The 115343-nt window shown below is 42.8% G+C and carries 121 protein-coding genes and 6 pseudogenes (2 of these 127 running past the window's edge); 80 read left to right on the forward strand and 47 right to left on the reverse strand.

Annotation, left to right across the window (positions count from 1 at the left end; translation table 11 throughout):
• From glcT to MHH91_RS07240, 8 genes are all read left to right on the forward strand, one after another.
• Positions 1-581, forward strand: the 3' portion of a protein-coding gene (gene glcT, locus MHH91_RS07205; RefSeq protein WP_088030502.1) for a glucose PTS transporter transcription antiterminator GlcT. It extends 286 nt beyond the left edge of the window; 581 of the gene's 867 nt are visible here — the last part of the coding sequence; the start codon falls outside the window, past its left edge; the stop codon is at positions 579-581.
• Between the two features lie 232 nt (positions 582-813).
• Positions 814-2910 (forward strand): glucose-specific PTS transporter subunit IIBC, encoded by a 2097-nt coding sequence (gene ptsG / locus MHH91_RS07210; protein WP_013352055.1) that lies wholly within the window; start codon positions 814-816, stop codon positions 2908-2910.
• Between the two features lie 96 nt (positions 2911-3006).
• On the forward strand, positions 3007-3273 hold the full coding sequence (locus tag MHH91_RS07215) for a phosphocarrier protein HPr (RefSeq protein WP_003154654.1): 267 nt from the start codon (positions 3007-3009) through the stop codon (positions 3271-3273).
• Entirely contained in the window at positions 3273-4988 is a 1716-nt protein-coding gene (gene ptsP / locus MHH91_RS07220; RefSeq protein ID WP_013352056.1) for a phosphoenolpyruvate--protein phosphotransferase, read from the forward strand. Before MHH91_RS07215 ends, ptsP begins: the two co-directional genes overlap by 1 nt.
• An 87-nt stretch (positions 4989-5075) precedes the next feature.
• Positions 5076-5315 carry a transcriptional regulator SplA domain-containing protein gene (locus MHH91_RS07225; RefSeq protein WP_013352057.1) on the forward strand — a complete coding sequence of 80 codons (240 nt, stop codon included), beginning with the start codon at positions 5076-5078 and terminating at the stop codon, positions 5313-5315.
• Positions 5316-5399: 84 nt separating this feature from the next.
• Positions 5400-6428 (forward strand): spore photoproduct lyase, encoded by a 1029-nt coding sequence (splB, locus tag MHH91_RS07230; protein WP_013352058.1) that lies wholly within the window; start codon positions 5400-5402, stop codon positions 6426-6428.
• 126 nt (positions 6429-6554) lie between these two features.
• Positions 6555-8522, forward strand: coding sequence for a methyl-accepting chemotaxis protein (locus tag MHH91_RS07235; protein ID WP_014470462.1), 1968 nt, complete (start codon positions 6555-6557; stop codon positions 8520-8522).
• An 87-nt stretch (positions 8523-8609) separates the two neighbouring features.
• Positions 8610-9476, forward strand: coding sequence for an NAD(P)-dependent oxidoreductase (locus tag MHH91_RS07240; RefSeq protein WP_013352060.1), 867 nt, complete (start codon positions 8610-8612; stop codon positions 9474-9476).
• A 569-nt stretch (positions 9477-10045) separates the two neighbouring features.
• Here the strand turns inward: MHH91_RS07240 and MHH91_RS07245 are convergent.
• Together MHH91_RS07245 and MHH91_RS07250 are read right to left on the reverse strand one after the other, a co-directional pair.
• Positions 10046-10435 carry a hypothetical protein gene (locus MHH91_RS07245; protein ID WP_014470461.1) on the reverse strand — a complete coding sequence of 130 codons (390 nt, stop codon included), beginning with the start codon at positions 10433-10435 and terminating at the stop codon, positions 10046-10048.
• A 268-nt stretch (positions 10436-10703) separates the two neighbouring features.
• Positions 10704-11480, reverse strand: coding sequence for a CAP domain-containing protein (locus MHH91_RS07250; RefSeq protein WP_013352061.1), 777 nt, complete (start codon positions 11478-11480; stop codon positions 10704-10706).
• 337 nt (positions 11481-11817) lie between these two features.
• On the opposite strand from MHH91_RS07250, the gene MHH91_RS07255 reads away from it, so the two are divergent.
• Positions 11818-13950 carry a peptidoglycan D,D-transpeptidase FtsI family protein gene (locus MHH91_RS07255; RefSeq protein WP_013352062.1) on the forward strand — a complete coding sequence of 711 codons (2133 nt, stop codon included), beginning with the start codon at positions 11818-11820 and terminating at the stop codon, positions 13948-13950.
• Positions 13951-14127: 177 nt separating this feature from the next.
• Positions 14128-15948, forward strand: a complete 1821-nt coding sequence (locus MHH91_RS07260) for a PAS domain-containing protein (RefSeq protein ID WP_014470460.1) — start codon at positions 14128-14130, stop codon at positions 15946-15948.
• On the opposite strand, the pseudogene MHH91_RS07265 reads toward MHH91_RS07260, so the two are convergent.
• Positions 15929-17142 (reverse strand): annotated as a pseudogene (locus MHH91_RS07265) (aminotransferase A). The gene MHH91_RS07260 and the pseudogene MHH91_RS07265 sit on opposite strands and share 20 nt — an antisense overlap.
• 201 nt (positions 17143-17343) lie before the next feature.
• A complete protein-coding gene (locus MHH91_RS07270) occupies positions 17344-17505 on the reverse strand; it encodes a hypothetical protein (protein ID WP_013352065.1) in 162 nt (53 codons plus the stop codon).
• 188 nt (positions 17506-17693) lie between these two features.
• Here MHH91_RS07270 and cheV point away from each other — a divergent pair, with 188 nt between their 5' ends.
• Positions 17694-18605 (forward strand): chemotaxis protein CheV, encoded by a 912-nt coding sequence (cheV, locus tag MHH91_RS07275; protein ID WP_013352066.1) that lies wholly within the window; start codon positions 17694-17696, stop codon positions 18603-18605.
• Positions 18606-18641: 36 nt separating this feature from the next.
• Here the strand turns inward: cheV and MHH91_RS07280 are convergent, their stop codons facing one another.
• The 4 genes from MHH91_RS07280 to MHH91_RS07295 form a co-directional block, all read right to left on the reverse strand.
• Entirely contained in the window at positions 18642-19106 is a 465-nt protein-coding gene (locus MHH91_RS07280; protein WP_013352067.1) for a YkyB family protein, read from the reverse strand.
• 122 nt (positions 19107-19228) lie between these two features.
• Positions 19229-20521: an MFS transporter gene (locus MHH91_RS07285; protein WP_013352068.1), complete on the reverse strand. Its 1293-nt coding sequence runs from the start codon at positions 20519-20521 to the stop codon at positions 19229-19231.
• A gap of 75 nt (positions 20522-20596) precedes the next feature.
• Positions 20597-21091, reverse strand: a complete 495-nt coding sequence (locus MHH91_RS07290) for a L,D-transpeptidase family protein (RefSeq protein WP_088030678.1) — start codon at positions 21089-21091, stop codon at positions 20597-20599.
• Positions 21092-21165: 74 nt separating this feature from the next.
• Complete coding sequence (locus MHH91_RS07295) at positions 21166-22029, reverse strand: metallophosphoesterase (RefSeq protein ID WP_013352070.1); 864 nt, start codon at positions 22027-22029, stop codon at positions 21166-21168.
• 143 nt (positions 22030-22172) lie between these two features.
• On the opposite strand from MHH91_RS07295, the gene fadH reads away from it, so the two are divergent.
• From fadH to MHH91_RS07365, 14 genes are all read left to right on the forward strand, one after another.
• Positions 22173-22937 carry a 2,4-dienoyl-CoA reductase gene (fadH, locus tag MHH91_RS07300; protein ID WP_013352071.1) on the forward strand — a complete coding sequence of 255 codons (765 nt, stop codon included), beginning with the start codon at positions 22173-22175 and terminating at the stop codon, positions 22935-22937.
• A 113-nt stretch (positions 22938-23050) separates the two neighbouring features.
• Positions 23051-23599, forward strand: a complete 549-nt coding sequence (locus MHH91_RS07305; RefSeq protein ID WP_013352072.1) for a hypothetical protein — start codon at positions 23051-23053, stop codon at positions 23597-23599.
• 138 nt (positions 23600-23737) lie between these two features.
• Positions 23738-24958, forward strand: coding sequence for an EAL domain-containing protein (locus tag MHH91_RS07310; protein ID WP_014470459.1), 1221 nt, complete (start codon positions 23738-23740; stop codon positions 24956-24958).
• Positions 24959-25403: 445 nt separating this feature from the next.
• The gene (locus tag MHH91_RS07315) at positions 25404-25643 is read left to right on the forward strand and encodes a YkuJ family protein (RefSeq protein WP_013352074.1); all 240 of its coding nucleotides are present in this window, start codon (positions 25404-25406) and stop codon (positions 25641-25643) included.
• A 124-nt stretch (positions 25644-25767) separates the two neighbouring features.
• Positions 25768-26286: a ribonuclease H-like YkuK family protein gene (locus tag MHH91_RS07320; RefSeq protein WP_013352075.1), complete on the forward strand. Its 519-nt coding sequence runs from the start codon at positions 25768-25770 to the stop codon at positions 26284-26286.
• Positions 26287-26426: 140 nt separating this feature from the next.
• Complete coding sequence (gene abbA, locus MHH91_RS07325; protein ID WP_013352076.1) at positions 26427-26618, forward strand: antirepressor AbbA; 192 nt, start codon at positions 26427-26429, stop codon at positions 26616-26618.
• Positions 26619-26761: 143 nt separating this feature from the next.
• Complete coding sequence (cbpB, locus tag MHH91_RS07330; RefSeq protein ID WP_003154608.1) at positions 26762-27205, forward strand: cyclic-di-AMP-binding protein CbpB; 444 nt, start codon at positions 26762-26764, stop codon at positions 27203-27205.
• A 139-nt stretch (positions 27206-27344) separates the two neighbouring features.
• Entirely contained in the window at positions 27345-28226 is an 882-nt protein-coding gene (ccpC, locus tag MHH91_RS07335) for a transcriptional regulator CcpC (protein WP_013352078.1), read from the forward strand.
• A gap of 114 nt (positions 28227-28340) precedes the next feature.
• Positions 28341-28814 carry a flavodoxin gene (locus tag MHH91_RS07340; protein ID WP_013352079.1) on the forward strand — a complete coding sequence of 158 codons (474 nt, stop codon included), beginning with the start codon at positions 28341-28343 and terminating at the stop codon, positions 28812-28814.
• Positions 28804-29697 carry a WD40/YVTN/BNR-like repeat-containing protein gene (locus MHH91_RS07345; RefSeq protein ID WP_013352080.1) on the forward strand — a complete coding sequence of 298 codons (894 nt, stop codon included), beginning with the start codon at positions 28804-28806 and terminating at the stop codon, positions 29695-29697. The genes MHH91_RS07340 and MHH91_RS07345 overlap by 11 nt, the downstream gene beginning before the upstream one ends.
• Positions 29698-29723: 26 nt before the next feature.
• Positions 29724-30179 (forward strand): flavodoxin, encoded by a 456-nt coding sequence (locus MHH91_RS07350; protein WP_013352081.1) that lies wholly within the window; start codon positions 29724-29726, stop codon positions 30177-30179.
• An 81-nt stretch (positions 30180-30260) separates the two neighbouring features.
• Complete coding sequence (gene dapD, locus MHH91_RS07355) at positions 30261-30971, forward strand: 2,3,4,5-tetrahydropyridine-2,6-dicarboxylate N-acetyltransferase (protein ID WP_013352082.1); 711 nt, start codon at positions 30261-30263, stop codon at positions 30969-30971.
• Positions 30972-31041: 70 nt separating this feature from the next.
• Entirely contained in the window at positions 31042-32166 is a 1125-nt protein-coding gene (locus tag MHH91_RS07360; protein ID WP_013352083.1) for an N-acetyldiaminopimelate deacetylase, read from the forward strand.
• A gap of 60 nt (positions 32167-32226) precedes the next feature.
• On the forward strand, positions 32227-32472 hold the full coding sequence (locus MHH91_RS07365; RefSeq protein WP_013352084.1) for a YkuS family protein: 246 nt from the start codon (positions 32227-32229) through the stop codon (positions 32470-32472).
• A 33-nt stretch (positions 32473-32505) separates the two neighbouring features.
• Here MHH91_RS07365 and MHH91_RS07370 read toward each other — a convergent pair whose 3' ends face one another.
• The gene (locus MHH91_RS07370) at positions 32506-33312 is read right to left on the reverse strand and encodes a mechanosensitive ion channel family protein (RefSeq protein WP_013352085.1); all 807 of its coding nucleotides are present in this window, start codon (positions 33310-33312) and stop codon (positions 32506-32508) included.
• 233 nt (positions 33313-33545) lie between these two features.
• On the opposite strand from MHH91_RS07370, the pseudogene MHH91_RS07375 reads away from it, so the two are divergent.
• The 3 genes and pseudogenes from MHH91_RS07375 to rok form a co-directional block, all read left to right on the forward strand.
• Positions 33546-33749: pseudogene (locus MHH91_RS07375) on the forward strand (peroxiredoxin); the annotation flags it as partial.
• A gap of 14 nt (positions 33750-33763) precedes the next feature.
• A complete protein-coding gene (locus MHH91_RS07380) occupies positions 33764-34222 on the forward strand; it encodes a TlpA family protein disulfide reductase (RefSeq protein ID WP_014470457.1) in 459 nt (152 codons plus the stop codon).
• A 464-nt stretch (positions 34223-34686) separates the two neighbouring features.
• Positions 34687-35283 carry a transcriptional regulator Rok gene (gene rok / locus MHH91_RS07385; protein ID WP_013352088.1) on the forward strand — a complete coding sequence of 199 codons (597 nt, stop codon included), beginning with the start codon at positions 34687-34689 and terminating at the stop codon, positions 35281-35283.
• A 20-nt stretch (positions 35284-35303) separates the two neighbouring features.
• Here the strand turns inward: rok and MHH91_RS07390 are convergent, their stop codons facing one another.
• Positions 35304-36296, reverse strand: coding sequence for a hypothetical protein (locus tag MHH91_RS07390; RefSeq protein WP_013352089.1), 993 nt, complete (start codon positions 36294-36296; stop codon positions 35304-35306).
• Between the two features lie 146 nt (positions 36297-36442).
• On the opposite strand from MHH91_RS07390, the gene MHH91_RS07395 reads away from it, so the two are divergent.
• The 14 genes from MHH91_RS07395 (at position 36443) to sipT (ending at position 49252) form a co-directional block, all read left to right on the forward strand.
• A complete protein-coding gene (locus MHH91_RS07395) occupies positions 36443-37045 on the forward strand; it encodes a molybdenum cofactor guanylyltransferase (protein ID WP_013352090.1) in 603 nt (200 codons plus the stop codon).
• A gap of 52 nt (positions 37046-37097) precedes the next feature.
• Positions 37098-38117 carry a molybdopterin-synthase adenylyltransferase MoeB gene (locus MHH91_RS07400; RefSeq protein ID WP_013352091.1) on the forward strand — a complete coding sequence of 340 codons (1020 nt, stop codon included), beginning with the start codon at positions 37098-37100 and terminating at the stop codon, positions 38115-38117.
• A 17-nt stretch (positions 38118-38134) separates the two neighbouring features.
• The gene (locus MHH91_RS07405; protein ID WP_013352092.1) at positions 38135-39427 is read left to right on the forward strand and encodes a molybdopterin molybdotransferase MoeA; all 1293 of its coding nucleotides are present in this window, start codon (positions 38135-38137) and stop codon (positions 39425-39427) included.
• Positions 39388-39909: a molybdopterin-guanine dinucleotide biosynthesis protein B gene (gene mobB, locus MHH91_RS07410; protein ID WP_014471749.1), complete on the forward strand. Its 522-nt coding sequence runs from the start codon at positions 39388-39390 to the stop codon at positions 39907-39909. Before MHH91_RS07405 ends, mobB begins: the two co-directional genes overlap by 40 nt.
• Positions 39910-40380, forward strand: coding sequence for a molybdenum cofactor biosynthesis protein MoaE (locus tag MHH91_RS07415; protein WP_013352094.1), 471 nt, complete (start codon positions 39910-39912; stop codon positions 40378-40380).
• A complete protein-coding gene (moaD, locus tag MHH91_RS07420) occupies positions 40377-40610 on the forward strand; it encodes a molybdopterin converting factor subunit 1 (RefSeq protein WP_013352095.1) in 234 nt (77 codons plus the stop codon). Before MHH91_RS07415 ends, moaD begins: the two co-directional genes overlap by 4 nt.
• A gap of 345 nt (positions 40611-40955) precedes the next feature.
• The gene (locus tag MHH91_RS07425; RefSeq protein ID WP_014471751.1) at positions 40956-41654 is read left to right on the forward strand and encodes a YIP1 family protein; all 699 of its coding nucleotides are present in this window, start codon (positions 40956-40958) and stop codon (positions 41652-41654) included.
• A 1-nt stretch (position 41655) separates the two neighbouring features.
• Positions 41656-42792 carry an efflux RND transporter periplasmic adaptor subunit gene (locus MHH91_RS07430; protein WP_013352097.1) on the forward strand — a complete coding sequence of 379 codons (1137 nt, stop codon included), beginning with the start codon at positions 41656-41658 and terminating at the stop codon, positions 42790-42792.
• Positions 42793-43485, forward strand: coding sequence for an ABC transporter ATP-binding protein (locus tag MHH91_RS07435; RefSeq protein ID WP_013352098.1), 693 nt, complete (start codon positions 42793-42795; stop codon positions 43483-43485).
• Positions 43482-44675 carry an ABC transporter permease gene (locus MHH91_RS07440; protein WP_013352099.1) on the forward strand — a complete coding sequence of 398 codons (1194 nt, stop codon included), beginning with the start codon at positions 43482-43484 and terminating at the stop codon, positions 44673-44675. Before MHH91_RS07435 ends, MHH91_RS07440 begins: the two co-directional genes overlap by 4 nt.
• A gap of 282 nt (positions 44676-44957) precedes the next feature.
• Positions 44958-45713: a DeoR/GlpR family DNA-binding transcription regulator gene (locus tag MHH91_RS07445; RefSeq protein ID WP_013352100.1), complete on the forward strand. Its 756-nt coding sequence runs from the start codon at positions 44958-44960 to the stop codon at positions 45711-45713.
• Entirely contained in the window at positions 45710-46621 is a 912-nt protein-coding gene (gene pfkB, locus MHH91_RS07450) for a 1-phosphofructokinase (protein WP_013352101.1), read from the forward strand. The genes MHH91_RS07445 and pfkB overlap by 4 nt, the downstream gene beginning before the upstream one ends.
• A 14-nt stretch (positions 46622-46635) precedes the next feature.
• The gene (locus MHH91_RS07455) at positions 46636-48540 is read left to right on the forward strand and encodes a PTS fructose transporter subunit IIABC (RefSeq protein ID WP_013352102.1); all 1905 of its coding nucleotides are present in this window, start codon (positions 46636-46638) and stop codon (positions 48538-48540) included.
• 130 nt (positions 48541-48670) lie between these two features.
• On the forward strand, positions 48671-49252 hold the full coding sequence (sipT, locus tag MHH91_RS07460) for a signal peptidase I sipT (RefSeq protein ID WP_003154568.1): 582 nt from the start codon (positions 48671-48673) through the stop codon (positions 49250-49252).
• A gap of 37 nt (positions 49253-49289) precedes the next feature.
• On the opposite strand, the gene MHH91_RS07465 is transcribed toward sipT, so the two are convergent.
• Positions 49290-49559 (reverse strand): hypothetical protein, encoded by a 270-nt coding sequence (locus tag MHH91_RS07465; RefSeq protein WP_013352103.1) that lies wholly within the window; start codon positions 49557-49559, stop codon positions 49290-49292.
• 165 nt (positions 49560-49724) lie between these two features.
• On the opposite strand from MHH91_RS07465, the gene MHH91_RS07470 reads away from it, so the two are divergent.
• Positions 49725-51344: an ABC-F family ATP-binding cassette domain-containing protein gene (locus MHH91_RS07470; RefSeq protein ID WP_013352104.1), complete on the forward strand. Its 1620-nt coding sequence runs from the start codon at positions 49725-49727 to the stop codon at positions 51342-51344.
• A gap of 112 nt (positions 51345-51456) precedes the next feature.
• Positions 51457-52365 carry a ketopantoate reductase family protein gene (locus MHH91_RS07475; RefSeq protein WP_013352105.1) on the forward strand — a complete coding sequence of 303 codons (909 nt, stop codon included), beginning with the start codon at positions 51457-51459 and terminating at the stop codon, positions 52363-52365.
• A 30-nt stretch (positions 52366-52395) separates the two neighbouring features.
• Here the strand turns inward: MHH91_RS07475 and MHH91_RS07480 are convergent, their stop codons facing one another.
• From MHH91_RS07480 to mreBH, 3 genes are all read right to left on the reverse strand, one after another.
• Positions 52396-53628: an aminopeptidase gene (locus tag MHH91_RS07480; protein ID WP_013352106.1), complete on the reverse strand. Its 1233-nt coding sequence runs from the start codon at positions 53626-53628 to the stop codon at positions 52396-52398.
• 100 nt (positions 53629-53728) lie between these two features.
• Complete coding sequence (locus MHH91_RS07485) at positions 53729-53863, reverse strand: protein YkpC (protein ID WP_013352107.1); 135 nt, start codon at positions 53861-53863, stop codon at positions 53729-53731.
• 70 nt (positions 53864-53933) lie between these two features.
• Positions 53934-54941, reverse strand: coding sequence for a cell shape-determining protein MreBH (mreBH, locus tag MHH91_RS07490; RefSeq protein ID WP_013352108.1), 1008 nt, complete (start codon positions 54939-54941; stop codon positions 53934-53936).
• A 268-nt stretch (positions 54942-55209) separates the two neighbouring features.
• Between mreBH and MHH91_RS07495 the strand changes: the two genes are divergently transcribed.
• The 5 genes from MHH91_RS07495 (at position 55210) to ade (ending at position 60389) form a co-directional block, all read left to right on the forward strand.
• Complete coding sequence (locus MHH91_RS07495) at positions 55210-55494, forward strand: AbrB/MazE/SpoVT family DNA-binding domain-containing protein (protein WP_013352109.1); 285 nt, start codon at positions 55210-55212, stop codon at positions 55492-55494.
• 172 nt (positions 55495-55666) lie between these two features.
• On the forward strand, positions 55667-56971 hold the full coding sequence (locus MHH91_RS07500) for an ATP-binding protein (RefSeq protein ID WP_013352110.1): 1305 nt from the start codon (positions 55667-55669) through the stop codon (positions 56969-56971).
• A 1-nt stretch (position 56972) separates the two neighbouring features.
• Entirely contained in the window at positions 56973-57800 is an 828-nt protein-coding gene (locus tag MHH91_RS07505; RefSeq protein WP_013352111.1) for a gamma-glutamylcyclotransferase, read from the forward strand.
• 40 nt (positions 57801-57840) lie between these two features.
• Complete coding sequence (ktrC, locus tag MHH91_RS07510) at positions 57841-58506, forward strand: Ktr system potassium transporter KtrC (protein WP_003154554.1); 666 nt, start codon at positions 57841-57843, stop codon at positions 58504-58506.
• A 149-nt stretch (positions 58507-58655) separates the two neighbouring features.
• Positions 58656-60389 carry an adenine deaminase gene (gene ade / locus MHH91_RS07515; protein ID WP_013352112.1) on the forward strand — a complete coding sequence of 578 codons (1734 nt, stop codon included), beginning with the start codon at positions 58656-58658 and terminating at the stop codon, positions 60387-60389.
• Positions 60390-60425: 36 nt separating this feature from the next.
• On the opposite strand, the gene rnjA is transcribed toward ade, so the two are convergent.
• Both rnjA and rnpZA read right to left on the reverse strand, forming a co-directional pair.
• Positions 60426-62093: a ribonuclease J1 gene (gene rnjA / locus MHH91_RS07520; RefSeq protein ID WP_013352113.1), complete on the reverse strand. Its 1668-nt coding sequence runs from the start codon at positions 62091-62093 to the stop codon at positions 60426-60428.
• A gap of 5 nt (positions 62094-62098) precedes the next feature.
• Positions 62099-62308, reverse strand: coding sequence for an RNA polymerase subunit omega 1 (gene rnpZA, locus MHH91_RS07525; RefSeq protein ID WP_013352114.1), 210 nt, complete (start codon positions 62306-62308; stop codon positions 62099-62101).
• Between the two features lie 352 nt (positions 62309-62660).
• Between rnpZA and MHH91_RS07530 the strand changes: the two genes are divergently transcribed.
• Positions 62661-63434, forward strand: a complete 774-nt coding sequence (locus MHH91_RS07530; protein WP_013352115.1) for a Cof-type HAD-IIB family hydrolase — start codon at positions 62661-62663, stop codon at positions 63432-63434.
• A 33-nt stretch (positions 63435-63467) separates the two neighbouring features.
• On the opposite strand, the gene def is transcribed toward MHH91_RS07530, so the two are convergent.
• Both def and MHH91_RS20810 read right to left on the reverse strand, forming a co-directional pair.
• The gene (gene def / locus MHH91_RS07535; RefSeq protein ID WP_013352116.1) at positions 63468-64022 is read right to left on the reverse strand and encodes a peptide deformylase; all 555 of its coding nucleotides are present in this window, start codon (positions 64020-64022) and stop codon (positions 63468-63470) included.
• A gap of 112 nt (positions 64023-64134) precedes the next feature.
• The gene (locus MHH91_RS20810; RefSeq protein ID WP_013352117.1) at positions 64135-64320 is read right to left on the reverse strand and encodes a YjcZ family sporulation protein; all 186 of its coding nucleotides are present in this window, start codon (positions 64318-64320) and stop codon (positions 64135-64137) included.
• 249 nt (positions 64321-64569) lie between these two features.
• On the opposite strand from MHH91_RS20810, the gene MHH91_RS07545 reads away from it, so the two are divergent.
• The 5 genes from MHH91_RS07545 (at position 64570) to lpdA (ending at position 70625) form a co-directional block, all read left to right on the forward strand.
• Positions 64570-65238 (forward strand): YkyA family protein, encoded by a 669-nt coding sequence (locus MHH91_RS07545; protein ID WP_014470451.1) that lies wholly within the window; start codon positions 64570-64572, stop codon positions 65236-65238.
• Between the two features lie 422 nt (positions 65239-65660).
• Positions 65661-66776 (forward strand): pyruvate dehydrogenase (acetyl-transferring) E1 component subunit alpha, encoded by a 1116-nt coding sequence (gene pdhA, locus MHH91_RS07550; protein WP_013352119.1) that lies wholly within the window; start codon positions 65661-65663, stop codon positions 66774-66776.
• 3 nt (positions 66777-66779) lie between these two features.
• Positions 66780-67757, forward strand: a complete 978-nt coding sequence (gene pdhB / locus MHH91_RS07555) for a pyruvate dehydrogenase complex E1 component subunit beta (protein WP_013352120.1) — start codon at positions 66780-66782, stop codon at positions 67755-67757.
• Between the two features lie 122 nt (positions 67758-67879).
• A complete protein-coding gene (gene pdhC / locus MHH91_RS07560) occupies positions 67880-69208 on the forward strand; it encodes a pyruvate dehydrogenase complex dihydrolipoyllysine-residue acetyltransferase (RefSeq protein WP_013352121.1) in 1329 nt (442 codons plus the stop codon).
• A gap of 4 nt (positions 69209-69212) precedes the next feature.
• Positions 69213-70625 carry a dihydrolipoyl dehydrogenase gene (gene lpdA / locus MHH91_RS07565; protein ID WP_014470450.1) on the forward strand — a complete coding sequence of 471 codons (1413 nt, stop codon included), beginning with the start codon at positions 69213-69215 and terminating at the stop codon, positions 70623-70625.
• A 49-nt stretch (positions 70626-70674) separates the two neighbouring features.
• Here lpdA and MHH91_RS07570 read toward each other — a convergent pair whose 3' ends face one another.
• A complete protein-coding gene (locus MHH91_RS07570) occupies positions 70675-71049 on the reverse strand; it encodes a hypothetical protein (RefSeq protein ID WP_014470449.1) in 375 nt (124 codons plus the stop codon).
• Positions 71050-71296: 247 nt separating this feature from the next.
• Here MHH91_RS07570 and MHH91_RS07575 point away from each other — a divergent pair, with 247 nt between their 5' ends.
• Entirely contained in the window at positions 71297-72100 is an 804-nt protein-coding gene (locus MHH91_RS07575) for a polysaccharide deacetylase family protein (protein WP_013352124.1), read from the forward strand.
• A 113-nt stretch (positions 72101-72213) separates the two neighbouring features.
• Positions 72214-72333, forward strand: a complete 120-nt coding sequence (locus MHH91_RS07580) for a GapA-binding peptide SR1P (protein WP_003154518.1) — start codon at positions 72214-72216, stop codon at positions 72331-72333.
• A gap of 48 nt (positions 72334-72381) precedes the next feature.
• On the opposite strand, the gene MHH91_RS07585 is transcribed toward MHH91_RS07580, so the two are convergent.
• Complete coding sequence (locus tag MHH91_RS07585; RefSeq protein ID WP_014470448.1) at positions 72382-73854, reverse strand: aminotransferase class I/II-fold pyridoxal phosphate-dependent enzyme; 1473 nt, start codon at positions 73852-73854, stop codon at positions 72382-72384.
• A gap of 178 nt (positions 73855-74032) precedes the next feature.
• On the opposite strand from MHH91_RS07585, the gene MHH91_RS07590 reads away from it, so the two are divergent.
• Positions 74033-74299, forward strand: coding sequence for a UPF0223 family protein (locus tag MHH91_RS07590; RefSeq protein ID WP_013352126.1), 267 nt, complete (start codon positions 74033-74035; stop codon positions 74297-74299).
• A 34-nt stretch (positions 74300-74333) separates the two neighbouring features.
• Here the strand turns inward: MHH91_RS07590 and MHH91_RS07595 are convergent, their stop codons facing one another.
• Positions 74334-74966, reverse strand: a complete 633-nt coding sequence (locus MHH91_RS07595; protein WP_014470447.1) for a DUF1054 domain-containing protein — start codon at positions 74964-74966, stop codon at positions 74334-74336.
• 243 nt (positions 74967-75209) lie between these two features.
• Between MHH91_RS07595 and MHH91_RS07600 the strand changes: the two genes are divergently transcribed.
• From MHH91_RS07600 to MHH91_RS07610, 3 genes are all read left to right on the forward strand, one after another.
• On the forward strand, positions 75210-75398 hold the full coding sequence (locus tag MHH91_RS07600; RefSeq protein WP_003154513.1) for a hypothetical protein: 189 nt from the start codon (positions 75210-75212) through the stop codon (positions 75396-75398).
• 133 nt (positions 75399-75531) lie between these two features.
• Positions 75532-76329, forward strand: coding sequence for an inositol-1-monophosphatase (suhB, locus tag MHH91_RS07605; RefSeq protein WP_013352128.1), 798 nt, complete (start codon positions 75532-75534; stop codon positions 76327-76329).
• Positions 76316-76768: a GNAT family N-acetyltransferase gene (locus MHH91_RS07610; protein WP_013352129.1), complete on the forward strand. Its 453-nt coding sequence runs from the start codon at positions 76316-76318 to the stop codon at positions 76766-76768. Before suhB ends, MHH91_RS07610 begins: the two co-directional genes overlap by 14 nt.
• Before the next feature lie 50 nt (positions 76769-76818).
• Here MHH91_RS07610 and MHH91_RS07615 read toward each other — a convergent pair whose 3' ends face one another.
• Positions 76819-78384: a M4 family metallopeptidase gene (locus tag MHH91_RS07615; RefSeq protein WP_041915539.1), complete on the reverse strand. Its 1566-nt coding sequence runs from the start codon at positions 78382-78384 to the stop codon at positions 76819-76821.
• A 322-nt stretch (positions 78385-78706) separates the two neighbouring features.
• Here MHH91_RS07615 and MHH91_RS07620 point away from each other — a divergent pair.
• Both MHH91_RS07620 and MHH91_RS07625 read left to right on the forward strand, forming a co-directional pair.
• A pseudogene (locus tag MHH91_RS07620) lies at positions 78707-78895 on the forward strand (hypothetical protein); the annotation flags it as partial.
• The gene (locus MHH91_RS07625) at positions 78895-79188 is read left to right on the forward strand and encodes an anti-sigma factor family protein (RefSeq protein ID WP_014470444.1); all 294 of its coding nucleotides are present in this window, start codon (positions 78895-78897) and stop codon (positions 79186-79188) included. The pseudogene MHH91_RS07620 and the gene MHH91_RS07625, both read left to right, overlap by 1 nt.
• Positions 79189-79224: 36 nt before the next feature.
• Here MHH91_RS07625 and MHH91_RS07630 read toward each other — a convergent pair whose 3' ends face one another.
• Together MHH91_RS07630 and MHH91_RS07635 are read right to left on the reverse strand one after the other, a co-directional pair.
• The gene (locus MHH91_RS07630; RefSeq protein WP_014470443.1) at positions 79225-79842 is read right to left on the reverse strand and encodes a hypothetical protein; all 618 of its coding nucleotides are present in this window, start codon (positions 79840-79842) and stop codon (positions 79225-79227) included.
• Positions 79843-80151: 309 nt separating this feature from the next.
• Positions 80152-80340 (reverse strand): YlaF family protein, encoded by a 189-nt coding sequence (locus MHH91_RS07635; RefSeq protein ID WP_003154504.1) that lies wholly within the window; start codon positions 80338-80340, stop codon positions 80152-80154.
• A 111-nt stretch (positions 80341-80451) separates the two neighbouring features.
• Between MHH91_RS07635 and typA the strand changes: the two genes are divergently transcribed.
• Complete coding sequence (gene typA / locus MHH91_RS07640) at positions 80452-82290, forward strand: translational GTPase TypA (protein ID WP_003154502.1); 1839 nt, start codon at positions 80452-80454, stop codon at positions 82288-82290.
• A 56-nt stretch (positions 82291-82346) separates the two neighbouring features.
• Positions 82347-82667: a YlaH-like family protein gene (locus MHH91_RS07645; protein WP_013352134.1), complete on the forward strand. Its 321-nt coding sequence runs from the start codon at positions 82347-82349 to the stop codon at positions 82665-82667.
• A 26-nt stretch (positions 82668-82693) separates the two neighbouring features.
• Here the strand turns inward: MHH91_RS07645 and MHH91_RS07650 are convergent, their stop codons facing one another.
• Positions 82694-82903, reverse strand: coding sequence for a YlaI family protein (locus MHH91_RS07650; RefSeq protein ID WP_013352135.1), 210 nt, complete (start codon positions 82901-82903; stop codon positions 82694-82696).
• Positions 82904-83005: 102 nt separating this feature from the next.
• Positions 83006-83629, reverse strand: a complete 624-nt coding sequence (locus tag MHH91_RS07655; RefSeq protein WP_014470442.1) for a YhcN/YlaJ family sporulation lipoprotein — start codon at positions 83627-83629, stop codon at positions 83006-83008.
• Positions 83630-83774: 145 nt separating this feature from the next.
• Here MHH91_RS07655 and MHH91_RS07660 point away from each other — a divergent pair, with 145 nt between their 5' ends.
• Positions 83775-85103 carry a PhoH family protein gene (locus MHH91_RS07660; protein WP_013352137.1) on the forward strand — a complete coding sequence of 443 codons (1329 nt, stop codon included), beginning with the start codon at positions 83775-83777 and terminating at the stop codon, positions 85101-85103.
• On the opposite strand, the gene MHH91_RS07665 is transcribed toward MHH91_RS07660, so the two are convergent.
• Positions 85098-85574, reverse strand: a complete 477-nt coding sequence (locus MHH91_RS07665; protein WP_014470441.1) for a hypothetical protein — start codon at positions 85572-85574, stop codon at positions 85098-85100. The genes MHH91_RS07660 and MHH91_RS07665 overlap by 6 nt on opposite strands.
• 102 nt (positions 85575-85676) lie before the next feature.
• On the opposite strand from MHH91_RS07665, the pseudogene MHH91_RS07670 reads away from it, so the two are divergent.
• Positions 85677-85964: pseudogene (locus tag MHH91_RS07670) on the forward strand (glutaminase); the annotation flags it as partial.
• A 755-nt stretch (positions 85965-86719) separates the two neighbouring features.
• The gene (locus tag MHH91_RS07675; protein ID WP_101293888.1) at positions 86720-87022 is read left to right on the forward strand and encodes a hypothetical protein; all 303 of its coding nucleotides are present in this window, start codon (positions 86720-86722) and stop codon (positions 87020-87022) included.
• A gap of 148 nt (positions 87023-87170) precedes the next feature.
• Here MHH91_RS07675 and MHH91_RS07680 read toward each other — a convergent pair whose 3' ends face one another.
• Positions 87171-87413, reverse strand: coding sequence for a hypothetical protein (locus tag MHH91_RS07680; protein WP_340977415.1), 243 nt, complete (start codon positions 87411-87413; stop codon positions 87171-87173).
• Positions 87414-87522: 109 nt separating this feature from the next.
• Between MHH91_RS07680 and MHH91_RS07685 the strand changes: the two genes are divergently transcribed.
• On the forward strand, positions 87523-88185 hold the full coding sequence (locus MHH91_RS07685; protein WP_340977416.1) for a hypothetical protein: 663 nt from the start codon (positions 87523-87525) through the stop codon (positions 88183-88185).
• A 1230-nt stretch (positions 88186-89415) separates the two neighbouring features.
• Here MHH91_RS07685 and MHH91_RS07690 read toward each other — a convergent pair.
• From MHH91_RS07690 to MHH91_RS07710, 5 genes are all read right to left on the reverse strand, one after another.
• Entirely contained in the window at positions 89416-89637 is a 222-nt protein-coding gene (locus tag MHH91_RS07690) for a hypothetical protein (protein WP_215532439.1), read from the reverse strand.
• Positions 89638-89835: 198 nt separating this feature from the next.
• A complete protein-coding gene (locus MHH91_RS07695) occupies positions 89836-90180 on the reverse strand; it encodes a hypothetical protein (RefSeq protein ID WP_215532438.1) in 345 nt (114 codons plus the stop codon).
• 30 nt (positions 90181-90210) lie between these two features.
• Positions 90211-90366: a hypothetical protein gene (locus tag MHH91_RS07700; RefSeq protein WP_215532437.1), complete on the reverse strand. Its 156-nt coding sequence runs from the start codon at positions 90364-90366 to the stop codon at positions 90211-90213.
• Positions 90356-90721 (reverse strand): hypothetical protein, encoded by a 366-nt coding sequence (locus MHH91_RS07705; RefSeq protein WP_215532436.1) that lies wholly within the window; start codon positions 90719-90721, stop codon positions 90356-90358. Before MHH91_RS07705 ends, MHH91_RS07700 begins: the two co-directional genes overlap by 11 nt.
• A 147-nt stretch (positions 90722-90868) precedes the next feature.
• A complete protein-coding gene (locus tag MHH91_RS07710) occupies positions 90869-91270 on the reverse strand; it encodes a hypothetical protein (RefSeq protein WP_215532435.1) in 402 nt (133 codons plus the stop codon).
• Positions 91271-91406: 136 nt separating this feature from the next.
• Between MHH91_RS07710 and MHH91_RS07715 the strand changes: the two genes are divergently transcribed.
• The 3 genes from MHH91_RS07715 (at position 91407) to MHH91_RS07725 (ending at position 92341) form a co-directional block, all read left to right on the forward strand.
• Positions 91407-91643 (forward strand): helix-turn-helix domain-containing protein, encoded by a 237-nt coding sequence (locus MHH91_RS07715; RefSeq protein WP_232489733.1) that lies wholly within the window; start codon positions 91407-91409, stop codon positions 91641-91643.
• A gap of 125 nt (positions 91644-91768) precedes the next feature.
• Positions 91769-92050: a hypothetical protein gene (locus tag MHH91_RS07720; protein WP_045509610.1), complete on the forward strand. Its 282-nt coding sequence runs from the start codon at positions 91769-91771 to the stop codon at positions 92048-92050.
• 48 nt (positions 92051-92098) lie between these two features.
• Positions 92099-92341 (forward strand): hypothetical protein, encoded by a 243-nt coding sequence (locus MHH91_RS07725; protein ID WP_045509607.1) that lies wholly within the window; start codon positions 92099-92101, stop codon positions 92339-92341.
• A 38-nt stretch (positions 92342-92379) separates the two neighbouring features.
• On the opposite strand, the gene MHH91_RS07730 is transcribed toward MHH91_RS07725, so the two are convergent.
• Both MHH91_RS07730 and MHH91_RS07735 read right to left on the reverse strand, forming a co-directional pair.
• The gene (locus tag MHH91_RS07730) at positions 92380-92898 is read right to left on the reverse strand and encodes a hypothetical protein (protein ID WP_340977423.1); all 519 of its coding nucleotides are present in this window, start codon (positions 92896-92898) and stop codon (positions 92380-92382) included.
• 121 nt (positions 92899-93019) lie between these two features.
• Entirely contained in the window at positions 93020-93265 is a 246-nt protein-coding gene (locus MHH91_RS07735) for a helix-turn-helix domain-containing protein (protein ID WP_041481754.1), read from the reverse strand.
• A 502-nt stretch (positions 93266-93767) separates the two neighbouring features.
• Between MHH91_RS07735 and MHH91_RS07740 the strand changes: the two genes are divergently transcribed.
• A complete protein-coding gene (locus MHH91_RS07740; protein ID WP_340977426.1) occupies positions 93768-94484 on the forward strand; it encodes a hypothetical protein in 717 nt (238 codons plus the stop codon).
• Positions 94485-94520: 36 nt separating this feature from the next.
• Here the strand turns inward: MHH91_RS07740 and MHH91_RS07745 are convergent, their stop codons facing one another.
• Positions 94521-94829 (reverse strand): hypothetical protein, encoded by a 309-nt coding sequence (locus tag MHH91_RS07745; RefSeq protein WP_340977428.1) that lies wholly within the window; start codon positions 94827-94829, stop codon positions 94521-94523.
• Between the two features lie 12 nt (positions 94830-94841).
• Positions 94842-96266, reverse strand: a complete 1425-nt coding sequence (locus MHH91_RS07750; protein WP_340977431.1) for a lipase — start codon at positions 96264-96266, stop codon at positions 94842-94844.
• A 49-nt stretch (positions 96267-96315) separates the two neighbouring features.
• On the opposite strand from MHH91_RS07750, the gene MHH91_RS07755 reads away from it, so the two are divergent.
• Positions 96316-96681: a DUF1433 domain-containing protein gene (locus MHH91_RS07755; RefSeq protein WP_215532430.1), complete on the forward strand. Its 366-nt coding sequence runs from the start codon at positions 96316-96318 to the stop codon at positions 96679-96681.
• A 42-nt stretch (positions 96682-96723) separates the two neighbouring features.
• Here the strand turns inward: MHH91_RS07755 and MHH91_RS07760 are convergent, their stop codons facing one another.
• From MHH91_RS07760 to MHH91_RS07790, 8 genes and pseudogenes are all read right to left on the reverse strand, one after another.
• Entirely contained in the window at positions 96724-96897 is a 174-nt protein-coding gene (locus MHH91_RS07760) for a hypothetical protein (protein ID WP_169061491.1), read from the reverse strand.
• Positions 96887-98023, reverse strand: a complete 1137-nt coding sequence (locus MHH91_RS07765; protein WP_340977434.1) for a response regulator aspartate phosphatase — start codon at positions 98021-98023, stop codon at positions 96887-96889. Before MHH91_RS07765 ends, MHH91_RS07760 begins: the two co-directional genes overlap by 11 nt.
• Before the next feature lie 192 nt (positions 98024-98215).
• Positions 98216-99046 carry an SHOCT domain-containing protein gene (locus MHH91_RS07770; RefSeq protein WP_014417674.1) on the reverse strand — a complete coding sequence of 277 codons (831 nt, stop codon included), beginning with the start codon at positions 99044-99046 and terminating at the stop codon, positions 98216-98218.
• A 165-nt stretch (positions 99047-99211) separates the two neighbouring features.
• The gene (locus MHH91_RS07775) at positions 99212-101851 is read right to left on the reverse strand and encodes a DUF7359 domain-containing protein (RefSeq protein WP_340977438.1); all 2640 of its coding nucleotides are present in this window, start codon (positions 101849-101851) and stop codon (positions 99212-99214) included.
• Positions 101852-101865: 14 nt separating this feature from the next.
• Positions 101866-102621: a phage tail domain-containing protein gene (locus MHH91_RS07780; RefSeq protein ID WP_215532427.1), complete on the reverse strand. Its 756-nt coding sequence runs from the start codon at positions 102619-102621 to the stop codon at positions 101866-101868.
• 50 nt (positions 102622-102671) lie between these two features.
• Positions 102672-107945: pseudogene (locus tag MHH91_RS07785) on the reverse strand (phage tail tape measure protein); the annotation flags it as partial.
• Between the two features lie 225 nt (positions 107946-108170).
• Positions 108171-109736, reverse strand: a pseudogene (locus tag MHH91_RS20815) (phage tail tape measure protein); the annotation flags it as partial.
• Positions 109737-110481: 745 nt separating this feature from the next.
• Positions 110482-111615, reverse strand: coding sequence for a GIY-YIG nuclease family protein (locus tag MHH91_RS07790; RefSeq protein ID WP_340977441.1), 1134 nt, complete (start codon positions 111613-111615; stop codon positions 110482-110484).
• Between the two features lie 174 nt (positions 111616-111789).
• Between MHH91_RS07790 and MHH91_RS07795 the strand changes: the two genes are divergently transcribed.
• The 5 genes from MHH91_RS07795 (at position 111790) to MHH91_RS07815 (ending at position 114175) form a co-directional block, all read left to right on the forward strand.
• Complete coding sequence (locus MHH91_RS07795) at positions 111790-112668, forward strand: tyrosine-type recombinase/integrase (RefSeq protein ID WP_340977444.1); 879 nt, start codon at positions 111790-111792, stop codon at positions 112666-112668.
• Positions 112669-112793: 125 nt separating this feature from the next.
• Complete coding sequence (locus MHH91_RS07800) at positions 112794-113003, forward strand: hypothetical protein (RefSeq protein WP_072589059.1); 210 nt, start codon at positions 112794-112796, stop codon at positions 113001-113003.
• Between the two features lie 59 nt (positions 113004-113062).
• The gene (locus MHH91_RS07805) at positions 113063-113488 is read left to right on the forward strand and encodes a hypothetical protein (protein ID WP_340977447.1); all 426 of its coding nucleotides are present in this window, start codon (positions 113063-113065) and stop codon (positions 113486-113488) included.
• Between the two features lie 102 nt (positions 113489-113590).
• A complete protein-coding gene (locus tag MHH91_RS07810) occupies positions 113591-113866 on the forward strand; it encodes a hypothetical protein (RefSeq protein ID WP_340977448.1) in 276 nt (91 codons plus the stop codon).
• A 99-nt stretch (positions 113867-113965) separates the two neighbouring features.
• On the forward strand, positions 113966-114175 hold the full coding sequence (locus MHH91_RS07815) for a hypothetical protein (protein WP_174747587.1): 210 nt from the start codon (positions 113966-113968) through the stop codon (positions 114173-114175).
• Here the strand turns inward: MHH91_RS07815 and MHH91_RS07820 are convergent.
• Positions 114172-114468 carry a hypothetical protein gene (locus tag MHH91_RS07820; protein ID WP_072589062.1) on the reverse strand — a complete coding sequence of 99 codons (297 nt, stop codon included), beginning with the start codon at positions 114466-114468 and terminating at the stop codon, positions 114172-114174. The two genes, MHH91_RS07815 and MHH91_RS07820, sit on opposite strands and share 4 nt — an antisense overlap.
• Positions 114469-114517: 49 nt before the next feature.
• Entirely contained in the window at positions 114518-114685 is a 168-nt protein-coding gene (locus MHH91_RS07825) for a hypothetical protein (protein ID WP_169061554.1), read from the reverse strand.
• Positions 114686-114958: 273 nt separating this feature from the next.
• Here MHH91_RS07825 and MHH91_RS07830 point away from each other — a divergent pair, with 273 nt between their 5' ends.
• Positions 114959-115343: the 5' portion of a hypothetical protein gene (locus MHH91_RS07830; protein ID WP_340977453.1), read on the forward strand. Its footprint extends 266 nt past the window's final position; only the first 385 of its 651 coding nucleotides appear in the window; the start codon lies at positions 114959-114961; its stop codon lies off the right edge, out of view.

Genomic DNA, 115343 nt, shown 5'->3' on the forward strand with positions numbered 1-115343 from the left:
CAAGCCAGCCGTTGAATGAACATATCCATATTGCGCTGACGGATCATATCGCCTTCGCGGTAAAGCGGCTGCAGCAGGGCTTTGACATTAAAAACCCGTTTCTTATGGAAACCGAAACACTTTATCCGGAAGAATTTCAAATTGCCCGTGAAGTCGTCGGCATGATTAATGAAAAGACGGGAATCTGCTTTCCGGAAGGAGAGATCGGCTTTATTGCTCTTCATATCCATTCCGCTCTTACGAATCGGCCCCTTTCAGAGGTCAACCAGCATTCACAGCTGATGTCCCGGCTCGTTCAGGTGATAGAGGAATCTTTCCAAATGGAAGTGAATAAAGAAAGCGTCCACTATTTGCGGCTGATCCGGCATATCAGATTTACCATAGACAGGATTAAGCGGGAAGAGCAGACAAAAGAACCAGAAAAGTTAATGTTATTATTGAAAAATGAATACCCGCTATGCTACAATACTGCTTGGAAACTGATAAAAATCTTGCAGCAAATGCTGAAAAAACCAGTTCATGAGGCGGAAGCGGTTTATCTCACGCTTCATCTGTACCGATTAACCAATAAAATTTCATAATTTCAGTTGAAACCTTTAAAAACGTGTCACTGATTCGATCAGGCATGAGTGATTGAGGGTAAAAAACGGGAAGAACGGTCCCGTTATTTTGCACACCCTTTTTTACTCATGCCTTTTTTGTTGTGTAAAAGGGCAAATGTAAACGGTTAAACTGAAGACTTGCGCCTATGAATTCGTTGTCATGAATTTTCGCTGTAAGGTCACACTAGCTAACAGAGGAGGTACATCTTTTATGTTTAAAGCATTATTCGGCGTTCTCCAGAAAATCGGCCGTGCTCTTATGCTTCCGGTTGCGATTTTACCGGCAGCGGGGATCTTGCTTGCGTTAGGAAATGCCATGCAGAACAAAGATATGATTCAAGTGATGCATTTCTTGAGCAATGATAACGTGCAGCTTGTGGCGAACGTCATGGAAAGCGCCGGCCAAATCGTATTTGACAACCTGCCGCTTCTATTTGCAGTAGGGGTAGCGATCGGTCTTGCGAATGGAGACGGCGTTGCCGGAATCGCGGCTATTATCGGATACTTGGTCATGAACGTATCCATGAGCGCCGTGCTGATGGCAAACGGCAGTATTCCGTCTGACAAAATTGAACGGGCAAAGTTTTTTGCGGAAAATCATCCGGCCTATATTAACATGCTGGGGATACCGACTTTGGCGACGGGCGTGTTCGGCGGTATTATCGTCGGGGTTCTGGCCGCGTTATTGTTCAACAAGTTTTATAAAATTGAACTTCCGCAGTATCTCGGGTTTTTTGCGGGTAAGCGGTTTGTCCCGATTATCACATCAATTTCCGCATTAATTCTCGGTCTTATTATGTTAGTGATCTGGCCTCCAATCCAGCACGGTCTGAATTCCTTCTCAACGGGACTTGTGGAAGCGAATCCAACCTTGGCAGCCTTTATTTTCGGAATGATTGAACGGTCATTAATTCCGTTCGGCCTTCATCACATTTTCTACTCGCCGTTCTGGTATGAATTTTTCAGCTATAAAGATGCGGCTGGAGACATCATCCGCGGAGATCAGCGGATTTTCATGGCTCAGATCAAAGACGGCGTACAGCTGACGGCAGGTACATTTATGACGGGGAAATATCCGTTTATGATGTTCGGCCTTCCGGCGGCAGCGCTTGCAATCTATCATGAAGCGAAGCCTGAAAAGAAAAAACTTGTAGCCGGAATCATGGGTTCTGCCGCTCTGACAAGTTTCTTAACGGGGATTACCGAGCCGCTTGAATTCTCATTCTTGTTTGTGGCTCCTATCCTGTTTGCGATTCACTGCGTATTTGCTGGACTTTCCTTTATGGTTATGCAGCTATTGCATGTAAAAATCGGTATGACTTTCTCAGGCGGTTTGATTGACTACTTCCTGTTCGGAATTCTGCCTAACCGTACGGCTTGGTGGCTGGTCATTCCAGTCGGCTTAGGATTTGCCCTCATTTACTACTTCGGTTTCAGGTTTGCGATCAGAAAGTTCAATCTGAAAACGCCGGGCCGTGAAGAAGAGGCTGAGGATGAAGGGGCAGGCGTATCAGGCGAAGCCGGCGACCTTCCTTATGAAATCCTGCAGGCAATGGGTGATCAGGAAAATATTAAGCACCTTGACGCTTGTATCACGAGACTTCGCGTCACGGTCAACGACCAGAAGAAAGTGGATAAGGCCCGACTGAAACAGCTTGGCGCATCAGGCGTTCTTGAAGTCGGAAACAATATTCAAGCCATTTTCGGCCCGCGCTCTGACGGTTTAAAAACTCAGATGCAGGATATTATCGCGGGACGCACGCCGCGCCCGGAACCGAAAGTATCCGCACAAGAAGAAGTCAGCCAGCAGGTTGAAGAGGTTATCGCGGAGCCGCTCCGAAATGAGCAGGGTGAAGAAGTGTTCGCTTCTCCGATCACCGGCGAAATCCATCCGATTACGGATGTGCCTGACCAAGTGTTCTCAGGAAAAATGATGGGTGACGGTTTTGCGATTCTTCCTGAAGAAGGAATTGTCGTATCGCCAGTCCGCGGAAAAGTGTTGAATGTTTTCCCGACAAAACATGCGATCGGCCTTCAGTCTGACGGCGGAAGAGAGATCCTGATTCATTTCGGTATCGACACAGTCAGCCTGAAAGGTGAAGGATTCACTTCATTTGTTTCTGAAGGTGACCGGGTTGAACCGGGTCAAAAGCTGCTTGAAGTTGATCTTGAAGCGGTTAAACCTCATGTTCCTTCATTAATGACACCGATTGTCTTTACAAACCTTGCCGAGGGCGAAACGATTTCCCTTTCAGCCGAAGGTACTGTAAAACGGGAACAAAAAGATATTGTGAAAATCGGAAAATAAGCATATAAATACGCCGTGCTTGTCAGATGACAAGTACGGCTGTATGATATAATATTGTGTAGTAATATAGCTTTAATTTAAAGGAGAATGATAATCATGGCACAAAAAACATTTAAAGTAACAGCAGATTCCGGAATCCACGCTCGTCCTGCGACAGTTCTTGTACAGACTGCAAGCAAATATGATGCTGACGTAAACTTAGAATATAACGGTAAAACAGTAAACCTTAAGTCTATCATGGGCGTTATGTCTCTAGGTATCGCTAAAGGCGCTGAAATCACAATTTCCGCTTCAGGCGCTGACGAAAACGATGCTCTTAACGCTTTAGAAGAAACAATGAAAAGCGAAGGACTCGGCGAGTAATGCAAGAATTAAAAGGAATAGGCGCTTCAGCCGGAATTGCGATTGCAAAAGCATATCGGCTTGAAGAGCCGGACTTAACGGTTGAAAAGAAAAACATTGCTGATGCTGCGGCTGAAGTAAGCCGTTTTGATGAAGCGATTGTACGTTCTAAAGAAGAGCTTGAGAAAATTAAAGAGCATGCTTTAAAAGAACTGGGACAAGACAAAGCTGACATTTTCTCCGCGCACCTTTTAGTTCTGAGTGATCCTGAGCTGCTAAATCCGGTAAAGGAGAAAATCAGCACAGATTCAGTCAATGCTGAATTCGCTTTGAAGGAAACAGCTTCCATGTTCGTTACCATGTTTGAATCAATGGATAACGAATACATGAAAGAGCGTGCGGCGGATATCCGTGACGTAACAAAACGTGTGACGGGGCACCTGCTGGGCGTGGAAATCCCGAACCCGAGCATGATCTCAGAAGAGGTTGTCATCGTGGCTGAAGATTTGACACCGTCTGATACGGCGCAATTAAACCGTCAATTTGTAAAAGGTTTCACAACCGATATCGGCGGACGTACTTCACACTCCGCAATCATGGCCCGTTCGCTTGAAATTCCGGCTGTTGTCGGCACAAAAGCGGCTACAGGCACAATTGAAAACGGTGTTACGGTAATCGTAGACGGCATCGATGGTGATGTTATCATCGATCCTTCCAGTGAAACGTTAAAGAAATATGAAGAAAAACACAGTGCTTATCTGGCGCAAAAAGCTGAGTGGGCAAAGCTTGTCAATGAACCGACTGTTTCAAAAGACGGCCATCATGTAGAGCTTGCCGCAAACATCGGCACCCCTGATGATGTAAAAGGCGTTCTTGAAAACGGTGGAGAAGCTGTAGGGCTTTACCGTACGGAATTCCTATACATGGGACGCGACCAGCTTCCGACAGAAGACGAGCAATTTGACGCTTATAAAACGGTTCTTGAGCGTATGGAAGGAAAATCAGTTGTCGTCCGGACATTGGATATCGGCGGCGACAAAGAGCTTCCTTACCTTCAGCTTCCTAAAGAAATGAACCCGTTCTTGGGCTACAGAGCCATCCGCCTTTGCCTTGAAGAGCAAGAAATCTTCAGAACTCAGCTGCGTGCGCTGCTTCGTGCAAGTACATACGGAAACTTAAAAATCATGTTCCCGATGATTGCGACAGTAAACGAGTTTAAACAGGCGAAAGCGATTCTTCTTGAAGAAAAAGAAAAACTCGTCAAAGCCGGCGTAACGGTTTCTGACGATATTGAAGTCGGTATGATGGTAGAGATTCCGTCTACAGCCGTTATCGCAGATCAGTTTGCCACAGAAGTTGACTTCTTCAGTATCGGAACAAATGACTTGATCCAATACACGATGGCTGCTGACCGTATGAACGAGCGTGTGGCTTATCTGTATCAGCCATACAACCCGGCGATTCTCCGTCTTATCACCCTTGTCATTGAAGCCGCTCACAAAGAGGGCAAATGGGTCGGCATGTGCGGAGAAATGGCAGGAGACGAAATTGCGATTCCGATTCTTCTCGGCTTAGGCTTAGATGAGTTCTCAATGAGCGCTACATCCATCCTTCCGGCAAGAACGCAGATCAGCAAGCTTTCTAAAAAAGAAGCTGAATCATTCAAAGAAACAATCTTGTCTATGAGCACGACAGAAGAGGTTGTCGCATTCGTTAAAGAAACATTCAATAAGTAATACAACAGCCAGACGGTGTAAGCCGTCTGGTTTTTTTCATATTCGGAAAAAAGCGGGGAACAATAACTTTCAACAGGAGGGATTATCATGACAAAACCGTTTGGGGCGGGGGATACGGTCTATGTGATTTACCGCAATCCGCATGCCGCCAATGTTGCCCATATTAAAGAAGCAGAGATCGTTCATCATCCGTATCATGAGGGAGAACTGTCTCTGTTTTTATACGAAACCTATCATCCGCTGGCCGAAGATGATGCGGTCTTTTCGACATATGAGGAAGCAGAAGCGCTTTACAGCGAACTTTTTGACGAAGACCGGTATCACTGATCAAAGGAAATGTTTACAACGCATATTCACTCTCTTTTGGACGGAAAGTAACAACATGAGAATATGTAAAGGGAGTGTCAGTCCATGCTGAAACCGTTTGTCCCCCAGCTTGTTTATATAGAACCGCGAGCGCTCGAATACCCGTTAGGGCAAGAGCTGAAAAGTAAGTTTGAAAACATGGGACTTGAAATCAGAGAAACGACATCGCATAATCAAGTCCGGAATATTCCGGGAAAAAACCATTTGCAGCAATATCGGAACGCAAAATCAACATTGGTGATCGGCGTCCGGAAAACATTGAAATTCGATTCTTCAAAGCCGTCCGCTGAATACGCCATTCCATTTGCGACGGGCTGTATGGGGCATTGCCACTATTGCTACCTGCAGACAACGATGGGATCAAAGCCTTACATCCGTACGTATGTCAATGTGGAAGAGATTCTGGATCAGGCTGATGAGTATATGAAAGAACGGGCTCCGGAATTTACAAGATTTGAAGCCTCTTGTACGTCTGACATCGTAGGAATCGATCATCTGACACACACATTAAAAAGGGCCATTGAACACTTCGGACAAAGTGAATTGGGAAAGCTTAGATTTGTGACCAAATTTCACCATGTCGATCATTTGCTTGATGCGAAGCATAACGGAAAGACAAGGTTCAGATTCAGCATCAATGCGGATTATGTCATTAAAAATTTTGAACCGGGAACATCTCCGCTCGACAAACGGATTGAAGCCGCCGTCAAAGTCGCTAAAGCGGGCTATCCGCTCGGTTTCATCGTGGCGCCGATTTATATTCATGATGGCTGGGAAGAGGGCTATAAGGAACTGTTTGAGAAGCTTGACGCGGCACTTGCTGAAGATGTTCGGCATGACATTACATTCGAACTGATTCAGCACCGATTCACAAAACCGGCCAAACGGGTGATCGAGAAGAACTATCCGAAAACAAAGCTTGAGCTGGATGAAGAAAAGCGAAGGTACAAATGGGGACGCTACGGAATCGGCAAGTATATATATCAAAAGGACGAAGAACATGCCTTAAGGGAAACGCTCGAGACTTATATCGAAACTTATTTTCCGAAAGCGAAAATCGAATATTTTACGTAAGGCGGAGCTGTCGGCATGACGGCTCTTTTTTTGCTGCGCCAAATGGCGGAAATTTTTGATATTTATTTCAAGGTTTATTCATTTTCTTGGCCGAAAGACCGATATAACATTCAGGAGGGGATGGTTATGTTTAAAAAAATGCATATCAAAATTGCTGTATTTGTCTCAGCAATGCTTTTCGTAACGGTTGTTTTTTTAACGGTTTCTTCATATTTGACATTAAAGCCCATGATGACGGAGGAAGCAAAACGTACGACAGAGAATGTCACCAATTCACTCGGTCAGAACATTGAGCTTCAGCTGAAAAATGATGAGACTGTATTATTGAGATTAGCAGGCGGTGAATTGTCCCGGACGTTTTTAACAGATGGGAAGAAAGAAACCGCACAGCTCTTTAATGATGAGTTAAAGCAGATCGGACAGAATGACAAATATGTCGCGCTTGCATACGTCGGAACCGCGAACAAACAAATGTTTACATATCCAAAGGCTGATTTTGCCAAAGACTACGATCCGACAAATAGAACGTGGTATAAGATGGCGGTCGAAAAACCGGATAAGGTGGTCTGGACTGAGCCTTATAAAGATGTTGTGACGGGAGACATGATCGTGACAGCGGCAAAAGCCATACAAAACAATGGAACCGTCATCGGAGTGGCGAGCTTAGACCTGAAGCTGTCCTCCATTCAGAGCATGGTCAATGATCAAAAGGTTCCATATAAGGGGTTTGCATTTTTAACGGATGAAAACGGTTCTCTTCTGGCGCATCCGTCAAAACAGGGGAAAAACATTTCGGAAGATCAAACGTTAAAAGAAATCAGCTCAGACAAAGAAGGCGTCAAAGAGCGCGAGGGCAACATGGTTGTCTATCAAACGATAAAAGAAACAGGGTGGAAAGTCGGAACGCAGTTTGAAAAAGATCAGCTGATGGGAGTAGCTGACAAAATGAATACTGTGAGCATTTTCATGTCACTGATCGCCCTTGTGATTACGATCGGACTCAGCTATTTCCTCGCGAAATCGATAACCGGTCCGATTCAGCAGCTGATCGCCAAAACAAATTCGGTCTCAGCGGGAGATTTAACCGTCCGCGCCCAGACAAAATCAAAAGATGAAGTAGGCGTGTTAACAAAAGACTTTAACCAAATGGTTGAAAATATGAAAGAGATGGTCGAACAGGTCAAGACCTCTTCAGAAAAAGTGTCCGACACGTCTGACCAATTAACCGTCATCTCACAGGAAACAAATGAAACGAGCGGACAAATCGCAAAAGCGATAGAGGAAGTTGCCGCCGGAGCGACAGAACAAGCGTCAGAGGTTGAGACAATCAATGAAAGATCAGAAAATCTCTCAGTTAAAATAAAAGGAATCGCGGATCGCGCGGGCAGCATAAAACAACTCTCAAAATCTTCAGAGGATGCCAGCTACAAAGGACTGGATGCGCTCGGCCAGCTGCTTATGAAGTCAAATGAAGCCAATTCAGAAACGAAAAAAGTAGAGGCAATGCTGACTGATCTGGAAAAACAAACGAAAAACATAGAAGAAGTCGTGACGGCAATATCAGCGATTTCAGACCAGACGAATCTCTTGGCGCTGAATGCGAGTATTGAGGCCGCAAGAGCGGGAGAAAGCGGCCGGGGCTTTGCCGTCGTCGCTGAAGAAGTCCGCAAGCTTGCTGAACAATCAGCTCTTTCTTCCGGCCATATCAGTGAGACGGTCCGACTGATTCAATCAGAGACAAAAGATGCGTCACACGCAATGATCGAGGCAAGCAGAATGAATGATGAACAAAACAGCGCCATTCATGAAACGGGTGAAGTGCTCAATCTGATTACGACAGAAATGCAGTCTCTCGTTCAAGGCATAGATCATATTTACAATGACATTCAAAAAATGAGTGAAGAACAAGCGGCGATACAAGAAGCGATTCAAAGCATTTCCGCTATTTCTCAAGAATCTGCGGCAGCGGCGGAAGAAGTGAATGCTTCAACTGATGAACAGCTCGTTACGCTTGAAAAAGTGAAGCAATCAACTGACATGTTAAAGAGCGCGAGTGAAGATCTGATCAGCGCCATTTCTAAATTCACCTTGTAGCGCGGACTCTTTTTCACTCTAGTCTGTAATATGGTAATCTAGACATGAAAGAGTGATATATGAATCGCATCAGGGGAGGAAAGCGCAGTGAACAAAACGGTCGGATTTATCGGTTTAGGCGTCATGGGAAACAGTATGGCAGCGCACATTTTAGAAGCGGGTTATCCTGTTTTAGTCTACACGCGGACGAAACAAAAAGCGGAGGAGATCCTGAATAAGGGAGCGGTCTGGCAGGAGACAGTCAAAGACCTTTCAGAGAAAGCAGACATCATTATTACTATGGTCGGCTATCCGAGCGATGTCGAGGAAATCTATCTCGGCGAAAACGGTATTCTCCGGCATGCGAAAGAAGGGGCGTTTGTCATTGACATGACGACATCAAAACCGTCTTTGGCGAAAAAGATAGCGGAGAAGGCCAAAGAGAAGTCAATTCACGCCTTGGACGCACCCGTTTCCGGCGGTGACATCGGCGCCCGGAACGGAACGCTTGCCATTATGGCCGGCGGAGAAAAAGAAGCATTTGAAGCATGTCTGCCGCTTTTCTCCGTTATGGGGGAGAACATTCAGTATCAAGGGCCGGCAGGGAGCGGCCAGCATACGAAAATGTGCAATCAGATCGCGATTGCAGCAGGAATGGTCGGAGTGGCTGAAGCGATGGCTTACGCTGAAAAATCCGGTCTGAACCCGGAACAAGTGCTGAAAAGCATTACAACCGGAGCGGCCGGAAGCTGGTCTTTGTCCAATCTCGCTCCCCGCATGCTGAAAGGCGATTTTGCACCCGGATTTTACGTGAAACACTTTATAAAAGACATGGGAATCGCTCTTGAAGAAGCGGAGCTCATGGGAGAAGAGATGCCCGGATTGGCGCTTGCCAAATCATTATACGACAAGCTTTCCGCGCAAGGTGAAGAAAATAGCGGGACTCAAAGCATTTATAAGCTTTGGGTGAAATAAAAAAAGATTGCCCGAATGCGATATTTTATGGATGCCGAGGAAGCGAAGGCTTACGATGGTGTTTTGTAAACAACGATCTGCAAACCTTGTATTCTTAGAGCCTTTAATGAAGACAGGAACTTGGCAGGGGAATGTATTAACGTGTATCCATTTATAATGTTCTACTGTGAATAGTTTGGAAAATCCCCCTCGTTTGTTTGATGCAGACTGTCTATTATAAATCAAAAGGGGGATTTCCGAATAATTATAAGGATTAATACAACTTTCCAACAGTAGGATGTATCATGTTTGATTCAAACTATGAATTCGAGTAACCCAAATGTACATAGCGATAAATCGAGTTTGTGTTCCCACAATTAAAACCTAATAATTTGCATCCGAAATTGAAACTCTACAGATTAGCCTTCTAGCAAAACTGAAAAATAAAAAAGGATGTATCGTAATAAATCCAAGAGATAAATCCAAGAGATTTACGAAAACATCCTCGATTCAGAGATTTCATCATTACACTGTTTTTTGAGAATTCCAGATGAAATCAACGTTAAACCCATTTGTTAATAATATGAATTTTAATGTTGTACAGTAATATAGTGTTTCAGTACTCCTCTATGGGTTTGATTTCCCCAAGTCGTTGCCACCATTACATCATACTTGCCTGCTGGAATATTTTTTGTTGAAAAGCTTACTTTAAAACTGCGAATATTACGGCCATTAACAATTGTATATTTGACTGAATCTCCTTTTTTATTTAAAAGATCAACTACAACACCCTCGTTTAGCTCATGATTAGACATAGTACCTGTTACGACAATAGAAGTAGCGTGTTTTGAGTAAGTATTAGCATCTGTTTGGAATTTAATTGCTCCTTTTGAAGTCATGGCAAACGCTTCTGAACTGTTTGAGAAAATCCCGAATGTCAAAAGAGCAGCTGCGAATAGTGTCATTACAATTTTTTTCAATTGAAACTTCCTTTCTCCATTTATTTAGAAACCCATTTACCTATACTAATAAATTTTGGAAAAGTATTCAACGGAAAAATAGGTAAATTCTACTTTTTATTATAAAAAAGTATTACTAAAGAAGTGAAAGGCTGAGCAAAATCAATATAATCATCACGTTTGAGATTTTACAAAAAAGCTCCCGACACCTCTCTGCCGGGAGCTTCAAAAGTTTATAAATTTATAAAGTGCAGGAAAAAGATTGCCCGTCGGGGCAATCTTTTTTTATTTATTTTCCGATGAATTGCTGTGTCCAGATGTTACCTGATTCTACATAACCGACACCGATTTGAGTGAACTCGGGGTTCAGGATGTTCTTTCTGTGGCCTTCACTGTTCATCCAAGCTTTGACGACGGCTTCCGGAGTCGGCTGCCCTTTGGCGATATTTTCACCGGCAGTTTTATAAGTGATGCCGAAAGATTTCATCATATCAAAAGGTGAGCCGTAAGTAGGGCTTTGGTGATCGAAATAGTTTTTGTCTTTCATATCCTGTGATTTTGCGTGAGCTGATTTGCTTAGTTTTTCATCAATCTGTAAAGGTTTTAAGCCTTGCTTTTGTCTCTCTGCATTTGTCAATTCAACGACTTTCTTTTCGTACGCACTGACAGATGAAGGAGTTTTCTCGCTGCTGTTGTTTGTGTTATCTGTCTGCTTTGCATTGTCAGCAGTCTGGTTTTGACCGGCTTTCGGTTTTTCAGCAGCTGCCGGAGCCGTTTTTACCGGTGTTTCTTTTTGAACGTCTTTAACTGTCATATCAGAATGCTTTGCGTGTTTTTGCAGAAGCTGTGTCAGTTCTTTCTCATTTTTAACGTTCAGCTTTTTTACGCTTGTTTTCATATGTAGTTTTTCAACAGCCTCTTGAAGAGTCAGATGCTGTACCGTGTTTCCTTTTTTCACAGTAACGACGTGCTGGCATGACAGCTCTTTGGCAGATGCCTGCTGGATGCCTCCGAATGTAATCAAACTGACTGCCGCTGCGGCAGATAAGATAAATGCTTTCTTCATAAGTTCATAGCCTCCCAGAGAAGTTTTTTTCTACATGAAAAATCTTATCACAGCTTTTTTGTCATAATGCAGCCAGCCATTTCCTTTGACAACAAACTTTTGTCATAATTGTAATTGAGCACAGAAAAATGGCTTTATATCAGGATAAACGATCTGTATTTATTTTTTAAAATCCGTTACATCACTTCAAGTTATTTGAAGTGTTAGATATATTTTAAGATAATTTGATCTTGACAGTTTTTTTTACCCGTTTTCGCTGTAACAACTTTTACAAAAATGTTACAATTAAAATCTGTTTATGTAAATATATTGTATGATGTGAGAGGTGTAATAGAAAGTGGCTGAAGTCGCGCGCGACCCAAAGAAAAAAACGAAACGTTACAGAGCGCTGAGAATGAATCTCTATTTTTTGATTGTTTTCCTTCTCTTTACGGCACTGATTTTTAAACTCGGCGTCGTCCAGATTGTCGAAGGTGATAAACACCGTCAGGATGCGGAGAAGGCAAACGCAAAAACCGCCTATTATCCGACACCGAGGGGAAAGATGTATGACAGGCAGAACAGGGTGGCGGTAGATAACCAGGCCGTGCCTGAAATTGTATACGTATCCACCTCAAAAACCTCGGCAAAGGACAAATTGAAAACGGCAAAAAATCTCGCCGCACTGATCCATATTGATACTGAATTTATGAAGGATCGAAATATCATTGATTACTGGCTTGCGGCACATCCGAAGAAGGCAGAAAAGCTTATGAAGGATTCAGAAAACAGCCTGAAATCGCAAGAAGTATACAAACGCCAGATTGAACGAGTCCCTAAGCAGGAGATTGATGCGATCAAAAAAGATAAAAAAGAGCTGCAAATCGCGGCGATTTATACGCGTTTTTCAAGCGGCAACGCCTATCAGCCGCAAGTCGTTAAATCAATGAACCCGAATAAGCTGAACGGCAACGGAAACAGCGGTTCACTGCTTGACGAGCATGAAAATAATAAGCAAAAACCGAAAAGCGACCTGACATATGAAGAAGTTTCCGTCGTATCCGAGCACCTGAAAGAGCTCCCCGGCATTGACGTAATCAATGACTGGACGCGGAAATATCCGTACGACAAAACGCTGTACTCTCTGTTCGGCGGCGTGACGACACCGGAACAGGGATTGTTGGGCGAACGGAAAGATTACTATGTCACAAGAGGCTACTCACTGAATGACCGAGTGGGTAAAAGCTACATTGAATATCAATATGAAGACTATTTAAACGCACATAAAGAAAAAGTAGAGTATGTGGAAAACAGCAAAGGTGAAGTTGTCAGCCAAAAGCCCGTCGATGAAGGCAGCAGAGGCTACGACCTGCAGCTCTCGCTCGATATGGAACTGCAGTCGAAAGTCGAAAAGGTCATTGAAAAAGAGCTGAGAAGAAGCCGCGCCGCAGGCAACTATATGGTTGACAGAGGATTTGCCGTCATGATGGACCCGAACAATGGGGATATTCTCTCAATGGCGGGGAAACGCATCGATCTCGAAACAAATAAAATTCAGGATTTTGCGATCGGAGCATTTACGACCCAATATGAGATGGGCTCTTCTGTTAAAGGAGCGACTGTTCTCGCGGGTTACCAAAGCGGCCTCCCGCATTATAAAACGTTTGTCGATGCACCGCTTAGTTTTAAAGACAAAACGACAAAACAATCGTGGACACAAATGGGACCCATTACTGAGCTGACCGCGCTGCAAAGAAGTTCAAACGTATATATGTTTCATGTAGCCATGCATATCGCGGGTATTACCTACACCCCGGGCGGCACGCTGCCGGCCGGATTAGACGATATTAAAAAAATGCGCAACTACTACGCCCAATTCGGCTTGGGTGTGAAAACCGGGATTGACCTTCCTCAGGAATCAGCGGGAATGCAGTCAAATCCGCAATTGGTCGGGGGATTGCTGCTGGATTTTGCGATCGGACAATTTGATACATATACGCCGCTTCAAATGGCCCAATATATTTCAGCCATCGCAAATGGCGGGTATCGCGTCCAGCCGCGAATTGTCACAAGCATTCATGAACCGGACAGCAAAAATAAGATCGGAAAAGCGATTGAACAGCGCGATATTAAAGTTTTGAACAAAGTAAATAACAGCCCGAGCGATTTTGACCAAGTTCATAAAGGGATGAAATTGGTTACAAGCTCACCTCAAGGAACGGCTTATTCAACGTTCCAAGGTTCCGGCGCTGATGTTTCCGGTAAAACGGGAACGGCACAGACGTTCTATTACGGAACGAACAGAAACTGGTGGGGAAAAGATACGTATAACCTGACCTTTGTCGGCTATTATCCGTCAGAACATCCAAGAGTGGCATTCAGCGTCGTCGTTCCGTCTGTTCGAGATGATAAAGACCATGTCAGCAAGAACATTGCCAAGGGAGCAATTGACGCTTACAAAGAACTTGAAAAGAAATACAATAAAAAATAACAAATGAAAGGGCCGCCGAATATATCGTGCGCCCTTTCTTTCATTCAGGAAAATTGACGTTCACAATAAGAATAGAAGGAGAATGCTCATTTTTTAGCGAATCAATCTAGTGGAAATTCTTTTTATATCAGTCCGTGACCAGCCTGCAGTGCGAGTATATTGCAAAGGAGGGATTCTGTGGAACAGGATACTCAGCATGTAAAACAGCTTCAATCGAAAAACGATCTTCATGCCGTATTGACGTCTAACGGGCGTATTATGTATATTTCTGCAAACTGCAAATCATATTTCAGCTATTCCCAGGAAGAGATGATCGGATCGTTTCTCAAAACGTTCCTGCATGAAGAAGATCAATTTTTGGTTGAAAGTTACTTCTACAATGAGCATCATTTAATGCCTTGCACCTTTCGTCTTATTAAAAAAGATCATACCATCGTATGGCTTGAAGCGGGTGTGGAAATTGTCACACCGCAAATGGAGGGGACAGATCGGGAAATCATCCTTAAAATCAAGGTGCTTAAGGAGAAGACACCCCCGAGGCCTTATATGCATGAAGAAAAGAAGCGAAAGGCAGAACAACAGTCCGCAGAGGCGGCTGGAAACGGCGAATTTGAGCGTCTTGTCGAAATGCTGCCGAATCCTTTATATGTCAGCATCAACGGTACAATCGCGTACGCCAATAACGCGATGCTTGCCATGCTGGGAGCCGATAGCAAAGACGCGGTAATCGGCAGGCAATCTTATGAGTTTATCGAAGAAGAGTATCACGACATTGTGAAAAACCGAATTGTGCGGATGCAAAAAGGGATGGAAGTCGGAATGATTGAACAGACGTGGAGAAGGCTTGACGGCACGCCCGTTCATTTAGAAGTGAAGGCGGCACCGACGACATATAAAAACCAGCGGGCGGAATTGCTGCTGCTGATTGATATTTCTTCACGGAAAAAATTCCAAACGATTTTGCAAAAAAGCAGAGAGCGGTATCAGCTCCTCATTCAGAACTCAATTGATACGATCGCCGTGATTCACAATGACAAATGGGTATTCATGAATGAGTCGGGTATTTCTCTGTTTGAGGCCGAAACCTATGAAGATTTAATCGGGAAAAACGTCTATGATCAGCTTCATCCCTGCGATCATGATGGCGTGAAACAGCGGATCCGAAATATTATCGACCGAAAGACCGAGTCAGAAATCATTAAGCAATCATGGTTTACCTTTAAAAACCGGCTGATCTACACGGAAATGGTCTGCATTCCGACGACGTTTTTCGGAGAAATGGCCGTGCAGGTCATTCTGCGTGACATTTCTGAGCGGAAGCAGACGGAGGAATTAATGCTGAAGTCGGAAAAGCTGTCTATCGCAGGTCAGCTGGCGGCGGGAATCGCTCACGAAATCCGTAATCCGCTGACGGCGATCAAAGGATTTTTACAGCTCATGAAGCCGACGATGGAGGAAAACGAACATTATTTTGAAATTGTGTTTTCTGAACTGAGCAGAATCGAATTAATTTTAAGTGAGCTTTTAATGCTTGCCAAACCTCAGCACAATGCCGTGAAAGAGCGTGTCAACTTAAAGAAAATTATAAGTGAAGTAACCGCTCTGTTAGAGACGCAGGCAAATCTTAAAGGAATATTTATCAAAACAGATTACGAACGGGACAGCATGTTTATTAACGGTGATCAAAATCAGCTGAAGCAGGTGTTTATCAATCTGATTAAAAATGCCGTTGAGTCGATGCCGGATGGGGGAACAGTCCATATTCTCATGACAGAAGATGAGTATTCCGTTAATGTGACGGTGAAAGACGAGGGTGACGGGATACCGGAAAACGTGCTGAAACGGATAGGCGAACCGTTTCTGACAACGAAAGAAAAAGGAACCGGCCTGGGGCTGATGGTCACATTCAATCTCATTAAAAACCATCAGGGAGCCATTCAAGTAGACAGCAAACCGGATAAAGGCACGGCTTTTCACATTACATTCCCGAAACAATAAAAAACAACGGCGTTATGCCGTTGTTTAAATAGTCTGCATGGATTCTCTCGTTTTTAAAATAAATGCTTCCAGCCGGTCCAAGCCTTCTCTCAATGTATCCAGTGAATATGCGAATGACAGCCTCACATACCCTTCACCCAATTTTGAAAACGAGCTGCCGGGCACAAGAGCCACACCTGCATCCTCTAAAAGAGCCATACTAAAATCAAACGATGACATTCCGAATGACTTAATGGAAGGGAAGATATAAAATGCGCCTGACGGCTTTACAACGTCAAGCCCCATTGAAACAAGACGGTCATATACATAGTCAAGCCGCTTTTTATACTGTTCTCTCATAATAAGCGCATCATCAACGCCGTTTGTCACAGCTTCAAGCGCCGCTTTCTGGGAGATAGAGGACGCGCATGTCACACTGTATTGGTGAACTTTTAAGATGTGCTTGGCAATTTCTTTCGGTGCGAAAATGAAACCGATTCTCCAGCCCGTCATGCTGTGTGATTTTGACAGGCCGTTGATTACGATTGTCTGGTCCCTCAAAAAAGACGCGATCGAATAATGCGGTCTGTCATAGGTTAATTCGCTGTAAATCTCATCAGACAGCACAAAAACATTTCTGCCCTTCAGTACGGCTGCAATGTTTTTCAGCTCTTCCTCTGACAAGGTCACTCCGGTCGGATTTGACGGATAAGGAAGAATGACGCATTTTGTTTTCGGCGTCAGTGCTTCTTCTATGAGCCGCGCCGTCAGCTTAAATCCGTGTGTCGTCGTATCAACATGGACGGGAACGGCGCCCGACATGCGGATGATCGGTTCATAGCCGGGATAAATCGGTCCGGGGAGAATGACTTCATCGCCTGGAGATAAAATCGTCCGCAAAGACGCGTCAATCGCCTGGCTTGCTCCGGTCGTAACGATGATTTCAGTTTCGGCTTCATAATTTAAATCAGCTTTTTTCTTCATATAAAGCTGTACGGCCTGTCTCAGCTCAAGGCCGCCCGCATTCGGAGTATATGCCGTTGCGTTCTCGTCGATTGCTTTTTTTGCGGCCGCTTTGACATGGTGCGGCGTGAAAAAGTCCGGCTGACCGATCGTAAGCGAAATGACATTGTCGTGCTGGGCTACAAGATTTGAGAATTTGCGAATTCCTGAAATTTCAATTTCTTTTACATTCGGATTAAGCAAATGTTCCATAATTCATCACCTTATACTATATATTGAGTTTATCCTATTTTACCACTAGCTGAGCATTTGTCATCTATTTAATTGAACTATCCCGAGTATATGTCCGATATGTGAAAACATACCTTCTTTCAGAAAAAAATAAGACAACCAGCTGAAATGATTGTCTTCATTGTATCATGATCTATCTATTGTGATATGTGGCGAAGGTCATTAATACCCGTATTCAAAGCTGATGTCTTCCCGCCATACGATGTATGGAGCCGGCTTATCGGGACGCTCTTTCGCCTCTTTTTTCATTTGCAGGTAAGCCGTTTTGCTGATATCTTCTAACACCGTCATTTGATCTTGGTCGAATATGACTACTGTACCCATTTATTACACCCTTCTTCCTGAAAAATCCTTGACTATTTTACCACTCGATGTCAAAAAGTCAATGGGCTATCAGAAAAAAGAATCTTTTTATAAAGAGTTAATGTTCAGTTGTCCGGAATACATTCACTTTTTCCGTTTACAGCCGATATATACAATACAATACTGAATGCGGATAGCGAGGGATTGAATTGTCTTTACAACAATACGATATTTTATTGGATTCAGGCACAAATGAATTAGAAATCGTCAAATTTGAAGTAGGTGTCAATACATTTGGCATAAACGTGATGAAAGTCCGGGAAATTATTCAGCCGGTAGATGTCACATCTGTGCCTCAGTCTCACAAAGACGTAGAAGGGATGATTAAGCTGAGAGGCGAAATTCTTCCCGTCATCAGCCTGTATACCTTTTTCGGCGTTGAAGCCGAAGGAGCAAAAGACGATAAATATATCGTGACGGAATTCAACAAACGGAAAATCGTCTTTCATGTCGGTTCCGTTTCACAAATCCACAGGGTGTCCTGGGAAGCGATTGAGAAGCCGACTTCGCTGAATCAGGGCATGGAGCGGCACTTAACGGGTATCATTAAACTGGAAGACACGATGATCTTTTTACCTGATTACGAAAAGATCATTTACGATATTGAATCGGCATCCGGAGTTGAGACTTATCATGTCCATCAGGAAGGGTTTGATGAAAGACGGTCGGGCAAAAAACTGATCATCGTTGAAGATTCGCCGCTTCTGATGCGCCTCTTGACTGATGAGCTGACTGAAGCGGGGTACAGTGAAATCGTTACGTTTGAAAATGGTAAAGAAGCGTATGATTACATCATAAAACTGACGGATAACGGAGAAAACCTGTCTGACCATATCGACATGATCATCAGTGACATTGAGATGCCGAAAATGGACGGGCATCGTTTGACGAAACTGCTTAAGGATAACCCGCAAAGCTCTGACGTGCCGATTATGATCTTCTCGTCTCTGATTACGGACGACCTGCGCCACCGGGGCGAAGTCGTCGGAGCAGATGAACAGATCAGCAAGCCTGAAATCAGCGAGTTAATTAAAAAAGTGGATACGTACGTTATTGAATAGAAAAAAGCCGGTGCGTCATGCATCGGCTTTTTTGAATTAAAAATAACTCTCACCAAGTTTTTTAAACACGGGTTTATGATAAGCGGGCTGCTGTCTGTTGGCGGCAAGGGGTTTTTCCTTTAAGCCCACATATTTTTGCAATAAGTTTTTCGCTTTTGTCAAAGACATTTGTGCTTTAGGATTGCGGTACGATTGATTTAACGTACCTAAATGCGGAAGATGCTGGAAGTCTTCTTTTGTTGGAGGCATGTGAAAATAGTAGTCTCCGATAGAGATAAGTACGTCTGACTGCTGTTGGCTAAACCTGGGATTATTTGAAAAGTGAAGCCCTATTTTTTTCCCTTTGCCTTCTTTCACAAGCTTTTGTAATGCCCGTTTTTTCAGCAGATAAAGGTATTTAGGGTTGGGGGCGGTTTTTGCATGGCGGTTCACAGTATAAACAGCTTTTGAAAGATTCTCGATGGTTGGCTGCAGCTCTTTCGAATAAGCGTGGTCGTCCATTATTTCTCTCCTTTGCATTGATCAAGTTCATATATAGATTATACTTTTTTAGCATTGAAATGCAAATATTGATTATAAAAATACGCCTTTTTCTGATGAAAAGGGCGCATTTTTTTCCTTTATTAGACAGGATTCGCGTGTTTTTCAGAATCAGCTTTTAATGATCGCTGCACATCGACTTCTGCTGCCTCGGCGCTGTATTTCGGAAGGGCGATAAAATAGAACACAAATACCGCCAAAATCACGACTCCCATGCCGTAATAAAGGTAATCAATATTGGAAACGAATTTCGGAAATAACAGGGCGACCAGTCCGAGTGTAATGGATTGGGCAAACATCATAAAAGGATCCTGCCAGCCGCTGACCCGGCCCATTATTTTCGGATGAACGATTTTCGGCATCCAGCCGCCGATGGCGATATTGACAGGTCCGATGCACATGCCGAGAACGAAAGCGGCCGTATAATAAATCCACAGCTTATCCGTATAACCGAGGACAAAAATGAGCAGCCCGGCTGCCAAAATAGGAATCGACATCAAATGATGCGGTTTGACTTTTTTGGCGATCATTGTTCCGATCACACTTCCGGCAAGCAGGCCGAAGCCGAGCGCGACGGTGAAGATTGAAGTGTGTGATTCATAATGATCAGGCGCAAGTCCGTATTTCATCGTAAACATCGGCAGTACGGCAAAGCCGCCGTTGACAAATCCAAAGATAAAAAAGCCGAAAATAAGGGAAGCAAGCAATTTGTTTTTAACAATATATACGATCCCTTCTTTAAAATCAGCGGCCGAATCTTTCAGAAACGAATCCCCCCATTTAAAAGGGCCGTTCGGCTGACGGGCTTCTTTCGGAATGCGGCAGGCGCGGATCAGAAAGCCTGACACAATAAAGCTGACAAAATCAAGGATAATGGCTCCGTGAACACCGATCGTTTTATACATAAACGCCCCCATACCGACGCCGAATACCATAAAGATGCTGAACAGGATCTGGTTAAGCCCCGCAGCTTTCGCATAATGCTCCTTAGGCAGAATAGCTTGTACAAGGCTGGCTTCCGCCGGGAAAAAGAACTTGGTCACGGCGCTTCTGATGAACAAAATACAGAAGACGAAAGGAATATTCCCGCTGTATAATGCCGCAAACAATACGACCGTCAGTCCCGCCCTGATCCAGTCACAATTTTCTGCGACCTTTTTCCTGTCAAGCCGGTCAGCTGCGACACCGACAATAAGAAATACGAAAACCGTCGGCAGTGAATACATCAGCTCAGCCAAAGTCGTGTATGCCGGCTGGTTGGCAAAGCGGTCCAGCAAGTAAAAAGCGAAAGCCATATTACCTACAGTCGTTCCCATTTGAGAAGCGAGTGCTGCGAAAAATAAACGGACAAAATTTCTATTTTTAAATATATCCATAAACACGCTCCTTACCCTAATGGTCCCACTGTAATATATTATCATCAGCCCGTTCTATAAACAAATAAGATCTTTCTATCTTATAATCGTCACCTTTGTTCCATTAGGAACGGTAGCGGCAAGTTCAGTGACGTCCTGATTATGCATCCGGATGCATCCTTTTGATACCGCTTTGCCGATGGAGGAGGGGTCATTTGTCCCGTGAATGCCGTAATGAAGCTTAGAGAGGCTGAGCCAATAAGCGCCGAACGGGCCGCCGGGCTTAGGCTGGCGATTCACGATATAAAATTCCCCGGTCGGTGTGGTCGTCAATATTTTTCCGACTGCGATCGGATACGTACGGATGAGTCTGCCAAGGCGGTATAATTGCAGTTTCTTCGCTCCGATATACACGACAATGGAATAGGGAATGGTGGATGGGTCGGGAAGATTCGGTATGATAATATGCTGTCCCGCGTAAATAACCGATTGGATTGAGGGATTTGCCTGAAGGAGAGCAGCAGTGCTTATTCTGAAGTCCTGCGCAATGCTTGAGATGGTTTCTCCTTGTTTCACTTGATAGGTCAGCAGTTTCATCACCCTCCTTTTTGCTCTTTTCCATATACATATTAAGGAGGGGGTGTTTGTGCATCGGGACAAAAGTCTTATTTTTGTGAGGCTTTCAAAGTAAACAGCGTAATTTCCGGTCTCGCTAAAAATCGATACGGCAGTCTTGTCGTACCAAGCCCGCGATTCACATAAACGACTGTGTCATGCAGCGTATACATGCCGTCGGTATACGTTTTTCCGTAAGGAGGTGTAATGAGAGGGCCGAAAAACGGAAGCTGCACCTGGCCGCCGTGAGTATGTCCCGACAGTTGGAGGTTCACAGGATACCGGCCGATCTTAAGAGCGGCATCCGGCTCATGAACGAGTAATATGGAAAACGTATCGGAGGAAAGACGGGAAAGGGTGCCTTCATAATCAGGTTTTCCGAGCATTAAATCATCCAAAGACGCGAGTTCAATCCGGCTTCCGTCTGTCAGCTGCACCTGACGATAGCCGTTTCGAATTACTTGAAAATCAGCAGCTTCCATCAGAGCCTTGTACGTGTTTGTGCCATAGCCGCCGTGGTCATGGTTTCCATATACACAAAATTTTCCGAAAGGAGCTTCAAGTCTTTGCAGTACGGCGAGCGCATGCTGATGATCATTATATAAATGCGGCTTATCAATTAAATCTCCCGTAAAGATAAGCAGATCGGGTTTCAGCTGATTAATCTTTTCCGCTGTTTTATTCAAGTCTTCTGTTGTAAACACGTCACTGAGATGCGTATCGCTGAATTGAACAATTTTAAAATTGTCAAAGCCGCGGGGAATCAGGCGGCTGGTGATGGTATGCCGGGTGATTTCGATCATACGCGGTTCAATATACCGGGCATAGCCGTAGCCTCCGCAAGCTGTCGCGAGAGCCGCACCCAAAATGCCGATTCCTCTTTTTAAAAATGTTCTTCTGGTCATTTTCTTCATATGTAAAACCAACCTTTGTCAGAGTTTTTCTATTATATCATCAGCTTGGCTGAAAAATCCCTTCTCAGCATGTAATGACGGGGAAGGACATCTATGGTAGAATTATGAATGATTATTCATTCAATAAAAGGGGTGGGTTTGTTATGGATAAGAAAGCAGTAATCATTACAGGCGGATCAAGCGGCATGGGAAAAGCAATGGCGAAAAAACAGGCTGAACTGGGATGGCACGTCATGGTGACAGGGAGGAACCAGGAAGCACTTGAGGAAACAAAAAAAGAAATTGAGACCTTTGAGGGACAGGTCGCCTGTTTTCAAATGGATGTCCGTTCTGAATCCGGTGCTTCAGACATGATTACAGAAGCAGTAAATGTCTTTGGCCGGCTTGATGCGCTGATTAACAATGCGGCCGGTAATTTTATTTGCCCGGCAGAAAAGCTGACGCCCAACGGATGGAAAGCTGTTATTGAGATTGTTTTAAACGGCACTTTTTTTTGCAGCCAAGCCGCGGCAAGGCATTGGATCGAGAAGGAGCAGAAGGGCGTCATATTGAATATGGCCGCCACATACGCATGGGGAGCGGGAGCAGGGGTCGTTCATTCCGCTGCAGCCAAAGCGGGGGTATTGTCACTGACAAGAACGCTGGCCGTTGAATGGGGGAGCAAATATGGCATCCGCACAAACGCGATAGCCCCAGGCCCGATTGAACGAACAGGCGGTGCGGAAAAGCTGTTTGAATCGGAAAAAGCGATGTCCCGCACTATGAACAGTGTGCCGCTTGGCCGGCTGGGCACACCGGAAGAAATCGCCGCTTTGGCAGCGTTTTTGCTATCCGATGAAGCGGCCTACATAAACGGGGATTGTATCACAATGGACGGCGGGCAGTGGCTGAATCCTTATCCGTTTTAATTTTGATATATTGATTATTTTGCAAAACAAGCGAACGTCAAAGCCGGCCGTTCGCTTGTTTTATTTTCTATTCAAAATTATGATATAATTTTGAAAGATTAAGGGGCGATTAATTGAAGAAATTATTAAAATGGTTCGCTGTACTATTTTTAAGCAGTTTAGTTAATATCTTTAATATTTGGCACTTTATTATTTGCGCTTTTACTCCAGAGTATTATCAAAATACCAATCTTACATCTGATGAAATAATCAGATTTGAAAAGCTATATCACATAGATTTTCCTGATGAAACGAAATTTATTAAAGCCAGGGAGTATTTGAGTGGGCTCGGAGGCGATACATCGGCTGTATTATATGTGTCTCTGCCGACCGAGCTGGCGGAAACAATTTTATCTGATTATACGTATATGCCAATAAATGATACTGATAATGCCGGTTCAATGTATGGAGTTGACGTTTCCAAGAGTGTTGGCGGGTTCACAACTCTTACATTTGGCACGTTAGATAAAAAAGGAACTTTCTTTCAGTTGAAACATGATGATGATTGGGTGTTTAACAGTACCGATTGGAGTCATTACTTTTGGACAGCTGCCGGTTATAATGCTCTTATATTTATACTTGTATTTGTGATTGTGAAACAAATGAATAACATCCTTATCTAAAGAGTGATTTTAAAAATTTTCCCCTTTTATTTTAAGCTGCTCCCATACTGCCTCTTTTTTCCCCTATGAATGTCTAAACCTTTGTGGTGCAGATATAATTGTGTATAATCAGACAAAGATAGAGAAGCAGGTGATAACATGTTGGACCCACTTGATATACTGACGAATATTGATGATGTCATTCCGTATTACCAAGCGATTTTTAACGCGGAGGAACAAAGAGTTGTGGGCTATGAGGTGCTCGGCCGTATTTTGGCAGATGCGGAGATTGAGAGCCTCGGGCCGTTTTTCTTAGATTCCGGCATTCCGGAAGAATATAAGCTTGAGGTCGATGACAGAGTCATCAGGCAGGCGCTGGAGCGGTTTAAAGAAGCGGATCGTGACCTGTTGATTTTTATCAACCAGGATGCAAATGTATTGATGCTTGACCATGGCGAAAGCTTTCTTGAGCTTTTGAAAGAATACGAAGAGCAGGGCATTGAACTGAACCGTATTGTGCTTGAGATCACCGAGCACAATTTCGAAGGCGACATTGAACAGCTGTACCATATGCTTGCCTACTATCGTACATACGGCATTAAAATCGCAGTGGACAATATAGGTAAGGAGAGCAGCAACCTGGACAGAATCGCGCTCCTTTCACCGGATCTTCTGAAAATAGATTTGCAGGCGCTGAAAGTATCTCAGCCGTCACCATCGTATGAGCATGTGCTGTACAGCATTTCATTGCTGGCGAGGAAAATCGGGGCCGCGCTGCTGTATGAAGATATAGAAGCTGATTTTCAGCTGCAGTACGCCTGGAGAAACGGAGGCCGATTCTTTCAAGGCTATTACCTGCAGGCGCCAAGCGGTCATTTTATAGACCGGAGCCTGTTAAAAGAACGCTTGAAAACGGAGTTTCAGCAATTTATCACGAGAGAGAAGAAGAAGCTGGAAACGGTATATGAACACTCTGAGAATTTTTATAAGCGGGTCAATCAGGCTGTTTCCGAGCTGAAGAAAACCCACCAGGCGGACGATGAGTTTATTAAAAAACTGGCGGAAAATCTGACGGACTGCTGTTTCAGAATTTATATGTGTGATGAAGAAGGCTATCAGCTGACGGGAAATGTGTTCAAGCAATCCGGTGAATGGTTTTATCAGCCTGAATACATGGAGAAAAACTGGAGCTGGCGCCCGTACTTTTTAGAAAACATCATGAAGATGCGGAATTCAAGAAAAGGCTTTTTCAGTGACCTGTACAGTGACATTGAAACGGGAGAGATGATCAGAACCTTTTCATATCCGATGGATGACAATATGTATTTATTTATCGATCTGCCTTACTCTTATTTATATGAACAGGACGGATTACTTTAAAGCGGCTGCTGTATGCCGCTTTTTTTGCTGTCATCTGAAAAAAGTTTTAAAAAACGATTGACAATGATACTGATAATCATTATCATTTGGTTATAGAGAGAAGTTACTCTCTGTTCCCCAACCCCTCTATCAGATCAAGATCCGAAAAAACTTGGCGCTACCCCCGCCAAGTTTTTTTATGTCGTCTGCGCATAAAAAGGCCTCTTCTCACATATATCTGACAATGGCGGCTCAAAAAGCGAAAAATCATTTATAAAAGGTGTATGACATTCTGAAAAAAGCTTCAAACTATTCGAAAACACGGTTTTCCCGTTTATTTCTTTTTGAAAATCCAGCGGGAAAATGCCATCCCGGTCTACTTTATGGTATGATGCTCTGTAGAACTTGTATTATAATAAATACTTGTTGATTTGAAGTTGTTTTTTGAAAGGAGTCTTTTTTTAGAATGTCACAATTAATGGGTATCATCACAAGGCTGCAAAGCCTGCAAGAAACGGCGGAAGCGGCAAGCGAGCCGATGCAGCGTTATTTTGAAGTTAACGGCGAAAAAATTTGCAGTGTTAAATATTTCGAAAAAAATCAAACGTTTGAACTGACGGTTTTCCAAAAAGGTGAAAAACCTAACACATATCCGTTTGATAACATTGACATGATTTCTATTGAAATTTTTGAGCTCCTTCAGTAATTGGATTTAATTTTTCAGGCTGACCAAGCTTCCCGTCTTCCGCAAGCGGAGCTTTATTAAATCATGCAAAGGAACGTGCTTGTTCGAATTTGGTTGTAGATTCTGGAAAGAGGAGTGTCCGTACATGGCTGATTCTTTTCTGTTTTATAATCTTTCTGAAGCACAAATGACCTTTCAAGACGTGATGGAGCGGCTGAAACGCTTTGTCAATCAAGACCCCCGTTCAGCATACGTGCTGTCTGTAGGGACCGATTCACAAGTTTACCGCGAGTTCACAAAGTTTATTACGGCTATACACTTGCACCGCACAGGCAAGGGAGCTTGGGGCTGTTTGAAAAATCACGATCTTGCAAGACCGATACATAGCCTTCGCGAAAAAATTTCGCTGGAAACCGCATTCAGCCAGGAGATGGCTGCGCATATTCTCGACGGGCGCTTTATGGAACTTACAGATTTGCTCCTGCCTTTCGCGGATGAAGGGGCGGATCTTACATTTGAAGTGCATCTGGATATCGGCCGAAAAGGACTTACAAAAGAGTTGATACAAGAAATGACCGGACGCATTACCTCGATGGGCATTGAAGCGAAAATCAAGCCCGATTCCTGCACAGCATTCAGTTATGCCAATCGTTACACAAAATAATATTTCATACAGAATCCGCAAAATGTCGAATTATGCGGTTGACGATTTTTTTCTGTTTACTTATTCTAGCGGTAGAGCTGAAAGTAAATTACACTTTGCTTTCAGAGGTATTCAGTAAAAAATAGGGGGCCTGATTACGTATGAGTCTTATCGGTGAACGATTTACGGAAGAAGAACAAAAACTTCTGCTGAATATCCTGATCAATCATGAATATGCCATTGAGCTTTTGACCAGCGAAATCAACGATATAGAAGCAGGGTCAAAAAGCGTTGATGGAACCACTTATAAAAAACTCGTCACGCTTTATGACCGTTTTCGGAACGAAAATTAATCAGCGGCCTATAAATTGATACTCGATTGCAAAGAGTATCTTTTTTATTGACGGAAACTTTTCAACAAAAAATGATAATGTTTATATTATTGCGATATAGGGAATACATGTTTTGATGAAAAATGTAAAGGGGTCGAAGTGACATGATTAGCTTACAATCAGATCAGCTTCTTGATGCAACAGTCGGACAATTTATGATTGAGGCGGATAAAGTGGCGCACGTACAAGTCGGAAACAACCTTGAGCATGCTCTTTTAGTGCTCACAAAAACCGGCTATACCGCCATTCCCGTCCTGGACGCTTCGTACCGTCTGCACGGTTTGATCGGGACAAATATGATTATGAACAGCATTTTCGGACTTGAACGGATTGAGTTTGAGAAGCTGGATCAAATTACGGTTGAGGAAGTCATGCTGAAAGACATTCCCCGTCTCCACATCAATGATCCGATTATCAAAGGGTTCAGCATGGTCATTAATAACGGCTTTGTCTGCGTTGAAAATGATGAAGGCGTCTTTGAAGGCATTTTCACGAGAAGAGTCGTGTTAAAGCAGTTAAGCAGCCATATCAGATCATTGAATAAGTAGGCTCGCACGATCAGCCTATTTGTTCTTCGCATGCCAGAAAAAGAAAACGCATACATATGAGTGATGCTTGCCTCGGCAGCCTTTATTTTATTAGAATGGTAGATAAGAAATACGAAAAGGCATTGAAAAGGAGGACGACATGCAGCTTCAAGAGCTTCATATGCTCGTAGTTTTAGCTGAGGAATTAAACATGAGGAAGGCTGCCGAACGGTTATTCGTGTCACAGCCGGCTCTGTCCCAGCGATTGCAGACCATTGAAAAAGCCTGGGGAACAAAGATCTTTCTAAGATCTCAAAAAGGACTTACGGTAACGCCGGCAGGAGAAAAAATCATACAATTTGCAAATGATGTCACGGATCGGCAAGAGAGAATAAGAGAAAATATTGATGAACTTGAAGGAGAAATTCACGGCACATTGAAGCTTGCCGTCGCCTCCATTATCGGGCAGCACTGGCTTCCGAAAGTGTTAAAAACATATGTGGAGCGATATCCGAACGCAAAAGTTTCTCTCATTACAGGGTGGAGCAGTGAAATGCTGAAAAGTCTGTATGAAGATCAGGTACATATCGGCATTATCCGGGGAAATCCGGAATGGAAAGGCCGAAAAGATTATTTAATGACCGATCATTTATATTTGGTCGATACGGAAATTTCCTGTATTGATGATATTGCCCATACCGATCGGCCGTTTATCCAGTTCAAAAGTGACAGTACATATTTTCAGGAAATTCAGCATTGGTGGCATCAAAAATTCAAAACCTCGCCGAAACAGACGATCCTCGTCGATCAGATTGAAACGTGCAAGCAGATGGCGCTGCACGGGATCGGTTATGCCATTCTGCCGTCAGTCACCTTAGAAGAGGAAGACAAAGTAAATAAAATGCCCCTGCTTGATGCTAAGGATCATCCGATCGGCCGTGATACATGGCTGCTCGGTTATGAGCCGGCATTTGAATTAAAACAGGTGCAGGCTTTTGTTTCGGTCGTCAAAGATATGCTGAAACAGGAACGCCCTTTTTAAAAAGAGACAGTAATCATGCTGTCTTTTTTTTATTTTTCATTGACAATGAAAATCATTATCATTTAAAGTATTGTATAAGTTAATGAAAATCATTATCAATTACGGGGTGATCATGTGCAGAAAGCATTAATTATATACGCAAGCATGTCGGGGAATACAGAGGATATTGCCGGCATTATAAAAGAAACACTGAGTGAGCATCAGATTGCAATTGACTGTCTTGACATGGATGAGGCAGATGCGGATTCTCTCGAAGCATATGATTATGTTTTTGTCGGAACGTACACATGGGGGGACGGTGATCTTCCTTACGAAGCGGAAGATTTTTATGAAGATATTCTGCATCGCCAGCTCAACGGACTGAAAACGGCTTGTTTCGGTTCAGGCGACCACGCCTATCCGAAGTTTTGCGAAGCGGTCACGCTGTTTTGCGAAGCGTTTGAAAAGGCCGGCGCCAATTTATATCCGGAAACGCTGAAAATTGAGCTGGCGCCTGAGACGGCTGAAGATCAGGAATGCTGCAAAGAATTTGTCCGCGGTTTTCTTGCATGGGCCGCACACCACGGAGACCGGTGCCATGTTTCATAAAGGCGCGACGGCTGTCATGGCATCAGTGTCTTCGGGATATTTTGTCGCTGTAAAAGGCGAAGGCATTTTTCATTTTTCTGGGGAAGAAGGCTGGAAACGGCTGTACCGGATGAAAAGCAAGATTCATGTGCTGACTTACATCGGGCCTTACATATTCGGAGCTGGAGAAAAAGGCGCCGTCCTCAGATCGGCCGATCAGGGAAAGACCTGGACGGCATCCCGCTTTCCGACCAGCGCCTCCGTATGGGCTGTTGCCGGTCGGAATGACGGGTTTGTCTGTGCTCACGGCACGCACTGCCTCTATTTATCTGATGATTTCGGTGTCACTTGGCATGTGGCCAAGCCCTTTTCACAATTGAAGGAGCCGCCAGTAATCCGTTCGCTTTGTTTGCACGGTAAGACGATTTATATCGGCACCCGGATTCATATGAATCATGGCGGCATTTGGGCGTATGATCTGACGAAAGACCGCGTCCGGCGTATAAGCTGTGAAAGGCAGCGCATGACGGCCTCAATGCTCATGTATCAGAAGGATTGGCTCATTGCGGCAAAAGGTGCGGCGAAGGGAGAGCGGGGCGAGGTTTCTGTCCGAAACGTGCGGACGGAAGAGGAGTTTGCCATTTCAGCCGGACCTGCCATACGGGAAAAATCATTTCTCGACGTTTCCGAGGATAACGGTATTATTTATGTCACTTCGTCACAGGACGAACACGGGTTTTCGCGCATTTATCAAGCTGATTTCGCCGCCGGTGAATTAAAATGGTTTGATACGATCCGCGGTCACGGATGGCGGGTGGCCAACCGGAAAGAAAGCTTTTTTTGCGCGGGCCTTTACGAATGTAAATTTGTCAGACCGTATGAGGCGGCCCGGCTCGCACATTAGTTTTAATACATAAAGGAGAGACGAAGATGGGGAATGTATTGCTTGTTTATGCTACAATGTCAGAAAACACCGAAGCGATGGCGAATTTGATTGAAAAAGGGCTGATTGAAGCAGAAGCAACAGTAGACAGATATGAAGCGATGGATATCGATGCCGAGCTTTTTAATGATTACGAACACATCTTATTAGGGACATATACTTGGGGAGACGGGGATCTTCCTGATGAATTGCTGGATATTGCTGAAGATATGGAAAACCTGGATTTTGCGGGGAAAACATTTGCTTTGTTCGGTTCCGGTGATATGTCCTACGAGTTTTTTTGCGGAGCGGTGGACGAATTGGAAAAAGTGATCACGGCCCGCGGAGGACGGGTGGCGCTGCCATCAGTCAAAATTGAAAACAATCCTGAAGGCAGCGAGGAAGAGGAGCTCCGGGACTTCGGAAGACAGTTCGCCGCGCTGTGCAGCCAGCCGGCGGAATAAAGGCTTGTTCCTTTTTTTCTTGTCTTTGTATCCTTCCTTTGTTACAGTAATGAGGTAGAAAATCAGAGGAGGACAATACATATGAAAATGATGGATGCAAATGAAATTATTTCATTTATTCAAAATAGTACAAAATCAACACCTGTAAAAGTGTATGTAAAAGGCGACCTTGAGGGAATCAGCTTTGGAGATTCCTCTAAAACATTCCTAAACGGCCAATCCGGCGTCGTTTTTGGCGAGTGGGCTGACATTAAAGCCGCAATTGAAGAAAACAAAGACAAAATTGAGGATTACGTCATTGAAAATGACCGCCGCAACTCTGCAATTCCGATGCTTGACATGAAAGATGTAAAAGCGCGCATCGAGCCTGGCGCTATTATCCGCGACCAAGTCGAAATCGGCGACAATGCCGTTATCATGATGGGTGCGTCTATTAATATCGGTTCAGTCATCGGCGAAGGCACAATGATTGATATGAACGTTGTGCTCGGAGGACGCGCGACTGTCGGCAAAAACTGCCACATCGGAGCGGGTTCTGTATTAGCGGGTGTCATCGAGCCGCCAAGCGCTAAGCCTGTTGTCGTGGAAGACGACGTTGTAATCGGCGCAAATGCGGTTGTTCTTGAAGGCGTAACAATCGGTAAAGGCGCGGTTGTCGCTGCGGGAGCCATCGTTGTAAACGACGTTGAGCCATATACCGTTGTAGCGGGAACACCAGCGAAAAAAATCAAAGATATCGATGAAAAAACAAAAGGCAAAACAGAAATCAAACAGGAATTACGCCAGCTGTAAGGAATGGTTTGATAGAATGGGCGTGGATGATAAAATCCACGCCTTATTCTTATCTTAAGGAGGAATACATATGGAAAAAGAGCGGCTCATTTCTATCCGGAGAGATCTGCACCGCATCCCGGAGATCGGCTTTCAGGAATATAAAACACAGCAGTACCTGCTGAATATATTGAACCAATACCCGGAAGAAAGAATTGAAATCGAAACTTGGAGAACCGGCATCTTTGTTAAAGTCAACGGCACGGCTCCGGAAAAAATGCTTGCCTACAGAGCGGATATAGACGCTTTGTCGATTGAAGAACAGACTGGACTTCCGTTTTCATCGGAACACCCCGGTTTTATGCACGCATGCGGCCACGACATGCATATGACCATCGCACTCGGCATTATTGATCATTTTGTCCATCATCCGGTCAAGCATGATCTGCTCTTTTTATTTCAGCCGGCTGAAGAAGGACCCGGCGGAGCGGAACCGATGCTTGAAAGCGATGTGCTGAAAAAATGGACGCCGGATTTGATCACTGCCCTCCATATAGCACCTGAGCTGCCGGTGGGCACAATCTCCACCAAAAGCGGATTGCTATTTGCCAATACAAGTGAGCTTGTCATCGACCTTGAAGGGAAAGGCGGACATGCGGCATATCCGCATACAGCAGACGACATGGTCGTCGCCGCAAGCACGCTTGTCACGCAGCTGCAAACGGTCATATCCAGAAATACGGATCCGCTTGACAGCGCGGTGATTACTATCGGAACGATTACCGGGGGCACGGCGCAAAATATCATCGCAGAGCATGCTCATCTGGAAGGAACGATCCGGACGCTTTCTGAGGAATCAATGCGCATGGTGAAAAAGCGGATTGAAGAACTCGTCAAAGGGATTGAAATCGGCTTCCGCTGCAAAGGGAAGGTCACGTATCCGTCCGTTTATCATCAAGTCTATAATACAAGCGGCCTGACCGAAGAATTTATGCAATTTGTCAAAGATCATAATCTTGCAGAAGTGAAAATGGCGAAAGAAGCGATGACCGGAGAAGATTTCGGGTATATGCTGAAAAAATATCCCGGCTTTATGTTCTGGCTCGGAGCGGATTCTTCCCACGGGCTTCACCATGCAAAGCTGAACCCGGATGAAGGCGCGATGGAAACCGCAGTCAATGTCATGGTCGGATATTTTTCGGAGTATGCCAATTAAATCCGAAAAGAAGAATAATCTAACAAAAATTGAGCACTCTACATAACGGAGGTGTTCAATATGACGAAAAAAATTGGAATTGAACAATCTTTATCGGATGTAGAACAGGCGTTAAAACAAAAAGGATATGACGTAGTGATGATGAAGACTCCTGAGGATGCGAAGGATTGTGACTGCTGTGTCGTAACCGGACTTGACAGCAATGTCCAAGGCATCGCCGATACGTCAACTCAGGCTCCCGTCATTACGGCTTCCGGAATGACCGCTGACGAAATCTGCAGCGAAGTAGAAAAAAAATTTCATTAAAAAGAAAAAACCGAAGCTTATGCTTCGGTTTTTTTATTCGCCGGAAGCGGCGTTTTTAAAACGGTCGAGCGCGATTTTCATTTCTCTCCGCAGCACGCGTTCAACCCGCCATTGCTCCATATTTTCTGTTTTCGCAATGATTCTGATGACCATTTCTGATGTGCTTAAATCCTGAACCCCGATGACGTCCGGCCCTTCCTTAATCTGCGGGAGCTCAGCGGCTGCTTTGTCACACGCGGTTTGCAGAACCTGAATGGTTTCATCGAGATTCTTTTCAAGCGGCACCTTAATATCGACAAGCGCCTGCATCGTTCCGCGGGAATGATTGCTCACATTCGTGATGCCCCGGTTGGGAAGATAATGAAGCGTGCCGTCAAAGCTCCTGATTTGCGTCGTACGGAGACCGACCTGCTCGACAATGCCGCTGTAGCCTGCAACTGTAATATAATCACCGACATCGATCTGTTTTTCCAAAAGGATAAAAAATCCGGTAACGATATCACTGACAAGCCCCTGAGCGCCGAATCCGACTGCAAGGCCCACCACGCCGGCACCGGCAATGAGAGCGCTCGGATTGTAGTGAAATAAATCCAATATCATCACGATAAAAACGAAAATCAGTATGTATCCGTACACATTAAGCGCGAGGCTTCGCAAAGTATAAGCGCGGCCCGTAGAGAGGTTGTTCTGTTTTTCGAATTTCTGAAACAGATGCTTGATCAGCTTTTTGCCTGCCGTCCGAAAAATAAAATACGCTAAAATGATGAGAGCCAGCTTTACGGTGAAAATCCCGGCAGAGGTGATAAGGCCGGCCCAATCAAAGTGTTTTAAATCAATCATAGTGGTGTCTCCCTTTCAAGTCTATTGCAGAAAAGTCAAAAGTGGTTTACCCGTTTTTCCAATAAGATAAACCTTTTACTAGAAACCAGTTATTTACATTCAGGGTTTGGCATATTGACCGGTTTCTATATCATTATTTTTGTGAAGATAGTAATTGAACGGGAATCTTCAATCTTATTTTAACATGGGGATTCAGCTGAATCATACACTTTTGAGGGAGAATGGCATATGAGGAATTCGGCGTGTTAATTGAAGAAGAAGGTGCAGTGTTTCCCGGGGGCGAATGTCCCACAACAGCATCGGGCAGTGACGTTGATAAAACATTGAGTGTTCTAAACGGCGAACTTTCTCCTGCGAACCGGAAGCCCGGACAAAAAACGTTTTCATCCGTTCGGAAACAGACAAAATCACAGACCTTTTTAAATTCTGATCGATAACGGAGGGACATAAGATGAAATTACATCAGCAAATGCCTGAATTGACAGGCGCTAAAGCCTGGTTTAACGGAGAAGTCACGAAGGAACAGCTGGTCGGTGAGAAGCCGGCATTGATTCATTTCTGGTCCGCCAGCTGCCAGATGTGTAAAGAAGCGATGCCGAAGGTGAATGAGTTTCGTGATAAATATAAAGATCATTTGAATGTGGCGGCCGTTCACATACCCCGTTCCGAAGATGATCTTGACCTTAAAAAAATCAAGAAAACAGCGGCTGAACACGGCATCTCTCAGCCGATTTACATCGACAGCAATCATTCGCTGACTGAAGCGTTTGAAAATGAGTATGTGCCGGCTTATTACGTTTTTGATAAAACCGGACAGCTCCGCCATTTTCAAGCGGGAGGAAGCGGGATGGCAATGCTTGAAAAACGCATCAGCCGCATTCTTTCAGAAACAGAGCAGGCTTCCGAGTGACCGGGACAATCTCCGCCGGTCTTTTGTATTGGTTCTGAAAGTCCTTTGCAGTTGGGCAGCAGGGTTTTTTATGCTTATTGGATAAAAAATTCCAAAATGTCATAAATGATTTGTTGAGCTTCGGTAAAAACGAAAGAGAAACAGGAGAAAACACGCTGTACCGCATGTTTTCTCCATATCATTATCTTTTACATATTATAGTCGAAAATTGTAGATATTACGCTAATTTTCATTAAACAAGTAATTTTAAGTTATATTTTGAAATGGTTCAATAAATTGGAACATTGCCCAGAATCCCCTATATGATAGGGGATTTTTGCATATAAAGTACCATTTTCAGAAAATAAGCAATTTTTCATAGAGTAAATAAAATAGTAAAATGATAAAATAATAGTTGATAAAATTACTTTTGTAATCTAATATCTTAATAAAAGCGTTTAAATTTTTGACAGGGGGTTTTACACATGTTTAATGAAAGAGAAGCGCTGCGCTTACGTTTAGAACAATTGAACGAAGCAGAGGTAAAAGTCATTCGTGAATATCAAATAGAACGTGATAAAATATATGCAAAACTGAGAGAATTAGACAATACGGGCAGCCTGTCCGATACAAAAAAAGAGTTTCGTCCGGAGAAAAAAAGTGACTCTCTCCCAGTGCTTGCAGAGCTTGCAGCACAGGAAATGAGAAGCTACCAAAAGCCGCAGACACAGCCTCAATCCACCCAGCCGCAAATGCAGTCTATTACGACTCTTCCAGCCGGCATTCCAGACGGTTCTACTAGAAGAAGAAGAGGGACGGCAAGACCGGGTTCAAAGGCGGCAAAACTGCGCGAAGCAGCCATTAAAACATTGAAACGCCACAATGCAGCAATCAAAAGTTCAGAACTGCAAAAGGAAATTGAAAAGGAAAGCGGCCTTGAAATTCCTAATATGACAACCTTTATGCAAAGCTTAATTAAAATGTATCCTGAAGTGAAAAAACCATACCGCGGCCAATATATTCTTGAGGGAGAAATTTCTCAGGAAACAGCAGAAACGGGAAATGATACGGCTGCTGAATAAAACAGTAAAAACTGCTTGTGTTACTCAAGCAGTTTTTTTGCGCTTTCCCGCTTGTTCTGCGGAAGTGACGTATCTTTTACCGCCTTTTTTTCAAGCTTGACGACATATTTTTGGAAAGGTTTTTCTTCATCAGCCCGTTCTTTTAACGCGTCCAGTTTTTCATCAAACGACTGATCACGGGACTCTGATTGTGCAAACTGTTTTTGCAGGGAGAGGACTTGTTCGGTGACGGCTTTAAGCAAGTCTTCTGCCTGAACAGTCCCGGCGGAAGCGGAAGGAAGTTCCAGGTCCTGTTCTGCCGGTTCAGCCGTGCGGCTGTCAATATCAGCAAAATGGCCGGCAATCCAAGCATCACTTTCGTCCAGCTGCCTTTTGTATGAGAGAATGGTTTCTTGAAATAACTTTTCTTTCGTTTTTTCTATTTCTACAAGCCGTTCTTTTGTTTCTAGTATTCGATCTCTCATATGATTAATTTCTATTTTAATATGTTTGAGCTGATATTCCTTTTCTGTAATTTGTGTGTGCAGCCGGGTATTTTCTTCTGCTGCGGCGTGAAAACGCCGTTTCGTATCTTCGTGAGAAGTCTGTTCGGTTTGTATGGCGGTCTCAAGTGAGCGGATGCGGGTATGTAAGTTTTTATTTTCTTCTTCAAATTTTACATTTGTGAGATGCAGCCGGTGTTTTTCTTCCATCTCATTTTTCCGCCGAAACGTTTCCTGCTGCAGCAGTTCTTGCAGAATGACGATTTTATCGAGCAGTCCGGCCCTGATTTCATGCAAAGAACGTTCTGTGTCATTCGTTTGTTTGTGTTTTTGCGCCATGGCTTCCAATTCGCCAGAAAGCTTGTGAAGCTGTTCTTTAATATTGGCGTTTTCCTGCTGCAGCTTATTGTTTTTTTGATGAAAGTAGCTTGCTTCAAATTCAGAAATTAATTTTCTGCATCTGGAAAGTTCGGATTTCAAATAAAGGTTCTCTTGAGAAGTGTCGTGGAAAAACGGACCTGATATTTTCATAAGAACCATCTCCCTCATGATGTTAACACTACAATATGGGAAAGGGCAGACGGCTATTCCTCTTAATTAAACAGACAAGCACTGTAATTATTGTATTTCGGCTGAGGCGTTTGCTATGCTTTTATACAGAATGGGAGAGAGATGACATGAAACGGGTGAATGTAATATTAGCAGGGGGAGCTTCCCGGAGATTCGGAGAACCGAAAGCTTTTGCAAAATGGAAGGACGGCATGTTTTATGAACAGGCGAAAAAAGCCTTCGGCAGCGGAGAAACCGTAATTATCAGCCGCCCTGAACATATAAAAACGTTTTTATCAAACAAAGAGAGGCATGTTTTTGCCGATGTGCCCCAGTTTCGGGGAATGGGGCCGCTGGCCGGCATTTATACGGCAATGAAACAAACAGAAGGCGAAACATATACGGTCATATCCTGTGACACACCGCTCGTGACAAGAAAGACGATGGCTGCGCTTGAAATGAAGCTGACCGGAAATCTTGACGCTGTTATCCCAATTTGTGAAAACAGAGAGCAGCCTCTCGTGGCGGTTTATCATAAACGGGTGCAAGCGGTGCTTTTGGATCAGCTTACACAAAACAAGCTGAAAATGACAGACACTCTGAAACAGCTGTCTGTCTGTTATGTGCAGGCTGAAGAAATCGGTGCCGCGCCGGAGGAGTTCGCTAATATCAACACACGGGATGATTACACCAGACTTTTGGCACATATCGAGTCTTCAAATCAGGACTGATTGTGAAGAAACATGGTATGATGGAAATAAAAATTGCAAGGGGACAATACAGATGGAAGAGCGCTATTCGCGGCAGACAAGATTTAAGCCGATAGGGGAAAAAGGGCAGAAGTCGCTGGCTGACAGCAGTGTCCTGATTGTCGGGGCCGGAGCCCTCGGAACAGCCGCGGCAGAGGGCCTGGCAAGAGCCGGAGCAGGCCGTATGGCGATTATTGACCGGGATTATGTGGAATGGAGCAATTTACAAAGACAGCAGCTGTATACAGAAGAAGACGCGAGACAGCGACTGCCGAAAGCCGTGGCGGCCAAGGCGCGTCTTTTGGCGGTAAACAGTGACATACATATAGAAGCTTACGCGGCGGAAGGTACCGCGGAAACGCTCGAACCGCTGATCGAAAAAGCGGATTGCATCGTGGATGCGACAGATAATTTTGAAACGAGAATGGTCATCAATGATCTGGCGCTGAAAACGAAAACACCTTGGATTTACGGTGCCTGTGTCAGCAGTCAGGGAATGTGTATGACGATTATTCCGGGGGTTACGCCGTGTTTATCCTGCCTGTTCGAGCAAATGCCCGTGGGCGGAGCGACATGTGATACAGCAGGCATCATATCTCCGGCGGTTCATATCGTCTCTGCTTATCAGCAGGCTGAGGCGCTGAAATTGCTGACGGGAAATCATGCCGCCGTAAATCGGCGCTTTTTCACGTTTGATGTGTGGAATAACACCAATATGAGCATAAATGTGGATCAGACCAAACGGGATCATTGCCCTTCCTGCGGCACGGAGCCCGTATACCCGTATCTGCAGCCTGAAAACAGACCGAAAGCAAGCGTGCTGTGCGGAAGAGACACTGTTCAAATCAGATCGGAAGCGTTAAAGAGGCTGGATAAAGAAGAGCTTGTCAAGCGACTGAAGAAAATCGGTAAAGTGGAAGCAAATGAATTTCTGCTGCATATTGCGTACGAGGACTTCAGAATCGTTATTTTTCAAGACGGACGGGCACTGATCCACGGGACAAATGACATAAAAGAAGCAAATTCAGTTCTGGCCAGAGTGATCGGACTGTAAAAAGGGGAGATATTGCTATGCTTGAAAAAAGAACGCCGATTCAGGTGGACGAAGCAGTCCGCCGGGTGGGCCGGTATAAAAAACAAGGGGATACCGAATGGGTGCCGCTGGAGGACAGTCTCCACCGCTATCTGGCGGAAGATGTTAAAGCGGACCATGACGTACCGGCTTTTGACCGTTCTCCGTATGACGGGTTTGCCATCAGGGCGCGCGATTCAAAGACGGCTTCCCGTGACAATGCCGTCACGTTTGAAGTAATTGACCACATCGGAGCCGGCGCCGTGTCAGAAAAAGAGCTCGGACCGTATGAAGCTGTCCGCATCATGACAGGGGCGCAGATTCCAAAAGGCGCGGATGCCGTGGTGATGCTTGAGCTGACAAAGACGTTTTCTGAAAACGGTACGGATTACATGTCAGTGAAACGCCCTTTTCATGCGGGCGATAATATTTCATATCAAGGAGAAGATGCGAAAAAGGGCAGCTCTCTTTTAAAAAAAGGAACGAAAATCACGCCGGGCGTCACCGCTCTTTTGGCAACCTTCGGCTATGCTTCCGTTCCCGTGGTCAGAAAACCGGTTGTCGGCATTATCGCCACGGGAACCGAGCTTCTTCATGTAAGCGATCCGCTTGAGCCGGGGAAAATCCGCAACAGCAACGCGGCCATGGTGTATGCCCAGATCATTGAAGCGGGTGCGGTACCGCTGAACTTAGGCAAAATTTCCGATGATTTTGATGACAGCTATGCTGCGGTGAAGGAAGCCATGAAAAAGACTGACTTTTTGATCACGACAGGCGGCGTGTCAGTCGGCGATTTTGATTTTCTTCCTGACATTTATGATAAGCTCGGAGCGGAAGTTCTTTTTAACAAAGTGGCAATGCGTCCGGGGAGCGTGACAACTGTCGCCCGGGCCGATGATATGCTGCTGTTCGGCCTTTCCGGCAATCCGTCCGCATGTTACGTCGGTTTCACCCTGTTTGTAAAACCGATGATCCAGACGTGGCTTTTAAATGAAAAACCTCACTCCGGGTGGGCGGAAGCCGTGTTGACAAATGACTTTCCAAAGCCGAATCCGTTTACGAGGTTTGTGAGGGCGTTTGTTTACCATAAGGACGGAAAGATGATGGCGTCACCGGTCGGTCTCGACAAATCAAGCTCTGTCACATCTCTTGCCGAAGCAAACGCGTTTATCCTTCTGCCGGGAGGAACGAGGGGATATGAAGCGGGCATGACGGTCCACGCGCTCCTCATCCGGGATGAGAATGGAAGTGAATGGCCGTGGTCAATTCTTTCCCGATCGTCCAGATCGTAGGTTTTCAAAACAGCGGTAAAACAACGTTTATCGAACGTGTGCTGAAAGCGGCGCCGACAGAGTGCACTATCGGATGTTTAAAGCACCACGGACATGGCGGGGAACCGGACCCTTTTTCAGACGGAAAAGATTCAGAACGTTTATCAAAAGCCGGAGCTGCGGTTACGGCAGTAGAAGGGGACGGCGTGCTGCAGCTTACGGCGCGAAAAAAATGGGATTTGGCGGGTTTGATCGGCCTGTATGAATATCTGGGAGTTGACTGCCTTTTTATAGAGGGGTTTAAACATGCGCCGCATCCGAAAATCATCATGATCAAAAACAGCGAAGAATGGCAAAAACTGAAGCATTTGGAGCGCGTGATCGCGGTTGTCAGCAGAAATACGGAGCATATGCCGACAGACGCAGATATGCCCGTATTCCATGCTGACGATCCGGCTGCCATTATGTTTGTGCTTTCGCAGCTGAAAGGGGAATCTGCTTAAATGGAACGTTTTCAAATTACAAGGGAACCGATTATTGCGGAAAATATCGTAAAAAAAGTTGAAAAGCGTGAAGCCGGGGCCATCACAACGTTTATCGGCACGGTCAGAGAGTGGACTGCCGGACGGCGGACGGTGCGTCTTGAATATGAAGCGTATGAGCCCATGGCTGTTCAAATGCTTTCTCAAATCGGCGATGAAATCTGCGCGAAATGGGAAGGGGCCGAAGCTGCAATCACTCACCGTGTCGGCGTCCTTGATATCGGAGAAGCAGCGGTCGTAATCGCCGTGTCCTCTCCGCACAGAAAGGCGGCATATGAGGCGAATGAATATGCTATTGAACGGATAAAACAGATTGTGCCGATATGGAAAAAAGAAATCTGGGAAGACGGTGAAGAATGGATAGGCGATCAGCTGGAAACGACGCCCTATCCGAACGGAAAACCGGATTTGAATAAAGGGGAATCGCGATGATTAAAGTACTTTTGTTTGCCGGGCTTGCGGAGCAGGCAGGAACACCGGTCATTGAACTTGACGAAAAGGAGGCGGCAGCGTCTGCTGTAAAAGCGCTGTTAAAGGAACGGTACGGCCTTCAATCGATTGACAATGCCATGATAGCGATCAATGAAACATACGTAAAAGACAACAGCACCGTAACAGAAGGCGATACCATTGCCTTTATCCCTCCTGTAAGCGGAGGATGAAAAAAAGCCGGATGGGCATCATTGCCATCCGGTTTTTTTTTGTACAGCCGCAGATAACATTCAGCTGCAGCGCCGAATTCCTAAGAAGGATAAAATGGAATTTAAAGGATTTTACAATTAAGGTCGTTTTCTTTACATATACAGGCTGAAAACGGCGCCCGCACAAGGTTTTGAGCCTCCCTCCATATCCGTCTGATGATGATCCTTTTTTACATAATTATGGAACGTAAAAGTATGAAATTGTGTTACAATTTAGCATAAATACGCAAACGGCAAAAAAATTGAAACTTCTCTAAGCCTGTTGCGTACGTATAAACAGAATAATACATAGGAGGCTTCAGCAATATGGAACCTAATCTGGAAAAAAGCAATACGGAAATAACCGAAAAACCGTCAGTTTTCGGCGTCATCACAAGTCCTGTAGTGCAGTTTAAAAGACTAAGAGAAAAGCCGGTCATCGGCATTCCTCTCCTGATTGCTATCATTCTCATCGCAGCCGGGAGTATTTTGCGCGGGCTGGGGATGAATTATGAAGAAGTGCTGAACAGCTCAACTCTTGAAGGATTGACAGATGATCAGATTGAAATGACCAAAACCCTCACTAAATTCGGTTCGATTTTCGGAGGAATCTTCGGGGGCATTATCGGTCTTTTTATCATTCCGCTCATTTACTGGCTGTGCGTCAAAATTTCGGGCGGCGTGACAACTTACAAAAAAATGCTCTCACTCGGCCTCTTCACGGCGTTTATTACCAATATCGGCTTAGTCATTAACGGTCTTGTCACTTATTTTACCGGAGCGGGCTCCCTGTACGCCGTTACATCTTTGGCGAGTGTCATACCGGCCGGAGACGGCGTTGCGGTCTTTTTAAGCGCGTTCGACGTTTTCAGCATCTGGAGCTATATTCTGCTCGCTTTGGGACTTCGCTATACCGGCGGCATTTCGAAAAAAGCGGCCTGGACTTCCGCGATTGTCCTGTTTGTTATTATGCTTTTGGTATCGGCAGTCGGAGGACTGTTAAGTTCAATGACAGCAGGTGTGTAACATGAAAAAACTTTGGATCGGAATCGGCATCGCCGTAATTGTTGCAGTATTCATCGGTATCAATATTTATAAGTCTGCCGCTCCCGCGGGCGGCAGCGCCGGGGAAAAGGTCGAAACCGGAACCATGGAAAAAAGAAAAATCTCATCTTCGGTCATGGTGCCGGGAACACTTAAATTCTCCAAGGAACAGTATGTTTTTTATGAAGCGGATAAAGGAACCCTTGATAAGGTGAAAGTAAAAGAAGGCGACAAGGTAAAAGAAGGGTCGTCATTAGTCACTTATACAAACGAGCAGCTCAATCTTGATAAAGAACAAAATGAGTTGACAGAACAATCAAAACGGCTGCAAATTGAACAAATTGAAGAAAAACTCAGAGCATTAAACAGTAAAGAAAAAGATCTGGCAAAACAAGTGGGAGAAGCGGAAGCCCAAAAACAAATAGAATCCGAACGGACTGATCTGCAGCTTCAGCAAAAAACGGCGGAAATCGAATTAAAGCAATCTGATCTGCAAAAGCAGTCTCTTGAAAACCAAGTGGCGAATCTCACTGTCAAGAGTGAAATGGACGGAACGGTTATCTCGGTAAATCAAGAAGCAGCTTCTAAAAAATCGGATATTCAAGAACCGGTAATACATATAGGCGACCCGGAACACCTGATCGTTGCCGGCAATTTGTCCGAATACGACACGCTGAAAGTGAAAAAGGGACAAAGCGTTACGATTACCTCTGACGCCATTCCTGATAAAACATGGAAGGGAAGAGTGGCGGCTGTCGGTCTCGTTCCAGAACAAAAGTCAGGCGCCGCTTCGGGCGGAAACACGGAACAAGCCGTGCAGTATCCGTTTCAGGTCAAGCTGATCGGAAACCTTCCGGAGGGCAAACCGGGGTTTAAACTCATTATGAACATTGAAACCGACAAACGGAAAGCCGACACTCTGCCGTCTTCAGCAGTCAAAAAAGACGGAGATGAGCACTGGGTCTTTACGGTAAAAGACGGGAAGGCCAAACGCGTGAAAGTCAAAGTCGGCGACACCGCGAAGCAGCTGACGGAGATAAAAGAGGGACTTTCAAAGGATGATAAAGTCATTCTGAATCCGGCTGACGGTTTGACTGACGGAACGGATGTGAAAGCATAGATGATTCAGCTTTCAAAAGTGAAGAAAAGCTATCAGATCGGGAAGGAGACGTTTGATGTTCTCCGTTCAATCGACCTGACGATTGAAGAGGGAGAATATGTGTCAATTATGGGACCGTCGGGATCAGGAAAATCGACGATCATGAATATCATCGGCTGTCTGGACAGACCGACATCAGGCAGTTACAGGCTTGCGGGCGAAGATGTATCGTCATGCACGGAAAAAGAGCTTGCGGCGGTCCGGAACAAATCAATCGGATTTGTCTTTCAGCAATTTCAGCTGCTGCCGCGGTTGAATGCAAGAAAAAATGTCGAACTGCCCATGATCTACGCCGGAATCGGCAAAAAAGAGCGTGAGGAACGGGCGGAGCATGCGCTGGAAAAAGTCGGTTTAGCGGACCGGATGCTTCACATGCCGAATGAGCTGTCCGGCGGCCAAAAACAGCGTGTCGCGATTGCAAGAGCCATCGTTAACGAACCGAAGCTTATTTTGGCTGATGAGCCGACCGGCGCGCTGGATACGAAAACAAGCATTTCCATCATGGAGCAGTTCACGGAGCTTAATGCAGAGGGTGTAACCGTGGTACTTGTCACTCATGAGCCTGAAGTGGCGGACTGTACAAACAGAGTGATTTTCGTCCGTGACGGCATGATCGTTTCCCGCGATTCTGAGCAGAGGAGAGTGGGGGAATGAGCCTGTTAGAAAATCTCCGGATGGCTCTCGGCTCCGTAAGAGCTCACAAGCTGAGATCGATTCTGACGATGCTCGGCATCATTATCGGCGTCGGTTCAGTAATCGTTGTGGTGGCAGTCGGCCAGGGCGGAGAGCAAATGCTGAAGCAATCCATAAGCGGGCCGGGCAATACGATTGAATTGTTTTATCTGCCGAGTGATGAAGAATTAACAGCCAATCCGAACGCTTTGCAGCAAGCGAGTTTTACAGAAGAAGATATTAATGGATTAAAAGGAGTAGCCGGCGTAAAGCAGGTTGTCGCTTCTGCTGTAAAATCAATGACGGCCCGTTATCACGAAGAAGAAACGGATATTACGCTGAATGGCATTAACAGCGGCTACATGGACGTAAAAAAGCTGGATGTTCAAGATGGACGGACCTTTACGGACAATGATTTTCTTTCCGGGAAAAGAGCGGGAATCATCTCGAAAAAAATGGCTGAAAAGCTGTTCGGGAAAACATCTCCGCTTGGAAAAATCGTCTGGGCCGGCGGGCAGCCTGTAGAAGTAATCGGTGTATTAAAAGAAGAGAGCGGTTTTTTATCGTTAGGACTCAGTGAAATGTATGTCCCGTTCAACATGCTGAAAACGTCTTTCGGTACAAATGACTACAGCAATGTTTCCATACAGGCGGATTCAGCCGACCAAATCAAAACAACAGGAAAAGAAGCGGCCCGTCTCTTAAATGACAATCACGGAACAAAAGAGGCTTATCAAGTCATGAATATGGAAGAAATCGCGGCGGGCATCGGCCAGGTCACGACCGTCATGACGACGATCATCGGTTCGATCGCCGGTATTTCTCTCGTTGTCGGCGGGATCGGGGTCATGAATATTATGCTTGTATCAGTGACGGAACGGACAAGAGAAATCGGCATCCGCAAATCGCTCGGTGCGACGAGGGGACAGATTCTGACGCAATTCTTAATTGAATCCGTTGTGCTTACTTTAATCGGCGGGTTAATCGGAATCGGTCTCGGTTACGGGGGAGCATCACTCGTTTCCCTTATCGCAGGGTGGCCGTCGCTCGTTTCCTGGCAGGTGGTTTGTATCGGCGTGCTGTTCAGTATGCTGATCGGTGTCATTTTCGGCATGCTGCCAGCCAACAAAGCATCACGCTTAGATCCGATTGAAGCGTTACGGTATGAATAACCGGCGCCCCATGCAGAATGCATGGGGGTTTTTCTTGTTTTAATGATTGAATGAATATAATAGACTTTTTTCATTTATGATAAAAAGAAAATGTCATACAATTGTCCCCCTTTTTGTCGAATTTACAGTTTACAAACCCTATGTACATACGTTAATATGAACAAATGTGAAAGATTTTGATAGTTATTGAATGAATTTGAGTGATTTTAGTTGCTTGAAGTAAAAAAAGCGTTTACAATAATCTTATAGCCGAAATGAATACGTTTTCAAAGGAGGCGGAATATGCTCACTCCTGAAAGGTATCAGCTGATTATTGATCAGATTGAAAAGCGTGATGTGGTAAAGATTCAAGAGCTGATAAGCATGACAAACGCTTCTGAATCAACGATCAGAAGAGATTTATCAACACTAGAAGAGCGCGGATTTTTAAAGCGCGTTCATGGCGGGGCATCTAAACTTTCCAACAGCAGGCAAGAACCCGATATGATTGAAAAATCCTCCAAAAACCTTCAAGATAAGCTGAAAATTGCAGAAAAAGCGGCATCTTTATTAGAAGAAGGTGACTGTATTTATCTTGATGCGGGAACAACTACATTGCACATGATTGATTTTATAGATCAAACAAAGGACATTGTGGTTGTCACAAACGGAGTTATGCATATCGACGCTTTAATAAGGAAAGGGATTCCCTTTTATCTTCTCGGAGGGTATGTGAAACATCGAACAGGTGCGATGATCGGCGGCGCCTCATTAACGGCGATTAGCCAGTACCGTTTTGATAAAAGCTTTCTCGGTGTGAACGGCGTGCACATTGAAGCCGGATTTACAACACCCGATCCGGATGAGGCTCTTCTGAAGACAAAGGCTCTGAGCCAGGCGAAAAATGCCTATGTATTAGCCGATCCTTCTAAATTCGGCGAGATTTCTTTCGCAGCGTTCGCCGCCTTGGGCGACGCCGCTATCATTACCACGGAAGCTGAAGAACTTGCATTCGATAATTACCAAGAAAAAACTGTCGTAAAGGTAGTGAAACCATGATTTACACTGTAACCCTCAATCCGTCTGTTGACTATATTGTTCACGTTGAAGATTTTGCCGTAGGCGGTTTAAACCGTTCCAGCTATGACACGAAGTATCCCGGCGGAAAAGGCATCAACGTTTCAAGATTACTGAAAAGACACCATGTGCCGTCAAAAGCAATGGGGTTTGTCGGCGGATTTACCGGAAATTATATAACGTCTTTTTTACAGCAAGAAGGTCTGGAAACGGCTTTTTCTGAAGTGGATGAAGACACTCGTATAAATGTAAAACTGAAAACGGGCGACGAAACGGAAATTAACGGACAGGGCCCGACAATTTCAGACGAAGTGTTCAGTGCCTTTTTAGAACAGTTCTCCGCTCTGAAAGAGGGAGACATCGTCGTTTTAGCGGGAAGCATTCCATCTTCCCTGCCGCAAAACACTTATGAAAAAATTGCAGAGACATGCAGAAAGCAGAATGCCCGCGTTGTGGTGGACATCTCCGGAGAAGCGCTGATGAAAGCGACAGAAATGAAACCGTTTTTGATGAAGCCGAACCATCACGAGCTTGGTGAAATGTTCAATACGGTCATTGATTCAGCTGAAGCTGCCGTTCCTTACGGAAAAAAATTAATTGAACAAGGCGCTGAACACGCGATTGTTTCGATGGCTGGCGACGGTGCGCTTTTATTTACGAAAGACGCGGTTTTCCTTGCTAATGTTCCTAAAGGGAAGCTGGTCAATTCCGTAGGCGCGGGTGATTCCGTTGTCGCAGGATTCCTTGCGGGGATCTCAAAACAGCTGCCTTTGGAAGATGCGTTCCGGTTAGGTGTTGCTTCCGGAAGCGCGACGGCATTTTCTGAAGAGCTCGGAACTGAAGAGTTTGTACAGCAGCTTCTTCCTGAAGTTCAAGTCACACGTCTATAGAGGAGGAAAGAAAAGTGAAGATAACTGAGCTGTTAACAAGAGATACAATTCATCTCAATATAGAAAGCAAAGAGAAAGAAAACGTTATCGATGAAATGGTGACAGTGCTTGATAAAGCCGGCAGATTAAATGACAGAGAGGCTTACAAAGCAGCCATTTTAAATCGTGAAAGCCAAAGCTCGACGGGAATCGGCGAAGGCATTGCCATTCCTCACGCGAAAACGGCGAGCGTCATTAACCCGGCTATCGCATTCGGACGTTCAAAAGAAGGTGTGGATTATGAATCATTAGACGGTCAGCCGGCACACCTGGTCTTTATGATTGCGGCAACCGAAGGAGCGAATAATACGCACCTTGAGGCATTATCAAGACTTTCTACGCTTCTCATGCGTGAAGAAATCCGCAAACAGCTTCTTGAAGCTGAATCGGAAGACGCGATCATTGACATCATCAATCAGCATGACAAAGATGACGATGAGGAAGAAGAAGAGCAGGAAGAACAGGCAGCGCCCTCAGGAAAGGGCAAAATCCTTGCCGTCACGGCATGTCCGACGGGTATCGCCCATACATTCATGGCAGCTGACGCACTGAAGGAAAAAGCGAAAGAGCTCGGCGTCGAAATTAAAGTAGAGACAAACGGCTCAAGCGGTATTAAACATAAGCTGACGGCTCAGGAAATTGAAGACGCGCCTGCGATTATCGTAGCGGCTGATAAACAGGTTGAAATGGAGCGCTTTAAAGGCAAACATGTTCTTCAAGTGCCTGTAACGGCCGGTATCAGACGTCCTCAGGAACTGATTGAAAAAGCCGTTAATCAAGATGCGCCGATTTACGAGGGCAGCGGCGGGGGATCTTCCGCTTCAAATGAAGACGGTCCGAAACAGAAATCAGGCACAAGCATCGGAAGCACTTTCTATAAACACTTAATGAGCGGTGTCAGCAACATGCTGCCATTTGTCGTCGGCGGCGGAATCCTCGTTGCGATTTCATTCTTCTGGGGAATTCATTCAGCTGATCCGAAAGACCCGACATATAACACGTTTGCTGCAGCGCTGAACTTTATCGGCAGCGACAATGCGTTAAAACTGATTGTTGCAGTTCTTGCCGGATTCATTGCAATGAGTATTGCGGACCGTCCGGGATTTGCTCCGGGTATGGTCGGCGGATTTATGGCTACGCAGGCGAATGCCGGATTCTTAGGCGGGCTGATTGCCGGATTCTTAGCCGGTTATGTCGTGATCCTGCTGAAAAAGCTGTTCGTCTTTATCCCTCAGTCTCTTGACGGATTAAAACCTGTATTGATTTACCCGCTACTCGGTATTTTTATCACAGGTGTCCTGATGCAGTTTGTCATTAACACACCTGTAGCAGCGTTTATGAATTTCTTAACAAATTGGCTTGAAAGCCTTGGAACAGGCAACCTTGTTTTAATGGGTATTATTTTAGGCGGTATGATGGCTATCGACATGGGCGGCCCGCTCAATAAAGCGGCGTTCACTTTCGGAATTGCGATGATCGATGCCGGAAACTATGCGCCGCACGCTGCCATCATGGCAGGCGGAATGGTTCCGCCGCTTGGAATCGCACTGGCGACAACATTCTTTAGACACAAATTCTCTAAACGTGACCGTGAAGCCGGTATTACGTGCTACTTCATGGGAGCCGCTTTCGTTACAGAAGGCGCTATCCCGTTTGCAGCGGCTGATCCGCTTCGCGTCATCCCTGCAGCCGTTATCGGTTCTGCGGTAGCGGGCGGACTGACAGAATTTTTCCGGGTAACGCTTCCTGCACCGCACGGAGGAGTATTCGTTGCATTCATTACGAATCATCCGCTGCTCTACTTATTGAGCATCGTGATCGGAGCGATCGTGACGGCGGTTATCTTGGGAATCATCAAAAAGCCGGTTGAAGAGAAATAAGCAAAAAGCGCCCGTAAAGGGCGCTTTTTTCAATGATATACGCATAGAAGCGTTATGTATTTTATAATGAGTTGTGATAAAGTAAAGATGGTACATGAACTGAAACAGTGATCGTCTAGGAGGAACCACGTTGACTGAAGAACAAAAACCTACTTCTGAAAAATCGGTAAAAAGAAAATCCAACACGTATTGGGAATGGGGAAAGGCCATCATTATAGCAGTCGCACTTGCGCTGTTAATCCGCCATTTCCTGTTTGAACCGTACTTAGTGGAAGGATCATCAATGTACCCGACATTACATGACGGTGAACGGCTGTTTGTCAACAAAAGCGTCAATTATATCGGCGAAATCGAGCGGGGGGACATCGTCATTATTAACGGCGATACATCGAAAGTCCATTATGTAAAGCGGCTCATCGGAAAACCGGGAGAAACGGTTGAAATGAAAAATGACACGCTTTATATAAACGGCAAAAAAATCGCAGAACCGTACCTCGCGAGCAATAAAAAAGAAGCGAAAAAACTGGGAGTCAACCTGACGGGAGATTTTGGCCCCGTAAAGGTTCCGAAAGGCAAATACTTCGTCATGGGCGACAATCGGCTGAATTCAATGGACAGCCGGAACGGACTCGGTTTAATTGCCGAAAACCGGATCGTCGGCACCTCGAAGTTTGTGTTCTTCCCGTTTCATGATATGCGTCAGACAAAATAAAAACGCCGCGCTGCCCGATTCGGACGGCCGGCGTTTTTTATTTGGCAAACGAGGCGGCGATGGCGATGAACAATACCGTTGCCAGCACTGATCCGACAATAGCCAGAACGCTGATAAAAAGATTCGCCTGCTGCTTCTCTTTGCCGCGTTTTTCAAGCATCCGTTTTGAAAAAAGATGCGAGAACGTATAAATGAGGGCGATTCCGACGTACAAGCCAATGTCACGTGCCGTAAAGCCTGTGACGGCCAGAAAAACCCCGGTAAAGAAAATCATAAGACAGTATTCTGTGAGTGTTAAAAGCTTCAACTTGTTCCTCCGTGATGAATATGTATATATATCTATCTATTGTATCACAGCACTCCGGGTTGGCGCTTGCGTCTTTTCAAAACCTTATATTCGCAGGGAAACATTTCTCTTCCCCTTTATTCATGGTATACTTTTAATGATGTTAGACACGATGGAGGATTATAAATGATTGCTGTAAATAATGTGAGCTTGCGTTTTGCGGATCGCAAGTTATTTGAAGATGTCAATATTAAATTTACGCCGGGCAATTGCTACGGATTAATAGGCGCAAACGGTGCCGGAAAATCAACATTTTTGAAAATTTTATCCGGTGAGCTGGAGCCGCAGACAGGCGATGTCCATATGAGCCCTGGCGAACGCCTTGCCATCCTGAAGCAGAACCACTTTGAATATGAAGACTTTGAAGTGCTGAAAGTCGTCATTATGGGGCATAAACGTTTATACGAAGTCATGCAGGAAAAAGACGCGATTTATATGAAGCCTGATTTTTCAGATGAAGACGGCATCCGCGCCGCTGAGCTTGAAGGCGAGTTTGCGGAATTAAACGGTTGGGAAGCTGAAAGTGAAGCCGCTATTTTGTTAAAGGGTCTGGGCATCTCTGAAGACCTTCATACGAAGAAAATGGCAGACTTAGGCGGCTCAGACAAGGTGAAAGTGCTTTTGGCACAGGCGCTGTTCGGCAAACCGGATGTTCTTTTGCTTGATGAACCGACGAACCACTTGGATCTGAAAGCGATCCAGTGGCTGGAAGAGTTTCTGATCAACTTTGAAAATACAGTCATCGTCGTATCCCATGACCGTCACTTTTTAAATAAAGTGTGCACGCACATCGCCGATCTTGATTTTAATAAAATTCAAGTGTATGTCGGCAACTATGATTTCTGGTATGAATCCAGCCAGCTTGCTTTAAAGCTTTCTCAAGAAGCCAATAAGAAAAAAGAAGAGCAGATTAAACAGCTTCAGGAGTTCGTGGCCAGATTCAGCGCCAACGCCTCTAAATCAAAGCAGGCGACATCAAGAAAGAAACTCCTGGATAAAATCACGCTTGATGATATCAAACCGTCATCACGCCGTTATCCTTACGTCAATTTCACGCCGGAACGTGAGATCGGAAATGACGTGCTGCGGGTTGAAGGCTTAACGAAAACGATTGACGGCGTTAAGGTGCTTGATAACGTCAGCTTTATTATGAACAGAGAAGACAAAATCGCGTTTACAGGCCGCAACGAGCTTGCCGTTACAACGTTGTTCAAAATCATTTCCGGGGAAATGGAAGCAGACAGCGGCACATTTAAATGGGGCGTGACCACTTCTCAGGCGTACTTCCCGAAAGACAACAGCGAATACTTCGACGGCAGCGATGCGAACCTTGTTGACTGGCTCCGTCAATACTCGCCGCATGATCAAAGCGAAAGCTTTCTGCGCGGGTTCTTAGGACGCATGCTGTTCTCAGGGGAAGAAGTCAACAAAAAGTCAAACGTTCTTTCCGGAGGAGAAAAAGTGCGCTGCATGCTTTCAAAAGCGATGCTTTCCGGCGCAAACATTTTAATTCTGGATGAACCGACAAACCACTTAGACCTGGAATCCATCACGGCGCTTAACAACGGCTTAATCAGCTTCAAAGGCGCTATGCTGTTTTCTTCTCATGACCATCAGTTTGTACAAACAATTGCCAACCGCATCATTGAATTAACGCCTAAAGGCATTGTTGACAAACAAATGACTTATGACGAATTTCTTGAAAACACGGATGTACAGAAAAAGATTGAAGAGCTATACGCGTAATAAAAAAGCAGGGGAGACTCTGCTTTTTATTTGTGAAAAAAAGTTTTCAATCTTCTGACTTCCCGTTACAATAAAGGAACATATGAATTGAAAAGAGACGGAGGAATGCATCATGAAGTTTTTAGTTGTCGGAGCTGGGGGAGTGGGCGGATATATCGGCGCGCGTCTTGCAGAAAAGGGAAATGACGTTACGTTTCTCGTCCGTCAGAAACGGGCGGAACAATTAAAAGAGACGGGGCTGACCGTCAAAAGTGCAAAAGGTGATGTTGCAATTAAGCCGAAATTAATCATGGCAGACGAAAAAGGTGAGTTTGACGCCGTTATCATCGCTTCAAAAGCGTATTCGTTGAATGATGTCATTCGGGATGTCAAACCGTTTGTTAAAGATTCGTCGGTCATTATTCCTTTTTTAAACGGGTACAGGCATTATAACCAGCTGTTTGAAGCTTTTTCAAAACATCAGGTGCTGGGCGGCCTCTGTTTTATTGAGAGTGCTCTTAACGAAAAAGGGGAAATTCTACATACGAGTGCTGCCCACCGTTTTGTTTTCGGTGAATGGAACGGAGAACGCACCGACCGTATGAATGAGCTGGAAAACGCGTTTGCAGGTGTGAAAGCGGATGTCATCATCAGCCGGGATATTGAAAAGGACATTTGGAAAAAGTATATGTTTATTGCCGCGCAGGCGGGAGTGACTACACTGTTTCAACAGCCGGTCGGACCGATTTTAGATACAGAAGGCGGCCGTAATACGGCAAAGCGTCTTTTTGCTGAAATCGGAGCCATTTTCAGCGCTGCCGGCATTCCGAAAGACCCTGATCTGGAAGAAGAGAGCTATCGTACATTGACAAGTATGTCTTACCATATGAAATCGTCGATGCTGAGAGATATGGAAAAGGGCCGGGTGACGGAAGGTGATCATCTGCACGGTTTTCTGCTTGAAAAAGCGAAAGGCTTGTCTGTTGATACACTTGTTTTGGAAACCGTCTTCGCCAACTTGCAAATGTATGAAGCAAAATAAAAAAAGGAGGCCCAAGCGCCTCCTTTTTTATTAAAATGCCCAGTTTCCGTTTCTGAAGATCGGTTCTCTTTTGCCGTCAGCAGTGATGCCGTCGATATTCATATCTTTAGAACCGACCATGAAATCTACATGTGTAATGCTTTCGTTTAATCCTTCTTTGACAAGCTCTTCCCGTGTCATTTGTTTGCCGCCCTCAATATTAAAGGCATATGCACTGCCGATCGCCAAGTGGTTCGATGCGTTTTCATCGTACAGTGTGTTGTAAAATAAGATATTTGACTTTGAAATCGGCGAATCGTACGGCACTAAGGCCACTTCACCCAGATAGTGGGAGCCTTCATCGGTTTCAACGATGCCTTTTAAAATCTCTTCGCCTTTTTCAGCTTTCACATCAACAATACGGCCGTTTTCAAAGGTAAGAGTGAAGTTATCAATAATGTTGCCGCCGTAGCTCAGCGGTTTCGTGCTGGAAACCGTGCCGTTCACCCCGTCCCGCTGCGGAAGAGTAAAAACCTCTTCGGTCGGCATGTTGGCCATAAATTCATGCCCGCTTTCATTAACGCTTCCCGCGCCTGCCCACACATGTTTTTTCGGCAGTTCAATTGTTAAGTCTGTTCCTTCAGCCTGATAATGCAGGGCGCTGTAATGTTTTTTATTCAGGTGTTCCACTTTTTCATGAAGATTTTGATCATGTTTTTTCCAGGCTTCCACAGGGTTTTCTTCATTTACGCGGGTCGTTTTGAAAATTTCTTCCCACAAAAGCTGAACGGCTGTGTCTTCCGGCTGATCCGGAAACACTTTTTTCGCCCAGCCTGTTGAAGCCGCTCCGATCACCGTCCAGCTTACCTTATCAGATTGAATATATTGTCTGTATGTATGCAATGCTTTTCCGGCGGCTTTCTGGAACGCCGCAATCCGTTTGCCGTCAGTGCCTTTTAACAGGTCGGGGTCGGATGAGACGACTGAAATAAACGCAGCTCCTTTTTTCGCGAGCTCTTCTTTGCCTTTTGCTTCCCATTCAGGATACTCTTCAAACGCTTCAAACGGAGCCATCTCGTATTTTAATCTGGACAGTTCATCGTCCTGCCAATTCACGGTGACGTTTTTGGCGCCTTTTTCATACGAATGTTTGGCCAGCAGTCTGACAAGGTCCCGGACATCGGTTGAGGCATTGATTACGACATGCTGTCCTTTTTGGATGTTGACGCCGACTTCTACCGCCAGCTGAGCATATGTATTTAGCTTTTCAGTAAACGAACTCATCGTTCATTCCTCCTCATCGGTTTTTCTCATCATATCAAATAATGCCTCATAAAGGAAAGAAAGGAACGCAAAAGAAAAAGACACAGCCTTTGCTGCGCCTTTACGGGTGATTCAGTTTTACGGTGCCGCCGGCCGGAGAATGGGGCATATTGGCCAGTGAAATGCTCATACCCCCTAAAATAATTCCGCTTAAAATGACGGCTACCGCTACGCGTCTTCCCACATCTCTGAGCATATGCTTCCTCCTTAATGTTTCTCCAGTCTCACAATATGAGCCGGCCGGAGAAAAAAGAAGCACAATCTTATTATTTAATCGCTTTTTGCAGCTTGTCGATGACGTCTAACGAACGTCCCGTGCCGATAGCCACTGATTCAAGCGGATTTGCCGCCAAATGAACGGGAACGACGATTTCTTCTGTCAGCCATTCTTTCATCCCGTTTAAAAGCGCGCCCCCGCCGGTTAACACGACGCCGCGGTCAACGATATCTCCGCTGAGCTCTGGCGGACAATCTTCAAGCGTCGCTCTGATTGCTTCAAGAATATGTAGGAGCGATTCACGCATCGCGTGCTGAATTTCATTGGACTGCAGTCTGATTGTCTTCGGGAGACCGGTTACGAGGTCACGCCCGCGGATTTCCATCGTTTCCGGCACATGTTCAATCAATGCAAAGCCGATTTCCATTTTCACCTGTTCCGCCGTACGTTCCCCGATCAGCAGGTTGTATTTTTTTCTGACGAACGAAGCGATATCTTCATCAAGCTGGTCGCCGCCGATTCTGATGGAATGGCAGGATACGACGCCTCCGAATGAGATGATGGCCACTTCAGTCGTACCGCCCCCGATATCCACGACGACGTTTGCGACAGGTTCGTCAACCGGAAGATCGGCACCGATTGCAGCGGCTACGGGCTCTTCAATCAAGTGAACGTTTTTTGCTCCGCAGTTTTTGACAGCGTCACTGATAGCGCGGCGTTCAACGGCTGTTGAGCCTGAAGGCGTACAGACGACGACATTCGGTTTGCGGAAGGTCATCCCGATTTTCTTCCCGGCTTTTTTCATAATGTGTTTTAATAAGTCAGTTGTCATATCATAATCTGCAATGACACCGTCTTTCATCGGCCGTACGGCGATGATTTTCCCCGGCGTCTTTCCGATCATGCTTTTGGCATCCGTTCCGATGGCAAGCACCGCTTTCGTAGTTGTATCTACAGCGACAACAGAAGGCTCATTTAAAATAATTCCTTTATTTTTACTGTAAACAAGTATATTAGCGGTTCCTAAGTCGATTCCGATCTCAGTTGATTGAAACATTTTTTCACCCAATCCCTATCCTGATTTAATTGATTCTACATTTAAAGTTTCTGAGAAAAACCACGATTTTTGGGGGTTTCCGGCGGGAATGAAATGTTTTTGTAAAAAAGGAGGGAAAGTCTGTATTCCGTATTTCAAAAGGCTTTCTTTCTGTAAAGAACATTCATTTCCGGAAGCTGAGAAACTTTTGCTCCTTTACTTTCGTCTACGTTATGAAGGATTTTCCTTGGACACATATAAGAGACATTAAAGGAAGTAGGGGATTTCTATGAAATCAATTGGTGTAGTAAGAAAAGTAGACGAACTCGGGCGTATTGTCATGCCGATTGAACTGAGAAGAGCATTGGATATCGCTATTAAAGATAGTATTGAATTTTTCGTTGACGGAGACAAAATTGTCTTGAAAAAATACAAGCCGCACGGCATTTGCTTAATGACCGGAGAAATTACCCCTGATAATCAGGAGTACGGCAACGGTAAAATCATCTTAAGCCCTGAAGGAGCGAAAATGCTGCTTGAGGAAATCGAGGAAGCATTAAAAGATAAATCATAATCAGCAAAAAGGGCGGAGCATTATTCCGCCCTTTTATTATGAAATTGTGTAAAAACTACCGGTAAAATAAAGCGAACCTGCTCAAATAATTGGGAATAGTTATCATTTTTTAGTCAATAAAGCGGTCAACAATGTTACAATATATGTAGAAATGCTAGCGGCAGGTGGGACTATGGGAAAATATCAAGCGCGTATCATTTCCTTAATCTTGGCAATGATTTTTATTATGTTTTGGGATTATATATTTTATATGATTGAACGGAATCCGATTAACTGGCCTGTTGACATCATCTTTACCGCCGTCACGTTAATCAGCGTCTGGCTGCTGGCTTATAAAGTAGATAATAAAAAGCAGCTGCTGGCCGAGCTGAAGGACAGCGAGCAGAAAGCAAAGGCGCTTTCAGATGAGAAAAACCGCATCATGGACAATCTGCAGGAAATTGTTTTTCAGACGGATTCGAAAGGGAATATTACATATTTGAATCAAGCCTGGACGGCGATTACGGGCCACTCCATCAGCGAATGTATGGGCACGATGTATAATGATTATTTTATAAAAGAAAAACATATCATTGATTATATTATCTCCCAAATCAAGCAGCAGGCTCCGTCAGGAATGTTTACAGCCAAATATATTAAAAGCGACGGCACTATCTTTTGGGGAGAAGTCCATTATAAGCTGTATTATGACCACAGACGGCAATTTGTCGGAAGCCTGGGGACGATGTCTGATATCAGCGAACGGAAAAAAGCGGTCGACGAGCTCTTGGAAACGAACGAACGGCTTGCCATGCAATCTCAAAAGCTGGCCATTGCCGGGGAGCTAGCGGCAGGTATCGCCCACGAAGTAAGGAATCCTTTAACGTCAGTCAGCGGGTTTCTCCAGCTGATGAAAGCTCAGTATCCGGAAAGAACGGATTATTTCGACATTATTTTTTCGGAGATTAAAAGGATTGATCTTGTGCTGGGAGAGCTTCTTCTGCTCGCCAAGCCGCAAACCGTGAATTTTACCGCTCATCACCTTAACCATATTTTAAAGCAGGTGGCGACGCTTCTTGACACGAACGCGGTGCTGTCAAACACTGTGATTGAGAAGGATTTCACGCAGACTGAGTCCTGTATAGTCAACGGTGACGAAAATCAGCTGAAGCAGGTATTTATCAATATTATTAAAAATGCGATTGAAGCGATGCCTGACGGCGGGAATATTCATATTTACACAAAACGTGATGAAGAAAATGCGGTGATCAGCATACAGGATGAAGGAAACGGCATGTCGAAAGAAAAGCTTGAAAACATCGGGAAACCATTTTTCTCAACAAAAGATCAGGGAACAGGCCTCGGACTTCCGATTTGTTTACGAATTCTGAAGGAGCATAATGGTAAACTTAACATTAAGAGCAAAAATGGAGAAGGCAGTACGTTTCAGGTGATTCTGCCGTTAGAAGCGGCTGCTGTCCAAAAGGAGGAAAAATAACTTGCTTCTTTTTGTATACGGTTTGTTACGGAAGCGTGAAGAGAAACATGAGCTGCTGAAAGGCGCTCCGTGTGTGTGCGAGCAGGCCGCGATAAACGGCGTCCTGTATAAAACAGATAAAGGTCAGCCTGCGGCGTCTTTAGCAGAAACAGCTTTTGTGTACGGGGAATTGTATGAAACAGATCATCAGATGATCCGTAAGCTGGATGCGCATTATGCCGATTTTGACCGGAAGGAAGTCGCCGTGACGACGGATGTCGGGAATAAAACCGCCTTCGCATATGTCCTAAAGCCGGAACAGTGTGCCTCATTCAGCCGGATCAAAAGCGGAGACTGGAAAGAATATCGTTTTATGAAACGGGAGGATGACAGCCCGGTTTATTATTTCGCTTACGGGTCCTGTATGGATAATGCCCGGTTTAAACAGGCGGGGGTCGATCACTTTTTTGCCGAGCCTGTCGGAGGTGCGGTTGTTGAAGGGTATTCCACGAGATTCACGTTAAGGCGTCCTGACGGTTCGAGAGCCGATCTTGTTGAAGACGGGGGACGGACTGAAGGCGTGCTGTACAAGCTCCCGTTTGAAGCGGCAACTTACCTGTACAAAAGAGAAGGTGTTGATAACCATACATACCGTCCCGCGTTCATAGAAGTATGTGCCGGCGGCCGCGTATACAGAGGCTGCCTGACGTTTCTAGTGCTTGATAAGGCAGAGGAAATCGCGCCTCCGGGTCACTACCAGGAAGAAATCGAACGCGGAGCCGACTTGTATTTATCGCCCGCCTTTTCAGAAAAGCTCAAACGCTATATGAACTCATTGCCGAAAATGTGATACTATTCCTAGTAGAGATATTGTTTAAAGGAGCACTGTTATGAGAAAAGAGTTTGCCGTCATCGGCCTCGGGCGCTTTGGCGGAAGTATTTGCAAAGCGTTAAGTGAAGAAGGCCTTGAGGTCATGGCGATGGATATTGATGAAGATAAAGTAAATGAATATGCCAAAATCGCATCACACGCAGTCATCGGAGATTCAACCGATGAATCGGTGCTGAAAAACTTAGGGCTGCGCAACTTTGACCACGTCATTGTGGCAATCGGCGAAAATATACAGGCGAGCATTTTAACGACGCTGATCTTAAAGGAACTCGGCGTTAACACAATCACGGTCAAAGCGCAGAACGATTATCATGAAAAAGTGCTTGCGAAAATCGGGGCTGATCACATCGTCCACCCTGAGCGAGACATGGCAAAGCGCATCGCCCATAACATCGTATCAAATAATGTGCTTGATTATTTAGAGCTGTCCGACGAACACAGCATTGTGGAGATCGTGGCCAACAGCAGGCTTGCGGGTAACACACTGCTTGATCTGGACATCCGGGCGAAGTACGGCATTAATATCGTGGCCATCAAGAGAGAAAAAGAAGTGATCGTATCTCCGCTGGCGACTGAAATGATCCAAAAAGAAGATATTCTCATCGTTATCGGCTCTCTTACGGATATTTCCCGATTCGAAAAAAGAGTGCTTCATACAAAGTGAAAAGCCGTCCGTAAAAGGACGGTCTTTTTTATATGTCAGAATAGAAAGACATTTATCGTGTAAGCGGTATTTTCTGCAGTTTTTATTGACTATGATCAGGCGATCCGATAGCATATTGTACCATATAAAGAAAAAGAGGAGGCCTCATTTTGAACAAAGAAACACTGGCTGAACGGCTGAATGCATCAGCCGGCAGACAAAAAGCCGATACCGTCATTAAAAACGGAAAAATCATGGATGTATTTAACCAGGAATGGATTTCTGCAGATATCGCCATTACGGACGGAGTGATTGTCGGATTGGGCGAGTATGAAGGGAAAGAAGTCATTGATGCAGAAGGTCAAATGATCGTTCCGGGCTTTATTGACGGACATGTTCATATCGAGTCCTCTATGGTTACTCCGATTGAATTTGCAAAAGCCGTCCTCCCCCACGGAGTGACTACTGTCATTACTGATCCTCACGAAATTGCGAACGTTTCCGGGGCAAAAGGCATTTCATTTATGATAGAGCAGGCGAAAAAAGCGCCTCTGAACATTCGTTTCATGCTTCCTTCCTGTGTTCCCGCGGCAAGCTTTGAACGCTCAGGAGCTGTATTAAAAGCCGCAGATTTAAAGCCTTTTTATCAGGAAAAAGAGGTGCTGGGGCTTGCGGAAGTTATGGATTATGTGTCTGTTGCGGAAGGCGAAGAGGATATGCTTGAGAAACTGCTTGATGCCAAGCATCACGGAAAGCGGATTGACGGGCATTTAGCCGGACTGTCTTCAGATATCATCAATATATACAGGACCGCATCGGTGTCAAATGATCATGAAGTGACGACAAAAGCCGAGGCGCTGGACAGAATCAGACGGGGAATGTATGTCATGCTGCGCGAAGGATCGGTGGCTAAAAATACGCTCAATGTGCTGCCGGCGGTGAATGAAAAAAATGCACGGCGCTTTTTCTTTTGTACGGATGATAAACATGTAGACGATCTGCTTTCAGAAGGAAGTGTGAACCACCAAGTCAAAATGGCGATAAAGGCGGGACTTGATCCATTCCTTGCGTATCAGCTCGCCAGCTTAAATGCGGCCGAGTGCTACGACCTTGAAACAAAAGGGGCGGTTGCGCCGGGTTTTGACGCAGATCTGCTGTTTATTTCAGATTTGCGGGAGGCTGCCGTCACGAAGACCATGGTCGCCGGACGGACCGTTGCCGAGAACGGACGCACGGTTTATGAACAGTCTGCCGGCTCTTATTCTCCGGATCAGGCGCTGTTGGATACAGTGCGGCTGAAAGCGCCGCTCACTGAATCTGATTTTCATATGCCGATTCAAGAGGGCAGGCAAATGAATGTAATCGAAATCATACCGAATCATTTGGAAACGAGGAAAAAAGAAGTGCCTGCGCCATCTGCTGACGCATTTTGTTCTGATACACAAAATGATTTATTAAAAATCGCCGTCGCAGAGCGGCACAGCGGAGAAAAAATGATAGGGCTCGGAATTGTACAAGGATTCGGGTTAAAAGAAGGCGCCATTGCCACAACCATTTCTCACGATTCCCACAATATCATCGCTGTCGGTACAAACGATGCCGATTTGGCAAGAGCAATCAACAGGCTCCGTGACACCGGGGGAGGGTTAACAGCCGTGAAAAACGGAGAATTGCTTCACTCTGTTCCGCTTCCGATCGCCGGGCTTTTGTCTGATAAGTCCGCGGAATGGGTGAATGACAGTTTGGGCGTGCTTCATGAAAAGCTTCCTCTGCTCGGATTCACCGGTGATTTCAACCCGTTTCTCACATTATCGTTTTTAGCGCTTCCCGTCATTCCGGACATTAAAATGACGGCAGCGGGTCTGTTTGATGTTAAGGCCTTTCAGCATATTCCGCTTCAATAAAAAAACTGCACTCGTGATGAGTGCAGTTTTTTTATTTTAGACCTCCATAATGATCGGAAGGATCATCGGGCGGCGTTTTGTTTTTTCGTATAGGAACGGAGCAAGCGTGTCGGTGATTTCGTTTTTAATTTCGGACCACTGCGTTGTTTTCCGATCCATTACTTTCTCCAGATGGTTCGAAATGAGCTGCTGCGCGTCGTTGATTAAATCACCGGATTCTCTCATGTATACAAAACCTCTTGAAATTAAATCAGGTCCTGCTGATACCTTAAAGTCATCCATATTGATGCTGACAACAACGATAACAAGGCCTTCTTCTGAAAGAATGCGGCGGTCGCGGAGCACGATATTGCCGATATCACCGATTCCGCTTCCGTCAATGTAAACGGAGCCGGACGGAATTTTGCCTGCAACAGCGGCTTCTTCTCCTTTGAGCGCGAGCACTTCGCCATTGTCCATGATGAAGCAGTTTTCTTCAGGTATGCCGCAATCAGTCGCGAGTTTGACGTGCATTTTCTGCATTCTGTACTCCCCGTGAATCGGCATGAAGAACTTCGGTTTGATCAGGCGGAGCATTAATTTCTGTTCTTCCTGTCCGCCGTGTCCGGATGTATGAATGTCATTCAATGAACCGTGAATGACTTCAGCGCCCGCACGGTATAACTGGTTGATGGTGCGGCTTACGCTGATTGTGTTTCCGGGAATCGGAGAGGAAGAAAAGACGACCGTATCTCCGGGGTTAATGGATATCTGACGGTGCGTGCCGTTAGCGATGCGTGATAACGCCGCCATCGGTTCACCCTGGCTTCCCGTACATAAAATCGTTACTTTATTGGCAGGCATACGATTGATTTCGTTATGCTCAATAAACGTATTTTTAGGACAGCTGATGTACCCGAGAGTTTGTCCGATTTCAATAGCCGATTCCATGCTGCGTCCGAATACGGCAACTTTTCTGCCGTTTAAAACGGCTGCTTCAATCACCTGCTGAAGCCGGTGTATGTTCGAAGCAAATGTCGCAAATATAATTCTGCCGTCCACTTTTCGGAAAATATCGTGAATGCTTTCGCCTACGCGGCGTTCTGACATGGTGAAATCGGGCACCTCACTGTTTGTACTGTCAGAAAGCAGGCACAAGACGCCTTCTTTCCCGATTTCGGCCATCTTTGTCAGGTTTGCCGGTTCGCCTACCGGTGTAAAGTCGAACTTAAAGTCCCCGGTATGTACGATATTGCCTGGCGGTGTTTTGACGACGATTCCGTATGAATCCGGAATGCTGTGTGTCGTTCTGAAGAAGGATACAGACGTCTTCCGGAACTTAACGATGTCATCTTCACCGATGATGTTTAATTTGGTCTGTCTTAACAGCCCGTGCTCTTCAAGTTTATTCCGAAGTAAGCCGATCGCGAGTTTACCGCCGTAAACGGGAATATTTACTTGTCTGAGCAGGTACGGAATACCGCCGATATGGTCTTCGTGACCGTGGGTGATAAACAGACCTTTAATTTTATCTTCGTTTTTTACTAAATACGTGTAATCAGGGATTACGTAATCAATGCCGAGAAGTTCATCTTCAGGAAACTTGATTCCCGCATCAATCAGTACAATTTCATCCTGAAACTGCACCCCATACGTATTTTTCCCGATCTCGCCCAATCCGCCGAGGGCGAAAACGGCAGTCTGGTCATTTTTTACAAATTTCATTCCGCTCATAACTCCAATACTTTAAAATTTTCGCTCTGCTTCTCATATTCTAAAAAAGCACCGTCCACAGGCTGAACAAATTCAATGTTGAATTTCTTATCTTTCAGTTTCGTTCTGACGTCCCGTTCTGAAACGCCCTCAATGTAAAGTGAATCTGTTTTTTCCCGAACAGGTACTTCGTCAGCCTTCTCTTGATAAAATACCTTATAAATCATCCAAATCTCTCCTTAAATGCCGTATGTTAGACTCGCTTATTCTATTATATTCGAAAACGGATTATAAGGAAAGTCTCGAGCAAAAAAGGGACTTTCAAAAACCGAAAGATCCCTTTACGCGATGACTTTTTTTCGGAGCATTCCGCCCCACTGTCTTCTGAGTTTCTTCCGTAAACGGCGCAGCATCGTATTCCTCCTTTGAAGCCCTTATAGCAGTAGTATGCGGAAAAACAGAATTTGTTTTCGTGGGTAAAATTGGAATTTCGTCAAGGCGGTTTGCCGGAAGAAAAACTTTCTGTATGATGATATTGAAAAAGACACGACTGATAAACGGGATAAAGGAGAAATCGATATGAAACCAAAACTGATCTTTTTTGATATTGACGGCACGATCTATGACCATGATAAACATATCCCTGATAGTACAAGAAGCGCCGTGGCGGCGCTTAAAGAGGCCGGCCATCATGTTTTTATCGCCAGCGGAAGGTCTCCGTTTATGGTTAGACCGATTCTGGAAGAGCTTGAGATCGAGTCATTTATCTCATACAACGGCCAGTTTGTGGTGTTTGAAGGAGAAGTCATTTATAAAAACCCGCTTCCGGAAGATGCGGTCGCGCGTTTATTAAAGCAGGCGTCAGAAGGGGAGCACCCCGTTGTATTTATGGCGGAAGACACGATGAAGACGACCGTCCCCGGGCATCCGCACGTCACCGAAGGAATCGGCAGTCTGAAAGCCCCTTATCCCGAGGTTGATGAAACATTTTATAAAGGGAAAGAAATTTATCAGCTCCTTTTATTCTGCCGCGGACATGAAGAAAAAGCGTATGCCGCTTTTCCGGAGTTTGATTATGTCCGCTGGCATGAACTGTCAACGGACGTGCTTCCGAAGGGCGGTTCAAAAGCGGAGGGCATTAAAAGAGTGCTTGAGCGGCTTCCGTACGACATAAGCGACACTTATGCCTTCGGCGACGGACTGAATGATCTTGAGATGATCAGTTTTGTCGGCACCGGCGTGGCGATGGGAAATGCAGTTCCAGAATTAAAGGCTGCCGCTGATTTCGTCACAAAATCGGTGGATGAAGAAGGAATCAGCTGGGCTGTCAAAGAACTGGGCCTTCTGAAATAAAGAAAACCGGCACTTTGAGAAGTGCCGGTTTTTTTAACGGTCAATGGCAATAGCGTTTTCAGGTTCTTTAAACGGATTTTCTTTATCGATATGATCGTAAAACATAACGCCGTTCAGATGGTCGATTTCGTGCTGAAACACAATCGCCGGAAAACCTTTGAGACGAATGTCAATCTGTTCACCTTCAAGCGTCGTCGCCTTTACGCGGATGCGGGCGTAGCGAGGCACATAGCCAGGGATGGGTTCGTCTACCGACAGGCAGCCTTCTCCGCTCGTCAAGTAGCTTTTTTCTACTGAGTGGCTGACGATCTTAGGGTTAAAAAGAGCATAGCTGTATAAAGTGCCTTTCGCATCTTCTGCATGAACGGCGATCATCCGTTTTTTTACGGCTGTTTGCGGAGCGGCAAGACCGACACCGGGACGAAGCTCGTATTTCTCGGCTAATTCAGGATTTTGACTGTTTTTCACAAACTCAATCATATCAGCAAGTTGCTGTTTTTCTTCATCAGAAGCGGGAAGCTGAACCTCTTCAGCGATCTCTCTGAGCGCGGGATGTCCGTCACGGACAATATTTTCCATAGTAATCAAGAAACTTCACTCCTAAAGCTTAATATGTAAATTATAGCGAATTTCTTTATCGCAGCGCAATGAAACAATTGGCCAGCCATAGGAGGCTGGCCGATGTTTATGGGGTGCCAGTTCAGCAGCCGCAGCCTAAATAAGCTGCACCGACGATGATTAATAAGATAAACAATACTACGATTAATGCGAACGTGCGGCCGTATCCGCCTCCGCCGCCGTATCCGTAACCGCCGCCGTAACCGTATCCACCTCCGAAACCGCCTCCGCAGCAACCGCCGCCAAATCCGTATCCATATCCGTACATAAATAAACCCTCCTCTTTTAATTACGCTGACCCTTTATCAGCAGGGCCGGCGTCTACTATAAACTATGTAAAAGCCGGAAAGATGTATGGTCATCCGCCCTGTTTTCTCAATTTTTTACGCAAGTATTCTCTGACAGCGCCATAATCGTCTTTACCCAGAAGATTCCGGGACTACCAATTACAGCTCAGCTATTGTCAAACGGCGTCCGGGCTTCTATAGTGGAAATTGTCAAGATTGGGGGATTTTAAGTGAACATGATACAAAAAAAAGTGTTAGCGGGAATCGGAGCGCTCGGCGCCGCAAGTATGCTGCTTGCAGGCTGCGGGGGAAAAGATCCGGTTGAAACGCTTCATGATTCGATGGAAAAAGCCGTACAAGCGGAAAAACCGTTTCAAAAGGAGCAGAAAACGTTAGAAAAATTGGAGAAAAAAGAAGATGAGCTGTATAACGAAGTGATTCAGCTCAATATGAACGATTACGCCAAAATCGTTTCACTTTCAGACGAGGCCCTTAAAAACACGGAACAGCGCAAGCAGCATTTAAAAACGGAAAAAGACAGTATAGACAATTCAGAAAAAGAATTTGAAGCCGTCACCCAAACAGCCGGCTCGATTAAAGATCAATCCATTAAGAAAAAGGCAAAAGCAGCTGCCGCACATATGGAAAAACGCTATGACTTATACGGCGCACTCTATAAAGACTATATGAAAGCCATTCAATATGATAAAGAATTGTACAGCATCATTAAGAAAAAAGACTTAACAGCAGAAGACCTTGACAAGCAGATCAGCAAAGTAAACGATTCCTACAAAAAGGTGTTAAAGCAGGCTGGGGCGTTTAACAAGCAGACAAAAGAGTATAATCAGGCCAGAGAAGAACTGTATAAAGAGGCTGGCTTTCATGTCAATGAAAACTGAAAATGATGGAAGGTGCCGGGTACCCGGCACCTTTTTTGATGCCAAAAAACGGATATGCAATTCTATTGTAGTACAGTGAGTGTATGTATACTAGTACAGTTTGCGTCTGATGGACAGCTTGTTCCGACGGAAAAATTTAAAGCGAATACATTTATTTAAAATCAACATCCAAAACGATTGACGGGTCTTCTTTATTTGGTGTAAACTAATCCATGTCAAGCGGTGTTGTATCAGTCATTTACAACTCCGCAATAATACAGTTCAGATCAGATAGTGATGATCCTACATAAAGGTTTCGGCAAACTGGGGATAGGCTAAATATATACGACTTGCTGCTAATACTTTAGGGTATCCTAAGTTTGTATGTATAAAGGAATGCACGTCTAATGACTGTTTAAAAGAAAGGAAGAGGTGACTTTAGTATGGCTGCAAAAACGAAAAAAACAATCGTTGACAGTAAGAAGCAATTTGATGCCATTAAGAAGCAGTTCGAAACGTTCCAAATTTTAAATGAAAAGGGAGAAGTCGTGAATGAAGCGGCGATGCCTGATTTAACAGATGATCAATTAAAAGAGCTTATGCGCCGCATGGTATACACACGCGTGCTTGATCAGCGCTCTATTTCATTAAACCGTCAGGGACGTCTCGGTTTCTACGCTCCTACTGCCGGCCAGGAAGCTTCACAAATCGCAACGCATTTCGCGCTTGAAAAAGAAGATTTCGTTCTTCCGGGCTACCGTGATGTGCCGCAATTAATCTGGCACGGTCTGCCGCTTTACCAAGCGTTCTTATTCTCTCGCGGACACTTCCGCGGAAACCAAATGCCTGATGATGTGAACGCCCTTTCTCCGCAAATCATTATCGGTGCTCAATACATCCAAACTGCCGGTGTGGCGCTTGGTCTTAAAAAACGGGGCAAAAAAGCCGTAGCTATCACTTACACAGGTGACGGCGGCGCCTCTCAAGGGGACTTCTACGAAGGAATCAACTTTGCCGGAGCTTACAAAGCACCTGCAATCTTCGTAGTGCAAAACAACCGCTATGCGATTTCAACACCTGTTGAAAAACAATCAGCGGCTCAAACGATCGCTCAAAAAGCAGCGGCAGCAGGTATTGTCGGCGTTCAGGTTGACGGTATGGATGCTCTTGCGGTGTACGCTGCAACTGCTGAAGCACGCGAACGCGCAATCAACGGCGAAGGTCCGACACTGATCGAAACACTTACGTTCCGTTACGGTCCGCACACAATGGCCGGTGACGATCCGACAAAATACCGTACGAAAGAAATCGAAAACGAATGGGAGCAGAAAGATCCGCTCGTACGTTTCCGCGCTTTCCTTGAAAACAAAGGCCTGTGGTCTGAAGAAGAAGAAAGCAAAGTAATTGAGGCTGCAAAAGAAGAAATTAAGCAGGCCATCAAAAAAGCAGATGCAGAACCGAAACAAAAAGTGACTGATTTAATCAAAATCATGCACGAAGAATTGCCTTACAACCTAAAAGAGCAATTAGAAACTTATACACAGAAGGAGTCGAAGTAAGCCATGGCGCAAATGACAATGATTCAAGCAATCACGGATGCGTTACGCACAGAACTGAAAAATGACGAAAATGTCTTAGTTTTCGGAGAAGACGTTGGTGTGAACGGCGGCGTATTCCGTGCGACAGAAGGATTGCAAAAAGAATTCGGTGAAGACCGTGTGTTTGACACACCGCTTGCTGAATCTGGTATCGGCGGTCTTGCCCTTGGTTTAGGCTTAAACGGTTTCCGTCCGGTAATGGAAATCCAATTCTTCGGATTTGTTTATGAAGTAATGGATTCAGTTTCTGGTCAAATGGCCCGTATGCGCTACCGTTCTGGCGGACGCTGGACTTCACCTGTAACAATCCGCTCTCCATTCGGCGGCGGTGTTCACACTCCTGAACTTCACGCTGACAGCTTAGAAGGCCTTGTAGCTCAGCAGCCGGGTATTAAAGTCGTTATTCCGTCTACTCCGTATGACGCAAAAGGACTTTTAATTTCTGCAATTCGTGACAACGACCCTGTCGTTTTCTTAGAGCATATGAAACTTTACCGTTCTTTCCGTCAGGAAGTTCCTGAGGAAGAATACACAATCGAGCTTGGCAAAGCTGATGTGAAACGCGAAGGTACTGACCTTTCTATCATCACATACGGAGCGATGGTTCATGAGTCGCTTAAAGCTGCCGAAGAGCTTGAAAAAGAAGGCGTTTCTGCTGAAGTTATCGACCTTCGCACTGTAAGCCCGCTTGATATCGACACAATTATTGCTTCTGTTGAAAAAACAGGCCGCGCAATTGTCGTTCAAGAGGCTCAAAAACAAGCAGGTGTCGGCGCCAACGTTGTTGCTGAAATCAACGACCGCGCGATCCTGAGCCTGGAAGCTCCGGTACTGCGTGTCGCAGCGCCTGATACAGTATTTCCTTTCTCGCAAGCTGAGAGCGTATGGCTTCCAAACCATAAAGACGTTCTTGAAACTGCGAAAAAAGTTCTTGAATTTTAATCAGGCTTCATAACAGGAGGAAAAGACACGTTCTTTTCCTCTATTAAAAAACCTGTTTTAGAGGTTCAATGCTTGCGTATGCATAACTAAAATTTGCTTAATCAACTAGGAGGTCGAAAACTGTGGCATTTGAATTTAAACTTCCGGATATCGGGGAAGGTATCCACGAAGGCGAAATCGTAAAATGGTTTGTTAAGCCAAACGACGAGGTAGAAGAAGACGATGTACTGGCTGAAGTGCAAAATGATAAAGCAGTGGTAGAAATTCCTTCACCTGTTAAAGGAAAAGTATTAGAATTAAAAGTTGAAGAGGGAACGGTTGCAACTGTTGGACAAACGATTATTACGTTTGACGCACCTGGTTACGAAGATCTTCAATTTAAAGGAAGCGACGAATCCGGCGATGCGAAAACTGAAGCGCAAGTTCAGTCTTCAGCTGAAGCAGGACAGGACGTAGCGAAAGAAGAACGCGCAGCAGAGCCTGCAAAAGAAACCGGCGCAGGACAGCAGGACCAAGCGGAAGCTGATCCGAACAAACGCGTGATCGCTATGCCTTCCGTACGCAAATATGCCCGTGAAAAAGGCGTTGATATCCGCAAAGTTACAGGTTCAGGAAATAACGGACGTGTTGTAAAAGAAGATATCGACAGCTTTGTAAACGGAGGAGCGGCTCAAGAAGCGGCACCGCAAAAAACAGCAGCACCTCAGGAAACAGCTAAACCTGCAGCAGCTCAAGCTCCTGAAGGCGAATTCCCTGAAACACGCGAAAAAATGAGCGGTATCCGTAAAGCGATTGCTAAAGCAATGGTGAACTCTAAGCATACTGCACCGCACGTAACTCTTATGGATGAAGTTGACGTAACAAATCTTGTTGCTCACCGCAAACAGTTCAAACAAGTTGCTGCTGATCAAGGCATCAAGCTGACTTACCTGCCTTACGTCGTAAAAGCATTAACATCTGCTCTGAAAAAATTCCCTGTTTTAAACACATCTATTGATGATAAAACAGATGAAGTGATCCAAAAACATTATTTCAACATCGGAATTGCAGCGGATACTGAAAAAGGCTTGCTTGTGCCAGTAGTGAAAAATGCCGACCGTAAAGCCGTTTTCGAAATCTCTGATGAAATCAACAGCCTTGCTACAAAAGCGCGTGAAGGCAAGCTTGCACCTGCGGAAATGAAAGGCGCTTCTTGCACAATCACAAATATCGGTTCTGCCGGAGGCCAATGGTTCACACCGGTTATCAACCACCCAGAGGTTGCGATTCTCGGTATCGGCCGCATCGCTGAAAAAGCGATCGTCCGCGACGGTGAAATTGTAGCTGCTCCTGTCTTAGCTCTTTCTCTCAGCTTTGACCACCGTATGATTGACGGAGCAACTGCACAAAATGCGTTAAACCACATCAAGCGTTTACTGAACGATCCACAACTTATTTTAATGGAGGCGTAATGTTATGGTAGTAGGAGATTTCCCTATTGAAACAGATACTCTTGTGATTGGTGCGGGACCTGGCGGCTATGTAGCTGCCATCCGCGCTGCTCAGCTTGGACAAAAAGTAACAGTCGTTGAAAAAGGAACTCTTGGTGGCGTTTGTCTGAACGTCGGCTGTATTCCTTCAAAAGCGCTTATCAATGCAGGCCATCGTTACGAGAATGCAAAACATTCAGATGACATGGGAATCACTGCTGAGAACGTAAAAGTTGACTTTACAAAAGTCCAAGAATGGAAAGCTTCTGTTGTAAATAAGCTTACTGGCGGTGTTGCAGGTCTTTTAAAAGGAAATAAAGTCGAAGTTGTAAAAGGCGAAGCTTATTTCGTAGACAGCAACTCTGTCCGCGTAATGGATGAGAACTCTGCGCAAACATATACATTTAAAAACGCGATCATTGCTACCGGTTCTCGCCCTATCGAATTGCCAAACTTCAAATATAGCGAACGCGTTCTGAACTCTACAGGCGCACTGGCGCTTAAAGAAATTCCGAAAAAGCTCGTTGTTATCGGCGGCGGATACATCGGTACTGAGCTTGGAACAGCGTATGCAAACTTTGGAACTGAATTGGTTATTTTAGAAGGCGGAGATGAAATTCTTCCTGGCTTCGAAAAACAAATGAGTTCTCTTGTTACCCGCAGACTGAAGAAAAAAGGCAACGTTGAAATTCATACAAGCGCTATGGCTAAAGGCGTTGAAGAAAGACCTGACGGCGTAACAGTTACATTCGAAGTAAAAGGCGAAGAAAAAACGGTTGATGCTGATTACGTATTAATCACTGTCGGACGCCGTCCGAACACTGATGAGCTCGGTCTTGAGCAAGTCGGTATCGAAATGACTGACCGCGGTGTCATTAAAACAGACAAGCAGTGCCGCACAAACGTACCGAACATTTACGCAATCGGTGACATCATTGACGGACCTCCATTGGCTCACAAAGCGTCTTACGAAGGTAAAATCGCTGCGGAAGCTATTGCAGGAGAGCCTGCTGAAATCGATTACCTCGGTATTCCGGCGGTTGTATTCTCTGAGCCTGAACTGGCTTCTGTCGGTTACACTGAAGCACAGGCGAAAGAAGAAGGCATTGAAGTCGTTGCTGCCAAATTCCCGTTTGCAGCAAACGGACGCGCGCTGTCTCTTAACGAAACTGACGGCTTCATGAAGCTGATCACTCGTAAAGAAGATGGTCTTGTGATCGGTGCGCAAATTGCCGGCGCAAGCGCTTCTGACATGATTTCTGAATTGAGCCTGGCGATCGAAGGCGGAATGACTGCTGAAGATATCGCAATGACAATTCACGCTCACCCGACATTGGGCGAAATCACAATGGAAGCTGCCGAAGTAGCAATCGGAAGCCCGATCCACATCGTAAAATAATCATTAATAAGCAAAGAAACAGCCTCCGCTTTAAAGCGGGGGGCTGTTTTTATTTTGCAAGCACATGCTGCATGGGCTTGATGATATCCTCTTTTTTCTTTACGGCGCCTTCAATCTTCATGACAACATGCCGGTGATTGATCACCATTAAAGCCGGGAACGTGTTGATTTCTTCTTCCCAGCCCTTTCTGTTGTCATAAACCTTCATTTGATCGACATGATGGGGATATTTCTTTTCTAAATCAAGAATCGCGTCGTAGTAAGGGACTTCTTTATCTATATGATTTTCATCGGAAAAAAACAAGATTTGAGTGTGATGTATGCTGTCGATCCGGTTATTTTTGAATGGACTGACAGTAGAAACCGAACAGCTTGACAGAACGAACAGCATCAAAAAAAAGGGAATCACCGTACGGTAGCGCATCTATCTTTCTCCTCTGTTTTATATAATATATTGGATCATCCATTAATAAGGACTATATCAAGTGTATCACGAGAGGTGAAAAACCTAAGGCTTGTTACTTAATTGTTATATAATTGAAACCGTTTTTAATGAAGAAATAATACGTGTGACAACTTCGGCCGCCGATGTGTAACAAAGGCACATTTGTTTTTCGTGAGAGCGCTGTTTTTCGTTATACTGTGGGCAAAACCATCAGGAGGGATTGCCAATGTATAAAGCCGCTGCAGCAGTCATGTGTATGTGCTTCCTCGTCGGCTGCCAATCAAATGAAAAGACGCAAACAAACAATCGGCCCCATTCTCAAGCCGCGGTCGATCATGCCAAACAGGAAAACGATCATACAAAAGAGGAAAAGCAGAAAAAACAGAAGGCAGAGCCCCGTTACTATATCAACCCGAAATCCTTTGCCGTGGAAAAACTGGATGACCAAAAAGACAAAAAACCGATCGCATTGTTAACGATAGATGATGCACCTGATCAGCATGCCGCTGAGATTGCGGACAAACTGCATGATCTCCATGCGTCAGCGATCTTTTTTGTAAACGGTCAATTTTTGAAAAAAGATGAAAACAAGAAAGCGCTTAAGCATATTCATGAGTTAGGGTTTATGGTCGGAAATCATACAATGACTCATCAAGATTTGAAAGACCTTTCCGAACAAAAACAACGGGAAGAAATCATCGGTGTTAATAAAGCGGTTGAGAAGGTAATCGGGGAAAAACCGGCATTTTTCAGGGCGCCTTTCGGAAGCAATACGGACTACAGTGACAAACTCATACAAAAAGAAGGTATGATGAAAATGAACTGGACCTTCGGCTATGATTGGGAGCAGAAATATCAATCCAAAAAAGCGCTTACCGATATAACGCTGAGCAGCCCTTATCTGAAGGACGGCGCCAACATATTAATGCATGACCGAAAATGGACGGCTGAAGCCATACCGGACATTGTAAAAGGATTGCGTAATAAAGGATATACCGTGATTGATCCTCGGGAAATAAAAAGACCGTAAAAAATAAATGTGTTATACAATTTATCAGTTGACATATTAAATGTGACATAATAATATAATAACAACAAGTGAAAATTAAGCGTTTTCAAATTCTGAGAAATGGGGAATGAGAGATGGGTACGATTGTTTGCCAAGACTGTAACGAAGCGATTCATTACTTCGAGGATGAGAAGGTAACGACGTTATACGGAACATGCTGCGGACAATGCCAGTGTCATCTTGAAGAAGAGTAAAACGGCGTAAAAAGGCCCGAAACGATTTGGTTTCGGGCTTCTTTATGTTTATTGGATGGCTTTTTGCTCTTTGATGACTCTGATCATGTTAAGCGTTGCGTCTTCCGGACCCTGCACGGGAAGGCCGGCGTCCAGATTTTTGAAAATGTAGCTGATATTTTCTTCCGTAATGATTTCGCCCGGAATAAAGATCGGAATTCCCGGCGGGTACACCATAACAAACTCTGCAATGATCCGTCCCGCGGATTCTTTTAACGGGATGACTTCCGTATTTGCGTAAAATGCGTCTCTTGGCGTCATCGCTAACAGAGGAATTTCAGGAAGCAAAACTTCCGTCTGCCGGTGAGCGTACTCATTGGCAGAAGCCTGCTTTGAAATGTCTGTAAGCGCGCTTACAAGACGGTCGGCATCCCCGGCTCTGTCTCCGGGTGTGAAAATACATAAGATGTTATACAGATCGGACAGCTCGACTTCGATATTATATGATTCGCGAAGCCATTTTTCAACGTCATGACCGGTCAGGCCGAGGTTTTTGACCGAAATGATTAATTTAGTCGGATCATAACTGAAGGCAGCTTTAGACCCTGTGATCTCTTCGCCGACACAGCGGATGCCTTCAATTTGATTGAGACGTTCCCGTGTCTGATTCGCCAGCAGGATCGTATCTTCAAGAAGCCCGCGGCCTTCTGTAGCGAGCCGTTTTCTTGCGACATCAAGTGAAGCGAGAAGCAGATAGGATGTTGACGTTGTCGTCAGCATACTTAGAATCGACTGCACTCTTTCTTTGGATACAAGGCCTTCTCTCACATTTAAAATGGAGCTCTGGGTCAGAGAGCCTCCCAATTTGTGCACGCTTGTGGCTGCCATATCTGCGCCCGCCTGCATGGCGGACAGAGGAAGCTTATCATGAAAATGAATATGCACGCCGTGCGCTTCATCGACAAGAACAGGTACATTGAAAGAATGCGCGAGCTTGACAATGCTGCTCAGGTCAGCCGCCACACCGAAATACGTCGGGTTTATGACTAGAAGCCCTTTTGCGTCAGGATGCTCAGTCAATGCCCGCTCGGCAGATTCAAGCGTGATGCCGTGAGAAATTCCGAGTTCATCGTCGATTTCCGGATGTATAAAAATCGGCACCGCTCCGGAAAATACAATGGCCGTCATAATGGATTTATGGACGTTTCTCGGAATGATGATTTTATCTCCAGGTCCGCATACGGCCATTACCATCGTCATTATGGCCCCGCTCGTCCCTTGAACGGAAAAGAAGGTGTGGTCTGCGCCGAATGCTTCAGCGGCCAGTTCCTGCGCTTCTTTAATGATGCCCTTTGGCGCATGTAAATCATCCAGAGGTTCAATATTAATTAAATCTATGCTTAACGCGTTTTCTCCGATAAATTGTCTGAATTCCGGATCCATTCCCGCGCCTTTTTTATGGCCCGGAATGTGGAACTGGACAGGCTGTCTGTCCGCGTGCTTTTTCAGTCCGCTGTACAGGGGTGTTTCATGTTGCGGCAATTGTTTTCCCACCTTTATCATAATACCTACGGATTAGTTTGTATTACATTCAATTTATTACCCGTTTTTTAAACGTAAAACAAATGAATTATATTATGAACTTGAAAGAATGTAAAGAACAATTTATGATCTATGGAAGATGCTTATTTTGAGCAGGAATATAAAGGAGTGAAGACATTTGGAATATCAATATCCGATGAATGAGGACTGGACGACAGAGGAGGCCGTGGATGTCATTGCTTTTTTTCAGCAGGTTGAAAACGCCTATGAAAAAGGAGCTGACCGAGACAGACTTCTGAATGCGTACCGCCGCTTTAAAGAAATCGTTCCCGGAAAAGCGGAAGAAAAGAAAATCTGCAGCCGATTTGAAGCTGACAGCACCTATTCTCCGTACCGGACTGTGAAACAGGCAAAACAATCAGATCAAGCGGTTATTAAAATGTAAACAAAGCGAGCCGTCAATCGGCCCGCTTTTTATGTTATGAGACTTTCTGAGTCAGTGTGTATAAAAAGGAAAGCTTTCTAAAAGCATCTTCAATGGTTTGCAGGAATTCATTGTTGTTCATGTTGATCACGTCTTCTTTTTGAAGCTGGATGCCGCACAAAAGCTCTGCTTTTTTTACTGTCTGCAGGCGTTCAAACAATGTTTTCAGCTGTTCCTGATCCATGTCGGACTGCTTGTACGCCCCGGGCTTCGTATGATCCGGCGACCATACAAAATGACCGGGAATCTGTTTTGTGATTTCCTCCTGCTTCGCCTCCAGCAATCTGCCGTATTCCTCTTTTATCGGAGATTCATAAATGATGGCAAACCATACAAACATATGGGTGTCCCATAATCCGATCTGAAAGTGGGGGAGCTTCTTATAGCCGCGTTTGCTGTTGGCAAAGGCAACCCAGCTGTCAGCAGGCGGGTTGACAGATCTTCTTGCGTGCTTGGCGACATGCGGGAACATTTCATCTCCGGTCAATGCCGACAATGTCGGTGCGAAATGCTCTCCTAACAGGGTCAGCTTCGGCCGGACTTGTTCTTTTAATACCTCCATGCGCGGATCTAAACCTTCTATTGTAAATGTGTCAAAGTCTTCTTTTGTAAAACGCATCTGAGTCATCTTTTTCCTCCTTATCGTAAGTATTCATATTTTACCACAGCCGCCGCCGGCCGCAAAAACATTGAGAACGTTTCAGCAGAGAGGATCGGTGGTAAAAAACGAATAGGTAAACACACAATTTTAAGAATGTTGTTACAGCCGAATATAAGTTTCCATACGATATAAGAAGTATCATAAATGATTTGGAAAATTGGAAAATGGGATGCTTTTTTAACAAATGATCTCTGGAAGGGGCGAAAGACAATGAGGCAAGTGGTGAAGGAAGGATTCAGAGAGGAAAAAAATAACCGTGTAGCTGTCTGGAGACTAGAGGTTGATTATGAATTGGCAACCCTGTATGAGGCCATGCAAAAAGAGAATGAAGATCAAATCGATCTCAGCAAAAGAAAACTGGAACGTCTCAGAAAAGAATGGATTCGTCTTAACGGATAAAGAATAGTAAAAACGAACCGCAAGAAATGGTTCGTTTTTACGTGAGAAGGCATTTTTTTCATTTTCCTTGCTTTTTAATCGTCTTTATCAGTATGCTATAGAGTAAGCTATACATAGAAAAGAGGTACACGGTATGACAAATTGGACGGAAATTGATGAAATCGCAAAACAGTGGGTAAAAGAAGCCGGAGCGAGAATCAGACAATCCATGCAGGAAAGCTTGACGATTGAAACAAAATCAAATCCGAATGATTTAGTCACAAATATTGATAAAGAGACGGAACGCTTTTTCATTGACCGTATACAGGGAACTTTTCCCGGACACCGCATCCTCGGAGAAGAAGGACAGGGGGATAAACTCCGCTCTCTTGACGGAATCGTCTGGATCATTGATCCGATTGACGGAACAATGAATTTTGTCCATCAAAAGCGGCATTTCGCGATCTCCATCGGCATTTTTGAAGACGGAAAAGGCAAAATCGGCTTAATTTATGATGTAATGCAGGACGAACTGTATCACGCATTCAGCGGAAAAGGGGCTTATCTGAATGACACGCCGCTTGCTCCTTTAAAAGAGGCTTCCATTGAAGAAGCGATTATTGCAATCAATGCCACATGGGTAACGGAAAACCGAAGAATTGATCCGAGTATTTTGGCGCCGCTCGTGAAACGGGTGAGAGGAACGCGCTCCTACGGCTCGGCGGCACTTGAGCTGGCCAGTGTTGCGACCGGACGCATTGACGCATACATCACGATGAGGCTTGCGCCGTGGGATTATGCTGCCGGCTGTGTGCTCCTGAACGAAGTCGGAGGTATTTACACGACCACAGACGGTGAGCCGTTTACGTTTTTAGAAAACCACAGCGTGCTTGCGGGCAATCCGGCGATACATAAAATCATTTTTGGCGACTATTTACATGCTGACAGATAGGGAGTTTGAAGAAGAGGATCTTGGATTTATGGAGCAGCTGGCGGCAGCACACCCGGTGTGGAAAGCCGAAGAATTCGGAACGAAAAATGCGGCGGAGTTTATGCTTGCGTACTCCATGTACAATGGAACGTGGCTTGTATGGGAGCTTGACGGCACTCCTGCCGCCGTCAGCTTTCATTTGGAATGGGCCCCTTCAAACGGAAAACCGTGGCTCGGAACTGTGGCCGTCGCTCCGGAGGCAAAAGAGAAAGGAATCGGGCGCGCGGTCATTGAAGAGATTGCCGGCCGGCTGAGAGCGGAGCATAAAGCGATGTTTACAGCCGTTCCCCTTGCCAGGCAGGAATGGGTGTTGTTTTTAAGCCAGTGCGGCTTTGAACAGCTGAAGCTTGAAAAAGACGATCGGGAAAAGACATATATGATCATGGTGAAGCCACTGTGAAATGTTTTTAGATATAAAAAAGAGACCGGATTTCCGGTCTCTTTTCTTGTTTACAATCCGACTGCATTCCAGGCAGCTTCTACGCTTGCAGCATCTTGAGAGCCGTAAAGGTCCCGCGCAGATTGAATCAAAGCGGCTTTTGCATCTTTAAAAGTTGATGACGGAGTGAGGTATACCGTCAGAGCACGATAGTAAATCTGCTCCGCTTTGTTCACGCCGATTTTTGTAATCGTATTGTAAGCGGCTTTGTTCGGGATTCCGCTGTTTGTATGCACGCCGCCGTAGTCGCCGGCATCAGTGTTCGGAAGGTTTTTGTAATTTTTGAAATTATCAGGCTGTCCGTATTTTGTCGGATTGGATAAGCTGCGGAGAGCCGGCTGGCTGACCGTAATATCTTCACCGATATCCCAGTCCTCAGTATCGTTGAAGTACCCGAATACATCAGAGAAGGATTCGTTTAAAGCGCCCGGCTGATTTTCGTAGTTCAGGTTGGCTGTTTCCTGTGTAACGCCATGTGTCATTTCATGAGCGGTTACGTCCATTGAACCGGAAAGAGGTGAGAAGAATGAACCGTCGCCGTCACCGTAAATCATTTGGTCGCCGATCCAGGCTGCGTTATTGTATCTGCTGCCGTAATGAACGGAGGATACGATCTTGCCGCCTTTATTGTCGTAGCTGTTGCGATTAAACTTCTGATAGAAATAATCATACACTTTGCCGAGGTTGTAATGCGCATCAACGGCAGCGCGCTGAGAAGAAGTTGTAAACTGGTTTGTGGTGCTGGATACGAGTGTGCCCGGCAGGTTATACTCGCGGTTTTGCAGATCGTACGTAATAATTTGTGTTCCGGTAGGTTTAGAAAGATCGCGCAGCACATATTTGCCGCTTTCAGAAGAAATATTTAATGAGACCGTTTTTCCTTTAAGAGTCGTACCTGTTCCGGTTGTGGCGGCATGCTCCACTTTGTTTTGCTTTTTCAGGATTTTTCCTGTTTCCGCATCAACGGTTACTTCCCAGTTTGCAGGTTCCGGTTCGATGTAGCGGATGGTTACATCATAGGCGAGGCGGTATTTGCCGTCTTTTGTGGCTGCTGCTTTCAGCTCGGCTTTGTTTTTGTTTGCAACGGTTCCGTTAGAAACGGCTTCAGGTGATTTGCCGATCGCTTTATAAGCATGATCCAGCGCCTGATTTGCAGATATTTTTTTGCTGTTTGCCGTTTTGGCGGAAACATCGTTGTTTAATTCACCGTTAATCGCATAGACGTTGTTGGATTTATCGACGTGAATAATGACTTGAGAGTCTTTCACAGGCACACCGTTTACGACAGGCACATAACGGAAGTGCTTGTAGCCGAGATCATCGGTCGTTTGGTCAATCAGCTTCAATCTTTCAGAAGGATTGCCTTTAAAGACTTTGCCGTTTTGTTTCAAGTATTGCTTGATAGCTTTGTCACTGACAGAAGGCAATTCTGATTGCACCAAAGAATGCTTCGGTACAAAATTCGTCAGGTTTTCTTTAAGCTGAGGATTCTCAGCGGCCTGAACACCCGGCAGACTGATGGTTAAACTCATAAAGGAAGCGGCGACAGCAACAGACAATTTCTTACCTAAACCCACAATAAATCCCCCTTTTTGAAAATAATGAAAACTTATATTGTTATAATAAACCAGCAATCTCGCATTCTGCAATATAAAACTAGACTCCGCGGCTGAATTGATAGAATCGTCCCATGCGGGCTGTCGGCGGGCGGTGTCAGGGGATAAGCCGAGAGACACGTGTTGGATTAGACATGAGTCGAATGACGCGATTTTTTCTGGAAAAAATGACAAATGAAGACGGGAAAAATGATAGGGGAAAAATGTTAAGATCTTTAAAACTTTTTTGAATGCCGGTTGTCTAAACGGGTGAGGCCTTAATAAACGTAAAGGATTGTTACAGATGTCAGAGATTTTCAGTCATTTTATTCAGCATTTCGACAGATATTTCATTTTAAGCAGACAGAGTGTGTTGGTCATTCAGTGGTCATCCGTCTGCCTTGCTGTTTTATACGCGCTAAATTTCCATCCGAAAATCAGCCGTGAGAGAGTTTGGTTTTATGCCGGGATTCTGCTTCGGGCTGTATTAATATGACTTGCTGTTTAGTGAGAGATTTACTCCCTTTATATATTGAAGGCGATTGTGAAACAGAAACGGAGCGGTATATTTCCCGCCATCTTAAAGCATGCAGTGAGTGCGGAAGTTTATATCATATGATGAAGGAGCCGCTTGACTTAGGCAGTGCGGAGATGAAGGCGTCCGCCTGTTATGAAGAGGAAGAAAGACGCTTCCGGGAACGGTATTACGGGAGGCTGCTGACAAAAGCCGCCTGCTTGTTCGGCGCTGTATTTCTCATCATGCTGGCCCTTAAATTGCTGATTTAAAAAACGCCCGGCTGAATGACCGGGCGTTTTTTCCATTTACTCAGCCGGGTGAAAGGCTGTATAAATGCCTTCAAGCAATTCTTGGGGCAGTGAATTAATGAATCCGGCAAACAGCTCTGCTTCTTTTTTGCCTGCACCCGCTTTTTCTGCCAGTTCCTGATCAAATGTATACACACCGTCATCTTCAACCAGCGCAGATTGAAGGATATGAAGACTCTGGGAGAAAGTATTGAACAGCTGATCAACGATAACGGCCTCTTTTTCCGTAAAACCAAGCTCAATTGCTTTTTCTTTATTAAATGTATATTCGCCATCTGTTTTCTCAATACATTGGGAAAGTACGGTTAAAAATTCGGCTGAGCTGTCCCACAGCTTTTGAATGATCTGTGCTTCTTCTTGACCTAATCCCAATTCAACCGCTTTGTCACCGTCAAAATAATAGACTCCGTCTTTTTCGTAAATCGATTGGTTGATGATGTCAAGCAGCTTTGCCGCGTCTTCCGGTGTTTTCTCAGCGGAAGCCTGCAGCACATGCGGTTCATTTGACTGAATCGTTTTTGCGCCGGCAGAGTCAAGCGGGCTGAATGCAAGCAAGGCGGCTGAAGCGGTTGCGGCGGCAGTTACAGCGGTTTTTTTCAAAAAAGATGTGTTCATTTCGTTCTCTCCTTGTCATGTGTATTTGCTTACAATCCAAGTATAAAAATACAATGTTGGAATTGAAATAGGAGTTATGGTATTTTCTGCATAACGATGCCGGACTATTTCAGACCGCACTTTCTGAGGAACTCTGCTGTTGTAACTAGAAGGCATGCCGCCATTTCCGGCTTCCTGACTAGGCGGCGGGGGAGAGAAGCCTTAATTCTCAGTCTGTTTTGAGATAACAAAAAAGCCTGAATCAAGATTCAGGCTTCGTAAGGCATTGTGCTTTTTCATGTTTACGGAATTTTGCAAAGGGTCATGCTTTTAATCAAGCAGTCCCTGTTCGCGCATTTTTTTCTTTACGGTGAAACCGCTTCCCATCATGGCGATAACGAGAACAATGCTTCCGATGATGCCCCATGCGCTTTTTTCAGCGATTGATACGCCGATCAGCATCATGCTGAAGACTGCTGCGAATGCAAATAATAATAAGAGCCAATTCAATTTTTTCATATTTCCATCCCCTTTAACGTCATACTTTCAGTTTACAGAAAAACGTGACGCTTTTAAAGAGGATGTGTGGTATAATATGAAAGTTATCTAATTTTTTTAGGAGATGAAAATGTGAAACTTCGAAACGATCTTCGCAATATCGCGATTATTGCCCACGTTGACCATGGGAAAACGACTTTGGTAGACCAATTGCTTCACCAAGCCGGAACATTCCGTGCCAACGAAAATATTGCCGAACGCGCAATGGATTCGAACGATCTTGAACGTGAACGCGGTATTACAATTCTCGCGAAGAATACTGCGATTAACTATAAAGATACACGCATTAATATTTTGGACACTCCGGGACACGCCGACTTCGGCGGAGAGGTAGAACGGATTATGAAAATGGTTGACGGCGTTCTGTTAGTCGTTGACGCATATGAAGGCTGCATGCCGCAAACCCGTTTCGTACTGAAAAAAGCCCTTGAGCAGAACTTAAATCCTGTTGTCGTTGTAAACAAAATCGACCGTGATTTCGCCCGTCCGGAAGAAGTCATCGATGAAGTGCTCGATTTGTTCATCGAGCTTGACGCAAACGAGGAACAGCTTGAGTTCCCTGTCGTGTACGCTTCCGCGATTAACGGAACGGCGAGTCTGGACCCGAAAAAGCAGGACGAAAACATGGAATCACTTTATGAAACGATTCTTGAACATGTCCCTGCGCCGGTTGACAACGCTGAAGAGCCTCTTCAATTCCAAGTGGCGCTTCTTGATTACAATGATTATGTCGGCCGTATCGGTATCGGCCGCGTTTTCCGCGGTACGATGAAAGTCGGCCAGCAGGTTTCATTAATGAAGCTTGACGGAACGGTGAAATCATTCCGCGTAACGAAAATCTTCGGCTTCCAAGGATTGAAACGCGTGGAAATTGAAGAAGCGAGAGCGGGAGACCTCGTTGCCGTTTCCGGCATGGAGGACATCAACGTCGGTGAAACGGTTTGTCCGGCTGACCACCATGAGCCGCTGCCGGTTCTGCGTATTGATGAGCCTACGCTTCAAATGACATTTGTCGTAAACAACAGCCCGTTTGCAGGCCGTGAAGGCAAATATGTCACAGCCCGTAAAATTGAAGAGCGTCTGAACGCGCAGCTTCAAACAGACGTCAGTCTGCGTGTTGAACCGACTGCATCGCCTGACGCATGGGTTGTTTCAGGACGCGGTGAGCTTCACCTGTCCATTCTAATTGAAAACATGCGCCGCGAAGGCTATGAGCTTCAAGTGTCTAAACCTGAAGTTATCATTAAGGAAATCGACGGCGTAAGCTGCGAGCCTGTTGAGCGCGTGCAAATTGACGTGCCTGAAGAGCATACCGGTTCTGTTATGGAATCAATGGGTGCGAGAAAAGGCGAAATGCTTGATATGATTAATAACGGAAACGGCCAGGTCCGCCTGATCTTTACCGTACCTTCACGCGGACTCATCGGTTATTCTACTGAGTTTCTGTCACTGACACGCGGTTTCGGTATCCTGAACCACACGTTTGACAGCTATCAGCCGATGCAAAAAGGCCAAGTCGGAGGCCGCCGTCAGGGTGTGCTCGTTTCCATGGAAAACGGAAAAGCGACATCTTACGGAATTCAAGGTATTGAAGACCGCGGCGTCATCTTCGTTGAGCCGGGCACAGAAGTATATGAAGGCATGATTGTCGGCGAACATAATCGTGACAATGACCTTGTCGTAAATGTCAGCAAAATGAAACAGCAGACAAACGTCCGTTCCGCAACGAAGGACCAAACGACTACGATTAAGAAAGCGCGCATTATGTCGCTTGAAGAATCACTCGAGTACTTAAACGAGGATGAATACTGTGAAGTAACACCGGAATCCATCCGTTTAAGAAAGAAAATCCTGAACAAAAACGAACGTGAAAAAGCGGCGAAAAAGAAAAAAACAGCAGGAATGTCTTAATCACTTGCAGAATTTGAAAAGATAGAACCCGAACGGAAAAGGGGAGGGGGATCTTTTTGAATGAAGTAAGTGAACGGCTGTCGTTCTTTGCTGCTCTTTACCAAGTGGATGAGCATCCGCTGACTGGAATGTGGCTGTTATACGGAACGATCGTCGTGCTTTCGGTGATTGTATTTAAACTCGGCTTTGCCAAACGGCTGCCGGTTTTAAAGGCTGCGGCAGTTTATCTCTTTCTCATGCTCGGCTGCACCGTGCTGACTTTTTTCGGTGTGTTTCTGCCGGTCGGAGAAGGTCTGGTTGTCGCTGCCTTGATTTTGATCATTTACAAAATCCGTCTGCACCAGTCCAAAAAGAACCAGTCAGCTAAACCGCAATAAAAAAAATGACCTTGCCTTTCGGCGGGTCATTTTTTTATTTTATCTTTTTTCGTTTTTTGCCCTGGATGAAAGGAGAAGTGTCCGGTATTCAGCCGCGCCTCTGTTTTGACTTTGATTCGGTCATGGCATTCTTGGCACATATATGTATGAATCGGACGATTGCGGAGGCGTTTGGCTGTCAGTGTTTCATCATCAATTTGTTCAATTTTGTCGCAAATGGAACATTTTACTCTCATTGAGTTTTCACCTCTTTCACTATGACAAGCATTATATCATGGATGACCCGTCTGCCAAAGGGAAAGAAAGCAGCGCCCGCTCCAAAGGAAGGGCGCTGTTTTTTACTGGCGGTTTTTCATATGATGATCTGATTGATCGTTCTGTTCGTTTTGCAGCTTCTTCTGATCTCTTTCGTTCAGCTGGTCATCATTCGATTTAGTCGGTGATTCTTTTTCATTGTCGGTCACATCATTCGGGACTTCCGGCATAACGCGTCCGACGATTGCAGCAAGTTCGTCCAAAATGCCTGAAACGGGCCGGCCGGCCTTAATATCACTAGCCATGCCCCTCAGGCGGGAAACTGTATCAGGATCAGCCACGACAACGGCATTGGCGCCGTAAGGATCATTTTTTAACGCCTGGGCAACGGTGTATTTAATGCTTTCCACTTTGCTCCTTTCTAAATTGTCATCCACATCGATCCCGACAACGGAGTATCTCCCAAGTACAACCGCGGTGGCATCTGTAATGCCGGGGATTTTTTCGGTTACCTCGACGAGATGCTTTGCGATATCCGTCCGACCGGGATTTTCAGCTGTCTCAGGAGCTGTATTTTTTACATGAATCGGTTTTGCTTCGCGCTGATCGGTCGATTCGTTCCGGATATTGCGTTCACGGCTGTCCTGTACAGCGGTACAGCCGGTCAGAATAAACAACGCTTGTATGATAATGAAAAGAATTCGCACGTCAGATTCCCTCCTTGAATGCTTTCATTTATTTTATTGTTGAATTAACCTTCTATCTTTATGCACCAAATCATATATTTTAGCAGGCATCCCCGTTTTTCACGAAAAGAAGCATACGATGATCCTTATTTCAGGAGGCTGAGACTTGAGTAAAATTTATGTGTTAGATACGAATGTACTTTTGCAGGATCCTAACGCCATTTTTTCCTTTGAAGAAAACGAAGTTGTCATCCCTGCCGTCGTGCTGGAAGAGGTCGATTCAAAAAAGCGGTATATGGACGAGGTCGGGAGAAATGCGAGGCACGTATCTAAGCTGATAGACGGGCTCAGGGAGAAAGGAAGGCTGCACGAAAAGGTTCCGCTGGAAAGCGGAGGAACGCTCAGAATTGAACTGAACCACCGGTCATTTCATCAGCTTCAGGAAATTTTTATTGAAAAAACGAATGATAACCGCATTTTGGCGGTGGCAAAGAATTTAAGCCTTGAGGAGGAAACGAAAGAAAACGGCCGCCTCGTCATTCTGGTCAGCAAGGATGTGCTTGTCAGGGTAAAGGCGGATGCCATCGGACTTTTGGCAGAGGACTTTTTAAACGACAGAGTCGTTGACCATGATGAGATATATAGCGGGTACAAAGATGTATTTATGAATAAAGAGCGGTTTGCCTCGTTTTATAAAAACAAACAAATTTCAGTCAAGGAGCTTCAGCAGCATCAGGTTTATCCGAATCAGTTTATGCTGATGAAAGATGAATTAGGAGGATCTTCGTCTGCGGTCGGTATGACAGATAAGAAAGGAGAGAACGTAAAAAGACTCGTCTTTGATGATGAGCATGTATGGGGGATCAGGCCGAAGAACGTCCAGCAGACAATGGCGCTTGAACTTCTGCTGAGGGAAGATATCCCGCTTGTCACCCTGATCGGAAAAGCGGGAACGGGAAAAACCTTGCTTGCTCTCGCTGCGGGGCTTTTGCAGACGGAGGATCTCGGTATTTATAAAAAACTGATTGTCGCGCGTCCCATCGTTCCGGTGGGGAAGGATATCGGATATTTGCCGGGCGAAAAAGAGGAAAAGCTCAAGCCGTGGATGCAGCCGATCTTTGATAATCTTGAATTTTTGTTCAATGCGAAAAAGCCGGGTGAACTTGAAGCGATTTTAGCAGGCATCGGATCAATTCAGGTCGAGGCTCTGACATACATTCGGGGGCGAAGCATTCCGGATCAGTTTATTATTATTGATGAGGCTCAGAATTTGACGAGGCACGAGGTCAAAACGCTTTTAACACGGGTTGGAGAAGGCAGCAAAATTGTCTTGATGGGCGATCCGGAGCAAATAGATCACCCATATTTAGACAGTTTAAACAACGGACTTGCTTACGTCGTAGAGCGGTTTAAAGGACAAACCGTCTCCGGCAGCGTGAAGCTTGTGAAAGGCGAAAGATCCGGCCTTGCACAGCTTGCGGCCGATTTGTTATAGAACTTCGATTTCTGTGACGCCTGTTATCGGCTTTTTAAAGTTGCCGTCCACGTAAAAATGGACCGGACCGCCGTCTTGAAGAGGCTTCCCTGCATCGCTGAAGTGGGCGATTGCGTCCATCGCCTTTTCAAGCGGCACCTCGGTTCTTTCAGATTCTGAAATAAATACGCACAGGACAGCGCTTTCTTTCGGCTCGGCATTTGCTAAAACAGCGCCGAGCTTCATGGCGAAGCTGCCGTTCATTAATCTTTCTTTTTCATAACGTTTTTCGCTTTTTAAAGTCGGCGGCGAAATGCGCCCTTCTCTAATCACCCGTTCCGGATCAAGCGTATGCTCCTGGGTTTCTGCAGAGACGTCTGAATGAACGGGCTGATTGTTTTCAAACGGAAACTTGCGGTCATCGAAAATCCAGACACTCGGATCAATTGTAATCGGGTATGTAACATTGCCTTTTACTTGAATAACGCTCATGGTGAAGCCCCCCTTTACTTAAAGTATAAAAGTTTTCGCATGAATTGTCACTTTGCGTCGCAAATTAGATGTAAACAACGGCAGCGAAGTGAGGGGATCGAAATGGTATGCCGGCATTACCAGGAGCTGGACGCATTCGTTCAAGAAGCGAAAAAAAAGACCGGAGAAGGCAGAGTGGCAGACTATATTCCGGCTCTGGCTGAATCAGGGCAAGACAGCCTTTCGGTCACGATTTATCATGCGGAAAATACATGTCTGACGGCAGGCGACGCCGACCGGACATTTACACTGCAGAGCATTTCGAAGGTGCTTTCTCTGGCGCTCGTACTGATGGATTACGGAAAGGAAAAGGTATTCAGCTGCGTGGGGCAGGAGCCGACCGGCGACCCGAAAAGGGTGTAGAACATAACATTAATAATAGCATTGAGCCCATATTGCCGACCGTTTTCTCTTTTGATTTGGAAACCTGGAAGCATAGCGTTAATAAAAGGATTAAAGAGGGGTTCTCCAAGTGGATTTATCAATTGGAAGGTAAAAAAATTAGTGGAATGGATCTCCACAGAAAAACGGGAATGAGTGTGTCGGAGGTCTATCTTTACTTAAATGGGACAAGAATGCCGAGTAAAGCAAAATTTGAAAAAGTATTCGATGCGTATGACACAAACCTTTGTTCTTTTCTTGAGTTTCTTGATCTTCGAAATATCAGTGAAACAACATTCTATGATCGAGCATTAAAAAGACGTGATTAATTCATGTCTTTTATTTTTTCCAACTGTTTATTGTACTAAATATTCAATGTGGATTTATGTAAAGCTGCGTTTGAGTTTTTAGAAAATAGAAAAATCAATTCTCTGAAAGTGGCTTTTTCTTTCTGACATTTTTAGAAAGCGCAGAATTACGCTCTCAGGATTCACGAGCATCCAATATTGGATTCACCAAATTTTAGAAAACGGAAAAGTCCATTCTCTAAATTTCCGATGAGTAAGTATTTATCTCGTATAAATTTTGGATGACCAAACGGTACCTTTCTATTGTGACAAATTGTAATATCAAAGGAGTGAACAAATCGTTCACCCCTTCAAAGGGGGGTGTTAAAATATGGATGGGCGTTATCTATAATAAGTGAGAAACGAAGGAGGGTACTGATGGATTCAAAAGATTACTTTAAAGCAGCTATTAAGTCATACTGCAAGCGACAAAATATGTCACCGCAAAAATCAAGATTTACAAAGCACGATGGAGTTGTGACTATTAGTGTGAAAAACCATTTTGAAAATGGGATAGATATAGACTGTTTTAAAATCCTTGATTTAATCTATAACATACTTGGGCCGAGAAAGATTGAATTTAGTCAAACAACATTTATGTTTGCAGACACTAACAGAGTAGATAGGGTAACTGTTTCAATTAAAGAAAAAGATTATAACAATTTAAACACATTGTTTTGAGATGCCCTGGCTGTGACATTATCGCACTCAGAACAAAGCTAATGTCCTCAATAAGGACATCAGGTCAAAGCGGAAAATGCTGTTTCAACATAAAAATAAAAAAGCCGGATGTTTATAACCCGACTTTTTGAGAAGAATCAAACACTTATTAACGCACAATCAATGTAAATAAACCGGCAAGAATTATAATTGCTCCACAAACTGTAATAAATGTGCCATTTTTTAGTTGTTCTGATTTAGCTGTTATTATCCCTCTGATTAGATAATAAAGGCCGACTAAAATTAGAGTCCAATAAAAGAAAGCGCCATTTAAGGTAAACCCTAATATGAGAAATAAAAGAACCAATGCTAGCGATGTGTAATGAAAAAGTCTGAATGTAAGATTAGTCATTATAAACCCCCTAGTTTAAATTATCCTTAAAATACAAATAATGGGTTGAATTGAGCTGGATAAACCTCCAGAATTGTTAATGAATAACAAAAGGAGGTATTAATTTACCATGAAAAAGATTGTCCTTTCAAGTGTTGCTGTTTTGACTGCTGTTACAATTTTTAGTCCTGTTTCAGATGCAAAAGAACGTCAAGCTCCAAGCGCAGTTGTCCAGAATGTTGAACCGACTTATGAAACTGAATCTGTAGATTACAACGGAACTACGTACACTTTTTCTGAAAGAACTGTTAATGATGTAGTTGAGATTATTGTAAATGATGGGGAAAAAACAGACAAGATTCAATATGACCAGAAAATTGGAAAACTTGAAGTTAATGGCGAAGTGGTGAATTATGAAGAGGCTTCATCGCCTATTGAACAATTGGCAAATAAAAATGATACATCGGCTGGGATCTTGAGAGATCAATGGTCAGGCTATAATAATAGTAAAGGTACTTATAGTACGATTAGTGCCAGTGTTGCTGTTTTTGCCGGAGTCCTTATGGCTACTAGTATGAAAACAGCTAAAAAGGCGGCGGCCGTCACAGCAGCAGCTGGTGTCATTGCTGCTATAAGTAGTGTAAAGACTACAGTTCATTGGAGTAGATTAGATTATAAGTTGATGAATGCCAAGAAGGGACAATATGAGCGTAGATCAGATACATTTTTTACAAACTATAAACATAATCATCTTTTCAAGACTTCTTGGCTCTGGAAAAGAAAATTAAAATAACCCTTTTTTGCTCATGAATTAATGAGATCAAATTCGATCGGAAGCCCACTTTCAGAAACTTGGAGAGTGGGTTTTTTGTGAACAAATCGTTCAGTAGATGCTGCAGTCGCATTTCACGACGTCAGAAGGCTGGGTGGGTGTTTTACCCAGTCAGATATGAGCAATGATGGAGTAACGGAACGGGACGCCGTCGCATATTGCGACATTGTGGATTGTGTAACCAGTTTTAGCAACTCAAAACCATTGAGCTTAACATTTGCACTGAAGAGGGTGTATTTAGCTGGATTTGAGGCACAGGAGCGGTTTTAAACCATCATGCATACAAATGTGTAGGGTTTTCTTATCGCCGCTCTAATCGCAATAAAATGAGCATTTCATTTAGTCCATTCTTTATTGTTAATTTCACTATACATTAAATATATATTTTTGTAATGCATTTCATCGTAGATATGTTATAATCTGTTTATAACAGATGCTATACAAATTGTATAGCTAACAATATAATAAAATTAAAAAACCAGGGTGTTGGCGCACCCTGGAAAAAAGTTGCCCCAAAAGGGCTTCTCATTTGAAACGTTAGACCTTCCCCATCAGTTTCTCAGGCTACAGGGTTAGGTCTACTTTTCGTTTCCTAGCATCACAAATAAATTTAACATTAATGCACATAAATTAATTGTTACCATCAAAGATTCATAAACTGTCATACACATCACCTCATAATAGATTTAAATAATAGATTTAAAAGGTGAGAAGCCGTTTCTTTGAAAATTAGGCAACTTTTCACACAATTATATCATATACTTCCAACAATGTGGTGTAATAAACTGAAAAAAAAGAGGGCAAGGATTCAGCTCCCTGTCCTCACTTTCTATTCAATCTAACTCCGCTCAATCTTCCGCTTTCCACACCGTGAAGATATCGACATACTCACTTTTAAGGAAAGCAAGCTCACTGACTTCAGATACCATACATTCAATCACATCAACGGTAGGACATTTCTTGATAATCCATTCTATGATTGAGTAAAGATGATCTTTGTAATTGCATGTAATCCTTTCTTTCAACAAATTATTTCGCCTATCATATGCCTTAAATTCATAAGTAGTGTATGTGTTTTTCATTTCAGTTATCCCCTTGATTAATCCGATCTATTGTAGTGATACGATGCATGCAGAGGAGGTTAGGCCCGCCAAAGTTGCCCTTCTCTGCACTCATGTAATCCATTTAAACTTATTTTTTAATAGTTTCTACTACAAGTTTTTTAAAGTCCGCCATACGAACAACATACGTTCGAGCAAGGTGGTTCTCATCTAGTGTGGATGCCCCATTTTTTATTAATTTCAATTCAGCATCGTACCAGTCTTGCATTGCCTCGAAAAACATCCATAACAATTCCATTTGTGGTGTTCCTGATTCTACGGTATAATTTTCTTCTTTTTTAACTTTTGTCATTTTAATTCCTCCACTTGAATAATTTTTTATGTTTGAATACAATGGGAGGGTACTAACCCATCAGATTAGGTGAGTGTGCCAGCACTCTTCCTAATCACCCAAACCACGCTATACACAATATGCTTAAAGCTGGTACAACTACGATCAATCCTCCAAATACAACCTGACAGAACCGCTCGTTATGTAAATCCGTCTTACTCATTCCCATGTCTCAAATGCTTTGATATTTTCTGTTTCCCATTCATCGACTGCTGCTGTAACAATATCTCCACCTTCTACCATCATTGAGAGGTAAGGCATGACAATATTTAATGTGTGAAGCAGTTTCTTATAGTATTGCTGTGTTTCTTCTGCACTCCGGAATTTCTTTGTTGTACGAAGTGAAGCGCTCATTTTAATGTCAAAATGAACATCGAATTCTCTTTCACCTTCATCTATACCTAAGCTGTCTAGTGGGTTAATTGCTGCAATACTTCTCAAAGCTTCTAAGATACTTTCTTCCGAGCCTTTTAACAATTCTCTGTTATTCAATACTTGTTGCATGTTCAATTCCTCCTAGTGTTGTTTGTTTGCTTATACAATCTCGTCAAAGTGTTTTTCATCATATGTACCGTCAAAATACCAAATCTCAAAAGTGTTAGTTTCAGGGTAGATGTCTACAATTGTTCCCCGCTCAACTCCTGAGCGAGAAACTTTTGATTTTACGGATACTTCTTGATTAATTAGCATATTGATTGCGCTCCTTATATTTTGAATATTCAATTATTTTTTGGCCATCTAATTCCACGTGAGAACAATTAATGTTTCCGCAGTTCTCCAATAACTCTAAACCGCTCATATTGTTCAAAGCGTCCACAAGGCTTTTAATGTAAAGGAAGTCGTCTCTGACATGTTTACCCTTGTCTAAGTCCCCGATGTACTCAGATTCAATGTAACGGCTCATATCGTGGTTTACCGGCTTTACATTGATTAGAACAGTGGATAAGCCTTGTTCAGCATAGATAGCTAAGTTGTCTTTAATCAAGTAGCCCTTAAAAACATCTACATCGCTATTATCATGGTATTCAATTGTAATGCGTTTCACTTGAATTCCTCCCGTCAGGCATCAAAAGTAGGTCATTAGACACCTGTCTATAGTAGTACGATAGTTCATTCAAAAGGTTTCATTATGAAAGTTAATTTTTAATTAAGTGAATGGCTTTGTTCCCAAGAAGTTGGGAAAGGCGATTTATTAACGCCATCTTTTTTTCTTTTTGATTATCGCATTGTCCGCTTTTCGTCTCTGTAGAACAAAATGGTCTAATACACCTTTACCGTTATGAATGACCGTCCCGTAATCATCACTGTTGAATATTTGTGTGATGTAGGTGAATGCATCAACTTCCTTAAAAGCGTCTAACGTTTTCTGAATGTAGGTGTATTCATCTTCAACGTGCTTGCCTTCATCAAGAATGTAATTGACACCATCAATGATGTAAGTGTCTTGATAAGGGGAACCGTACTGTAAAGCATCAGCTAGATTCAAAGTGTTTTGATTTACAAATACAACCTGCTTTTCATTGACTAAGTAGCCTTTAAAAACCTCTAATTGGTCATGTATGGTTTCAATACTGTAAATCGTCGCCCGTTTCATTTGTACCTCCTTCCGACTTCGTTTTGATGTTGACTTAATCATAAACCAACTTCAAAAAGAAGTCAACTTTATTTTGAAGTCATTTTTTAATAAAAGCCACTTTTTGATCATGTTTTTTGTTATAATCAAAAAGGAGGTGAAACTGTTGACTAAAATTGTTAAAACAAGATTGAAAGAAATATTAGATGAACGTGGCTTATCAATTAGAGGTTTCGCCTTCGGTAATGACCTTAGCTTTGAAACTGTCAGAAGGCTTTACAATAACACTGCTAAACAATATCAACGTGAGACATTGGGCAGAATTTGCGATGTCTTGGATATAAAAATTGAGGACTTACTATACATTACAGACGATGATTCCGAAGACTCTTAAGCAAAAGTATTGCTTTTATTTTTTTGAAATTCGTTAAACAAAACCATTGAAATATTCGTTGGTAACAAATTGTTACGATCAAAAGTATTGCAATTACTGTTATACTGTACGGAGAGGTGAGAAGGATGGAAAACAACATGCTTCAAGCGATATTAGATGAGATTAAGAAAATTGATAACAAGATCGACGGTGTGTCATCTGAATTAAAGTCATTTAAAGAAGAGATGAACGAATTCAGAGAAGAAACAAAGAAGGAATTTAATCAGATTAATGTTAAGTTAGACCGCCTTGAAGAGAACCAACCAAGAGATATTACAGCTCACCTAAAGCAGTTACAGAATGTAGATAATAAAACAGAGCTATTGAATAAGCGTGTATTTGAGCTTGAGGCAAGAATCAATAACTGATGCCACTTGTGGCAACGAAAGAGAATAAGTGAAACGAGGGATAAATGATTGAGTATTGAAGATAAAAAGGGGATACTGAAGACTGCGGGACATACTTTTATGGCACTTGTAGTTATTTCTTTATTTGTATACACATTTTCTTCTAAGTCATTTGGTCAATTTGTCAAAATAGAAGCTATTACATCGTTGACACTGGGGTACATTTGCTATGCATTAGTATCTTGGAAAGAAAAATGGTTTGTGGTGGCTTTAATTGTTTCGTGGATTGTAATAATATTTTGGGTATTTTAAAAGCAGGTATAGAACCTGCTTTTTTGTTTTGCATTGATTTATCTAGGGGTTCTAAAGACTTTATAGTCATACCCAATTTGTTTAGAGTATTTGCTATCACTATATACGTACATGTCTACAATAGTGTATCTATAGTTCTTGTCATAAGCAAGGTATTGAGTTGTTGAAAAGTAGCGTGTCGGTTTCTTATGATAGAATGTTCCAAACATTGCTTGTGCAAATATTCCAGCCCAAGAATATTTAAGTCCAGGAAGACCCACTGCGATCCGTGCAGTTAACTCTGCAGCATTATCAATATTTTTTGAATTACCTCTGAAATGATCTACAGTTTTCCATTTGTTTGAAGGTGGGACAGCTTGAATTGATGCTTGTCCGTCTTCATCAATTACCGATACTGAAGATGTGTTAGCAAGTTCCTGAATTGTAAGTGGGTGTGATACAACTGCCTCATTAGTTTTCACAGCTTGATCGGGTTTGCCTTCCGCATGTGTTGTCAATGGGGTTAGTGTTGTTAATAAAAGCCCCGTAGACAAGGTTGATAGAACTACTTTTTTCATTTTCACTTCATCCTTTCGTTTTTCATAGTGATTTATGACTGTCTAGGATGCAGGATAATATTAACATATATATCTATATTTGGGCAAATAAAAACCCCCATCACTGATATAAGCAGGGGGATTACTTGTCATATGGCCTGTATTTCTTTCTTGATTCTTCAAGCTCTTTTTTCTTCCGCTCTATGTCTGAACGTAGGAATAAACTGACTCCTCTAAGCTTTTTTATGGGCGTTAACTTTCCACCTGATATTAATTGACTCATACGTGTTGTGGTTACGCCTAATATTTCTTTGGCTTCAGGAGTAGTAAGGACTTCGGTTTTGATGAAGTCCTCAACTTCCTGGCGACTCTTTAGGTGATATTCCATGTTATTTTCTCCTTGAAATCATGTCTTTAATGATGGCATAAATCGTTAACAAAACCACAATAGCCATTACTGCAGTTGTAAATGAGTTTGTCCAAAAAGAGCGTATGCTAATTGCTGCAACAGACAATAAAATTAATGAAAAGATAAACTTTTGATTTTTCTTCATTTTTTATGCTAGACTGATTATAATGATATTGAGAAGCGAGTTAGTGGCTCGCTTCCCTAATCTCTGGTTAGTCCTTCTTATTTTTCTTCTCGCTATCGTTTGATTGTTGCGCAATCCATCCGATAGAGACGACGTAGAAGATAATTTGAAGGACTTTTATCATATTGTCTAGCATTTCCTCACCTCCTTATACATTTATTATAACATACCTATTAATAATTGTGAATAGGTATTGCGATATTTATTTTATTTTTATTCTTAAAAGTTTTTCCCTGAGTTTCTTCACTTTTTGAACAGAGGGAATGTAATATTGAATTGAGACATTGATAAGGGAGAGTGTGGCAATTGCATCAAAAAGAGCTGATTATTTCAAAGGATGAGTTAGAAAATCGAGCGGTTAAGATGGGCTTTACACTTATAGAAGGGGATATGGATATTGAAAATCAAAAAATTCTATTGCCAAGCCAAGAGGGCTTTTTAGACTTTCATAAACATGTGGACAATAACTTATTATTTTACACATATGATTATCCGAACAAGGAAGTCTATTATATTCATGAAGAATATCATGAGTGGTTTGAAGACTCAGAAATGCAATGCTTATTGTCTGAAAAGATTAGTGCGTACAATAAAAAGTTAGATAAAATAAATTTCGACCAACCTTGTGAACTTACCATGTTCTATGTTAAGGAGGGTTTTGTCTTTTATAACAACACAATAAGAGACGAAATATTCGATCTCTGTGACGGTGATACAATGGGGGATTCCTTTGCAGAGGAAGTAAAAACAGAAATACCCAAAGAAAAAATGATGGAAATTGAGATGAACCGACAAAATGAATTAGAACAAAAAACACAGGAGATAAAAGATAAAATTTTTAATGATCCAGAGTTTAAAAATGCCACAAACATAAGGCTAAGAAAAACATATGCCCTGCGTTACTTTGATAATAATTCAGCCGAAAATGAAGTGGTACGGAAAAAGTATTTTCACCCATTCAATTTTATTGAAGAAATTTGGAAAGAGTTTAAGAGTATGGGACTTCATAAGTAATATGTTTCAAAAAGGTAAAGCCCCATATACGGGGGCTTATTTTATTTCTATGCTATTCAAAAGTTTATTTCTGTTTTCCAAAACATCCATAAGCATATTGGCATTTTCAGCAAGGCGTTGTGTTAATGCCTCTTTTGATTTTCCTTCAAATGAAGAGAGAAGGGCGATATATAATTCAGTTATGGTTTCTTGAGCGGATGCAAAGTCAGTTGCCTGTTTTAAATCTGTTTTAATTTCTGAACAATGAGATTGCAATGCCGCTGCTACTTGCTTCTTTAGCGCCTCATTCTGCTGAAGCTTCTTATAAAACTCATCTGCATCCATGTTTACCCCATATGGTGTCAATTCACAGCCTCCTTATAATCTTAGCCATTTTGCTAATTCTTGATCTTTTGCGTCCATATCCTGAGCCATTTTCACAATGAAGTTACAGATATCTTCTAAATCCCTTATTAAGTAATGGAGCATTGCTTCAGTTTGTAGTTGTTCATCTGTATTGTAGAAAACAGGTGATCCACCAGAAGAGAAGGGAGCATGATAAAGAATAGCTTGATTAACGTCATCAGAGGTCAAATTTTCATAAGGGTTTGATCCCATTTTTGATTGAAAAGAACGCCTTACATCATTAACCATACTGTCATGTTCATGGGGGAATTGTTCAAGCTTCTGTTTTTTGGTTTTTAGATCATCAATAGCTAATTGAAGCTTTTCCGCCAATTGCTTTGCATATGTAACATCAACTTTAATCGTTTGTCCATTCATTCCTGAATAAGCAGTCATAGCATTAATGTTTTGATTGAAAACTTGTTCACTGCCATTAACATTAATTATGTTCCCGTGTTCATCAAATTTAAAGTTAGCGTCAATCATACTATGAGTATCAGGATTTTTAGCAAAAGCCTGACCATAGAATGCAGCGATTAAACTGCTTAATACACCTGTGATACCCTGAGCGGGACTTAATCTCAATGAGCGGCTTGTACGTGAAAGAGAAGGGTCTTTAGTGTATATGGTTGTTCCGTTATGCCGCTCATACTCTAAAAACCATCCTGAGCCCACCATATCATCAGGGTTAATAATTGCCTTATGATATGCATCAAACTCGCCATTTCTTATCTTTTTTTGAGTTTCTTTATCATGGAGCTTAACAATGGAGGGATTATTGAAAGCGACACTGTATATATTATTGTTTACGCCGGCATATTCCGCATCCGCTCCTCCAAGTGAATGTCCAGTGGTAGAGATAACTGTATTTTTCCCTGCATATTTCTTTACTTCTTTGGCCAGCAGTTTATCTCCTTGATCAAACTGAGATGTTTTTGTGACCACCTTGTATTTTCCGCTTTCAACCATTGAAATTTGTCCCATGCTTGCTGTATATGGTGCAATTGCTTTTGAATAGGGCGGAGCATCCTTTTTCATAAGGTATTGAACTTTCTTTTTTGGGTCTATACCCATAACAACGTTCCCGCCATCTGCTTTAATAATGTCCGCTTTGATTTGCTCCTGGTTTGTTCCTTGGAATCCCACGACAACATTCTTGGGTTCGCTTGGTTTAACCCACTTGCCACTTCTTTTCACGGCTTGGACAAAGACATAGACATCTAGGCCTGTATCTGGATCATTTTTAATTTTATCTATGTAAAACCGCTTCCCTGAAATGGTGTTAACAGGAATCTTTTTCGAGTAGTGTTTCTTTAAATAATCATGTCGATAAGTTAGTTGACTGATAGAGTAATACTCTTGATCAGATAATGTGGGTACACTGACCTTCTTGCTCATGTACAATCACACACTCCTCATGTAAAATAACACTTGAAAGGATGGTTTTATGAAAAAATACATTATTATCCTGCTGTTGATAATCATCATTATAGCATTCGGGGGAATATTCATGAAACATCAATATGATGAAAGACAAGAAAAAAATAAAACTGCTGAATTAGAGCTATTTGAAAAAGCAAAAAAGCGTATGACTGATTACATAAATGCAAATTACGAAGGTATAGAGAAGATAAGTTTTTCAACTGATTATAAAATGGATCCTATGGGTGGAATTAATGCAGAAGGATATCTGAACGGTGATAAGGCAAAAGAATTTTGGGGAATATATGACAAGTCAAACAATATCATAACTTCATCATACGTTGATGCAAAAGAAAAGCCTGGTTGTGAAGATAAGCCATGTAAATATTAATGAAAAAAATACCCCAATCCTAATAGGAGAGGGGCTTTTTGTTTAGATATTGTACTTAATCGTGTGCATATCACCAGTATGAGCGGTATAAGGAATACTAGCAGTATGCCCACGTCTGGCCTCATGCATTTCTGATGGACTTGAAGCAAAATAAAGTCCTAAAAAACCAAGTAGTACAATAAACAAGATAAATACTGATGCAGCTTTAAATTTCATAAAGACAATCCCCTCTCTGAATTTGTTTTTGGGCATAAAGCACTTTCTCATAAAATAATCCAGCCGCTTTATGGTCTTCATTTTTTGTATAATACTTCGCTGCGTCGGTTGCTAAGTCCTCCACATCTGAAAACATTGTTTTAAATTCTAAATAAGCAAGAATCTCATTTAGTGTTTCTTTGTTATCGTCAACGTAAAGGGCATTCAGGAAATCAAACATTTTGGTTAATACTTCATCATTTAAGTTTTTAGCCAACGACAGTCCATGTTCATAAGCAGCTGTTCCGTCAGTTTTCTTATTTACCTTAAAGTTCGTTTTCGCTAACATGAAAAGAATGTCTAATAAGCGGTTAGCATGTTCATATCCGTTCTGCTCATAGATCAACACTCCTTCTTTGAAATACTCAATAGCCTCATCGAACTTTTCTTCAGAAAAAGAGGAGATCCCTAAATTATATAGAGCGGATCCAGCTAATCTTGGCATATCAATTTCAAGTGCTTTTTTATAAGCTTTTTGAAAATGAGGGATAGCCTTTTCTGGATACTCCATGTCTAAATAATTTAGACCGATAACAAAAGAACATTGAATTTCTCTAACAGAATAGGTTTCATGCGCTCTGTAGCTTTCGATTGCTTGAACAATATGGTGCATCGACATGTGTGTTTGTTTCATGTGATAATAAATTTCAGCGACTTTGTAATGAAACTCCGCTCGCTCAATTTCGTCGGCTACAAGTGACAACTTCTTTTCCGCTTGTTTGTAAAAACTTATCGCTTTAAGATATTCGTATTCTTCAAATTCATACATCCCACGGAAAAAGTTAAAGTAATATTCAAGAATTCCTTTCAATTTAGCTTGGCTACTTTCGATCTTTTCTAATAAGTCTGAAATCTCAGGTCGTTCTTCATTCATGGCTTTTGGTTCAAGATAATCAAGCATTAATTGATGTCTAAAACACATGAGCGAATAGTACAACAATAAATCTTGATCTTCTTCCATAGCGTTTATTTCTTGTTCCACTTCTGATTTCAGCACCTCTGCATCAGGAACACTAAACATGCGAATATACTTGTACCACTCATTAATCTTCACGCCGACTTTGGATGAGGAGATTAACTGTTTCAAATTAAAGCCTCCTATTCATAAACACAATTTACGAAATATGTAACATTTTATCATATTATTTCCATTTGGGAAGATAAACATTTCCTTAACATTTCCTTAACATTTCATTATCTGACGAAAAAAAAGGATATCAACATAGATACTCCTTGATCAAACAATATCAAGAAATATATTTGTTGATATCCGTACATTTTAAGACAATAATTTTTTCTTTTGGCTCTCATATTCAGCCTGAGTTAATAGGTTATCTTTATATAGAGCGGCTAGTTTTGTCAGTTCGTCAGCTACTCCCGTTTGAACTGGATTTTCTTTAGCATCTTTTTTGAGTATATGTGTCAACAAATTGAAACAGTGAATAAGACGATCATTTAAAGGCTTGTAAAATTGATTATCTTTTGATTGCGGTTGTTCAAAATGAATAAATGTTATTGTGTAAAATGACTTCTCTTTATTGTTAACAACCACTCTCAACTGTGCTTTTCTAATCTTCTGCGATGATACTGACTCCCCTGACAATCCACCGATAATAGCGCCTACTCCACCACCAATTAAACCACCTAAAGCCGCTCTACCGATTTGACTTGATGTAGAGGTCTTATTGACTGTTACACCATCCTCTAACATTTCCACTTGAAGAATATCCTCAAAAGAGAATACTTTATGTAAATAATCATATTTGCTAGTCGTTTTAGAGAAATGCATTGCATTTACATGTTTATTTTCAATTAAGAGAACTTTTTCGTTTGTTTCGTCTATTGCAATTAAGCTATCAGCGACAGGTGAGAGAAATTTATGGTCGCTCTTAAAGTCAGGCGTATTTTTCAAAAGGTTTTCTAATTCATTGAATTGATTTTTTGCAAATGTGCTTTCTCTTTTTCTTTGCAAATAAGCGGTTAATATGATGGCAGCAAAAACTCCGAATAAAGCAAGCCACATTCCAGGTATGTTGTCATGATTAGCTAAAACCACGGCAGTAATAAAACAAATGAATGCAATTAAACTTCCATAAACAAGAGGGGGCATGGATACACTTCCTTTTTTCTTTTATTATATTACAAAATTGGAAAAGAGAAATGTTTTTCTCTCTAACTATCGTATGAAAACGGTCAAGTCTTTGCATAAAAGGAGAATTTTATTTAGAGAGAAAATTGAAATAAAAAAAGACGCATCCAATAAGGATACGCCTGTTTAATGTAAATGCCTACATGCTTCCCAGATGTACTTTGTATTTAATTTATTCCCTCTTTGATTGCTATCTGAGCCTGTTATAAACCCAAGTTCGTTTATACTTCCGTATGTAGAGTTTCCCCCAACCAGGGATATTCCTATTTCATTTATCTGATACGTATAACCCCCTGTCTCATCAATTAATAGCATAGAATCATTAGGAGACACTGGCCACACTTTCACATGTGTTGGAGTGAAAGGCAGCAATATTTGTTTGCTAATTGTTCCATCGCCCACATACGTTCCTTTAGCTATCTGAGGAACATCAGAGGATAGTGCATATTCTGAGTGTAGTTTACCACCAAGAAACTCAGCGTTGCCATCTATGGAACCTATAATGATTCCTTGGTCATTACGTACAGGTATTGTATTGGGCGTGGACAGTGTTGAAGCCATGTAACCATTTAATGAATCAGCCGAGCCCGCAGAAGACACAATCCACTCTTCGCCATTAAAAAGCTCTTGTTTATTAGTCTTTGGATCGATCCAAATCGTTCCCGCTTCTGGTGCAATAGGCTTTGTCTCTGTAGATATTGTATAAAGTCCGTTAACTTTTCCATCGAGACTTCCTTTCACTTCAACGGAATTAGAGGGGAGGTATGGATTTTCTGATTTAATACTTGAGACTACAATCTCAGATCTAATATATCCATCAGTAGCAATATTGGGATCAACGCTTCTATATGCTTGTACTCCAAATGTGTAATACTTGTTAGGAGTAAGGCTTGTGAAAACCGCTTTCCGTTTTTCTCTATCAACAGTCAAGCTATTTTCATGTGCCATTGTTGCTCCAAACATGTATTGATCCGGTAAATCGCTGGCATATGCAATTATTCTGAAGCCGTCTATATTATTTTTATCAATTGTGTAATCATCGGGATATTCCCACTCAACAGTAATGTCAACAGAACCGTTATCATTTACAATGTGTGACAAAGTTTGTTTAGAGGATAGGGTAGGGGGATCAACGGGAGTAGAAATTTGATCATTTCTCTGCGTGAAATTGTAATACACTTTTTCGTAGTCCAGTTTTCTTTGATTAAATTCGGAAGCTGCTTTTTGAGTTTTGTAACGGGACTTGATTTGTTTATCCAGGGCACTTTCTGCACGCTTACCATTCGTTATTGACAATGCCATAGTTGAATCATCATGATTAATGACAATCTGCGTTATCGTTGCTTTTACATTTATGCCGAGCTCTTCATTGACAACCTGAACAATATCCCCTAGATCAAATTTATCCCAATAAAATTGATGATCAATGCACTTGAAGAAGTTGTATACGCTAAGGTTTGTTATGTTAATGGGCGGAGAACTTTTGGTTGCCATTTCTTTTAGACCAGCTTCATATAGATCAGATTCATCAAAGATATTGTCATTTGTCCAGGTATCTTCATATGTGATCTTGGACAGTTCACTCATTAGCTTTTCCCCGAAGAAATTCTCTTGGGACAACAATCCTCTAAGGTTTTCAGTGTCAGTTGCATTTTTCGCAATGCTGCTGATTACATTTTCAATTTCTTTCTGGTTTTTGTTTACCTCTACAAGTTTATCACTCAGTTGTTTGTTAAGATCATCAATTGGATCCTTTGCGCTCTTAGCAACTTCAATCTTATCTAAAATCTGTTTTCTTTCAATTTCAAGTGCTGCTTTTTCTGCTTCTAATTGCGATCTTTGTTTATCAAGTTGTGTTTTTTCATCCAAAAGCGCTTTGAATCGTGTTGAATTCTCATTTACTAGCACATTATAATCTAATATCCGATGTGCCAGCTCATCACTTATTCGTTCACTTGACCTTATTACATTTCTCTTTTCATCACGTTCAAAAGGATAAAGGAAAAACGAAAAGTCATCTAAGTAGGGCTGTCCTGTTGGATTAACTGAGTTAATGCCTATTCCGTCTTTCCCTACAACTCTAAGCCTTGTAACAACTTCTTCTAGGTCGTCTGGATCTGAAACATCAATTAAAAATTGCCCTGGTTTAAACTTTACATGTTTAAATTCGCACAGCTCTTCTTTCTTATGGAAGTGTATAATTTCATTCTTAGTGTCAAACTTCAATGTTGCATCAAATGTTTCAGCGATTTTAAACAATAGGTCAAGCCGGTTTGTACTAGTTTCATCGAATGAGCGGCGTTTAATATTAAAATCCTCATAAACATAGCCAATATTCCATCCAGTTGTTTTTAAACAATCGGTAGCAGCTTCAGTTAGATTTCGAGATAAGTTTTCATACGCATCAATTTTCTTTCTGTATAGGAGATAGTGAAGACTTTTACAGCTTACTCCTATCCGTTTAGAATCGCTTGCTTGTTTCCTATCCACGTTCGTAATGACATACCAATGTTCTTCATTTTTATAATTAGCCTTAATCAAGAATCCCACTTTAAGAATATCCGCAATATGATTGCGTTTCTTGACATGACGTTTTAGAATAGTTGTCGGAATTTCAAATGAAAGTTCATTATAGCCGCTCCCGAAATTTTCTGTTGTGGAGGCGGAAAAGAAGGGGAGGACGTTGGCTATTTTTATTTTATTTGTGGTTGTTAATGACAGCTTTAATTTATCGACCTTAATATTTCTATTTATTCGTTTTCTCATAAGCCAGCCTCCGTTTAATTGTGTGTACATTGATACGTGAAGGTTATGTGACATCCGCCTTCGACTTTAACTCTATTTACTCCATATACAAGCCACAAATACTCTTCATTACAATTTTTATATCGTGAATTGCCGTATTTGTCTGACTGAATGGTTTCATACTCTCCATCAATCATAATTTTCTCACCATCTTCAAGGTTGGTTATGGTGAGTGGTTTTCCATTAAAGTTAGAAAGATTGGATAAGGTAATATCTCCGTTACCTTTTTTAACTATTGTGATTTCAGGGGTTATTTTAATTCTGCCCGTGTTTCTTATCTCAACAGTTTTATAGTCATCAACGATTTGATGTAGGCTAGTAATGGGACTATATTTATAAGGGGAATCACATCTCATATTTAACTCTAAATACCCTTCTTTCAAGCCGTTATGAACTATTTCAGTCACATCTACAGGGAGACAATAATAAACATAGTCTTCAGGCATAAAGGAGAGCGGCTGATAGTAATCAACATCCAACCAATCTACAATTTCACTAATTTTCTTTTCATCCCATGATTCACTCATCCAAAAGCGGAGTTTGAGCTGTCTCGGTTCTCTTTTCACTCCTTCAAAATGCGGTATATCAATGCCTGCTACTGATGTCTCATTTATTGAGCGGCTGCTTAAAAATTCTTCTCTGAATAAACCATCATCAACTGAACAATTGACTATGCCAAAATCGGTTGATCGTCTACCGTTATACATGAAATACATTTTTTCACGAAACATAAGCTACCTCCAAAATTAAAAGAGCCGATCCTAAGACCGACTCTAAATGATTAAAATTCCATGCCGTATTGTTTTTGTCTTTCATTTAGTTCCTTCATTACCTGATTAGTAATCTGTTTAGGATCATTAATCCCGTGTAATGTAACATTATTGTTGAATACAGGGGAGATGTTTTTGGTTGTTTCCTTAGTATTATTGAGTGTTGAAATCGGTTTACCAATGTTTTGAATACTCGGTATCAAACTATTAGAAAGACTCGATTGATTAATATTCGGTATTATTGATGGAATAGAGGTGATCCCTTTGTTAATCAAAGCTGCTAATTTTCCACCTTGTCCCCATTTAGGTGTTTCATTATTCAAATCGCTATCAGACAGATTGCGGACTTGCTTTACAGTTTCAAGCATATTCTTGGTGTCAGTCTTATTCAGAATAAGCTCTTTATCATGAAGAATAGCAAGCTTGCCAGAACCTAAACCTGTTCCTGTGTATCCACCCGATGCAAAAGAAGATACCTTTTTTCCAGTTTTATTGCCCTTGGTCACAGTATTAAGGGCATTAGAAGCTTCTTTAAGCTTATCAATGAGGTTATTGGAGATGCTTTTCCCAATGGACTCCATATTGCTGTTAATGAACTTAGAGAATTCATTCAGTTGCTTAGAGATGTCAGTAATCTTCCCATCCATCAGCTTCTTCTCAAGATCTTTAAAAGCACGCTCGTCATTTGTCAGGTTATCATATTTGTCATTTATGGCATCCTGATCTTTTTCAAGCTGATCCTGCAGCGATTCTTTTCGTTTGCTGTTCTCACGATCTTTAAGAAACTCATCTAAATCAATCTGTTGTTTTTCTAATTCCTTTTTCAGATCATTATAATCAGACTTGCCTTTTTCGGAATCATCGAGTGCAAGCTTGTTTAGCTTATCTTGTATTTCCTGAATTCCATCTTGCTTCTCTTTTAACTGTTTTTGAAATTTAGCTTCATCATCAGTTTTATCAATCTCATCAATCAAGTCTTGTGTAGCTTTTTGGTGCGCTTTTAATTCAATATCACGCATCTTTTCGTACATCTCTTTGTAGATAGAGACAACTTCATCAGCAAGAGATTTATAGATGTCCTTGATCGACTTTTTGGTGTTATAAAGCTCAAGATTATAATCTTTCTGCTTATCTTTCCAATTTTCGATTTCCTCTGTGATTTGTTTCTGGATGTCAGGAAAGCCCTTTGCTGCTTTTTTCTGTTCCTCTAACTGCTTGATGTATTTTTTGGCCTCAGCCTGTTGTTGCTGTACTAATTTGACTTGCTGACTGTAGTACTTAACTTTGTCTTTGTCTTCTGTAGTCATCTGAATCTTGTTGTCAACATCTTTGATTTTGGATTCAGTTTTCTTGGTTGATTTCTCTATGCCGTTAAGCGTTTCGTCAACTTTAGATTGGATGAGCTGTCCTTGAAGTTCTCTTACTTCTTCTTGAAAATTGATGAGATCAATCTTAGCTTGTTTTAATTCCTCAGCAAGCTGTGCTCTTTGAGCGGCATTCAGAGTTTTGTTTGTTTTGATCTCTTTTTCAATAAAAGAAACCTTCTGACCCTGAATCTTTTGCTGTTCAGTTAAAGCTTTTTTCTGATCGTTTGTATACTTGCGGAATTCTTTACTGTCGCTCAGATAATGACTAGCGAGCGCTTTGTCTTTAGCGATTCTTACATCAAAATCACCAATACGCTTGTCATATTCATCAAGTTTCGATTGAACGATCTCATATCTGAGCTCTTGTATCTGATCGTTTACTGAATCAATGTCACCTTGAAGGGAGAGGAGGTCGGATTTAGCTTGCGCTATTGCTTGTTGTCGTTCTGCTTCAGCTTGGGATGCATCTGAAATAGATGTACCGACACCCTTTAAATACTTCTCAGGGTCAACCGTCTTTCCGTTTTCCTCAATTTGAAGATGAAGGTGATTTCCTGTTGAATTGCCCGTACTGCCAACTTTACCGATGGTCTGACCAGCTTTAACAGTTTGACCGGCTTTAACAGAAGGGGTATCAAGCATATGCATATACTTAGCAACTTTTCCGTCATCCTGCTGAATGACGACCCAGTTACCGGCAGTCTTACTATAACCAGCAATTTGAACTTTTCCACTCTGAACCGATTTAATTGCGGTTCCAGCTTTCGCTGCGAAGTCGATACCTTTATGTGGAGTTGATCGGTAAGCGCCATCTTGTGCACCATACTTAGAACTTATTCTAAACGCACTGTTTTTCGTGTAGTAGCTTGCAATGGAGGAATTAGCAGAAGTCATTGACTTAGTGTAATTAGACATGATCTTCTGAACATAATTCTGCGTTTCTTTGAAAGGAGGGATGCCACCATATTTAATTACATTACCAGGCCCTGCGTTATAAGCAGCAAGTGCTTTCTCAACATTGCCACCAAATTTGCTTAGCTGTTGGGCTAAATATTTCGTACCGCCCATAATGCTCTGATAAGGATCATAAACATTGTTTACGCCTAAGCTTTTAGCAGTGGAAGGCATCAACTGCATCAAACCAGCAGCTCCGGCTCCAGAACGAGCTCTTGCATTGAATCCTGATTCTTGTTGGATTACAGCTGCAATTAGAGCTGGATCAACACCGTATTTGCTTGCGGCAGAATTAATGTAGCTGGAGTATTTACCGGAGTAAGACCCACCGCCAGAAGAATAAGAACCACCGGAAGATGAACCAGAGGAAAGGGAAGAGGTTACAATACCATATTGTGCAATGTTCCCTGACTTAATTTGATCCTTGAGGAGTTTGGCTTGCTCCTGCATAAGCTTTTTCTTTTGTTGAAGAGCTTTAATTTCTTTCTGCAGGGCATTTCGATAACTTTGAGAATACTTTGGATAGTCGTTTACCTGCTTATTGTACTTTTCAACTTCAGCGGTGACTTTCTCCAGAGCTTCCTTGTATTTATCAGCCACGTACATAGATGTTTTAGTTTCTTCATTAGCTTTCTCTTGGCCATCAGAGTAGTCCTCAAGAGAAGTACCAGCCTCGTTGAGAGAAGATGAAGTTATATCGAAAATCTTGTTCATGTTCTCAAGACTATCTACGAGCTTTTTATAGTTTTCGTAGTTCTGTTTAGCACCACTGATATGTTGAATACCGCCATTGTTAATGTTCTTTAAGGCGTTGTCATAAGCCTTTTTGAATTCAGCAAGTTGCTGTTTGGCTTCCTTCAACGAGCTAACAGTAATCGGATCTTTAGAGTGGTTCTTCGACATTTGAGCCGTATATTCGTTTGCTTGAGCTAATATTAATTCCTTAACAGCTTTAATTTTATCTTTATAGGAGGCAACAAATTCATCTCTGCTTTTTATTACAGCCTGCCGGTTAATGTTAACCATGCCGTTTTGAACAGAAATTGCCTTTGAAAGACTCTTTTCTTTTTGAACAAGTTTCATTGCTTCAGAAGCTGATATGCTTTTACCTTCAGCCATTTTCTCAAGAAGGTTATTGTATATTGAAACTTTATCTGCAACTTCGTTATATCCTTCTTCTTGAAGGACAGAAGCAGCGTGATCGCTTTGTTTGGAATTTACCAGGTCATCAATTACATCTAATGTTGCTTCGACGTCGCCTTTTACTTCTTTGAGCTTGTCAGATAAATTACCGACTTGCTCACCTAATGCATCTACACCTTCACCATTTTCATCCCATGTTACTTTTGCAGTTTGTGCAGAATCGTTTGTAGAGTCAATGGCAGTTTTAAGGTCATCATAAGACAATGTTAGGCTATCTGTTTTGTCACTGCTGCTCATGTATTGATTAACAAGCTCCTGAAGGCTCTTAGATGCGGAAGCAAATCCGTCTTTATCACCAGAGTTCAGTGCTTCTTGTATTCTTACCAAGTCATTAGAAACAGTTTTAGAAAAGGAGGTCAGCTCATCAGCACTAAGCTTAGTAAAATCAATTTTGCTAAATGCATCGTTAATATCTTTCTTTATATTTGGGTCAATCTTAATTGAGTTATAAGCATCTACAGTTTTCTTAACTTGTTCTCTTATTTCAATCTGAACACCAGATAGACTTTGGCCTAGTTTTTTGATTTCTTCCTTTGCTTTAACACCTGCATTTTTGTAATCATCATCACTAGAGAAAGGACTCTCTAGGAAAGACCAAGCGGTTTTACCTTTGGAATACGTATCTGCCATTTTCTCATACTGGCTAATCTGATCATTTAGTTTATTCAACTCTTTGAGTTGGTCTTTAAAATCGCTTTTGGCGCTTGTTTTGATGTCTTCTTTGTTTAATTCTACTAAGTCTTTGGTGTACTTAATGGCATCCTTTAATGCCTCATTATTTTTAATAATGGCATTGCCCTGAGAATCATAACCAGAAACCAGCATAGGAAATGTTTGAGCCAATTGTTGAGTAACTTGAAGATATTCTTGCTCCTGATCGGCCGATAAAGCTCCATCATCTTTAGCTTTTTGTAGTTCTTTGTATTGACTAATCAGTTTGTCAGTTTCATCTTTATTCGTTGTAATTGCTTCAATACTTGTAGACTTTGATTGCTCAAAATCCTCTTTAGCTTTTTTTGCCTCTGCATACCCTGATGTTATCTTTTCTAAAACCAGCCCAAAACCCATTAATACAGCGCCAATCGCAGTTGCAGATCCAATACTCTTTATACTTGCCGAGAAAACCTTGGAGGCAATTGCCGCTCTCGACATTCCAGATTGAAGAGCTAAAGTAGCACGTTGAGTTTCTGTAAGTGATTCAGCCCCAAATATGAGTGCAGTTTGAAGAGCACGGATATTCTTATTAAAACCAACAACAGCTAAATTAGCTGTCATAAATGCAATAGGTAAAAACCCAATACCCTTGACTAATCCAGAAATAGCAGTTAGGGCATTCCCCACAACAGATACAGCCGCAATCAACCCATCACTTACAAAAGCATCTCCTGAAGCTACTGCTAATTCAGTAAACTTGTTTTGGAGTGTGTTTATTCTGGCCTGTAAACTGTCAGCGTATTTCTGCTGTTCGCTCCAAGCGCTACCTGCAGAATTAGAAGCTGTTGCGGCGGCATTTTGGGCGATAGAGAAGTTGTTCATTAAGGCATTAAATCTTGAAAGCTGATAAATACCAGCCACACCTATTGAGGTGTTTTGCCTTTGAGCATCACTAAGAGTGTCCCATTTTTCTGCAACTTCGCCAATAAGGTCACTTGCTGACTTAGCTTCTCCACCCGCAGTCTTTACAGAAACCCCAATCTGTTCTAGGGCTTTAATTGAGCTATCATTGTTTCCAATTCGTGCGAAAATGGTTTTAAGTGAGTTCAATTCTGTTACTTTCACCTTAAAGGCTACTGACCACTATGTGTGGCGGTGTGATACTTCAATCACACTCTCTATGTTTCCATAGATGTTCAGACTGTCGCTTCGCAATTTAGCGTCTCTTCGCTCAGTCGTTCAGGCTGCAATAACGCTTGCCCCTTGTCGTCCTCGTCTTAACGTTAGGAGTTCCAAGTCAATCAGAAGAGATTTAAAGTCAGCAATCACTTTACCGACTATATTTCCACTTTCACGAGTTGTACTTGCAATTGCTGTAGTATCACCAATTAAATCATTTAGTTCAACACCGAAAGTTGAAGCTGTTGAACCAGCTTTTCTAATACTGTTAGCCAGATCCATTGTAGTTACAGCATAGTTGTTATCGACTTCATTAAGCTTATCTGCAATTGAAATAGAATCATTCGCAGCAATATTAAAGTTCAACATTGCGGCAGTTAAAGTGTTAACTGTATCATCAGGAGTTAAATCAGAGACGTTTTGTAGAACCTGAGCGGTTTTAGTAAGCGTAGACAGTTCACTTTCATCGAAACCCATACGCCCAAAATCGCCAGTCATTTGCAGGATGTCAGTGATCTTATTTGAAAGCGTGTCTCCTAAGTTGATGGACTCTTGTAGCAACTCATTAAATTTATATTCTGGCTGATCCATTACACGACGTATGTTAGTCATGAGGGTATCAACTTGTATTACTTGATCAACCAGTGATTTTGCTCCTTGAACCGCTCCATAAAAGAGTGTTCCACTAAGCAGGTATGTTGACATACTTTTGAAAGCTTGCGTTAGCTCCGCACCAAAAGACGAGGCTTGACTAGCAGCTACTTGGGCATTCGAAGACAATTCCCTGAATTGCATGTTTAAGCTTTGCATTTGTGATCTTACATTGTTTCTACCAGAACTTACATTAAGACTATTTACCGCATTCAAATAATCTTGAGTAGCTTGTCTATTTCCTGCACCCATCGTATCGCCATAACGCGTATTAAGGTTTTGTACGTTTACCTGCGCTTGCCGTTGATAAAGCTCAATAGTTTTTCGGAGTTCATTATTTTTAGCCACAGCAGCAGACTTATCATCGAGCATTTTAATTCTGTTTTGTAATGCTTCAATTTGTTGAGCTGTTTGAGCAGTGTTTAATTTCCGTCCAAGAGAAGAGAGGGTGGTGTCAGTTACAATTCCTTGCTGTCTAAGTTTTTCTAAATCTAGCTTTAATTGTTCAATAGCTTTTCGTTGTTGATCATAGTTCGTTGTTACTTTAGATGCTGTAGAGTTTGTTTTTGGGTCAGTTGTATAAGTAATATCATCGAAGCCATTGCGATTCTTTTGAGTAACCCTCGTTGTTTGTCCTTGAGAATTCTTTTGTTCTGTTCTTTTCTGTACCTGACCAAGTTTTTCAGTCGCTTGAGCAAGCCTATTAACTTCTTGTGTTTGTTCACGTAGTGATTGATTACGATTGTCTATGGTCTTTGTTTCACGCTGAATGATTTCGCCATTTTTCTTATACTGCTGCGTAAGCTTTTCAACAGTTCCATCAGCATTTCTGGTAATCGTTGTAGTTTCTTTAACTGTTTGATTGAAGGATTTGAGATGTTTTTGATAAGTGTCAACTGCAGAGGAGAATTCGTTGAGAGTCTTTAAAGCAGAGGCATCAATATTGGTCTTTAAATTAAGGGAATTAAGCCTTTTCTCTAAAGATTTAATTTCCTGATTCAGCTTGTCAACAGTCTTGGAAGAAGTATCAGCTTTAGGTGTGAGTATGATCTTTAAATCTTGACTCATTTTGTTTAAACATCCTTTCTAAAAATAATAAAAGAGCCGCTTATAGTAAGCCGCTCCGTAATGTGTTTTGATCTAAATTAACCCCCCCATAAAGGGTGTTCGTAATTTCAGTCTAAAAATGCAAAAAAGCCTACTATATCAACGATAATAGGGCGTGATTAAGGTGAATATAATAAGCGTTATCGTAAAAGCCTGTAATATCAATGTTTTAGGGCTTTATTTGTTGGAATTCATTAAAAATAGAGGGTGAAAAGGTTGCAAAAACGTTGATATCATGGGGATTTACGATAGCGATTACGATAGGGAATAACCCTTAAAAAATAAGTTGGGTGTGGAAATGGAAGTGCTAGGGGTACATTTGTTCCTGTTTTTTGGTCTTTAGATGTTAATATACCCCCATATACTGGTAATGAAATCCCTATATAACATACATTATACGTGCATTTCACGGGGTTTTTATGGATTTCCTCAAAATTGAATGAAGAACACACATTGAAATAAAAATCAAGAATAAATTTTAAAAACTTTGCATTTTTGCCTGTATAACGGTGTATATTTTTTTATCGTTTATCGTGATCGTAACGAGGTTATTTAAATCGAATACTTATTTTTATTCATATTTATGAATATATAATACACGATTTGCACTGCTCCATAATACAATTTGCAATTAGGTATGAATGTAGAATGAGGGATTGTTTTTCAGTTGCTATTATAATAGAAGAAACTCGTCACAGATAGTCATTTAAATGGACGAAGAGGTACTTAAATGAGCCACAGAAGGGTAAATGTGAAGTTGTTCTAATACTTGTTCATTTGCAATTATGGTTTTACAATCAGGGTCAGTGATACCCAATAGATCGAATATATGCTCATAACTGATTCGTTTAAAAGCTCTGAAGCCAAATTCAGAATACATCTTGCGTAACACCTTATCAATGTCACAATCCATAATGATATTACGCCTTTTAATCTTATCCTTAAAATAGGCATCAAATGAATCCTTATTGTAATACTTCCGCTCACTGATCTGTTCCTTTGCTTTCGTCATTTCCTTTGAGAAGAAGTCACAGCATATCGAAATCTTATCTCTAAGCTTAACATGTTTATAGTCCAGCAAAGTGTGTTGTAAAGCATCCAGTTGAATAGGGGTTAACCCTTTTGGTTTTCTTGGGATCCATGAGGGATCTTTTTTCATACTGATTAATACGGAAACAAAATCTTTTGGGACAAGAATGTTTTTGAACATAGGAACAGAAACACCAAGTTTAGCCAATTGTCTTTTATAAGCTGATGATTCAAGGATAGCAAAGCCAATTTGATTATACCATCTGTTTAGTAAACCAGGCAGCCGATCATCCGTTGTTATCTCTGAATTCTGAAGAGAGTTCATCATCCATTTATCAACATCAGACTTTAAGAAATAAACACGTTTGCCTATATTGCTATGTAATGATCTTGCTTTATCGAACAGTTCTTCTGTCAGACATCGGAGGACATAGGATTGAGTATATTTATAAACAACACCTTTTGTGTTCTTTCCTTTGTTTACTCTTCGGTCATTTCTCCTGCTCGGTTCTTCTAATGGATTGCTTATGTTATAAATTGTGTGGTGTTTCTTATATTCTTCAATTGTCTCAAACTCTAATACACTAAGTTTACATTTTGTATCATGAGTGGATATAGTGACAAACTCAAACGGTTCTTCTCCATACTTATTCCAATCTCTTTGTAGTAAGTAATTATGATGTTTCCCATTTCTTAAATCTCTTTTGTGTTCTTGGTGTCTTGATTCAATATCAACCGAGCTACCAATGTAAACTTTATTATTGACTGTGTTAACAATTTTATAGATACCACGTAATTTTTTATTTGCCATTAGGTTTGTTGCTCCTTTGCTGAATAGAATAGAAGGTTTGATATAACTTCGCATAAGTTTAATTATGCGAAATAATTCGTTTACTTATGCGAAACAGAATGATATGATTTAATATAATAAACGGTGATTTAAAGGGAGACTCAATTTCGCATAAGTAAAGTGAGGGGTGGAATAATGCAAGATTATAATAGTAAGTTTATAGAGGAATATATTTTCCAATTGAGGAAAGCTGAAAATACGAAACAAAGTTACAAGCGTGATCTTCAACTTTTAAATAAATACTTGAGTGATGACGAACTAAGGATTGACCGCTTATCATCTACGATTGTTCAGTTGTTTATCGATGCTTTAGAAAACGGCACAATTAAAACAAATAAAGGGGAGCGGTATAAGGCAGCAAGCATAAACAGAATATACGCCAGCATACGCTCATTTTGTATTTACACTGAACAATTTGAAGCCTTTAAGGATATTCGTATCACTAAGACACAACACATCTCCGAATTAACTCCAAAATCCGTTGATGTTAATTACATTGAATCAATAAGAAAACGGATAGGAGACAGAAAGAATAAGCCTAAGCTAATCAATTATAGAGACTTGGCTATCATTGATATGTTGCGTCTTACTGGTATGAGGGTTTCAGAGCTTGTGGATCTAAAGAAAGCAGACCTGACTTTGAAAGGGAATCCTTATCTAATTCACATTAATAAATCAAAAGGGAAGAAAGTTAGAGACATTCCAATAAGTAAAGAAAAGTTTCAATATATTCGCCGGTATCTTGAATCAAGAAATGATGATTCCGAATATGTCTTTGTTAGTAGATCCAATAAGAAGCTAACAACAAGGACGGTTCAAATGCTCTTGAATGAATATGAGATAACACCACACATGTTACGTCATACGCTTGCTACAGAATTAGCCAAGAGAGGCTGGGACTTATCAACGATCGCAAGGTTCTTGGGTAACACCGTGGCGGTTGTACAGCGTTATACAATACCTACAGAAAAACAAATGGCAGAAGCAGCTGCTGATATATACACGATTAATTGACCATCGGAAAATTCCGGTGGGTTTTTAATTTTTTTTGCATTAATAGTGGACAGTGTCCACTTAACTTGCTATAATTAACTTATCAAATAAGTGGACAGTGTCCACAAGAGCGAGAGGGAAATAACATGAACATGACATTAAAAAACACACTTAACTCAAACGAATACGTCTTAGTGAAACAAAAAGATTTACAGAAAACAATTGCTTTCATCGCTGAGAAAGACGGCTATTACTGGCTGGGTGAATTCAATAAAGAAGAACAAAGCACTTTTATAACAAATGCACAATTATCAGAATTGAAATCTGCAGAAGAGACTTTAGCGTCAATCAACTAAAAAGAATGTGGCTCTCCTGGTCTACAGGAGGGCAAATAAAACCATTAGGAGGAATTAAAATGTTCAGAGATAAAAACCTAAAAGTTAACCAACTACTTACTGTATTTCGTGATGGGAAAAGAATACCAGTTGAAGTGATCGACTTTTCAAGCGATTACCTATGGGTTAGAGAATTTGAAAAGCAAACTTGTTTCCTAATTAATGAGTGGGAAGCTCACTTGTATAGAATTAGCATTGATAATTCTAAAAGGCCTAAATTTATCAACGATCATTATGAATTGCAAGAATATTTCTCAGATACACTTTGCGTCTTTGGAGCTGGAGCTTGCAGAATATACCTGGATTCAATTTGGTTTAACACAATGGACGAGCTTAAAGCTGATATACAAGAAATGTTTGATGAAGTTGAGAAAGAATCTCCAGAAGAATTCAACCTAGCAATGATAGAGGTTGAAGATGGAGTAATAGTTTATGAAATTGATTGATAAGTCGTCTGGGCGACTATAAACAGGCATTAAGCCCAGAGCGTCCTTCCGTACTGGAAGGGGTTGTAATACAAAACAAACAGAATGGAGCGGGTTTTGATTATGAATAAACTTAGAAAAGGTGACAAAGTAGAAGTTTTAATTGACACTATTTGGGGTGTTACAATCCCAAAAGGTACAATAGGAAAGGTTATACAGCATGACAAAGAAAGCGAAGAGATTTCTTATGTCGAGGTAGATTTCAATTATCAAGAAACCGAAGCCAGACTAAGTGATGAAGAAGGCATACTAAGAAATCATGATAAATACGGGTTGTCTTACTGGGACATTGTCGATGGGACAATGATTCATGAAGAAAACTTGCGACTTGTTAAATAGTGTTGAACCTGGACGTGCTTACTAAACATAAGTGCGTTTTTTAAAACAAATGATATAATAAGGTGATATATAGCGAAAAAGGACGGAGAACAAGACTTTATGGATAAATCAGCATTCCCAAAAGTTTTAACAAACACTGATATAGCCACAAGATGGGGGAAGACCAGACGAGCTGTATACAACACCATTACTAGAAATGAAGATTTCCCTGAACCAGTTGCCCATGTCCAAAATGGACAAGTGCCGCTTTACCTTGAATCAGATATAATTGAGTATGAAAAGAAAAAAGGGATAGAGCCAGTTATTTAGGCTCTATTTTTGTTTGCTGCCAATGATTCCATTTTGTGCTCAATGTCTTTAAACAAGTCATTAATTTTCATGTTTAACAGGTTCGTTTCTTTTACTGAAGGTTCTTTTGATATATTGGAGTTTGCTGTCCGTAACTCACTTATGATTGGTTTAAGTGCATCTAACTTTTGAATACAAAACTGTGCTGTATCTGTGTTTTGATGATAAAGCATATCTGTAATAAGCCCGCACACCTGTTCTAATTTATCAATGCTTTTATTAATCAAATTCAGGGATTCAATTTGGTCATTCATATTATAAACCTCCTTTTAATTTGTATAAAATATGGATTTTAATTGATTATCACCATTCAGAAATCTTGCCAGAACTGTACGAATAAAGCTTTTCGTCAGTGCTGTCTATGTAAACTAAAAAGTCGAGCGGGTTTTCAGTTCCTACTTTGAATCCGTATGTTTGCTCTATTCGATACAACTCTTTTAAGAATTCCTCTAAATCTCTCTTACGGGACATAATAACCTCCAAATATAAGAATGTATGCACTTTAAAACTTTCCCAAACACTTGATATTTTCTTGATGGATTATTATAATTAAAGAGCTTTACTGGAAATGAGTGGGTGTCCTATTGGATAATCCTACCCTCTCAAAAGGGTGAAGTGTTATGGAGATCACAATTAAAATCTCAAGTGAGACACTAGTGAAAATACTGGCAGCTCTTGCGGCGATGAACTTCTTCCTTTAGGGAGGAAGTTTTTTGCTATAGTTTAAGGTCGGGGTGTTAGGATATGGTTGATTTAAGTAGAGCAGCTTTAGACTTATTTCTGTTGCGTTTAAATACTTTGAAAAATTTATATGAATTCCAAGTGAAACATAATATAGAAGTTGTAAAATCGGCTGAAAAAATGATTGAAGAAGACGCTCAAAATTTAAGTGAAAAAGAGAAAGAAGAATACTATAGCTTCTTTTTTGATGACCACCATGAATATTCAAGCGTTCACCCAATCTTAATGAGAGAAGGTATTTTCCTTCAGGCCTATTTTTATTTTGAAGCTTTTTTAAACAGTTATTGTGATATGAAAACAAAGGGTTTGAATTTGAAAAAATCATATCGTGATATAGAGGATACCCATGGAATAATACGAGCTATGCTGTATATTAAGAGATATTGCA

The organism is Bacillus sp. FSL K6-2819 (assembly GCF_038008305.1).
Lineage (GTDB): Bacteria > Bacillota > Bacilli > Bacillales > Bacillaceae > Bacillus > Bacillus amyloliquefaciens.

Excerpts from the sequence above, each read along its gene's own strand:
- MHH91_RS07625 (WP_014470444.1), top strand. The coding sequence starts at position 78,895 with ATGACTTGCTGTTTAGTGAGAGATTTACTCCCTTTATATATTGAAGGC.
- MHH91_RS07215 (WP_003154654.1), top strand. The coding sequence starts at position 3,007 with ATGGCACAAAAAACATTTAAAGTAACAGCAGATTCCGGAATCCACGCT.
- MHH91_RS07770 (WP_014417674.1), bottom strand. The coding sequence starts at position 99,046 with ATGCCCCCTCTTGTTTATGGAAGTTTAATTGCATTCATTTGTTTTATT.
- MHH91_RS07730 (WP_340977423.1), bottom strand. The coding sequence starts at position 92,898 with ATGAAAAAAGTAGTTCTATCAACCTTGTCTACGGGGCTTTTATTAACA.
- MHH91_RS07825 (WP_169061554.1), bottom strand. The coding sequence starts at position 114,685 with ATGTCCCGTAAGAGAGATTTAGAGGAATTCTTAAAAGAGTTGTATCGA.
- MHH91_RS07320 (WP_013352075.1), top strand. The coding sequence starts at position 25,768 with ATGGCTGATTCTTTTCTGTTTTATAATCTTTCTGAAGCACAAATGACC.
- MHH91_RS07470 (WP_013352104.1), top strand. The coding sequence starts at position 49,725 with ATGATTGCTGTAAATAATGTGAGCTTGCGTTTTGCGGATCGCAAGTTA.
- ptsP (WP_013352056.1), top strand. The coding sequence starts at position 3,273 with ATGCAAGAATTAAAAGGAATAGGCGCTTCAGCCGGAATTGCGATTGCA.
- MHH91_RS07285 (WP_013352068.1), bottom strand. The coding sequence starts at position 20,521 with ATGGATATATTTAAAAATAGAAATTTTGTCCGTTTATTTTTCGCAGCA.
- MHH91_RS07800 (WP_072589059.1), top strand. The coding sequence starts at position 112,794 with ATGAACATGACATTAAAAAACACACTTAACTCAAACGAATACGTCTTA.
- MHH91_RS07815 (WP_174747587.1), top strand. The coding sequence starts at position 113,966 with ATGGATAAATCAGCATTCCCAAAAGTTTTAACAAACACTGATATAGCC.
- MHH91_RS07760 (WP_169061491.1), bottom strand. The coding sequence starts at position 96,897 with ATGAAATTTAAAGCTGCATCAGTATTTATCTTGTTTATTGTACTACTT.
- MHH91_RS07380 (WP_014470457.1), top strand. The coding sequence starts at position 33,764 with ATGAAATTACATCAGCAAATGCCTGAATTGACAGGCGCTAAAGCCTGG.
- MHH91_RS07345 (WP_013352080.1), top strand. The coding sequence starts at position 28,804 with ATGTTTCATAAAGGCGCGACGGCTGTCATGGCATCAGTGTCTTCGGGA.
- MHH91_RS07690 (WP_215532439.1), bottom strand. The coding sequence starts at position 89,637 with ATGACAAAAGTTAAAAAAGAAGAAAATTATACCGTAGAATCAGGAACA.
- pdhA (WP_013352119.1), top strand. The coding sequence starts at position 65,661 with ATGGCTGCAAAAACGAAAAAAACAATCGTTGACAGTAAGAAGCAATTT.
- lpdA (WP_014470450.1), top strand. The coding sequence starts at position 69,213 with ATGGTAGTAGGAGATTTCCCTATTGAAACAGATACTCTTGTGATTGGT.
- ptsG (WP_013352055.1), top strand. The coding sequence starts at position 814 with ATGTTTAAAGCATTATTCGGCGTTCTCCAGAAAATCGGCCGTGCTCTT.
- MHH91_RS07445 (WP_013352100.1), top strand. The coding sequence starts at position 44,958 with ATGCTCACTCCTGAAAGGTATCAGCTGATTATTGATCAGATTGAAAAG.
- ktrC (WP_003154554.1), top strand. The coding sequence starts at position 57,841 with ATGAGAAAAGAGTTTGCCGTCATCGGCCTCGGGCGCTTTGGCGGAAGT.
- MHH91_RS07315 (WP_013352074.1), top strand. The coding sequence starts at position 25,404 with ATGTCACAATTAATGGGTATCATCACAAGGCTGCAAAGCCTGCAAGAA.
- MHH91_RS07495 (WP_013352109.1), top strand. The coding sequence starts at position 55,210 with ATGAAATCAATTGGTGTAGTAAGAAAAGTAGACGAACTCGGGCGTATT.
- rnjA (WP_013352113.1), bottom strand. The coding sequence starts at position 62,093 with ATGAAATTTGTAAAAAATGACCAGACTGCCGTTTTCGCCCTCGGCGGA.
- suhB (WP_013352128.1), top strand. The coding sequence starts at position 75,532 with ATGACAAATTGGACGGAAATTGATGAAATCGCAAAACAGTGGGTAAAA.
- MHH91_RS07350 (WP_013352081.1), top strand. The coding sequence starts at position 29,724 with ATGGGGAATGTATTGCTTGTTTATGCTACAATGTCAGAAAACACCGAA.
- MHH91_RS07630 (WP_014470443.1), bottom strand. The coding sequence starts at position 79,842 with ATGAACACATCTTTTTTGAAAAAAACCGCTGTAACTGCCGCCGCAACC.
- MHH91_RS07235 (WP_014470462.1), top strand. The coding sequence starts at position 6,555 with ATGTTTAAAAAAATGCATATCAAAATTGCTGTATTTGTCTCAGCAATG.
- MHH91_RS07570 (WP_014470449.1), bottom strand. The coding sequence starts at position 71,049 with ATGCGCTACCGTACGGTGATTCCCTTTTTTTTGATGCTGTTCGTTCTG.
- MHH91_RS07425 (WP_014471751.1), top strand. The coding sequence starts at position 40,956 with ATGGAACCTAATCTGGAAAAAAGCAATACGGAAATAACCGAAAAACCG.
- MHH91_RS07680 (WP_340977415.1), bottom strand. The coding sequence starts at position 87,413 with ATGACTAATCTTACATTCAGACTTTTTCATTACACATCGCTAGCATTG.
- MHH91_RS07610 (WP_013352129.1), top strand. The coding sequence starts at position 76,316 with ATGCTGACAGATAGGGAGTTTGAAGAAGAGGATCTTGGATTTATGGAG.
- MHH91_RS07790 (WP_340977441.1), bottom strand. The coding sequence starts at position 111,615 with ATGGCAAATAAAAAATTACGTGGTATCTATAAAATTGTTAACACAGTC.
- MHH91_RS07475 (WP_013352105.1), top strand. The coding sequence starts at position 51,457 with ATGAAGTTTTTAGTTGTCGGAGCTGGGGGAGTGGGCGGATATATCGGC.
- MHH91_RS07435 (WP_013352098.1), top strand. The coding sequence starts at position 42,793 with ATGATTCAGCTTTCAAAAGTGAAGAAAAGCTATCAGATCGGGAAGGAG.
- MHH91_RS07440 (WP_013352099.1), top strand. The coding sequence starts at position 43,482 with ATGAGCCTGTTAGAAAATCTCCGGATGGCTCTCGGCTCCGTAAGAGCT.
- MHH91_RS07600 (WP_003154513.1), top strand. The coding sequence starts at position 75,210 with ATGAGGCAAGTGGTGAAGGAAGGATTCAGAGAGGAAAAAAATAACCGT.
- MHH91_RS07395 (WP_013352090.1), top strand. The coding sequence starts at position 36,443 with ATGAAACGGGTGAATGTAATATTAGCAGGGGGAGCTTCCCGGAGATTC.
- MHH91_RS07575 (WP_013352124.1), top strand. The coding sequence starts at position 71,297 with ATGTATAAAGCCGCTGCAGCAGTCATGTGTATGTGCTTCCTCGTCGGC.
- ccpC (WP_013352078.1), top strand. The coding sequence starts at position 27,345 with ATGCAGCTTCAAGAGCTTCATATGCTCGTAGTTTTAGCTGAGGAATTA.
- MHH91_RS07370 (WP_013352085.1), bottom strand. The coding sequence starts at position 33,312 with ATGATTGATTTAAAACACTTTGATTGGGCCGGCCTTATCACCTCTGCC.
- pdhB (WP_013352120.1), top strand. The coding sequence starts at position 66,780 with ATGGCGCAAATGACAATGATTCAAGCAATCACGGATGCGTTACGCACA.
- MHH91_RS07750 (WP_340977431.1), bottom strand. The coding sequence starts at position 96,266 with ATGAGCAAGAAGGTCAGTGTACCCACATTATCTGATCAAGAGTATTAC.
- abbA (WP_013352076.1), top strand. The coding sequence starts at position 26,427 with ATGAGTCTTATCGGTGAACGATTTACGGAAGAAGAACAAAAACTTCTG.
- MHH91_RS07810 (WP_340977448.1), top strand. The coding sequence starts at position 113,591 with ATGAATAAACTTAGAAAAGGTGACAAAGTAGAAGTTTTAATTGACACT.
- MHH91_RS07365 (WP_013352084.1), top strand. The coding sequence starts at position 32,227 with ATGACGAAAAAAATTGGAATTGAACAATCTTTATCGGATGTAGAACAG.
- MHH91_RS07820 (WP_072589062.1), bottom strand. The coding sequence starts at position 114,468 with ATGAATGACCAAATTGAATCCCTGAATTTGATTAATAAAAGCATTGAT.
- MHH91_RS07805 (WP_340977447.1), top strand. The coding sequence starts at position 113,063 with ATGTTCAGAGATAAAAACCTAAAAGTTAACCAACTACTTACTGTATTT.
- MHH91_RS07480 (WP_013352106.1), bottom strand. The coding sequence starts at position 53,628 with ATGAGTTCGTTTACTGAAAAGCTAAATACATATGCTCAGCTGGCGGTA.
- MHH91_RS07250 (WP_013352061.1), bottom strand. The coding sequence starts at position 11,480 with ATGAAGAAAGCATTTATCTTATCTGCCGCAGCGGCAGTCAGTTTGATT.
- MHH91_RS07675 (WP_101293888.1), top strand. The coding sequence starts at position 86,720 with ATGGATTCAAAAGATTACTTTAAAGCAGCTATTAAGTCATACTGCAAG.
- MHH91_RS07665 (WP_014470441.1), bottom strand. The coding sequence starts at position 85,574 with ATGAGCGTTATTCAAGTAAAAGGCAATGTTACATACCCGATTACAATT.
- MHH91_RS07685 (WP_340977416.1), top strand. The coding sequence starts at position 87,523 with ATGAAAAAGATTGTCCTTTCAAGTGTTGCTGTTTTGACTGCTGTTACA.
- MHH91_RS07695 (WP_215532438.1), bottom strand. The coding sequence starts at position 90,180 with ATGCAACAAGTATTGAATAACAGAGAATTGTTAAAAGGCTCGGAAGAA.
- MHH91_RS07635 (WP_003154504.1), bottom strand. The coding sequence starts at position 80,340 with ATGAAAAAATTGAATTGGCTCTTATTATTATTTGCATTCGCAGCAGTC.
- MHH91_RS07650 (WP_013352135.1), bottom strand. The coding sequence starts at position 82,903 with ATGAGAGTAAAATGTTCCATTTGCGACAAAATTGAACAAATTGATGAT.
- MHH91_RS07400 (WP_013352091.1), top strand. The coding sequence starts at position 37,098 with ATGGAAGAGCGCTATTCGCGGCAGACAAGATTTAAGCCGATAGGGGAA.
- splB (WP_013352058.1), top strand. The coding sequence starts at position 5,400 with ATGCTGAAACCGTTTGTCCCCCAGCTTGTTTATATAGAACCGCGAGCG.
- MHH91_RS07415 (WP_013352094.1), top strand. The coding sequence starts at position 39,910 with ATGGAACGTTTTCAAATTACAAGGGAACCGATTATTGCGGAAAATATC.
- MHH91_RS07595 (WP_014470447.1), bottom strand. The coding sequence starts at position 74,966 with ATGACTCAGATGCGTTTTACAAAAGAAGACTTTGACACATTTACAATA.
- MHH91_RS07710 (WP_215532435.1), bottom strand. The coding sequence starts at position 91,270 with ATGAAACGGGCGACGATTTACAGTATTGAAACCATACATGACCAATTA.
- rnpZA (WP_013352114.1), bottom strand. The coding sequence starts at position 62,308 with ATGATTTATAAGGTATTTTATCAAGAGAAGGCTGACGAAGTACCTGTT.
- rok (WP_013352088.1), top strand. The coding sequence starts at position 34,687 with ATGTTTAATGAAAGAGAAGCGCTGCGCTTACGTTTAGAACAATTGAAC.
- MHH91_RS07270 (WP_013352065.1), bottom strand. The coding sequence starts at position 17,505 with ATGGGTACAGTAGTCATATTCGACCAAGATCAAATGACGGTGTTAGAA.
- MHH91_RS07280 (WP_013352067.1), bottom strand. The coding sequence starts at position 19,106 with ATGGACGACCACGCTTATTCGAAAGAGCTGCAGCCAACCATCGAGAAT.
- MHH91_RS20810 (WP_013352117.1), bottom strand. The coding sequence starts at position 64,320 with ATGTACGGATATGGATACGGATTTGGCGGCGGTTGCTGCGGAGGCGGT.
- mreBH (WP_013352108.1), bottom strand. The coding sequence starts at position 54,941 with ATGTTTCAATCAACTGAGATCGGAATCGACTTAGGAACCGCTAATATA.
- MHH91_RS07500 (WP_013352110.1), top strand. The coding sequence starts at position 55,667 with ATGGGAAAATATCAAGCGCGTATCATTTCCTTAATCTTGGCAATGATT.
- MHH91_RS07735 (WP_041481754.1), bottom strand. The coding sequence starts at position 93,265 with ATGGAATATCACCTAAAGAGTCGCCAGGAAGTTGAGGACTTCATCAAA.
- MHH91_RS07295 (WP_013352070.1), bottom strand. The coding sequence starts at position 22,029 with ATGAAGAAAATGACCAGAAGAACATTTTTAAAAAGAGGAATCGGCATT.
- dapD (WP_013352082.1), top strand. The coding sequence starts at position 30,261 with ATGAAAATGATGGATGCAAATGAAATTATTTCATTTATTCAAAATAGT.
- MHH91_RS07775 (WP_340977438.1), bottom strand. The coding sequence starts at position 101,851 with ATGAGAAAACGAATAAATAGAAATATTAAGGTCGATAAATTAAAGCTG.
- MHH91_RS07720 (WP_045509610.1), top strand. The coding sequence starts at position 91,769 with ATGGAAAACAACATGCTTCAAGCGATATTAGATGAGATTAAGAAAATT.
- MHH91_RS07485 (WP_013352107.1), bottom strand. The coding sequence starts at position 53,863 with ATGCTCAGAGATGTGGGAAGACGCGTAGCGGTAGCCGTCATTTTAAGC.
- MHH91_RS07405 (WP_013352092.1), top strand. The coding sequence starts at position 38,135 with ATGCTTGAAAAAAGAACGCCGATTCAGGTGGACGAAGCAGTCCGCCGG.
- MHH91_RS07530 (WP_013352115.1), top strand. The coding sequence starts at position 62,661 with ATGAAACCAAAACTGATCTTTTTTGATATTGACGGCACGATCTATGAC.
- MHH91_RS07310 (WP_014470459.1), top strand. The coding sequence starts at position 23,738 with ATGTTGGACCCACTTGATATACTGACGAATATTGATGATGTCATTCCG.
- pfkB (WP_013352101.1), top strand. The coding sequence starts at position 45,710 with ATGATTTACACTGTAACCCTCAATCCGTCTGTTGACTATATTGTTCAC.
- MHH91_RS07700 (WP_215532437.1), bottom strand. The coding sequence starts at position 90,366 with ATGCTAATTAATCAAGAAGTATCCGTAAAATCAAAAGTTTCTCGCTCA.
- moaD (WP_013352095.1), top strand. The coding sequence starts at position 40,377 with ATGATTAAAGTACTTTTGTTTGCCGGGCTTGCGGAGCAGGCAGGAACA.
- MHH91_RS07795 (WP_340977444.1), top strand. The coding sequence starts at position 111,790 with ATGCAAGATTATAATAGTAAGTTTATAGAGGAATATATTTTCCAATTG.
- MHH91_RS07430 (WP_013352097.1), top strand. The coding sequence starts at position 41,656 with ATGAAAAAACTTTGGATCGGAATCGGCATCGCCGTAATTGTTGCAGTA.
- mobB (WP_014471749.1), top strand. The coding sequence starts at position 39,388 with ATGGCCGTGGTCAATTCTTTCCCGATCGTCCAGATCGTAGGTTTTCAA.
- MHH91_RS07580 (WP_003154518.1), top strand. The coding sequence starts at position 72,214 with ATGGGTACGATTGTTTGCCAAGACTGTAACGAAGCGATTCATTACTTC.
- MHH91_RS07390 (WP_013352089.1), bottom strand. The coding sequence starts at position 36,296 with ATGAAAATATCAGGTCCGTTTTTCCACGACACTTCTCAAGAGAACCTT.
- MHH91_RS07755 (WP_215532430.1), top strand. The coding sequence starts at position 96,316 with ATGAAAAAATACATTATTATCCTGCTGTTGATAATCATCATTATAGCA.
- MHH91_RS07780 (WP_215532427.1), bottom strand. The coding sequence starts at position 102,621 with ATGTTTCGTGAAAAAATGTATTTCATGTATAACGGTAGACGATCAACC.
- MHH91_RS07225 (WP_013352057.1), top strand. The coding sequence starts at position 5,076 with ATGACAAAACCGTTTGGGGCGGGGGATACGGTCTATGTGATTTACCGC.
- fadH (WP_013352071.1), top strand. The coding sequence starts at position 22,173 with ATGGATAAGAAAGCAGTAATCATTACAGGCGGATCAAGCGGCATGGGA.
- cbpB (WP_003154608.1), top strand. The coding sequence starts at position 26,762 with ATGATTAGCTTACAATCAGATCAGCTTCTTGATGCAACAGTCGGACAA.
- MHH91_RS07360 (WP_013352083.1), top strand. The coding sequence starts at position 31,042 with ATGGAAAAAGAGCGGCTCATTTCTATCCGGAGAGATCTGCACCGCATC.